At 63.3% G+C, this 114152-nt stretch carries 100 protein-coding genes, 2 tRNA genes and 1 pseudogene (2 of these 103 running past the window's edge); 50 read left to right on the top strand and 53 right to left on the bottom strand.

Features of this window, described 5'->3' with window-relative positions:
• A protein-coding gene (locus tag EN808_RS23265; protein ID WP_135916975.1) for a helix-turn-helix domain-containing protein crosses the window boundary here: on the bottom strand, nt 1-852 show its 5' portion. Its footprint begins 21 nt before the window's first position; 852 of the gene's 873 nt are visible here — the first part of the coding sequence; its start codon is at nt 850-852; its stop codon lies off the left edge, out of view.
• Between the two features lie 104 nt (nt 853-956).
• Between EN808_RS23265 and EN808_RS23260 the strand changes: the two genes are divergently transcribed.
• The 5 genes from EN808_RS23260 to EN808_RS23240 all read left to right on the top strand — a co-directional run bounded on the left by EN808_RS23260 (nt 957) and on the right by EN808_RS23240 (nt 7167).
• Nucleotides 957-2228, top strand: coding sequence for an ABC transporter substrate-binding protein (locus tag EN808_RS23260; RefSeq protein ID WP_127276327.1), 1272 nt, complete (start codon nt 957-959; stop codon nt 2226-2228).
• Between the two features lie 93 nt (nt 2229-2321).
• The gene (locus EN808_RS23255; protein WP_135881036.1) at nt 2322-3182 is read left to right on the top strand and encodes a sugar ABC transporter permease; all 861 of its coding nucleotides are present in this window, start codon (nt 2322-2324) and stop codon (nt 3180-3182) included.
• Nucleotides 3179-4015 (top strand): carbohydrate ABC transporter permease, encoded by an 837-nt coding sequence (locus EN808_RS23250; RefSeq protein ID WP_127276331.1) that lies wholly within the window; start codon nt 3179-3181, stop codon nt 4013-4015. The genes EN808_RS23255 and EN808_RS23250 overlap by 4 nt, the downstream gene beginning before the upstream one ends.
• An 8-nt stretch (nt 4016-4023) precedes the next feature.
• Nucleotides 4024-5103: a sn-glycerol-3-phosphate ABC transporter ATP-binding protein UgpC gene (gene ugpC / locus EN808_RS23245; protein WP_127870825.1), complete on the top strand. Its 1080-nt coding sequence runs from the start codon at nt 4024-4026 to the stop codon at nt 5101-5103.
• A 36-nt stretch (nt 5104-5139) separates the two neighbouring features.
• Nucleotides 5140-7167, top strand: a complete 2028-nt coding sequence (locus EN808_RS23240; RefSeq protein WP_127276335.1) for an aldo/keto reductase — start codon at nt 5140-5142, stop codon at nt 7165-7167.
• 22 nt (nt 7168-7189) lie between these two features.
• Here the strand turns inward: EN808_RS23240 and EN808_RS23235 are convergent, their stop codons facing one another.
• Complete coding sequence (locus EN808_RS23235) at nt 7190-8245, bottom strand: AraC family transcriptional regulator (RefSeq protein ID WP_348630941.1); 1056 nt, start codon at nt 8243-8245, stop codon at nt 7190-7192.
• 66 nt (nt 8246-8311) lie between these two features.
• On the opposite strand from EN808_RS23235, the gene EN808_RS23230 reads away from it, so the two are divergent.
• The 6 genes from EN808_RS23230 (at nt 8312) to EN808_RS23205 (ending at nt 17359) form a co-directional block, all read left to right on the top strand.
• Nucleotides 8312-9778, top strand: coding sequence for an alpha-glucosidase/alpha-galactosidase (locus tag EN808_RS23230; RefSeq protein ID WP_127276824.1), 1467 nt, complete (start codon nt 8312-8314; stop codon nt 9776-9778).
• 152 nt (nt 9779-9930) lie between these two features.
• Nucleotides 9931-12012: an ABC transporter substrate-binding protein gene (locus tag EN808_RS23225; protein ID WP_135916974.1), complete on the top strand. Its 2082-nt coding sequence runs from the start codon at nt 9931-9933 to the stop codon at nt 12010-12012.
• Between the two features lie 134 nt (nt 12013-12146).
• Nucleotides 12147-13154, top strand: coding sequence for an ABC transporter permease (locus EN808_RS23220; protein WP_127276820.1), 1008 nt, complete (start codon nt 12147-12149; stop codon nt 13152-13154).
• Nucleotides 13155-14291 (top strand): ABC transporter permease, encoded by a 1137-nt coding sequence (locus EN808_RS23215; RefSeq protein WP_127276818.1) that lies wholly within the window; start codon nt 13155-13157, stop codon nt 14289-14291.
• A 10-nt stretch (nt 14292-14301) separates the two neighbouring features.
• Nucleotides 14302-15969, top strand: coding sequence for an ABC transporter ATP-binding protein (locus EN808_RS23210; RefSeq protein ID WP_135916973.1), 1668 nt, complete (start codon nt 14302-14304; stop codon nt 15967-15969).
• A gap of 19 nt (nt 15970-15988) precedes the next feature.
• Complete coding sequence (locus tag EN808_RS23205; RefSeq protein ID WP_135916972.1) at nt 15989-17359, top strand: alpha-glucosidase/alpha-galactosidase; 1371 nt, start codon at nt 15989-15991, stop codon at nt 17357-17359.
• A 22-nt stretch (nt 17360-17381) separates the two neighbouring features.
• Here the strand turns inward: EN808_RS23205 and EN808_RS23200 are convergent, their stop codons facing one another.
• The 4 genes from EN808_RS23200 to EN808_RS23185 all read right to left on the bottom strand — a co-directional run bounded on the left by EN808_RS23200 (nt 17382) and on the right by EN808_RS23185 (nt 21422).
• On the bottom strand, nt 17382-18383 hold the full coding sequence (locus EN808_RS23200) for an ABC transporter permease (RefSeq protein WP_135916971.1): 1002 nt from the start codon (nt 18381-18383) through the stop codon (nt 17382-17384).
• 16 nt (nt 18384-18399) lie between these two features.
• Nucleotides 18400-19188 carry an ATP-binding cassette domain-containing protein gene (locus tag EN808_RS23195; RefSeq protein ID WP_210212409.1) on the bottom strand — a complete coding sequence of 263 codons (789 nt, stop codon included), beginning with the start codon at nt 19186-19188 and terminating at the stop codon, nt 18400-18402.
• Nucleotides 19188-20141, bottom strand: a complete 954-nt coding sequence (locus EN808_RS23190; RefSeq protein WP_135916970.1) for a sugar ABC transporter substrate-binding protein — start codon at nt 20139-20141, stop codon at nt 19188-19190. The genes EN808_RS23195 and EN808_RS23190 overlap by 1 nt, the downstream gene beginning before the upstream one ends.
• 111 nt (nt 20142-20252) lie before the next feature.
• Nucleotides 20253-21422: an SGNH/GDSL hydrolase family protein gene (locus EN808_RS23185; RefSeq protein ID WP_135916969.1), complete on the bottom strand. Its 1170-nt coding sequence runs from the start codon at nt 21420-21422 to the stop codon at nt 20253-20255.
• A gap of 169 nt (nt 21423-21591) precedes the next feature.
• Here EN808_RS23185 and EN808_RS23180 point away from each other — a divergent pair, with 169 nt between their 5' ends.
• Nucleotides 21592-22797, top strand: a complete 1206-nt coding sequence (locus EN808_RS23180; RefSeq protein WP_127870832.1) for an ROK family transcriptional regulator — start codon at nt 21592-21594, stop codon at nt 22795-22797.
• A gap of 32 nt (nt 22798-22829) precedes the next feature.
• On the opposite strand, the gene yacG is transcribed toward EN808_RS23180, so the two are convergent.
• From yacG to EN808_RS23135, 9 genes are all read right to left on the bottom strand, one after another.
• Complete coding sequence (gene yacG / locus EN808_RS23175; RefSeq protein WP_127870833.1) at nt 22830-23027, bottom strand: DNA gyrase inhibitor YacG; 198 nt, start codon at nt 23025-23027, stop codon at nt 22830-22832.
• Nucleotides 23024-23650, bottom strand: a complete 627-nt coding sequence (locus EN808_RS23170) for a Maf-like protein (protein ID WP_127870834.1) — start codon at nt 23648-23650, stop codon at nt 23024-23026. Before EN808_RS23170 ends, yacG begins: the two co-directional genes overlap by 4 nt.
• Before the next feature lie 18 nt (nt 23651-23668).
• Nucleotides 23669-23887, bottom strand: coding sequence for a translation initiation factor IF-1 (gene infA / locus EN808_RS23165; protein WP_006329283.1), 219 nt, complete (start codon nt 23885-23887; stop codon nt 23669-23671).
• Nucleotides 23888-24030: 143 nt separating this feature from the next.
• Complete coding sequence (locus EN808_RS23160) at nt 24031-24501, bottom strand: low molecular weight phosphatase family protein (RefSeq protein ID WP_135881026.1); 471 nt, start codon at nt 24499-24501, stop codon at nt 24031-24033.
• Complete coding sequence (locus tag EN808_RS23155) at nt 24489-24974, bottom strand: UPF0262 family protein (RefSeq protein ID WP_135881025.1); 486 nt, start codon at nt 24972-24974, stop codon at nt 24489-24491. The genes EN808_RS23160 and EN808_RS23155 overlap by 13 nt, the downstream gene beginning before the upstream one ends.
• A 6-nt stretch (nt 24975-24980) precedes the next feature.
• On the bottom strand, nt 24981-26273 hold the full coding sequence (hisD, locus tag EN808_RS23150) for a histidinol dehydrogenase (protein WP_135916968.1): 1293 nt from the start codon (nt 26271-26273) through the stop codon (nt 24981-24983).
• A 7-nt stretch (nt 26274-26280) separates the two neighbouring features.
• Nucleotides 26281-26712 (bottom strand): DUF2948 family protein, encoded by a 432-nt coding sequence (locus tag EN808_RS23145; RefSeq protein ID WP_135916967.1) that lies wholly within the window; start codon nt 26710-26712, stop codon nt 26281-26283.
• 201 nt (nt 26713-26913) lie between these two features.
• The gene (murA, locus tag EN808_RS23140; RefSeq protein ID WP_127279570.1) at nt 26914-28206 is read right to left on the bottom strand and encodes a UDP-N-acetylglucosamine 1-carboxyvinyltransferase; all 1293 of its coding nucleotides are present in this window, start codon (nt 28204-28206) and stop codon (nt 26914-26916) included.
• 129 nt (nt 28207-28335) lie between these two features.
• Nucleotides 28336-28536, bottom strand: coding sequence for a hypothetical protein (locus tag EN808_RS23135; RefSeq protein ID WP_127279569.1), 201 nt, complete (start codon nt 28534-28536; stop codon nt 28336-28338).
• A gap of 161 nt (nt 28537-28697) precedes the next feature.
• On the opposite strand from EN808_RS23135, the gene EN808_RS23130 reads away from it, so the two are divergent.
• Nucleotides 28698-28772 (top strand) — tRNA-Thr (locus EN808_RS23130).
• A 128-nt stretch (nt 28773-28900) separates the two neighbouring features.
• Here EN808_RS23130 and EN808_RS23125 read toward each other — a convergent pair.
• Nucleotides 28901-29272, bottom strand: a complete 372-nt coding sequence (locus tag EN808_RS23125; protein WP_127279568.1) for a VOC family protein — start codon at nt 29270-29272, stop codon at nt 28901-28903.
• Nucleotides 29273-29601: 329 nt separating this feature from the next.
• On the opposite strand from EN808_RS23125, the gene EN808_RS23120 reads away from it, so the two are divergent.
• From EN808_RS23120 to EN808_RS23110, 3 genes are all read left to right on the top strand, one after another.
• Complete coding sequence (locus tag EN808_RS23120) at nt 29602-31254, top strand: DUF882 domain-containing protein (protein WP_127870836.1); 1653 nt, start codon at nt 29602-29604, stop codon at nt 31252-31254.
• 94 nt (nt 31255-31348) lie between these two features.
• Nucleotides 31349-32254, top strand: coding sequence for a MurR/RpiR family transcriptional regulator (locus tag EN808_RS23115; RefSeq protein WP_127870837.1), 906 nt, complete (start codon nt 31349-31351; stop codon nt 32252-32254).
• 41 nt (nt 32255-32295) lie between these two features.
• Nucleotides 32296-33612 carry an ArgE/DapE family deacylase gene (locus tag EN808_RS23110; RefSeq protein ID WP_135916966.1) on the top strand — a complete coding sequence of 439 codons (1317 nt, stop codon included), beginning with the start codon at nt 32296-32298 and terminating at the stop codon, nt 33610-33612.
• 22 nt (nt 33613-33634) lie between these two features.
• Here EN808_RS23110 and EN808_RS23105 read toward each other — a convergent pair whose 3' ends face one another.
• The 5 genes from EN808_RS23105 to EN808_RS23085 are packed head-to-tail and all read right to left on the bottom strand — an operon-like array spanning nt 33635 to nt 38255.
• Nucleotides 33635-34669: a branched-chain amino acid ABC transporter permease gene (locus tag EN808_RS23105; protein WP_135916965.1), complete on the bottom strand. Its 1035-nt coding sequence runs from the start codon at nt 34667-34669 to the stop codon at nt 33635-33637.
• Nucleotides 34666-35541 (bottom strand): branched-chain amino acid ABC transporter permease, encoded by an 876-nt coding sequence (locus EN808_RS23100; RefSeq protein ID WP_027045159.1) that lies wholly within the window; start codon nt 35539-35541, stop codon nt 34666-34668. The genes EN808_RS23105 and EN808_RS23100 overlap by 4 nt, the downstream gene beginning before the upstream one ends.
• A 9-nt stretch (nt 35542-35550) precedes the next feature.
• A complete protein-coding gene (locus EN808_RS23095; protein WP_127279818.1) occupies nt 35551-36264 on the bottom strand; it encodes an ABC transporter ATP-binding protein in 714 nt (237 codons plus the stop codon).
• On the bottom strand, nt 36261-36998 hold the full coding sequence (locus EN808_RS23090) for an ABC transporter ATP-binding protein (protein ID WP_135861928.1): 738 nt from the start codon (nt 36996-36998) through the stop codon (nt 36261-36263). The genes EN808_RS23095 and EN808_RS23090 overlap by 4 nt, the downstream gene beginning before the upstream one ends.
• A 3-nt stretch (nt 36999-37001) precedes the next feature.
• A complete protein-coding gene (locus EN808_RS23085) occupies nt 37002-38255 on the bottom strand; it encodes an ABC transporter substrate-binding protein (RefSeq protein ID WP_135881019.1) in 1254 nt (417 codons plus the stop codon).
• A 189-nt stretch (nt 38256-38444) separates the two neighbouring features.
• On the opposite strand from EN808_RS23085, the gene EN808_RS23080 reads away from it, so the two are divergent.
• Together EN808_RS23080 and EN808_RS23075 are read left to right on the top strand one after the other, a co-directional pair.
• Nucleotides 38445-39263 carry an alpha/beta hydrolase gene (locus tag EN808_RS23080; RefSeq protein ID WP_135881018.1) on the top strand — a complete coding sequence of 273 codons (819 nt, stop codon included), beginning with the start codon at nt 38445-38447 and terminating at the stop codon, nt 39261-39263.
• Between the two features lie 181 nt (nt 39264-39444).
• The gene (locus EN808_RS23075; RefSeq protein WP_135916964.1) at nt 39445-40839 is read left to right on the top strand and encodes a multicopper oxidase family protein; all 1395 of its coding nucleotides are present in this window, start codon (nt 39445-39447) and stop codon (nt 40837-40839) included.
• Between the two features lie 32 nt (nt 40840-40871).
• Here EN808_RS23075 and EN808_RS23070 read toward each other — a convergent pair whose 3' ends face one another.
• From EN808_RS23070 to EN808_RS23060, 3 genes are all read right to left on the bottom strand, one after another.
• Nucleotides 40872-41159, bottom strand: a complete 288-nt coding sequence (locus EN808_RS23070) for a PTS sugar transporter subunit IIB (RefSeq protein WP_127278918.1) — start codon at nt 41157-41159, stop codon at nt 40872-40874.
• Between the two features lie 20 nt (nt 41160-41179).
• On the bottom strand, nt 41180-41641 hold the full coding sequence (locus EN808_RS23065) for a PTS sugar transporter subunit IIA (RefSeq protein WP_127278917.1): 462 nt from the start codon (nt 41639-41641) through the stop codon (nt 41180-41182).
• Between the two features lie 71 nt (nt 41642-41712).
• Nucleotides 41713-43119, bottom strand: a complete 1407-nt coding sequence (locus EN808_RS23060; RefSeq protein ID WP_135916963.1) for a PTS transporter subunit IIC — start codon at nt 43117-43119, stop codon at nt 41713-41715.
• Nucleotides 43120-43462: 343 nt separating this feature from the next.
• On the opposite strand from EN808_RS23060, the gene EN808_RS23055 reads away from it, so the two are divergent.
• Nucleotides 43463-44776 carry an NAD(P)H-dependent oxidoreductase gene (locus EN808_RS23055; protein WP_135916962.1) on the top strand — a complete coding sequence of 438 codons (1314 nt, stop codon included), beginning with the start codon at nt 43463-43465 and terminating at the stop codon, nt 44774-44776.
• A gap of 276 nt (nt 44777-45052) precedes the next feature.
• The gene (locus EN808_RS23050) at nt 45053-45262 is read left to right on the top strand and encodes a type II toxin-antitoxin system VapB family antitoxin (RefSeq protein WP_135916961.1); all 210 of its coding nucleotides are present in this window, start codon (nt 45053-45055) and stop codon (nt 45260-45262) included.
• 48 nt (nt 45263-45310) lie between these two features.
• Here EN808_RS23050 and proC read toward each other — a convergent pair whose 3' ends face one another.
• Genes proC through EN808_RS23035 form a run of 3 tightly spaced genes read right to left on the bottom strand, consistent with a single transcriptional unit; the run spans nt 45311 to nt 48482 of the window.
• The gene (gene proC, locus EN808_RS23045; RefSeq protein ID WP_127278913.1) at nt 45311-46126 is read right to left on the bottom strand and encodes a pyrroline-5-carboxylate reductase; all 816 of its coding nucleotides are present in this window, start codon (nt 46124-46126) and stop codon (nt 45311-45313) included.
• 60 nt (nt 46127-46186) lie between these two features.
• The gene (locus EN808_RS23040; RefSeq protein ID WP_135916960.1) at nt 46187-47515 is read right to left on the bottom strand and encodes an O-antigen ligase; all 1329 of its coding nucleotides are present in this window, start codon (nt 47513-47515) and stop codon (nt 46187-46189) included.
• Nucleotides 47484-48482, bottom strand: a complete 999-nt coding sequence (locus tag EN808_RS23035) for a glycosyltransferase (RefSeq protein WP_135916959.1) — start codon at nt 48480-48482, stop codon at nt 47484-47486. The genes EN808_RS23040 and EN808_RS23035 overlap by 32 nt, the downstream gene beginning before the upstream one ends.
• Nucleotides 48483-48652: 170 nt before the next feature.
• Here EN808_RS23035 and EN808_RS23030 point away from each other — a divergent pair, with 170 nt between their 5' ends.
• From EN808_RS23030 to EN808_RS23020, 3 genes are read left to right on the top strand one after another with little or no spacing between them, the layout of a single operon-like run.
• Nucleotides 48653-49825 (top strand): glycosyltransferase family 4 protein, encoded by a 1173-nt coding sequence (locus EN808_RS23030; RefSeq protein ID WP_135916958.1) that lies wholly within the window; start codon nt 48653-48655, stop codon nt 49823-49825.
• Entirely contained in the window at nt 49822-50628 is an 807-nt protein-coding gene (locus EN808_RS23025; protein WP_135916957.1) for a WecB/TagA/CpsF family glycosyltransferase, read from the top strand. The genes EN808_RS23030 and EN808_RS23025 overlap by 4 nt, the downstream gene beginning before the upstream one ends.
• A complete protein-coding gene (locus EN808_RS23020; RefSeq protein ID WP_127870846.1) occupies nt 50625-51551 on the top strand; it encodes a DUF6492 family protein in 927 nt (308 codons plus the stop codon). Before EN808_RS23025 ends, EN808_RS23020 begins: the two co-directional genes overlap by 4 nt.
• A 6-nt stretch (nt 51552-51557) precedes the next feature.
• On the opposite strand, the gene EN808_RS23015 is transcribed toward EN808_RS23020, so the two are convergent.
• Nucleotides 51558-52853 carry a lipopolysaccharide biosynthesis protein gene (locus tag EN808_RS23015; protein ID WP_127275896.1) on the bottom strand — a complete coding sequence of 432 codons (1296 nt, stop codon included), beginning with the start codon at nt 52851-52853 and terminating at the stop codon, nt 51558-51560.
• Nucleotides 52854-53053: 200 nt separating this feature from the next.
• On the opposite strand from EN808_RS23015, the gene EN808_RS23010 reads away from it, so the two are divergent.
• From EN808_RS23010 to EN808_RS22995, 4 genes are all read left to right on the top strand, one after another.
• Nucleotides 53054-55645, top strand: a complete 2592-nt coding sequence (locus tag EN808_RS23010) for a GumC family protein (protein ID WP_127275895.1) — start codon at nt 53054-53056, stop codon at nt 55643-55645.
• Nucleotides 55646-55828: 183 nt separating this feature from the next.
• Complete coding sequence (gene folD, locus EN808_RS23005; protein WP_127275894.1) at nt 55829-56728, top strand: bifunctional methylenetetrahydrofolate dehydrogenase/methenyltetrahydrofolate cyclohydrolase FolD; 900 nt, start codon at nt 55829-55831, stop codon at nt 56726-56728.
• A gap of 28 nt (nt 56729-56756) precedes the next feature.
• The gene (locus tag EN808_RS23000; protein WP_032922464.1) at nt 56757-57755 is read left to right on the top strand and encodes a GlxA family transcriptional regulator; all 999 of its coding nucleotides are present in this window, start codon (nt 56757-56759) and stop codon (nt 57753-57755) included.
• 108 nt (nt 57756-57863) lie between these two features.
• Nucleotides 57864-59528 carry a VWA domain-containing protein gene (locus EN808_RS22995; protein ID WP_127870849.1) on the top strand — a complete coding sequence of 555 codons (1665 nt, stop codon included), beginning with the start codon at nt 57864-57866 and terminating at the stop codon, nt 59526-59528.
• A gap of 66 nt (nt 59529-59594) precedes the next feature.
• Here EN808_RS22995 and edd read toward each other — a convergent pair whose 3' ends face one another.
• The 3 genes from edd to zwf form a co-directional block, all read right to left on the bottom strand.
• A complete protein-coding gene (edd, locus tag EN808_RS22990; RefSeq protein ID WP_135916956.1) occupies nt 59595-61418 on the bottom strand; it encodes a phosphogluconate dehydratase in 1824 nt (607 codons plus the stop codon).
• Nucleotides 61419-61491: 73 nt separating this feature from the next.
• On the bottom strand, nt 61492-62208 hold the full coding sequence (pgl, locus tag EN808_RS22985; protein WP_135916955.1) for a 6-phosphogluconolactonase: 717 nt from the start codon (nt 62206-62208) through the stop codon (nt 61492-61494).
• A complete protein-coding gene (gene zwf / locus EN808_RS22980) occupies nt 62190-63662 on the bottom strand; it encodes a glucose-6-phosphate dehydrogenase (protein ID WP_127275890.1) in 1473 nt (490 codons plus the stop codon). Before zwf ends, pgl begins: the two co-directional genes overlap by 19 nt.
• A 310-nt stretch (nt 63663-63972) precedes the next feature.
• On the opposite strand from zwf, the gene EN808_RS22975 reads away from it, so the two are divergent.
• Complete coding sequence (locus tag EN808_RS22975) at nt 63973-64719, top strand: SDR family oxidoreductase (RefSeq protein WP_127870853.1); 747 nt, start codon at nt 63973-63975, stop codon at nt 64717-64719.
• A gap of 19 nt (nt 64720-64738) precedes the next feature.
• Here EN808_RS22975 and EN808_RS22970 read toward each other — a convergent pair whose 3' ends face one another.
• The 3 genes from EN808_RS22970 to EN808_RS22960 form a co-directional block, all read right to left on the bottom strand.
• On the bottom strand, nt 64739-65620 hold the full coding sequence (locus EN808_RS22970; protein WP_135916954.1) for an SH3 domain-containing protein: 882 nt from the start codon (nt 65618-65620) through the stop codon (nt 64739-64741).
• 385 nt (nt 65621-66005) lie between these two features.
• Nucleotides 66006-67292, bottom strand: a complete 1287-nt coding sequence (locus tag EN808_RS22965; protein WP_135916953.1) for an FAD-binding oxidoreductase — start codon at nt 67290-67292, stop codon at nt 66006-66008.
• 6 nt (nt 67293-67298) lie between these two features.
• A complete protein-coding gene (locus EN808_RS22960) occupies nt 67299-68735 on the bottom strand; it encodes a glutamine synthetase family protein (protein WP_167531254.1) in 1437 nt (478 codons plus the stop codon).
• 148 nt (nt 68736-68883) lie between these two features.
• Here EN808_RS22960 and EN808_RS22955 point away from each other — a divergent pair, with 148 nt between their 5' ends.
• Entirely contained in the window at nt 68884-69600 is a 717-nt protein-coding gene (locus EN808_RS22955; RefSeq protein WP_127870856.1) for an HAD family hydrolase, read from the top strand.
• Nucleotides 69601-69673: 73 nt separating this feature from the next.
• Here EN808_RS22955 and EN808_RS22950 read toward each other — a convergent pair whose 3' ends face one another.
• From EN808_RS22950 to aceA, 3 genes are all read right to left on the bottom strand, one after another.
• Nucleotides 69674-70078 carry a response regulator gene (locus tag EN808_RS22950; RefSeq protein ID WP_245521014.1) on the bottom strand — a complete coding sequence of 135 codons (405 nt, stop codon included), beginning with the start codon at nt 70076-70078 and terminating at the stop codon, nt 69674-69676.
• Nucleotides 70079-70356: 278 nt separating this feature from the next.
• Nucleotides 70357-70599, bottom strand: coding sequence for a hypothetical protein (locus tag EN808_RS22945; RefSeq protein ID WP_023766759.1), 243 nt, complete (start codon nt 70597-70599; stop codon nt 70357-70359).
• A 61-nt stretch (nt 70600-70660) separates the two neighbouring features.
• The gene (gene aceA, locus EN808_RS22940; RefSeq protein ID WP_127870858.1) at nt 70661-71950 is read right to left on the bottom strand and encodes an isocitrate lyase; all 1290 of its coding nucleotides are present in this window, start codon (nt 71948-71950) and stop codon (nt 70661-70663) included.
• Nucleotides 71951-72187: 237 nt separating this feature from the next.
• On the opposite strand from aceA, the gene EN808_RS22935 reads away from it, so the two are divergent.
• The 6 genes from EN808_RS22935 to EN808_RS22910 all read left to right on the top strand — a co-directional run bounded on the left by EN808_RS22935 (nt 72188) and on the right by EN808_RS22910 (nt 79163).
• A complete protein-coding gene (locus EN808_RS22935) occupies nt 72188-73633 on the top strand; it encodes an XRE family transcriptional regulator (protein ID WP_135916952.1) in 1446 nt (481 codons plus the stop codon).
• 135 nt (nt 73634-73768) lie between these two features.
• Nucleotides 73769-74722 carry a DMT family transporter gene (locus EN808_RS22930; RefSeq protein ID WP_135916951.1) on the top strand — a complete coding sequence of 318 codons (954 nt, stop codon included), beginning with the start codon at nt 73769-73771 and terminating at the stop codon, nt 74720-74722.
• Nucleotides 74723-75050: 328 nt separating this feature from the next.
• A complete protein-coding gene (locus EN808_RS22925; protein WP_135861895.1) occupies nt 75051-76148 on the top strand; it encodes a polyamine ABC transporter substrate-binding protein in 1098 nt (365 codons plus the stop codon).
• A gap of 78 nt (nt 76149-76226) precedes the next feature.
• The gene (locus EN808_RS22920; RefSeq protein WP_127277032.1) at nt 76227-77369 is read left to right on the top strand and encodes an ABC transporter ATP-binding protein; all 1143 of its coding nucleotides are present in this window, start codon (nt 76227-76229) and stop codon (nt 77367-77369) included.
• 10 nt (nt 77370-77379) lie between these two features.
• Nucleotides 77380-78348, top strand: coding sequence for an ABC transporter permease subunit (locus tag EN808_RS22915; RefSeq protein WP_135916950.1), 969 nt, complete (start codon nt 77380-77382; stop codon nt 78346-78348).
• Nucleotides 78345-79163 (top strand): ABC transporter permease subunit, encoded by an 819-nt coding sequence (locus EN808_RS22910; protein WP_127277034.1) that lies wholly within the window; start codon nt 78345-78347, stop codon nt 79161-79163. Before EN808_RS22915 ends, EN808_RS22910 begins: the two co-directional genes overlap by 4 nt.
• 150 nt (nt 79164-79313) lie before the next feature.
• Here the strand turns inward: EN808_RS22910 and EN808_RS22905 are convergent, their stop codons facing one another.
• Entirely contained in the window at nt 79314-81167 is a 1854-nt protein-coding gene (locus tag EN808_RS22905) for an AsmA family protein (protein ID WP_127277036.1), read from the bottom strand.
• 204 nt (nt 81168-81371) lie between these two features.
• Here EN808_RS22905 and EN808_RS22900 point away from each other — a divergent pair, with 204 nt between their 5' ends.
• Nucleotides 81372-83330: an acetoacetate--CoA ligase gene (locus EN808_RS22900; RefSeq protein WP_135916949.1), complete on the top strand. Its 1959-nt coding sequence runs from the start codon at nt 81372-81374 to the stop codon at nt 83328-83330.
• A gap of 302 nt (nt 83331-83632) precedes the next feature.
• Here the strand turns inward: EN808_RS22900 and EN808_RS22895 are convergent, their stop codons facing one another.
• The 4 genes from EN808_RS22895 to EN808_RS22880 all read right to left on the bottom strand — a co-directional run bounded on the left by EN808_RS22895 (nt 83633) and on the right by EN808_RS22880 (nt 91390).
• Complete coding sequence (locus tag EN808_RS22895) at nt 83633-85741, bottom strand: catalase (RefSeq protein ID WP_135916948.1); 2109 nt, start codon at nt 85739-85741, stop codon at nt 83633-83635.
• Nucleotides 85742-85821: 80 nt separating this feature from the next.
• A complete protein-coding gene (locus EN808_RS22890) occupies nt 85822-86430 on the bottom strand; it encodes a general stress protein (protein WP_127276924.1) in 609 nt (202 codons plus the stop codon).
• A 24-nt stretch (nt 86431-86454) separates the two neighbouring features.
• Complete coding sequence (locus EN808_RS22885) at nt 86455-87210, bottom strand: DUF4142 domain-containing protein (protein WP_135880993.1); 756 nt, start codon at nt 87208-87210, stop codon at nt 86455-86457.
• A gap of 169 nt (nt 87211-87379) precedes the next feature.
• Nucleotides 87380-91390 carry a PAS domain S-box protein gene (locus EN808_RS22880; protein ID WP_135916947.1) on the bottom strand — a complete coding sequence of 1337 codons (4011 nt, stop codon included), beginning with the start codon at nt 91388-91390 and terminating at the stop codon, nt 87380-87382.
• 246 nt (nt 91391-91636) lie between these two features.
• On the opposite strand from EN808_RS22880, the gene EN808_RS22875 reads away from it, so the two are divergent.
• From EN808_RS22875 to EN808_RS22860, 4 genes are all read left to right on the top strand, one after another.
• Nucleotides 91637-92095 carry a phasin gene (locus tag EN808_RS22875; RefSeq protein WP_135916946.1) on the top strand — a complete coding sequence of 153 codons (459 nt, stop codon included), beginning with the start codon at nt 91637-91639 and terminating at the stop codon, nt 92093-92095.
• Nucleotides 92096-92445: 350 nt separating this feature from the next.
• A tRNA-His gene (locus EN808_RS22870) sits at nt 92446-92522 on the top strand.
• A gap of 201 nt (nt 92523-92723) precedes the next feature.
• The gene (locus EN808_RS22865) at nt 92724-92915 is read left to right on the top strand and encodes a hypothetical protein (RefSeq protein WP_245464296.1); all 192 of its coding nucleotides are present in this window, start codon (nt 92724-92726) and stop codon (nt 92913-92915) included.
• Between the two features lie 43 nt (nt 92916-92958).
• Complete coding sequence (locus EN808_RS22860; protein WP_127870867.1) at nt 92959-93180, top strand: hypothetical protein; 222 nt, start codon at nt 92959-92961, stop codon at nt 93178-93180.
• A gap of 11 nt (nt 93181-93191) precedes the next feature.
• Here EN808_RS22860 and EN808_RS22855 read toward each other — a convergent pair whose 3' ends face one another.
• A complete protein-coding gene (locus EN808_RS22855; protein ID WP_127276932.1) occupies nt 93192-93911 on the bottom strand; it encodes a Crp/Fnr family transcriptional regulator in 720 nt (239 codons plus the stop codon).
• Between the two features lie 206 nt (nt 93912-94117).
• On the opposite strand from EN808_RS22855, the gene EN808_RS22850 reads away from it, so the two are divergent.
• Nucleotides 94118-94354: a hypothetical protein gene (locus EN808_RS22850; protein WP_127276934.1), complete on the top strand. Its 237-nt coding sequence runs from the start codon at nt 94118-94120 to the stop codon at nt 94352-94354.
• Between the two features lie 5 nt (nt 94355-94359).
• On the opposite strand, the gene EN808_RS22845 is transcribed toward EN808_RS22850, so the two are convergent.
• Complete coding sequence (locus EN808_RS22845) at nt 94360-94617, bottom strand: hypothetical protein (RefSeq protein ID WP_127276936.1); 258 nt, start codon at nt 94615-94617, stop codon at nt 94360-94362.
• Between the two features lie 404 nt (nt 94618-95021).
• On the opposite strand from EN808_RS22845, the gene EN808_RS22840 reads away from it, so the two are divergent.
• From EN808_RS22840 to EN808_RS22830, 3 genes are all read left to right on the top strand, one after another.
• A complete protein-coding gene (locus tag EN808_RS22840) occupies nt 95022-96005 on the top strand; it encodes an ABC transporter substrate-binding protein (protein ID WP_135916945.1) in 984 nt (327 codons plus the stop codon).
• Between the two features lie 89 nt (nt 96006-96094).
• Nucleotides 96095-96898, top strand: coding sequence for an ABC transporter permease (locus tag EN808_RS22835; protein ID WP_135916944.1), 804 nt, complete (start codon nt 96095-96097; stop codon nt 96896-96898).
• A gap of 122 nt (nt 96899-97020) precedes the next feature.
• Nucleotides 97021-97779, top strand: a complete 759-nt coding sequence (locus EN808_RS22830) for an ABC transporter ATP-binding protein (RefSeq protein ID WP_245511674.1) — start codon at nt 97021-97023, stop codon at nt 97777-97779.
• Between the two features lie 322 nt (nt 97780-98101).
• On the opposite strand, the gene EN808_RS37650 is transcribed toward EN808_RS22830, so the two are convergent.
• Both EN808_RS37650 and EN808_RS22825 read right to left on the bottom strand, forming a co-directional pair.
• Nucleotides 98102-98203 (bottom strand): hypothetical protein, encoded by a 102-nt coding sequence (locus EN808_RS37650; protein WP_281041816.1) that lies wholly within the window; start codon nt 98201-98203, stop codon nt 98102-98104.
• Nucleotides 98204-98312: 109 nt separating this feature from the next.
• Nucleotides 98313-99704 (bottom strand): annotated as a pseudogene (locus EN808_RS22825) (GMC family oxidoreductase N-terminal domain-containing protein); the annotation flags it as partial.
• A 365-nt stretch (nt 99705-100069) separates the two neighbouring features.
• Here EN808_RS22825 and EN808_RS22820 point away from each other — a divergent pair.
• From EN808_RS22820 to EN808_RS22800, 5 genes are read left to right on the top strand one after another with little or no spacing between them, the layout of a single operon-like run.
• Nucleotides 100070-101344, top strand: a complete 1275-nt coding sequence (locus tag EN808_RS22820) for an NAD(P)/FAD-dependent oxidoreductase (protein WP_135916943.1) — start codon at nt 100070-100072, stop codon at nt 101342-101344.
• A gap of 43 nt (nt 101345-101387) precedes the next feature.
• Nucleotides 101388-101834, top strand: a complete 447-nt coding sequence (locus tag EN808_RS22815; RefSeq protein ID WP_127870873.1) for a RidA family protein — start codon at nt 101388-101390, stop codon at nt 101832-101834.
• The gene (locus EN808_RS22810; RefSeq protein ID WP_127280565.1) at nt 101831-102505 is read left to right on the top strand and encodes a DUF1028 domain-containing protein; all 675 of its coding nucleotides are present in this window, start codon (nt 101831-101833) and stop codon (nt 102503-102505) included. The genes EN808_RS22815 and EN808_RS22810 overlap by 4 nt, the downstream gene beginning before the upstream one ends.
• 19 nt (nt 102506-102524) lie before the next feature.
• Nucleotides 102525-104015 carry an aldehyde dehydrogenase gene (locus EN808_RS22805; RefSeq protein ID WP_135916942.1) on the top strand — a complete coding sequence of 497 codons (1491 nt, stop codon included), beginning with the start codon at nt 102525-102527 and terminating at the stop codon, nt 104013-104015.
• Nucleotides 104016-104063: 48 nt separating this feature from the next.
• Nucleotides 104064-104999, top strand: a complete 936-nt coding sequence (locus EN808_RS22800) for a LysR family transcriptional regulator (RefSeq protein WP_135916941.1) — start codon at nt 104064-104066, stop codon at nt 104997-104999.
• Nucleotides 105000-105014: 15 nt separating this feature from the next.
• On the opposite strand, the gene argE is transcribed toward EN808_RS22800, so the two are convergent.
• Complete coding sequence (argE, locus tag EN808_RS22795) at nt 105015-106172, bottom strand: acetylornithine deacetylase (protein ID WP_135916940.1); 1158 nt, start codon at nt 106170-106172, stop codon at nt 105015-105017.
• 225 nt (nt 106173-106397) lie between these two features.
• Here argE and EN808_RS22790 point away from each other — a divergent pair, with 225 nt between their 5' ends.
• Entirely contained in the window at nt 106398-108467 is a 2070-nt protein-coding gene (locus tag EN808_RS22790) for an NAD(P)-binding protein (protein ID WP_135916939.1), read from the top strand.
• A gap of 55 nt (nt 108468-108522) precedes the next feature.
• On the opposite strand, the gene EN808_RS22785 is transcribed toward EN808_RS22790, so the two are convergent.
• From EN808_RS22785 to EN808_RS22760, 6 genes are all read right to left on the bottom strand, one after another.
• Complete coding sequence (locus EN808_RS22785) at nt 108523-109548, bottom strand: ABC transporter ATP-binding protein (RefSeq protein ID WP_135916938.1); 1026 nt, start codon at nt 109546-109548, stop codon at nt 108523-108525.
• Between the two features lie 8 nt (nt 109549-109556).
• On the bottom strand, nt 109557-110399 hold the full coding sequence (locus tag EN808_RS22780; RefSeq protein ID WP_127275841.1) for a carbohydrate ABC transporter permease: 843 nt from the start codon (nt 110397-110399) through the stop codon (nt 109557-109559).
• Nucleotides 110396-111250, bottom strand: coding sequence for a sugar ABC transporter permease (locus EN808_RS22775; protein WP_127275847.1), 855 nt, complete (start codon nt 111248-111250; stop codon nt 110396-110398). The genes EN808_RS22780 and EN808_RS22775 overlap by 4 nt, the downstream gene beginning before the upstream one ends.
• 90 nt (nt 111251-111340) lie before the next feature.
• The gene (locus tag EN808_RS22770; RefSeq protein WP_135916937.1) at nt 111341-112585 is read right to left on the bottom strand and encodes a sugar ABC transporter substrate-binding protein; all 1245 of its coding nucleotides are present in this window, start codon (nt 112583-112585) and stop codon (nt 111341-111343) included.
• A gap of 75 nt (nt 112586-112660) precedes the next feature.
• On the bottom strand, nt 112661-113446 hold the full coding sequence (locus tag EN808_RS22765; RefSeq protein WP_135916936.1) for an SDR family oxidoreductase: 786 nt from the start codon (nt 113444-113446) through the stop codon (nt 112661-112663).
• On the bottom strand, nt 113443-114152 hold the 3' portion of the coding sequence (locus EN808_RS22760) for a FadR/GntR family transcriptional regulator (RefSeq protein ID WP_135916935.1). 49 nt of this gene lie beyond the right edge of the window; 710 of the gene's 759 nt are visible here — the last part of the coding sequence; its start codon lies off the right edge, out of view; it ends in the stop codon at nt 113443-113445. The genes EN808_RS22765 and EN808_RS22760 overlap by 4 nt, the downstream gene beginning before the upstream one ends.

Genomic DNA, 114152 nt, shown 5'->3' with positions numbered 1-114152 from the left:
TTTGCGGAAGTCGGATGGGGTCATGCCGGCCAGCTTGCGGAAGGATTTGTTGAAGGCGCTGAGCGAGCCGAAGCCGGAGTCCATGGCGACGCGCAGCACGTTGGCGTCCTGGTGCATCAACAGTGCCTGCGCATAGCTCAGCCGCAACAGATTGACATATTCGTTGAGCGTCATGCCGGTCGATTTCTTGAACAGGCTCATGGCGTATTTGGGGTGGATGTCGGCGGCCGCCGCTATGTTCACGCAATCGATGTCGTAGAGGAAATTCTCGGCGATGAAATCGCACATGCGCCCGACATTGCGCGACGATTGCTGGTCGAAGGGGTTGCCCGCTTCCTGTCCGGCGGTGTTTACCGGCACCAGCCGGTAGGGCTCGAACCTTACCCGTTCCAGCCGCAGCAGAAGTTCGTTGACGGCATGCTCGGCCTTGGCCGGATCGCCCGAGCGGGCATAGCGGTTCCAGCGGGCGAAATTGTCGTTGTCGGATTGATCGGTGGCGCTGGTCACCAGCGTCGCACCCGTCATCAGCCGGTGGCGTATGTCCGCGGGCAGGTGCAGCCGAAAGAAATGCACCAGCGGCAGATGCGCGCCGGCATAGACGGCGTCGTCGCTCAAATCGTCCATCTGGTGCGGCAGGCCACCCCAGAACAGGCACATCTCGCCGGCCGAAAGCGATATTTCGTGCTCGTTCATGCGGTAGTGGACGGAGCCGTGGACGATGAAATTCACCTCGACCTGGGCATGCCAATGCGGCTTCAGCATCACCAGGGGGCTGGTGTGGAACATCTGCAGCAGCAACGGCAGGCCTTCCACGCTGCTGGCACCAGGCTGGTAAAACGGCCGTTCGGGCATCTTACTTTCCGCCAATTTCGTATTCCCTTTGTCGGGGACAGGCCCTTGCCGGTGCCTAGTCTAGCCAGGCTCGCAGAGAGAGCAAATGAAATGGGAGGATTTCAATGCGCATCACACTGTCCTGCGCCGTGCTCGCGCTTGCCTTGGGCTCAGCCCCGGCCTTCGCGCAATCCGGCGAAATCACGATCTGGAGCTGGAATGTCGCCGCCTCGTCGCTGAAGGCAACGGTTGCCGGTTTCAACAAGCTGCATCCCGACATCAAGGTCACCGTCCAGGATCTCGGCAACCAGCCGACCTATGACAAGTCGATCGCCGGATGCGCGGCCGGCGGCGTTGGCCTGCCCGACGTCGTCACCATCGAGAACGGCGAGGCCGAGAATTACTGGAGCCAGTTCCCCGACTGTTTCGTCGACCTGCACACGCTGGGCTACACGGCCGAGGACCAGAAGAAATTCCCCGATTTCAAGCGCACCGAACTCGAAGTCGGCGACAAGGCCTATGCCATGCCGTGGGATTCCGGTCCGGTCGCCGCCTTCTATCGTCGCGACTTCTACGAGAAGGCCGGCGTCGATCCGGCATCGATCAAGACCTGGGACGATTTCATCGCCGCCGGCAAGAAGATCCAGGCCGCCAATCCGGGCGTCTCGATGACCAATGCCGATTTCAACGGCGACAGTGAATTCTTCCGCATGATCGCCAACGAACAGGGCTGCGCCTATTTCGCCGAGGACGGCCAGTCGATCACGGTCAACCAGCCCAAATGCGTCGACGCCATGACCAAGCTCAAGGAGATGAAGGACGCCGGCATCGTCTCGTCGGCCGACTGGGGCACCAAGATCACCAACAACACCGCCGGAACCGTCGCCACCCAGGTCTATGGCGGCTGGTACGAGGGCACCATCCGCACCGAATCGGCGGGCGAAAACGGCAAATGGGGCGTCTACCTGATGCCGAGCCTGACCGCGGACGGCCCGCGTGCGGCCAATCTCGGCGGCTCCTCGCTCGCCATCACCTCGGCGTCGAAGAACAAGGAAGCTGCCTACGAGTATTTGAAATACACGCTCGGCACCAATGAAGGCCAGATCACCATGCTGAAGGAGTTCGGCCTCGTCCCCTCGCTGGTCTCGGCGCTGAACGACCCCTATGTCGGCCAGGGCCTGCCCTACTGGGGTGGCCAGGCGGTGTGGAAGGATATTCTCGGCACCTTGCCCAAGGTTGTTCCGAGCCGCGGCACCCAGTTCCAGAGCGATGCGGAGATCATCGTGCGCGCGGTACAGACCAAATATCTCGCCGGCGGCTATCCCGACGCCAAGGCGGCACTCGACGATGCCGCCAGCCAGATCGCCTCGGCGACTGGGCTGCCTGTCAAGTCCTGACCTCCCAGGACGGGGTCCGGGATGGCGAAATGCCGTCCTGGACCTGCCACTTGCCCGCTTGTCTTCAACACCAGGGATGAAGGAGGAGAAAAGATGCGCAACCGCAATGCGACGGCCTATCGCTTTCTCACGCCCTATCTCCTGATCTTCGCCATCTTCTGGGTGTGGCCGATCATCTCCTCGTTCTTGATCTCGTTCCAGGCGACGCGCACCGTGCCCTGGCGCTTCGCGCCCGGCTTCAACTGGGGCCGGCTGATCGGCGACCCCGCCTTCTTCAACGCACTGAAGAATACGCTGCTCATCCTGGTCATCCAGGTTCCGGTGATGATCGCGCTGGCGATGGTAATGGCGGTGCTTCTGAATTCGCCGCTGCTCAAGGCGCGCGGCCTCTACCGCTTCGCCTTCTTCGCCCCGGTGGTGGTCGGCGAGGTCGCCTATTCCGCGGTGTTCCGGCTGATGTTCAGCCTCGATTTCGGCATCGTCAACAAGCTCCTGAACAGTGTCGGCCTACCCAAGGTCGATTGGTTCTCCAACGTCACGCCGGCCATGGCGCTGATCATGATCGCGGTCACCTGGCGCTGGGCCGGCTACAACGCCATCATCCTGCTGGCCGGCATGCAATCCATTCCCGAGGATGTCTATGAGGCGGCGACGCTCGACCGGGTGAGCAAGCTCAAGCAATTCTTCCACATCACCCTGCCGCTGTTGAAGCCGGTCATCGTCTTCTGCGCCGTGCTGTCGATCATCGGCACCATGCAATTGTTCACCGAGCCGTTCCTGATCACCGAGCGCGGCGGGCCGGGCGGCGGCACCGAGACGCTCGGCCTGCTGCTTTACCGCCAGGGCTTCCGCTCGCTCAATTTCGGCTATGCCTCGGCCGTCGCCTACACCATGGCGGGGCTGGCGATCGCCATCACGCTGGTGCAGCTGTGGCTGACGAGGGAACCGAAATGAGCTCGCTCTCATCGGCAAGACTGAAACGAAGCATCGCGCTGCACCTCTTCCTGACGCCGCTGGCGCTGATCTGGCTGTTTCCGCTGTGGATGATGGTGGTGTTCTCGACCATGCCCGACAATGGCATCTTCAGCCCCGGCATCGAACTGTTGCCGCACGGCAATTTCATCGACAATTTCAACAATCTGCAGCATGACACCGACTTCGTCGGCGCCATCGTCATCTCCGTTTGCGTGGCGGTGACCTACACCGTCCTGTCGGTGCTTTTGACCTCGATGGCCGGCTGGGCGCTGGCCCGCTACCAGTTCTTCGGCAAAAGCGTGGTCGTCGCCATCATCCTGGGCACCATCACGCTGCCCTATGCGGTGGTGCTGATCCCGCAATTCATCATGGTGGCGCGCGACTTCAAGCTCGCCAACACGTGGGTGGCGCTGATCGTGCCGCCGCTGTTCAATTCGCTTGGCGTGCTGTTCATGCGCCAGAGTTTTTCCATGATGCCCGATGACCTGTTCGATGCCGCCCGCGTCGAGGGCGTCAAGGAGTGGCGCATCTTCGTCTTCATCGCTTTGCCGTTGGCGCGGCCGATGCTGGCCGCGCTCTGCATCATCCTGTTCCTCGCCTCCTGGAACAATTATCTGTGGCCGCTGCTCATCAACAGCCAGCCGGGTTCGATGACAGCACCCGTGGCGCTCGGCACGCTGATCGGCCTGACCAAAGTCTCGTGGGGTGGCATCATGGCGGGCGCGGTGATGCTGACCGTGCCGATGCTCGTCGTCTTCGTGCTCCTGCAGCGTCATTTCATCGCCGGCATTGCCGCCGGCGCGGTCAAATAGGGAGCAGAATGGCAACCGTCACGCTCACAAACGTCGCCAAGCGCTTCGGCGCCTTCGAGGTCGTCCACGGCGCCAACATCGACATCGCCGATGGCGAGTTCGTCGTCTTCGTCGGCCCGTCAGGCTGCGGCAAGTCCACGCTGCTCAGGATGATCGCCGGGCTCGAGGACATCAGCGGCGGCGAGATCGCCATCGGCGGCAAGGTGGTCAACGATGTCGAGCCGGCCGATCGCGGCATCGCCATGGTCTTCCAGTCCTACGCGCTCTATCCGCATATGAGCGTCGAACAGAACCTCTCCTTCGGGCTGCGCATGACCGGCAACCCCAAGGCCGACACCGAGCGGCGGGTGAAGCGCGCGGCCGAGATCCTGCGCATCAGCGAATTGATGGACCGCCGCCCAAAGAAACTCTCCGGCGGCCAGCGCCAGCGCGTCGCCATCGGCCGCGCCATCGTGCGCGAGCCGCAAGTGTTCCTGTTCGACGAGCCGCTCTCCAATCTCGACGCCGAACTGCGCGTCCAGATGCGGGTCGAGATCTCAAGGCTGCACAAGGAACTCGGCGCCACCATGGTCTATGTCACCCACGACCAGACCGAAGCGATGACGCTCGCCGACCGGATCGTCGTGCTGCGCGGCGGGCATGTCGAGCAGATCGGCCGGCCGCTCGATCTCTATGACAATCCTGACAATATTTTCGTGGCCGGCTTTGTCGGTTCGCCGAAGATGAACTTCATCAAGGCCCACATTGTCGGGCGTGATGCAAAAGGCGTCGTGGTCGAGCTGGCGGGCGAGGAGAAAACCCGCATCACGCAGCCCCTGAAGGTTGCCGCGCCTGAACCTGGGAGCAAGGTCATCGTCGGCGTGCGGCCCGAACATTTTGGCAGCGCCGGTGAAGGCGATGCCGACCTCACCGCCGCCATCGACGTGGTCGAGCACCTCGGCGGCACGAGCTTCCTTTACGCCAGGACGACCCATGGCGAGGACGTGGTGATCCAGCGCGACGCGGCAAGGGTCCCCGAGACATCGGAGGTCACCGTTTCCATCCGCAAATCCTACCTGTTCGATGAAAAGGGGCTGCGGCTGCGCTGACTGGCCGCCCCTTTCCAAGCCCGCAAGGAGAATGACATGACTGTATCAACGCCCATTCGCTGGGGCATCCTCGGGCCGGGGGGCATTGCCAAGGCCTTTGCCGGCGGCGTCGCCGGGTCGCGCACAGGGACACTGGTCGCCATCGGCGCCCGCAACCCCGGCAAGCCGGGCCTGGCCGAGAGCTTCCCCGGCGCCCGCATCCTCGATGGCTATGAAGCGCTGCTTGCCGATCCGGAAATCGACGCCATCTACATCGCGGTACCGCATCCCGGACACGCGCAATGGGCGATCAGGGCTGCGGAAGCGGGAAAGCATGTGCTTTGCGAAAAGCCGCTCGCGCTAACGGCCTTCGAGGCCGACGCCATGATGCATGCGGCGCGAAAGGCCGGCACCTTCCTCGGCGAGGCCTTCATGTACCGGCTCCACCCGCAGACGCTGCAACTGGTGGACCTGGTCAAGTCGGGCGTCATCGGCGAGATCAGGATGATCAAGTCGAGCTTTGGCTTCGCCATGCCTGATTTCATGCCGGAGCATCGGCTCTACGCCAACGATCTTGCCGGCGGCGGCATCCTTGATGTCGGCGGCTATCCCGTTTCGATGGTGCGCCTCATTGCCGGCGCCGCCGCGGGAGAGCCATTCGCCGAACCCGACAAGGTCGCCGGCACCGCCCATCTTGGTCAATCCGGCGTCGACGAATGGGCCTCCGCTGTCCTGCATTTTCCAGGCGGTATCGTCGCGGAAGTTTCCTGCAGCATCTCGCTCAACCAGGACAATGTGCTGCGTATCTTCGGCACAAAGGGGCGTATCGAGGTGCCGGACTTCTGGTTCGCCGGCGGCGACCGCGATGTCGGCCTCGGCCGGATCGACGTGATCGGCGCCGACGGTACGCGCGAGACCATCAGCGTCAACGAGAAGCGCCACGTCTATTCCTTCGAGGTCGATGCCGCCGCCGAGGCGATCCGCGCCGGGCGGCAGGAATTTGCCTGGCCGGGCATGGGGTGGGCCGACAGCCTCGGCACCTTGCGCGTGCTCGACAGATGGCGTGCGGCCGTGGGACTGGAATATGAGATCGAGAAGGCCTCGCTGCGCACCAACACCATCTCAGGCCGGCCCTTGCGTTCGGGCGGCACGGCGATCGGCAAGCGCACCATTCCGGGCGTGGCGAAGCCCGCTTCGGTGGTGGCGCTCGGTTTCGAGGATTTCCGCACCTTCTCCTCCGGGTCGATCCTGCTCGACGCCTTCTTCGAAGCCGGCGGCAATCTGTTCGACACCGGCTATGTCTATGGGGGCGGCTACACCGAGACGCTGCTCGGCCAATGGCTGAGGAACCGTGGCGTGCGTGAGCAATCGGTCGTTATCGCCAAGGGCGCGCATTCGCCGCTCTGCTATCCCGACGTGATCGGCAAGCAGCTTGCCCAGTCGCTCGACCGCCTGCAGACCGACCATGTCGATATCTATTTCATGCATCGCGACAATCCGGACGTGCCGGTCGGTGAGTTCGTCGACGCGATGGATCGCGAGGTGAGGGCCGGCCGCATCCGGGGACCGTTCGGCGGCTCGAACTGGACGATGCAGCGCATGGACGAGGCGATTGCCTATGCCGAGCGCACCGGCAAGCGGAAGCCGGGCGCGCTCTCCAACAATTTCTCGCTGGCCGAGATGCTGGAACCGATCTGGGCCGGCTGCATCACCTCTTCTACCGATGACTGGAAGGCCTGGCTGACATCCAGGCAGATGCCCAACTTCGCCTGGTCGAGCCAGGGACGCGGCTTCTTCACCGATCGCGCCGGGCGCGACAGGCTGGACAGCGAGGAACTGGTGCGGGTCTGGTACTCCGAGCGCAATTTCGGCCGCCGCGACCGCGCGATCGAACTCGCCGCCCGGCTGCGCAAGAGCCCGATCCACATTGCGCTGGCCTATGTGCTCAATCAGCCTTTCCCGTCGGTTCCCTTGATTGGGCCGCGTACGCTGGGCGAACTGGACGACAGCCTGCGGGCGCTGGACATCGCGCTTTCGCCCGCCCAACGCGAGTGGCTGGACGGCGGCAGCCTGCACGCGGCCTGATGGAACGAAGCTCGAAGCGGTGTCAGATCTCGTCGTCCGACAGTCTGGCGCCGCGCCTGGCCGGGGTTTGCAAGCTGGCATACATGCCGGTGGTGCGGAACTGGCTGGGCGTCGTCCCGTAGAGCCGGCGGAAGACCTTCGAAAAGTAATTCGCGTCCTCGAAACCGCACAGGATGGCCACTTCCTTCACGGGCAGGAAGTCCGCTTTCGTCAAAAGCTTCGCCGCCCGTTGCAGCCGCTGCTGCAGCACGAACTCGGCGGGCGGCAGGCCTTCGCTCTCGGCGAAGCAGCGCGAGAAATGAGCCCGGCTGAGCCCGCTGATCTGGACGAGGTCCGCCACCGGCAGGGCTTTGTCGAGATTGGCGTTGATGTGATCGATGACAGGTTGCATGGCGCTCTGTTTTTCGGCAAAGGCGTGCGAGCCGAACACATCGTCATAAAGCGCCATCGCGGCCTCGTAGGCGATGGCCGAAGCAGCACCTGGCGAAGCGGCCCCCTTGATGAGACGCAGGCTGCAATCGGCGAGATGGTCGATCGTCGCCGGCTGCAGCCGAAAGACCGGCCCCGACACGTCGAGGATCGATTTGTGGATGCGCAACGCCTCCTCGCCGTTCATCGAGATCCAGAAATATTCCCACCGCTCGTCCTTGGCCAGCCAGTAGCGGTGGTTGTGCGGCACCAGCACCAGAAGCGTGTCGTTCGTCTGCAGGCGGTAGTCGCGGTTCTCGTAGCGCAGCCGGCCGGTGCCGCTGATCGTGTGCTGGAGCACGGTGAACGGCGTCTGGCCGCGCTTGCGCCCATCCCAGTCATAGGTCACGTCCTCGCGTAACTCATAGCCTGTGCTCGTCGGCATGGCATGCAGGCGCTGGCGGCCGCGCGGCAGCGAGACCGTCCGCATCGATTGTCCGTTGGCGATCAAATCACGCAGCACAAAATTACCCCTGAAAGCATAATCCTTCTCTGGCCGTGACCGCGAATAAGCGCATAATCCCGCCTCGAAGAACGCGAACAACCCGCGATCGAGGAGCGGGCGGGAGGAAAGAAAGCCGGATTCCGGCTTGAATGGCATGCACACCAAGGCGTGTGGCCATTTTCCTCCCTTGCTGCTCCTTGCCTAGCATTCGATTGGATCGAGGTGAAGGTGATGAGTTTCAAAATCGCTATTATCGGCGCCGGCAGCGTCGGTTTCACCAAGAAGCTGTTCACCGACATTCTGTGCGTGCCGGAATTCAAGGACATTGAATTCGCCCTGACCGACGTCAGCGAGCACAATCTGGGGATGATCAAGGCGATCCTCGACAGGATCGTCGAGGCGAACGGATTGCCGACCAGGGTGACCGCGACAACAGACCGCCGCAAGGCAATCGAGGGCGCGCGCTATATCATCAGCTGCGTGCGGGTCGGCGGCCTCGAAGCCTATGCCGACGATATCCGCATTCCCCTGAAATACGGCATCGACCAGTGCGTCGGCGACACGATCTGCGCCGGCGGCATCCTGTACGGCCAGCGCAACATTCCGGTGATCCTGGATTTCTGCCGGGATATTCGCGAGGTTGCCGAGACGAACGCGAAATTCCTCAACTACGCCAACCCGATGGCGATGAACACCTGGGCGGCGATCGAATACGGCAAGGTTGACACGGTTGGGCTCTGCCACGGCGTCCAGCACGGCGCCGAACAGATCGCCGAGGTGCTGGGCGCGAAATCGCCTGGGGAACTCGACTATGTCTGTTCCGGCATCAACCACCAGACCTGGTTCATCGAGCTCAGGCTAAACGGGCGTGAAATCGGCAAGGACGAACTGGTCGCCGCCTTCGAGGCGCACCCGGTCTATTCCCGGCAGGAAAAGCTGCGCATCGATGTGCTGAAGCGCTTCGGCGTCTATTCCACCGAAAGCAACGGACATCTCTCCGAATATCTGCCCTGGTACCGCAAGCGTCCCGACGAGATCACCCGCTGGATCGACATGTCGGACTGGATCCACGGCGAGACCGGCGGCTACCTCCGTTATTCCACGGAAACCCGCAACTGGTTCGAGACCGAATATCCGCAGTTCCTCGAAGCGGCGTCGAAGCCGATCGATCCGCAAAAGCGCTCCAACGAGCATGCCAGCCACATATTGGAGGCGCTGGAGACCAACCGCGTCTATCGTGGCCACTTCAACGTCAAGAACGACGGCGTGATCACCAATCTGCCACGCGACGCCATCATCGAGTCGCCCGGCTTCGTCGACCGCTTCGGCATCAACATGGCCGCCGGCATCACGCTGCCGGAAGCCTGTGCCGCCACTTGCATGGCCTCGATCAACGTCCAGCGCATGTCGGTCCATGCCGCCATATCTGGCGACATCGATCTTCTGAAGCTTGCCGTGCTGCACGATCCGCTGGTCGGCGCCGTGTCGACGCCCGAGGAGGTTTGGCAGATGGTCGACGAAATGGTCGTCGCCCAGGCGCAATGGCTGCCGCAATATGCCCATGCGGTTCCGGCGGCCAAGGAGCGACTGTCGAAATCCGCGGTCAAGACCCGCGAATGGGCGGGTGCCGCGCGGCGAAGCGTGCGCTCGATCGAGGAATTGCGCGCCGAAAAGGCCGCGCTGAAACAGGCCGGCTGAAAACCGGGCGCGCCAGTGGATCCAGGGAGGCAGGTCCACCGCAGTCAGGCGTGCGGGAGCAATTCCAGGAGAAGGGTGAATCTCCGTCCGGAATTGCTTCGAGGCCTAACAGGACGAGCAGCAGCAGACGTCTGAACACGAGGGAGGAGACCATGAGGAACCTACGCAGCATTGGCATTGCCGCTGGACTGGCGCTGAGCGTCTCCGTTCCGGCGCTCAGCGCTTTCGCTTCCGAACCGACCGTGCCGCCGGTCCCGGCGACGTTTCCGGCCGAGGGCAAGATCAAATACGTGGCGCGCGACTCCGTCCTGGAGTTCAAGGCGCTGCCCGAGTATCACGAGCCCGGCTGGGTGACGGAAAAATACGTCAAGGCCGGCAAGCTGCCGCCGGTGAAAGACCGGCTGCCGAAAGAGCCGCTGGTCTTCAAGACCGCCAACATGCCGGACGGTATCGGCGTCTATGGCGATACGATGCGCCACGTCATCGGCGGCCGGCCGGAAGGCTGGAACTACGGCGCCGGCCAGACCCAGGGCTGGGGCGGCATCGACATCGGCCTTTCCGAGTGCCTGACGCGCACCGCACCGCTGTTCCAGGTCGAGGCGAAGGACACCGAGCCGCTGCCCAACCTCGCCAAAAGCTGGGACTGGTCGGCCGATGGTCACAAGCTGACCATGCATCTCGTCGAGGGCGCCAAATGGTCCGACGGCGTGCCATTCAACGCCGACGACGTCATGTTCTACTGGGACGACGAGGTCATGGATCCCAACGTCTCGCCGCTCAATGGCGCCACCCAGGAAACCTTTGGCGTCGGCACGACGCTCAAGAAGATCGACGACTACACCGTCGAGTGGACCTTCAAGGACGCCTTCCCGAAGCAGCACCTCTACGCAATGGCCTATGGCACGTTCTGCCCCGGTCCCGCGCACATCTTGAAGCCGCAGCACCCGAAATATTCGAAGAACACCTACGACCAGTTCAAGAACGCCTTCCCGCCGGAATATATGAACATGCCCGTCATGGGCGCCTGGGTGCCGGTCGAATATCGGGCCGACGACATCATCGTCATGCGGCGCAATCCCTACTATTGGAAGGTGGACGAGAAGGGCAACCAGCTGCCCTATCTCAACGAGCTGCATTACAAACTGTCGACCTGGGCCGACCGCGACGTTCAGGCGGTCGCCGGCGCAGGCGATTTCTCCAATCTCGAGCAGCCGGAAAATTTCGTTGCCTCCCTGAAGCGCGCGGCCGAGCCGAATGCGCCGGCGCGTCTGGCCTTCGGCCCACGGCTGATCGGCTACAATCTGCGCCTGAACTTTTCCGCCAATGGCTGGGGCAACCCCGATGAGCGCGGCCAAGCGATCCGCGAACTGAACCGCAACGAGGATTTCCGCAAGGCCGTCACCATGGCGCTTGACCGCAAGGCGCTGGGCGATTCCCTCGTCAAGGGGCCGTTCACCGCGATCTATCCAGGCGGCCTCTCCTCCGGCACCAGCTTCTACGACCGCAAATCCACCGTCTACTATCCTTTCGACCTCGAGGGCGCCAAGGCCGAACTCGCCAAGGCCGGTCTGAAGGACACAGACGGCGACGGCTTCGTCAACTTTCCAGCCGGCACCGCCGGCGGCAAGAACGTCGAACTCGTGATGCTGGTCAACAACGACTACACGACCGACAAGAGCCTCGCCGAAGGCGTGGTGGCGCAGATGGAGAAGCTTGGCCTCCGGATCGTGCTCAACGGGCTTAACGGCACGCAGCGCGATGCCACCCAATATTCAGGCCGCTTCGACTGGCTGATCCGACGCAATGAGCAGGAGCTGACCTCCGTGGTGCAGAACACCGTGCAGCTCGCTCCAGTCGGCCCCAAGACCAGCTGGGATCATCGCGCGCCGGAAAGCGGCGAGGTCGATCTGATGCCTTTCGAGAAGGACCTCGTCGACATCGTCAACAAATTCGTCTCGTCGGCGGATAACAACCAGCGCGCCAGTCTGATGCGGGACTTCCAGAAGATCTCGACCGAGCACGTCTACAATATCGGCCTGACGGAATATCCCGGCGCCTTGATCGTCAACAAGCGCTTCTCGAACATTCCGCAGGGCACGCCGATCTTCATGTTCAACTGGGCCGAGGATTCGATCATCCGCGAACGGGTCTTCGTCGCGGCCGACAAGCAGGCGAAATATGAATTGTTCCCGGAAGAGCTTCCCGGCAAGCCTGGAGACAAGGGTCCGATGTAAGATTAAAGGCCCGATGTAAGTTTACCTCCCTGACTGAGAGAAACCCGGCCGCGCCGCTGGCGCGGCCGGGACAAACCAACCCTCCGAGCGCCCCTCCAGGGGAGCGTCCGGCGAGATGAGGAAGCGGACCGTCGATGTTGCGATTCCTGCTCACGCGCATAGCGTCGGCAATACCGGTTCTCGCTATTCTGAGCCTCGTCACCTTTGCCATCATCCAGGCGCCGCCTGGCGACTACGCCGATTACATTCGCTCGCAGCTGATCAACCAGGGCGGGGCCTCCTTCGCCGAGGCCGACGCTCAAGCCCAGGCCTATCGCGTCGAACACGGCCTCGATAAGCCGCTGCCCGTCCAGTATCTCAACTGGATCGGCGGCATCGTCACCCGCGGCGATTTCGGCTACAGCCTCTATTACAACAAGCCAGTGGCCGAGGTCGTCGGCGAGCGCCTGCCGCGCACGCTGCTGCTGGCGCTGGTCTGCCATCTGCTCGCCTCGGTGCTGGGCATCACCTTCGGCATATGGGCGGCGACCCGGCAATACACCTGGATCGACTCGACGCTTTCGGCCATCTCTTTCCTCGGTATGACGGTGCCGCGCTTCCTGATGGCGCTGATCATCGTCTATCTCCTCGTCTTCCAGTTCAACGTCTCGGAGATCGGCTCATTCTTCTCGCCGCAATATGGCGGCGCGCCATGGTCGTGGGCCAAGTTCGTCGACCTGGTCAAGCATGTCTGGCCGGTGGTGGCGATCGCCACCTTCGGCGGCCTCGCCTACAATATGCGCGTCATGCGCGGCAATCTGCTCGACACGCTCAACGCGCAATATGTCGAGACAGCCAAGGCCAAGGGCCTGACCGGCAGCGCCGTCGTCATGCGCCACGCCGTGCCCAACGCACTGCACCCGCTGGTCATGTATCAGGGCGTGGTGCTGCCCTATATGCTGACCGGCGAGATCGAGACGGCGATCATCTTCGCGCTGCCGACCGTCGGTCCGGCGATCGTCGGCTCGATGGCGGTCGGCGATGTCTATGTCACCGCCACCTTCATGATGGTGCTGTCGGCGACGCTGATCGTCGGCAACATCATCGCCGACATGCTGCTGGTCCTGCTTGATCCGCGCGTGCGCCAGTTCGGGGAGGGCTAGATGCTGGCGCGCGACCCTTCACCACCACCCTTGCCGGCCGAGCGAGCCACAGTGGCACCCGCGCGCGGCAATGAGAGCTACATGGCGCTTGTCTGGCGCCGGCTGAAGCGCTCCTGGACCGGTATGGCCGGACTTTGGCTGGTCGTGCTGCTCCTGGTCATGGCCGTTTTCGCCGAATTCCTGGCGCCGATGGATCCGAAGGCGACCGATGTCGGCTTCGCCCCGCCGCAGCTGCCTTCCTTCCACGACAAGGACGGCAATTTCGTCGCGCGGCCGAGGGTCTATGCGCTGGCCGATTCGGCCGATCTCGATCCGGTCACCTTTCAGCCCATCGTCGGTCCCGACTACGACCACCCAAGGCTGCTTGGCTTCTTCGTAGAGGGCGCGCCTTACAGGCTCTTCGGGCTGATCCCGGCGAACCGGCATTTCTTTGCCTCGACGGACGGCCAGCCGGTGCATTTCCTCGGCACCGATAAATTCGGCCGCGATGTGCTGTCGCGCGCCATCCACGGCTCGCGCGTTTCGCTGATGATCGCGCTGACGGTCGTCTTCATCATCACCGTCATCGGCACCACAGTCGGCATGGTGTCAGGCTATTTCGGCGGCCGGTTCGATGTCTGGATGCAGCGCTTCGTCGAATTGGTGCTGGCCTTCCCGCAACTGCCGCTCTATCTCGCGCTGACGACGCTGATCCCGGTCACCGCGCCGACCAATGTGTTCCTCGCCTTCGTCATCATCGTCATGTCGGCGCTCGGCTGGGCACAGATGTCGCGCGAGGTGCGCGGCAAGACACTGGCGCTGGCGCGCATCGAATATGTGCGCGCCGCCATGGCGGTCGGGGCCACCGACCAGCGCATCATCCTGCAGCACATCTTCCCCAATGTGATGAGCCATGTGATCGTCGCCGTGACGCTGGCGATCCCGACGGTGGTGCTGCTGGAATCCTTCCTCGGTTTCCTCGGCTTCGCCGTCAAGCCGCCGCTGATCTCCTGGGGCCTGATGCTGCAGGACACCGCGACCTATTCGGTCATCGGCACCTATCCCTGGATCCTGTCACCGGTCGGTTTCGTGCTCGTCACCGTGTTCGCCTTCAACGCGCTGGGCGACGGCCTGCGCGACGCCGTCGATCCGTATTGAGGGGACCGGGATGACCATCGTACTCGCCGAGCCCTTCGCACCAGCCTTCCGCCTCGACCATGATGGGCGCCAGGGAGAGCCCGTCATCGACGCCCGCAACATCGAGGTCGCCTTCAAGGTCGAACACGGCGTGGTCGAAGCGGTCAAGGACATCTCGTTCCAGCTCTATCGCGGCGAGACGATCGCGATCGTCGGCGAATCCGGTTCCGGCAAGTCGGTGACGGCGCGCACCGTCATGGGCCTGCTGTCGCGGCGGGCCACCGTGTCGCCGAAATCGAGCATCTGTTACGACGGACAGGACATCCTGAAATTCCCCGAGAGCGCCCGGCGCAAGCTGCGCGGCAACCGCATCTCGATGATCTTCCAGGAGCCGATGAGCTCGCTCAACCCGATCTATACGGTCGGCAGCCAGATCGTCGAGGCGATCAGGGTGCATCGCAAGGTGAGCCGCAAGCAAGCCTGGGCGCGGGCGCTCGAACTTTTGCGGCATGTGCAGATCCCCGAACCCGAAGCGCGGCTCAAGCAATATCCCCACCAGCTCTCGGGCGGGCAGCGCCAGCGCGTGATGATCGCCATGGCGCTCGCCAACAATCCCGACGTGCTGATCGCCGACGAGCCGACGACCGCGCTCGACGTCACGGTGCAGGCCCAAATCCTCAACCTGATCCGCAATCTGCAGAAAGAGCTGCGGATGGCGGTGATCCTGATCACCCATGATCTCACCGTGGTGCGCAAGTTTTCCGACTATGTCTATGTGATGCAGCATGGCGAAATGTGCGAGCACAACGTCACCGAACGGCTGTTCGCCGATCCGCGGCATCCCTATACCCAGCGGCTGCTTGCCTCGGAGCCAAGGGGACGCCCGCAACCGTTGCCGGAGGGCTCAGGCACCATCCTCGAGGCGGATGGCGTGCGCGTCTGCTTCATGCTGCGCCATGGCACGTTTCTCAAACCGGACTGGCGTGAACTGGTCGCGGTCGACGATCTCGATCTCAAGCTTTGCCGCCACGAGACGCTGGGACTGGTCGGCGAATCCGGGTCCGGCAAGACCACCTTCGGCCAGGCGTTGCTGCGGCTGACCGACGCCAAATGCGGCGAGATCCGTTTCGACGGCCAGCCGATCCATGGCCTGTCGCGGACGCAGATGCGGCCGCTGCGCTCGCGCATGCAGATCGTCTTCCAGGACCCGTTCTCCTCGCTCAACCCGCGCATGACGATCGGCCAGATCATCGAGGAAGGGCTGATCGTCAACAGCATCGGCGCCACGTGGCGCGAGCGGGTCGAGCGGGTGCGCGAGGCGCTGGTCAGCGCCGGCATGCCGGGCGATATCCTGTCGCGGTTTCCGCATGAATTCTCCGGTGGCCAGCGCCAGCGTATCGCGATTGCGCGGGCCATCGCGCTCGAACCCGAATTCATCCTGCTCGACGAGCCGACATCGGCGCTCGACCTGTCCGTCCAGGCGCAGATCATCGATCTCTTGCGCAAGTTGCAGGACGAGCGCGGCTTGAGCTACCTGTTCATCTCGCACGACCTGAAGGTGGTGCGCGCGCTGTGCCACCGCGTCATCGTCATGCAGCACGGCAAGATCGTCGAGCAGGGACCCGTCGACGAGGTCCTCACCAATCCCAAGACCGCCTACACCGAACGGCTCGTCAGGGCCGCTTTCGACGTGGCCTGAACACATGCCGGAGGTTAACGTGGCAAGACATCCCAGGATCACTTTCATCGGCGCCGGTTCGACGGTGTTCATGAAGAACATCGTCGGCGACGTGCTGCAGCGGCCGGCGCTTTCGGGCGCCACGATCGCGCTGATGGACATCAACCCGCAGCGGCTGGAAGAAAGCGCGGTCGTCGTCAACAAGCTGATCGCCACGCTTGGCGTCAAGGCGAAGGCCGAGACCTACACGGACCAGCGTATGGCGCTGGCGGGCGCCGATTTCGTCGTAGTCGCCTTCCAGATCGGCGGCTATGAGCCCTGCACCGTCACCGATTTCGAGGTGCCGAAGACGTACGGCCTGCGCCAGACCATCGCTGATACGCTCGGCGTTGGCGGCATCATGCGCGGCCTCAGGACCGTGCCGCATCTGTGGAAGATCTGCGAGGACATGCTCGCCGTCTGCCCGCGGGCGATCATGCTGCAATATGTCAACCCGATGGCGATCAACACCTGGGCGATATCGGAGAAATATCCCGAGATCCGGCAGGTCGGATTGTGCCACTCGGTGCAAGGCACGGCGATGGAGCTGGCGCACGACCTCGACCTTCCCTACGACGAGATTCGTTACCGCTCGGCTGGTATCAACCACATGGCCTTCTACCTGAAATTCGAGCATCGCCAGCCGGACGGATCCTACCGCGATCTTTATCCCGACCTGGTGCGCGCCTATCGCGAGGGCCGCGCGCCGAAGCCCGGCTGGAACCCGCGCTGCCCCAACAAGGTACGCTACGAGATGCTGACCCGGCTCGGCTATTTCGTCACCGAAAGCTCGGAGCATTTCGCCGAATACACGCCCTATTTCATCAAGGACGGCCGCCCCGATCTGATCGAGAAATACGGCATTCCGCTCGATGAATATCCCAAGCGCTGCGTCGAGCAGATCGAGCGCTGGAAGGACCAGGCACAGGCCTACCGCTCGGCCCAGCGCATCGAGGTCGAGGAGTCCAAGGAGTATGCCTCCTCGATCATGAATTCAGTCTGGACCGGCGAGCCGTCGGTGATCTACGGCAATGTCCGCAACAATGGCTGCATCACCTCGCTGCCCCGCGATTGCGCCGCCGAAGTGCCGTGCCTGGTCGACGCGTCCGGCATTCAGCCGACCTATATAGGCGACCTGCCGCCACAACTGACGGCGCTGATCCGTACCAACATCAATGTCCAGGAACTGACGGTGCGGGCGCTGATGACGGAAAACCGCGAACACATCTACCACGCGGCGATGATGGATCCGCACACGGCGGCCGAACTCGACCTCGACCAGATCTGGTCGCTGGTCGATGATCTCTTGGCCGCCCACGGCGACTGGCTGCCGGCCTGGGCGCGGACAAGCCGCAAGACCCACGCGGCCTGAGCAGGGCAACTCCGGGAAGACCTCACCGGCGGCGCTTGTACAGACGTTCCCTGCGCATGTGATCAACCGCCACTGCGCAGATAAGGATCGCGCCGATGATGATGCTGTTGTATTGGGGCGGCACGCTGGCAACGATGAGGGCGTTATCGATCGCCGATAGCAAGAGGGCCCCGACCGCAACGCCGGTGATTGTGCCCAAGCCTCCGAGCAAGCTTATACCCCCTATGAGCACGGCCGTGACGACCGAGAGTGTGACCGAGGGTCCGCCGGCGGCAACTTGGCCACTTCCAACGCGCGCAGCGTAGATGACACCGGCAAGGCCGGCGGTGGCGCCGGCGGTGACGTAGAGGATCGTATCGAGCCTGTTGACCTTGAGGCCGTTGGCGATCGCGGCCTTGCGATTGCCACCCAGCGCGCGTGTCTCGACACCGAACGGCGTCTGCTCGAGCAGGAACCAGAAAAGCAGTCCCAGCGCGATGGCATAGAGAACGATGTAGGGGACGCCGAGCACGGCTCCCTGACCCAGGGCCTGAAACGTTTCGGGCAGCGGGACAATGTCTTCTCCGCCAGTGAATTGGACACATAGCCCGCCGACGATGAAGAATGTGCCGAGCGTCGCTATGATCGGAGGCACGTGCAGCCGCTCGATGATCACGCTGTTGACGTATCCGACGGCGGCACCAGCCGCCACGCCCGCCAGGACGGCGAGCGGCCAGGGCGCTCCCCACACCAACAACCACGCGCAGATGATGCCGCCAAGCGTAAAGACGGCGCCCACGGAGAAATCGAGCCCGCCTCCGATCATGAGCAGTGAAGCGCCGCAGCCCATGACGAAATAGATCACCGCCGCGCGGGCGATGTCGGTGAGATTTGCCGGGTTGAGGAATGCGGGGTTGCGAAGCGTGGCAACGATCCCAACCGCCACGATGACCGCCAGCAATGTCGTTTCCTGACGCAACATCAATGTCGAAAGGACACCTTGAGAGGCTGTCGAAGATTGGTGTTCTGCCTGTTCGCTGGCCACGGTCTGGTTCCCTCGTTCAGGCAAAAGTTGGATCGGAACTGGCAGTGTCGCCCTGGATCGCACCTGTAATCAGTCCGATGATTTCATCACGGCTGGTATCCTTGGTGCGTCGCGTCGCGACCGAGCGCCCCAGCCGCATGACAGTGATGCTGTCGCTGTTGCGGAACACGAAATCCATGTCGTGGCTGATGCAGATGACGGCTTTCCCCTGCTGCCGGAGTTCGCCGAGGATTTCTCCCACATGGGCCGTCTCCCGGACTCCCAGTGCCGCAGTCGGCTCGTCGAGAAGCATGATCGGAAGATCCATCCGAACCGCACGGGCTATGGCGACGATTTGACGTTCGCCACCAGAAAGGAGCCCGATCTGCGTGCGGACCGAGCCGACCCTTATCTTCAGGTCGTCCAGCACCTTGGCGGCTTCCGTCTCCATGCGGCGACGGTCCAGCCGGAAGCGCCCCCTGCGCGGAATGGCTCCCAAAGCCATGTTCGTGGCGATGTCCAGGCATTCGACAAGGGCGAGGTCCTGATGAACAACCGAGATGCCGAGGTGATGGGCCGCCGACGCGTCCCGTATCTCAACCGACTTTCCGCCCAGTCGCAGTTGCCCCTGATCCGGACGGAAAATCCCGCACATGATCTTGAGCGTGGTCGACTTGCCCGCGCCATTGTCGCCGACAATGGCATGGATTTCGGCCACCCCGGCGGTGATATCGACATTCGACAACGCCTTGACGTTGCCGAACGACTTGCCCACCCCGCGCATCTCCAGCGCGGGTGCCGGAATGTCCGGCTGGGCGATTGCCATCACTGCCATCCCTTGGCGAGATACGCCTTGTAGTCGCTCGCGTCGAACATGCGTACGCCAACATCGATCTGCGGCTGAACCGCCTCGCCGCGAGCGATGGCCGCGACGGAATCGACCATTTTGGAACCCGCCGTGCAGAGATCCTGCAGCATCAACTTGTAGACGGTGCCGTCGGCAAGTCCTTGCTCGCCCCCACCTGCCGTCCCGTTGGCGACGAATACGACCTTGCCGGTCAGGCCTTTTGACTTGATGGCAGCGGTCCCGCCCTGCGTGGCGGTTCCCATATGCGAGGCGATGACGTTGACCTCGGGATGCGCCGTCAAAAGGGCATTGGCCTGGTCAAGCGCCTTGCTGGCATCGTCGTTGGTGTAGACCACAGCGGACACGGTGACGTTCTGGGTCTTCGCGGCCGCCGCGGTGAACCCGTCGACGAAGGCTTTGGCCGCGCCGCTTGGTCCCTGCGCCATCAGCCCGACATGCTGCGGCCCCTCGCGCTTTGCTATCGCTTCGACAAAGATTTCGCCGACCCGTGTGAAGTTCGCACCGATGTTCACGTTCGAACCGGATTCCGTTCCGGAAGCACCATAGAACGTGCCGACCATGATGCCGGCCTTCCCCGCCTGCTGGAGCACGGGAACAAATCCCGCCGTCGCCGGAAAGGTCAGTATCGCTCCCGCCTTGTTGGCGATGCCCTGCTGAATCTGCTGAATCATGACGGTGGCATCGAGATTGCCGGTGGTCGGACCGGATTCGGTCGTGGGAATTTTCAGTTCCTTCGCCCGATTGGCGACGCAGTCGCCGATCAGCCGCCACGCCGGATATTTGGGCAGCGGGTTGACGAAAAGGATCGAGGAAAGGTCCGCCGCTCCAGCAGCCGCTGGTCCGAAGGCGGTGAAGGCACTCAATGTGCATGCCAGCGCTATGCGCGACAACCGCAGACTATTGGTTCGCATGAAATCCTCCCATTGACGCTTGCAGTCACGGCTCGCCAGCGTTCGAGGACGTTATGCAACAAACAATGGCGGGTGTCAATAATAAGTCATAATGACTTACTAATTGTCCGCCTATTCGAACAGGGCCATGTCGATGGCTTGCGCCATGGCCCTGTAGCCTGCGTCGCTCGGGTGGATGTGATCGCCGCAATCATAGGCTGGGAGAAGCCTGGTTGGCCGGCCGGGATCGCGAACGGCGGCATCAAAGTCGACAAAGCCGTAAACGCCCTCGGCCTTTCGGATCCATGCATTGACGGCGCCGCGAACCTTCTCTTTCTCGGGCGTGTAGAAATCGCCGACCGGCGATTCCGATGTTGTTCCTTCGAATGGGGTCAGGGTCCCCAGTATGACGCGAATGCCGGCAGTCTCGGCGCGCACGGCAAGCTGCCGGATCGCCAATATGATTTGTTTTGCCGTTACGGCCTCATCGGCGCCCGCAAGCGCGGTGTTGGGCCAGCCTATGTCGTTGACGCCCTCCAGAATGACGAGATGCGACACCCTGGGCAGGCTGAGCACATCGCGGTCGAACCGCTCCAAAGCCTTCGTGCCGCGGCGATTGCTCAGAAGCCGGTTGCCGCCGATACCAAGATTGAGCACGGCCAGGTCCTGCGTCGCGGTGCCGGCGCTGAGCCGCTCGCTCAGAATGTCCGGCCACCGCCTGTCGCCGTCTATCTGCGAGCCGTAGCCGTCGGTGATGGAGTCGCCGAAGCAGGCAATCGCGCGCGATCCTTCCTTTGCGTCGACATAGATGGCTGAAGCGAAGTAGCGGCTGGTGGTGGTTTGCTGAAGCGGCAGGAGTTCGGAGGCGGCGAAATTCCCCGGTATGGATATGAATGCCGTCTGCTGCGCCTCGTAATGATGGGTTTCCACCGGAAGATGGCCGCTCACATAGAAACTCAAGGCAAGCCGGGACAGCGCGGGCGTTGCCAGTTCCACGGGATCGCTGAACAGTGGAGCGCCCGGCGCAATCGAGGCGGTCGCCTCGCCGCCAAAGGTGAGGGGGCGGCTTGTCAGGGGCTGGATGGCTCCGTCCTCGCCCGCAAGTGCGACGTGCGCCGCGTTGATGACGATCGGTGCGCTGCCGAACTCGTTCGACACCCGTATCATTAACCGCCGGCCTCCGACGCTGATGCGGGCAATCTCGCGAACCGTCTGGTTGTAGAACCCTGGGATCACCATGTCGGCGGCCCAGACATTCATAGGGCTGGCAGTCCATGTTGCGATCCAGTCGCCGCGTATCATCTTCGCTTCCCTCGTCTTTGGTCCATTCCAGCTACTTTCAGGTCGCAGACCAAGTCAATAGGTAATTTCGATTGACTTATTTACCCTCCTCCTGCAAATCCTTGCCAAGGGTCGTATCTGCGTCCGCCAACACCAAGGTCGGCGGGCGCGTCCTTATTGGGGTATCACTGTGACCGGACGTATAGGTGGCGCAAGCTCTGCCCGAACGAGCCCGAACGGTATTTATTCAGGTTACAGGGGCGCGAACCAGGTCGGCCTCCGCGCGTCGAATGAACGTCTTGCCCTGTCGCTGATCAGGATACACGGTCAACTGTCCAAAGCTCAGATCGCCGAGATCACCGGGCTCACCAAGCAGACCGCGTCCGTCATCGTCCGCTCCCTCGAGGCGGAAGGACTGCTGGTGGCGGGAAGGCCCATCAAAGGCAAGGTCGGACAGCCGTCGGTCCCGATGTCGATCAATCCCGAGGGAGCGCTGTTTCTAGGCCTGCGGCTGGGGCTGCGCCATGCGGACATCGCACTGGTCGATTTTGTCGGCGGGGTCCTGGAGCAGCGAAGGCTGTCGTACGGCGCGGGCGAAATGGGTGAAATAGCACGCATCGCATATACAGCGATTGCCGAGATGCGCTCGCGCCTGACCTCAGCCCAGCACGCGAGGCTGGAGGACATCGGCATAGCGGTAGCTTCGGATATTCTTGCGGCGGTTGCCAACGGCAAGGGCACGGACGGTCCGGAGAGCGCGTGGGCCGAGTTTGAGGACCTGGCCCTGCAGATGGGCAAGGAAACACATCTATCGATCTATCTCGACCGGGATGCGGTGGCGGCATGCAGCGCGGAACTGGCCTATGGGCTGGCCGGAGGCGCGCCCGACTTCCTCTATATCTTCATCGGGCATTCGCTTGACGGAGGCATTGTCCAACATGGTCGGCTCGGCTTCTCGCGCCGCGATGCAAGGCCTGGGATCGGACGTATCCTGGTGCCATCTGCGACCGGCGGCGTGGCACCGCTCGGCACATCGGTTTCGGTTGACGATGTCGGCCTGGCGCCAGGGTCTCGCGCCCCTGACCCGCAACTCAGGAAATGGATTGAGGCAACCTCGTCCAGCATATCGCTGGCGGTCCATTCGGCGTCGGCGCTTGCCACATTCAGGGGCATCGTTCTGGACGGCCTCATGCCGCAATGGGTGAGAGCCGAGCTGGTGAGGGAGATCAGGGAAAAGCTCACGGCCATCGGCGCCAGCGATCTTGCGTCTCTCTTCGTCAGGGAGGGCACGTCGGACCGGCAGGCAGCCGGCCTTGGGGCGGCCTGCATTCCCCTCCTCGACAGATTCTTTTTGCAGTCGGACTCCAATGGCCCTGCGGGCTCGCCAGAAGCCTGATCGAAAGTCTGGCCCGCGCTGATGGCCTGGCCTTATTTTGGCTCGTCGGCGTCGGGTTCTTCCTCGTCGTCGCGGGCCGAGATGACATAGGCGCCCTTCAGCCAGCGGTTGAGGTCGATGTCCTTGCAACGCTTCGAGCAGAACGGATAGGTCTCGCGCGCCGACGGCTTGCCGCATTCGGGGCACGGGCGCTTGGGCCGCAGCGGCGTGACTTTGTCGTCCAGGCTCATGGTCGCGCGGACGACCAGTTTTGATGGGTCCTGAAACCTTCGCCCGACAGCAGCGCCGCCGTCTCATAGAGCGGCAGGCCGACGATGTTGGTGTAGGAGCCGACGAGCTTGACGACGAAGGAGCCGGCGAGGCCTTGCACGGCATAGCCGCCGGCCTTGCCGCGCCATTCGCCCGAGGCGACATAGGCGTCGATCTCCTCGCGCGGAAGCCGCTTGAAACGCACCCGCGTCTCGACCAGCCGCTGGCGCAATTTGCCGCCCGGCGTGATCAGGCAGATGCCTGAATAGACCCGGTGAGAACGGCCGGACAAGAGCCCGAGGCAGTTGGCGGCATCGTCCAGCGTTTCGGCCTTGGGCAGGATGCGCCGCCCAACGGCAACCACCGTGTCGGCGGCCAGCACGAAACTCGGCGCATAGTCGGTCTCGGTCTTCAGCGACGCGAACGCCTTCTCGGCCTTTTCCTTCGACAAGCGCTTGGCCAGCGAGCGCGGATGCTCGGCACGCAGCGGCGTTTCGTCGATATCGGCTGGCAGGATACGGTCAGGCTCGATGCCGGCCTGCTGCAAGAGTTCGATGCGGCGCGGCGAACCCGAGGCAAGCACCAGCTTCTGCAAAATGCTCATCGCGCTCGGGTCTTGATCTTACTTGAAACGGTAGGTGATGCGGCCCTTGGTCAGGTCGTAGGGTGTCATTTCGACCAGAACCTTGTCGCCGGTCAGCACGCGGATGCGGTTCTTGCGCATGCGGCCGGCCGTATGGGCGATGATCTCGTGTTCGTTTTCGAGCTTCACCCTGAACATCGCGTTGGGCAACAATTCCGTGACGATACCCGGAAACTCGAGGACTTCTTCCTTCGGCATTCGATACCTTTGCTTGGATGGCAGTTTCGGCGCTAGAGCATGATGCCGAGAAGTGTGAAGCGGTTTTCGGATCATGCTCTACTTCCGACTCTGGCCGGAATTTCGGCGGAACGTATATGATAATCGTTCGCTTGTGAACACGCTTAATCCGTCGCGTTTTTTGCTCCTGGAAGCAAAAAACGTCGGCCTATGCGCAACTTCAGCCGCTCGCGGACGTCGCGATAGCTAGCCATGATGTGTTCGCGCGTGCCGCCGGCGTCGGTGGGGTCCGGCGTCGGCCAGTATTCCACCTCGACGGCAAGCGAGCGGGTGAGTTCGAGCGCGGCATGGTGCGCCTCCGGCGCCAGTGTGACGATCAGGTCGAAATAGTCATCCTCGAGATCCTCCAGCGTCCGTGGATGACGTTCGCCAAGCGTCAGGCCGTCCTCGGCAAGCACGGCATCGACGAACGGGTCTCGCTCGCCGGCGCGCACACCGGCCGAGGCGACGAAAATGGTGGGGGGCAGCATCCGGCGCGCCAGCTGCTCGGCCATCGGCGAGCGCACGGCATTCATGCCGCACAGGAACAGGACCGAGCGGGGCAGGGCGCCGGGGGCCAGGGTCAGCCCCGCCAGTGCAGCACGCAGACCAGCGTGAACAGCCGCCGCGCCGTGTCGAAGTCGATGTCGATCTTGCCGGAGAGCCGATCCATCAGCGTCTGCGAGCCCTCATTGTGCAGGCCACGGCGGCCCATGTCGATCGCCTCGATATGGCTCGGCGTCGAGGAGCGGATGGCGTCGTAATAGCTCTCGCAGATCATGTAGTAGTCCTTGACGATGCGCCTGAGCGGCGTCAGCGACAGGATGTGGGTGACGACGGCGGCGCCGTCCTCGCGCGCCACGGCAAAGACCAGGCGGGACTCGGCCAGCGACAGCTTCAGCCGGTAAGGACCCGTGCCGCTGTCGTTGACGGGTTGAAAACGGTTCTCCTCGATCAGGTCGAAGATCGCCACCGCCCGCTCATGCTCGACATCGGGCGTCGAACGGCCGATCGATTCATCGAGTTCGACATCGATCAGTTTTGCGCGGGTTTGACCGGAGCCCGTCATGCCGGCCTACATGTTCAGCCGGATAGTGACGGAGCGGCCATGCGCGTCGAGCCCTTCCGCCCGCGCGAGTGCGATCGCCGCCGGTGCCAGCATGCGCAACTGTTCCGGGCCGAGCTTCATGACCGAGGTGCGCTTGACGAAGTCGAGCACGGACAGGCCCGATGAGAAGCGCGCCGAGCGCGCCGTCGGCAGCACATGGTTGGAGCCGCCGACATAGTCGCCGATGGCTTCCGGCGTGTGGCGGCCGAGGAAGACGGCACCGGCATTGCGCATCTTCGCGAGGAAGCCTTCGGCATCGTCGATGGCCAGTTCGACATGCTCGGCCGCGATGCGGTCGACCAGCGGCAGCGACGCTTCGATCGTCGGAACCAGGATGACGGCGCCGAAATCGCGCCAGCTCTGCGCCGCCGTATCGCCGCGCGAGAGGCTTTGCAACTGACGCTCGACCGCCCGTTCGACCGCCTCGCCGAACGCCGGATCGTCGGTGATCAGGATCGACTGCGCCGACACATCATGTTCGGCCTGGGCAAGCAGGTCCGCCGCGATCCACTCCGGATCATTGCCGCCGTCGGCCACGACAAGCACTTCCGACGGCCCCGCGATCATGTCGATGCCGACGGTGCCAAACACCCGCCGCTTGGCCGCGGCGACATAGGCATTGCCGGGGCCGACGATCTTGGCCACCGGCTTGATCGTCTGCGTGCCATAGGCAAGTGCGGCGATCGCCTGCGCGCCGCCGACGCGGTAGATTTCGGAGACGCCTGATATATCCGCCGCCACCAGCACCAGCGGGTTGACGACACCGTGCGGTGCCGGCACGACCATGACGATGCGCTCGACGCCTGCTACCTTGGCCGGCACGGCGTTCATCAGCACCGAACTCGGATAGCTTGCCGTGCCGCCCGGCACATAGAGCCCGACCGCCTCGATCGCGGTCCAGCGCGAGCCGAGCTCGACGCCGGCGGCATCCGTGTAGCGTTCGTCCTGCGGCTTTTGCCGCTGGTGATGGGACCGGATGCGGTCACGTGCGAATTTCAGCGCCTCGACCGTGGCCGGATCGGCCTCGGCATAGGCGCCGGCGATGTCTTCCGCCGAGACGGCAATGCCTAGCGCGGCGAGGTCGCCTCCGCCGAATTTCTGCGTGTAGTCGATCAGTGCCGTGTCGCCCTCGGCGCGCACGCGCGCGATGATGTCGCGCACCACGGCGTCGACATCGGCCGATACCTCGCGCTTGGTCATGAGGAAGGCGGCGAAACGCTGCTCGAAATCGGCGTCGGACTGGCGAAGCGTGATGGCCATTGTGTGCTCAAGCCCTGTGGATGGGGCGCGACGTGGCTTCCCACGCACCGCCGATATCGGCAAGGCGGGCCTCGATGCATTCGACGTCGAGCATGATGGTACCGCCACCCGAGAAGATCAGTTCGACGATGCCGGCCGGCTTGCTGATCTCGATGAAGCTGATCGCCAGCAGGGAGAGGATTTCGGCCGGCTTGTCGCGGGCAATGCCGTTGGTCTTGGCGCCCAGCACCCGGTCGAAATGCAGCACCGCCTGCCGCCGCTCATTGTGCTGGCGAAACAGGCCGGATTTGGCCTCCCACACGAAACGGTTCATGGTCAGCACGAACCGTTTGGCCTTGGGCAGGAATTCGAGGTCCGAGACCTTCATCACGGCGTCCTGGAGATGGGCCGAGACGATGCCCAGATCCTGATCGTCGAGCGCAATGAGTTTTAAGGCCATGCGGATTTCACACCCAAAGGTTGGCAATCAGCCTTTCTGTTAGGCGGTCTTTCCGATCGGTGCAACCGCGACAGGAATACCGCCAGAGGCATTTGCCGCAGGTTTTGCGCACCCCTCATCGTCCCTGCCGGGCACTTCTCCCCGTATGGTGACGGGAGAAGGAACGCTTTGCAGATGATTTCGCCAAGCGACCGCGGATCGTCAGGCAGAAATCCGCTCGATCACCGCGCCGCAATTGGAAAGCTTTTCCTCCAGCCGCTCGAAGCCGCGATCGAGATGGTAGACGCGGTTGACCGTGGTCTCGCCTTCGGCGGCCAGACCGGCGATGACCAGCGAGACCGAAGCGCGAAGATCGGTCGCCATGACCGGCGCGCCCTTCAGCTTCGCCACGCCGTCGACGATCGCCGTCTGGCCCGAAAGCGTGATGTGGGCGCCGAGCCGCGCCAGTTCCTGGACGTGCATGAAGCGGTTTTCGAAGATCGTCTCGGTGATGCGCGACTTGCCCTTGGCCATGGTCATCAGGCCCATGAACTGTGCCTGCAGATCGGTCGGGAAGGCCGGGAAGGGCGCCGTCGTCACGTCGACCGGCGAAATCCCGGCGCCATTTCGCTTCACGCGGATGCCGGAATTGGTCTGCGTGATCTCCGCGCCCGTCTGCGAAATCACGTCGAGCGCGGTCTGCAGCAGCTCCGGCCGTGCGCCTTCCAACACGACGTCGCCGCCGGTCATCGCCACGGCCATGGCATAGGTGCCAGTCTCGATGCGGTCGGGGATGACGCGCACGCGCGCCCCCGACAGCGCTTCGACGCCGTCGATGGTGATGGTCGGCGTGCCGGCGCCGGAAATCCTGGCGCCCATGGCGTTGAGGCATTCGGCGAGATTGACGATCTCGGGCTCGCAGGCGGCGTTTTCCAGCACCGTCTCGCCCTTGGCGAGCGATGCCGCCATCATCAGCACATGGGTTGCGCCGACCGAGACCTTGGGGAAGATGTAACGGTTGCCGACGAGGCGGCCATTGCGGGTCTTGGCGATGACATAGCCGGTGTCGACATCGATATCGGCGCCCAGCGCCTGCAGGCCTTCGAGGAACAGGTCGACCGGGCGCGTGCCGATGGCGCAGCCGCCGGGCAGCGACACCTTGGCCTCGCCCATCCGGGCCAGCAGCGGCCCGATCACCCAGAACGAGGCGCGCATCTTGGACACCAGCTCGTAAGGAGCTGTCGTGTCGACGATGTTGCGGGCGGAAAAGTTGATGGTGCGCGAATAGCCCTCATTCTGCTTCTCGCGGCGGCCATTGACCGAATAGTCGACGCCATGATTGCCGAGGATGCGGATCAGTTGCTCGACATCGGCCAGATGCGGCACGTTTTCGAGTGTCAGCGTGTCGTCGGTCAGAAGCGAGGCGATCATCAGCGGCAGGGCGGCGTTTTTCGCGCCCGAGATCGGAATGCTTCCGGCAAGCTTGTTGCCGCCGACGATTCTGATGCGATCCATTGGAGAATGTCCCTCTCGGCCAGAAAAGGCCGGTTCAATCGTTTGAGTGTCGGCCCGTCTAGACCATTGGCCGGTATGGTTCAAGAAATAGGATTTCCGAGCATCCCGTCCAAGAGTGGCCGATTTGAGTTAATCTTTCTGCATTTCCTTTGCCGCGCCGAGCCCGTCGGGCCGCTGGTCGGCCTCACCGGCGCGCCGCTTGTCGGCGTCGCCACTACGGCGCGAGCGCGACTGCGCCTTGCGCTTCTGGAGATTGGCTCGCAACTGCTCGGCGAGCCGGTTCTTGCGGGTCGTTCCGCTGTTTTTCGGTGGATTTGTCTTGTCGTTCATCGTCCTGCCCCGGCTGGCAGCCAGCCAACCCGCCATTCAGGGATAGCCAACATTGTGGCACCGCCATGTCATAGAAAGCTATCCGGCAAAGGCTTTCACAGAAGCGTTGTTCTTGGCCTTGCGCTTGCCGGTTCGATATGGCAGAAGCCCCGCCATCGGCGGCTGCGGTAGCTCAGTGGTAGAGCACTCCCTTGGTAAGGGAGAGGTCGAGAGTTCAATCCTCTCTCGCAGCACCAGTCTATCCCATTGATTGGGAACCCCTACCTTGGTCTTTTTGCCGCCTGGTACGCCGGGTGGTACACATAAGCTTGACATTGTCAGCACGGCGAAGGCGATCAAAACCAGCGTCGCCACCAGCTCTAAATTAGGCTCGATCCTTCTTGAACTCGAATAGCTCGATAACGTTGCCGGAGGGATCTTCGAGCAAGATGGCGCGGCCGGCACCGCCGTCGCTGATCTTGCCGCGGAATCTTGCGTCAGTGCGGCGCAACCGCTCGATGAGGACATCGATCTCGGTCGTAATGATCATAAATCGGTTCCACCCGCCCGGCTTTGGATCGCCGCCCGCCTGACCACCGCTCCCCGCACCTGGGGCGCTGAGATACAGCGTCAAGTCGTCGCGCAACAGCGCGGCGAACTTGCCCGGATTGTGCTTGTCGGTCTTGAAATCGAGATTGTCTCGATAGAACGCGACCGCCTTGTCGACGTTCGAAACGATGTACCGGACGGATGCCATTCAACTTCTCCTCTCTTCCAGCTACAACGGCCAACTTGCATGAAAGGTTTCCTGTCGGTCGGCCTGCCTGTGTTGGCGCGTTCAGCCGGAAGACAACGTGGCTTTCCCCAAAGGCGGGGGGCGGCAACCTCCAGTCGAAAAGCCGCCTGACACGATTCGTTAACCAAGATGCTGTTCTTCGACATGACGTGTTGTGGAATGGCTGGCCTGTCCGCCTGGTCAAGTCTGGCCTGTCCGCCTGGTCAGCAGCGCCGGGAAGGGTGCTGAAAAGAAGGCTCCGCCTCCGGCGAGGACGTCAAATCGCCCGAAACAGGAACGATGTGCAAGGCATGAACGTGATTGAAAGCCAACAGAACGCGCCCGGCGGTTTCCGCTTCTGGACCCGGTTGCAGGCTTTCATGGCCGCTTTCTTTTGCATGTGCATCACCGATGCGTTCGCCGAAACGCGCGCCCTGCGAATTCAGCATCTCCATACGGGCGAGAAGGCCGAGATCGTCTTCAAGCGCGACGGGCGTTACGATCAGGCGGGCCTGAAGAAGATCAACTTCATGCTGCGCGACTGGCGCCGCAACGAGCCGACCAGGATGGATCCGCGTCTGCTCGACCTGGTCTGGCAGGCTTATCGCGCCAGCGGCTCGACCAGCTATATCCATGTGGTCAGCGCCTATCGCTCGCCGGCGACCAACGCCATGCTGCGCGGCCGTTCGAAAGGGGTGGCCCGCGAAAGCCAGCACATGGTTGGCCGCGCCATGGATTTCTTCCTGCCGGATGTGCCGCTGAAGAAGCTGCGCGACATCGGCCTGAAGATGCAGGGCGGCGGCGTCGGCTATTACCCTACTTCCGGTTCGCCCTTCATCCACATGGACGTCGGCAATGTGCGGCATTGGCCGGGCATCAGCCGCCAGGAACTGGCCAGGGTCTTCCCCAACGGCAATACGCTCCATGTGCCGAGCGACGGCAAGCCGCTGCCCGGCTACGATCAAGCGTTTGCCGCCTACAAATCGCGCAAGGCCGCCGGCACGCCCAACATCGAACTGGCAAGCGCCGACGGCGGCCAACGCAGGCCGGCGCGCGGCCTGCTGGCGTCGCTGTTGGGTGGGCGCGGCACGGACGAAGCCGACGATGCCGCGGAAGTGGCGCCTGCGCCACGCAAGCCGGCGAAGCCGGTTGACTCCAAGACGGCCGGTGACCCCAAGACGGTCGTTGAACCGAAGCTGGCCGGACAGGGCATCGCTATCGTGGCGCCGGAGGCAGCCCAGCGGGCGGACATTCAGATGGTTTCCCCCGAAGAAACGCCCGCGAAGACGCCCGAAGCGATCGTCATGGCGATGGCGCCCGGCACGGTGCCGGTACCCGCTTTCGCACCGCGCACCGGGCTCGCTGCAGGCATTCCAACCCCGCAAACCGTGCCGCTCGGCGTAGCCAGCGCATCTCCGGCGCGGGCTGAACCGGCGGCCGGCGCCGAAACTGCCTCGGGCAAGGCTGGCGCCGCTCTCGCGATTGCCGGTCCGGACATGGTGGCGCTCAACATCCCTGTCCCGACATGGCGGCCCGAAGGCCGGACGGGGCCTGCGCGACAGCCGGAGGCGGCCAAACCCGCCGATGCAATCGGCGCCTTGCTCGCCACGCATCACGCCGATGACAATCTCGATCCGCTGGCTGGCCAGCCGATTGCGGTCCCGGCGTCGAAACCCGAAGATCGTGCCAGGACAAGCCCCAAGGCCGACCGTGTCCAGCCACGTCTCGACCCCAAGGGCACCGCCGTCATTGTACCCGCGGCATTGACCGGCCGTCCGCGTGAAAGCGGTCGCGGCAGCGCAGGAGCCGGCTCGATGGCGGCGCCCGTCATTGCCGCCAATTTCATCCGCACGGCGCCGGAGCAGGTTTATCTCGATGGATTCCAGCCACGAGGAAAGACGTCCGATCACCGCCGCTTCACCGGCTCCGCGGTGAAATTCCTGCCCATCGCCAGCTTCAGATAGGTCGACTCTGCAAGCCTGTAAGATATTATCCAAATTTGACAATCAGGCATGAAATTGTAAGATAATCGTCTTTCCCCGGCGAGAGGCGATGACCATGTCGATCCGCGAAGAACTGGCCAACGCCACCTTGGCGTTCACGTCGGCGGAAGAAAAGATCGTTCAGGTCCTGCTTGCCGATTATCCGATGTCGGGGTTGGGAACAGCGACCCGGCTGGCGCGTCGCGCCGGCGTCAGCGACCCGAGCGTGACGCGGCTGATGACCAAGCTCGGCTATGTCGGCTTTGCCGATTTCCAGGCGCGGTTGCTCACGGAAGTGGAATCCCGGCTGCATTCGCCGCTGCTGATGATGGAGGCCAAGCGCCCGGGCGGCTCCAGCGAAGGCACGGCACTGGCCTATTTCCATTCGGTTTCCGACAGTCTGGAGCGTACGCGAACGGCGGTGCCCCTGCAGGCCTATACGCGCGCCGTCAACCTGCTGCTCGAGACCAAGGGCCAGGTCGTGCTGCTGGGCGGCCGTTTCAGCCGCCATATCGCCTCCATGCTTGCGGGTTACCTTCTGCAGTTCCGCTCCGGCGTGCGCGACATCGGTTCGTTGAGCCCCGCCGATTTCGACCTGTTGATCGATCTTGGCAAGCGCGACCTTCTCGTCGTGTTCGACTACCGGCGCTACCAGTCGGACGTGGTGAGTTTTGCACAGCAGGCGAAAGAACGCGGCGTCTCCGTCCTGCTGTTCACCGATGTGTGGCTGTCGCCGATCGCTGACGTGGCCGACCTGACCATGGTGGCGGCGATCGACGCCAACTCGCCCTTCGACACGCTGGCGACCGCCGTCGCGCAGATGGAAACCGTTTTTGCCCATGCGTTGGAAGGCCATGGCGCCGGGGTACGCAAGCGCATCGAGGACATCGAGAAGATCCGCAGCGCCAATGCCGTTACCCTCGATGCCGGCCTGTCGCCCTTCGACACCGAAACCACCAAACCAAGAACCCCGAGGAAATAGCGTCGAAGCGCCCGGCGCGGCGATGCGAGGAAGGAACAATCATGGCCGATATCCAGACCATCATCGATGCCGCGCAGGCTGAAATCGAGGCCGACCGCGACTGGCTGATCGGCCTGGTCCGCGACATGGTCCGCATCCCTTCGGTCAATCCCAAATTCGAAGCCAATCCGGCGATCAATCGCGAGGCGGACGTCCAGGCGCTCTTGGAGCCGATCTTGAAGCACGATGGCTTCAAGACCGAGCAGTGGGACGCCTTGCCCGGCCGGCCAAATCTGGTCGGCGAATGGGCTGGAAGCGAAGACCGCAGCCTGATCCTGTGCGGGCACATCGATGTCGTGCCGGTCGGCGAGATGAAGGACTGGTCGGTCGATCCGTTCGGCGGTGAGATCACTGACGGCCGGCTCTATGGCCGGGGCGCGGTCGACATGAAGGGCGGCGTCGCGGCTTGCGTCGCCGCCGCGCACGCGATCCGCAAGGCAGGCATCACGCTGCAGGGGCGGCTGGCGATCCACTCCGTCGTCGACGAGGAGGCCGGCGGCTTCGGCGCCATGGATGCGGTGAAGAAGGGCAAGCTCGCCAAGGCGGTGCTGGTCGCCGAGCCGACCTGGGGCGATGTCCTGCCGGTCGAGGGCGGGCTTGAGTGGGCGCGGGTGACGATCCGTGGCCGCAACGCGCATTCGGCGCTGCGCTACAACGAAATCTATCCGCAGAGGCACGACAAGGGCCGGCTGAAGCCGGGCGTCAACGCGATCGAGATCGCGGCGCGGTTCATCGCCGCCGTCCGCCAATATGAGTTGGACCGGACACGGGCGAAATCTCATCCGCTGCTGCCGGTCGGCATGAACACGATCAACATCGGTGTCATGCATGGCGGAACGGGCCTTGGCGAACATGGCCTGCCGACGGTGATGACCAATCCGGCCATCATTCCCGATGTCGCGGTGCTCGACCTCGACATGAAATTCCTGCCGGACGAAAACTCGTCGGAATACCGCCGTGACTTCGAAGCGTTCGTCCATCATTTCGCCCAGACCGACGCCTGGCTGCGCGACAACCCGCCTGTCATCCAGTGGGAACTCGGCGGGCTGCATTTCCCGCCCATGAACACCCCGGTCGACCATCCGCTGGTGACGTCGCTGATGAAACGCAAGGCCGCTATCGGCAAGACGCCGAAGGCAAGCGGCTTTGTCGCCGTGTGCGATGCCGCGCATTATGCCGGCGCCGGCGTCGACGGCGTCATCTTCGGCCCGTCGGGCGACGGCTTCCATGGCGCCAACGAATATGTCGAGGTGGAATCGGTTGTCGAGACCGCCAAGGTGATCGCCGCTTCGGTGATCGACTGGTGCGGCGTGCGCTGAGCGGAGCTAACTTTTCGGGCGGTCAGGCCGGGCGCTTGACCCGCCCGGCGACCGCACCCCATGCCGACCTGATCATGCCGGCCAGTCCGCTGGGATAGGCCAGCATGACGCCGATGATCAGCACCGCCGTGATGATCGGGCGCCATGCCCCGAAATCGGCCATCCACTCGGCGAAGATCGTCAGCACGAAGGAGGCGACGACGGCACCATAGATGGTGCTGGTGCCGCCCAGCAGCACCATCGACAGGATGATGGTCGCCAGGCTCATGCCGAACACGTCGATCGAGGCATTGCGTTGGTAGGCGGCGTAGAAGGCGCCGGCAATGCCGGTGAAGAAGGCGCTTGCCGCCAGCGTCAGCATGCGCTGGCGAACGATCGAGACGCCTCGGCTGATGGCATATTCCTCATTGTCGCGCAACGCCACGATGCTGGCGCCGGCGCGCGAGCGCACGAACACGCGCAGAAACAGCGTGCTCGCCACCAGCAGCGCCAGCGCGATGTAGAAATAGGCGAATTTGGCGTCGCGGACCATGTTGTGGTCGAACCAGTAGAGGCCGGGGATACGCACGATCCCTTGCGTGCCACCGGTGATGTCGGACTGGCTGAGGATCACCTGCATGACCAATTGCGCGAAGCCGAAGGTGACCAGGATGATATAGATGCCCTTCAGGCGCAGGATCGGGATGGTCACCACGATCGCGGCAAGCGTGGCGATGATGCCGCTGGCAAGAAGCGCGATCCACGGGTCGAGCCCGGCCAGCTTGGTGAGCAGGCTGTAGGCGTAGACGCCAATGCCGAACAGCGCCAGATGGCCGAAATTGAAGACGCCGCCATAGCCGAGGCTGAGGTCCCAGTTCGACGCCACGATGGCGTAGATGAAGGCCATGATCAGGATGTGGCGGGCATAGGTGTCGCCAAAGACCAGCGGCAGCAGCGCCAGCACGACGAAACCGAGCACGAAGCCGACGGCTTCGTGCTTCCACGGCGTGCGGCCGGGTGCGATCGGGGTTGCCGCCGCTGTACGGATCTGGGTGATCGGTGAGGTCATGTCGGTCATGCGAGGCCTCGTGAACGGCTGGCGAAAATGCCCTCGGGGCGCACCATCAGGGTCAGGATCAGCACGCCGAACAGCAGCGCCGGCGTCCAGTAGAGGCCGAAATAATAGCTGCACGCGGCCTCGAAGAAGCCGATCAGATAGGCGGCGAAGATCGGTCCCGATATGCTCGATATGCCGCCGAACACGACGACGATCAGCGCCTTGAGCAGCGGGTCGCTGCCCATCACCGGCGACATGAAACGATAGCCGCCCATGAAGATGCCGGCGAGCCCCGCCAGCGATGCGGCGATGGCGAAGGCGAGCCCATAGAGCGCGGTGACGTTCAGCCCGACCAGATGGCTGGCATCCTCGTTCTGCGCCACCGCACGCAACGCCAACCCGAGCCGCGTACGGTTGAGGAACATCCACAGTGCCGCCAGGATCAGCGGCGTGATGACGATGATGGCGATCTGGTGGAGCGAAACGCCGACGCCGCCGATGGTGGCGTTGCCGTCGATCAGCGCCGGGATCTGCTTGGAACGCGGCCCCCAGATGGTGAGCGCTCCGTTCTCGATCAGCGATCCGGCGGCAAGGGTGGTGATGACGACGACCAGCACGATGTTGGGCCGGCCGATCAGCGGCCGCACGACGCTCGCCTGCAGGATCCAGCCGACGCCGGCCATGACGACGACAGCGATCGGAAAGGCCACCGCCGCGGGCAGGCCGAGCTCGACCAACTGCCAGGCGATATAGGCGCCCAGCATCATGAACACGCCATGGCTGAAGTTGAACACGCCGATCGTCGTCCAGACCAAAGCCAGACCGACCGCCATCATGGCGTAGAGCGAGCCCTGGAACAGGCCGCCGAACAGGATTTCCGCCAATGCGCTCATTCGACGTTCCTAGTGTCCGAAATACATCGACATGATCTCGCCGTGGTCGAGGCTTTCGCCCGGCTTGATCTCGGTCGCCACCGCGCCATGGTTGACGAGGTAGAGTTGCTGCGTCAGCTCCAGCAGGAATTCGATGTCCTGCTCGACGACGATGAGCGGCACGCCGCCGCGCGAAATGTCCATGACGGAGGCGCAGAGCTCGTCCTTGATCTTGGGCGCCAGCCCAAGCGTCGGCTCGTCGAGGATCAGCAGGCGTGGATGGCTCATCAGCGCCGTGCCGATCGACACCATCTGGCGCTCGCCGCCGGACAGCGTGCGCACGCGCTGGCGCCAGCGTTCCGCCAGTTTCGGGAACAGCCTGATCACCTTCTCGCGGTTCTCCGCCTCATGTGGGCGGGCACGCGGCGAATAGGCGCCCAGCTTCATGCAGTCGGCGATGGAGAGGTCGGGAAACAGCCGGTTGCCTTGCGGCACGTGGATCAGGCCGGTGCCGACGATGGCGCGGGCGCTGAGGCCTGATATGTCTTGCCCGTCGAACAGGATGCGGCCGCTCTTCGGCCGCAGGAGACCGGAGATGGCGCGCAGCAGCGTCGTCTTGCCATGGCCGTTCGGGCCGAACAGGCCGACATTGCCGAAGCGGCCGGCCTCCATCGAAATGTCGTGCAGCACGGTGACGCGGCCATAGCCGGCGGTGACGCCTTCGACGGTGAGGATGGGATTCACGCCACCGCCCTCCGGGTTCCGAGATAGGCTTCGATGACGCGCTGGTCCGCAATCACGCTCTCCGGTTCACCGGCGGCGAGCACGCGACCATTGTTGAGCACCAGAAGGTGCCGCGACAGGCTCATCAGGAAGGTCAGCACGTGCTCGATCAGGAGAATGGTGATGCCGCGCTCGGCGGTGCGGCGGATCAGCCCGATCGACGTCTCGATCTCGGGCTTGGTCAGGCTCGACGCCGGCTCGTCGAGCAGAAGCATGCGGGGCTTCATGGCGATGGCGGTGGCAAGCATTAGGCATTTGCGTTCGAAGACGGAAAGCTCGCCGGCCAGCCGCCCGAAGGACGCAGGCCCCAGCCCAACGAATTCCAATGCCTCGGCCGCCGCGTCTCGGGCGGCGGCCGCCGCTTTCTCCTGCCGGCCGTAGCTGGCGCCGATCAACGCGTTCTCGAATACGGTCAGCCCGTCGAAGCTGGTCTCGCGCTGAAAGGTGCGGGCAAGGCCAAGGCGCGCGATGGCATGTCCAGGCTTGCCGTTGATCGCGGTCCCGTCAAAACGGATGTGGCCCCTGTCCGGCCCGAACGGGATGCCGGTGATGATGTTGAACAGCGTGCTCTTGCCGCTGCCGTTCGGACCGGCGATGCCAAAAATTTCGCCGGCCTCGACCTTGAACGACACGCCGTCGACGGCCTTCAGCGAACCGAAGGCCTTCGACACGTCGTCCAGTTCAAGCAGAGCCATGCCTCACTGCATCCAGGGCTGCGGCTTGAAGGCGCCGGTGGCGTATTTTTCCGGCGAGATCAGCGTGCGTTGGCCGTCCCAGATCTGGAAGAAGGTGATCGGGATATAGTCGTCGCCCTGCGTCGCGAGATGCGTGGCGGGATCAAATTTCAGCCGGCCTTCAGCGACTTGCTTGTCGGTCTCCGACAGCGCCTTCATGATCGCCGCATGGTCGGATGCGCCGCCGACCTTCTTGACCGCGTCGAAATAGACATTGGTCATTTCATAGAGGCCGACACCATAGGTGCCGCTTTCGACGCCGTATTTGGCCTTGAATTTGGCCGCTACCTCGTCGGCGCGCGGGTTCTTCGGCGTCGTCAGGGCACCGCCCAGAAGATTGTAGATGACACCGTTCGACTTCTTGCCCGTGAGTTCGACGAACTCCGGAACGCTCGGCGCATATTGCAGGAAGACCAGGCTCTTGGTCGGCTGCTCGAGGAACTGGTTCAGGAAGGACGCCGAATTGCCCGGCAGATAGTCGGTGTTGATGACGACGTCGGGAACGTTCTCGCGCACCTTGGCCAGGATCGGGCGCCAGTCGGTCACTTCGCCGAACGGCACGATCTCGTCGACCGTGATGGTCCAGCCCTTCTCCTTGAAGGTCTTCTTCATGCCTTCGGAGATGGTCTTCGAATAGGCATTGTCGGAGGAGATGATGGCGACCTTCTTGGTCGGCAAGGTGATCTTGCCGTCGGCCGCGAGCTTCTCGACGAACAGGGTGACGTCGGTATTGTAGGCGTCGAAGGATGGCGTCAGGGACCAGCAGCACATGTATTTGTCGGGGCTCGGCGCGATGATGTCCCTGGTCTGCTGAGAGGTGGCCGCCAGCATGTAGGGCATCTCGGCCTCTGCCATGTTGTCGATCTCGAAATTCGTCAGGCTGGCGTAGCCGGTGAGCATGAATTGCACGCCGGGATCGCCAAGCAGGCGTTCGACCGCGCTGGTGACGTTGCCGGCGGACTGATCCTTGACGTCGCCGACCACCAGTTCGAACGTGTTGCCGGCAACGCCGCCGGCGGCGTTCGCCTCATCGATCGCCATCTGCACGCCGCGTTGGAATTCCTGGCCGTCCGCCGCGGCAGGGCCGGTGATCGGCGCCAGCAGGCCGATCTTGACGACATCGGCGAAGGCCGGTGCGCTCGCCGTGGCAAACGCTGCGATCAGCGCTGTGCTCATCAGCATATGGCGGATTCTGTTGCCTGCGGATTTGGATTTCATCGTGCCGTTCCCTGTTTTCCTCCCGTTCATCGGGAGTTGGATAATTGACAATCTACGCATAATTGTTCTTATTTGAAAAGGATTTTTCAACGGCATGAGACCGGGAAAATGTTATGGCAGGGCTAGGGGAGGTGGCGGCGCTTTGTTGTGCAACTGCCTCGAACAGGGCAATTCCAGACGGAGCCAAAGATGACGATCTCGCAGAACACCCTTGAAACCAGCCACGGCAGGATCGCCGTTCGCGAGACCGACGGCAAAGGCACCGCCGTGCTGCTGATCCACGGCAATTCGTCTTCCGGCGCGGTCTTCCGCAACCAGCTCGAGAGCCCGCTCGGCGAGCGCTACCACCTCATCGCTCCCGATCTGCCTGGGCACGGCGCGTCCGGCGATGCCATCGATCCGGACCGCTCCTACAGCATGGAGGGCTACGCCGACGCGATGACCGAAGTGCTCGGCCTGCTCGGTGTCGGCAAGGCCATCGTCTTCGGCTGGTCGCTCGGCGGCCATATCGGGCTGGAGATGATCGACCGGTATCCTGGCCTGCTCGGCCTGATGATAACGGGCACCCCGCCGGTGTCGCCCGAGGAAGTCGGCAACGGCTTCAAGCCGAGCCCGCATATGCACCTTGCCGGACAGGAGGTCTTCACCGCCGCCGACGTCGAGGCTTATGCGCGCAGCACCTGCGGCGAACCGTTCGAGCCGTTCCTCATCGACACGGTCGCGCGCACCGACGGGCGGGCGCGACGCCTGATGTTCGAGAAATTCGCCGCCGGCACCGGCCGCAACCAGCGCGAGATCGTCGCCGGCAAGACACCGCCGATCGCCGTTCTGAACGGCATCGACGAGCCTTTCGTCAACACCGATTTCGTCGCGGCGGTCAAGTTTTCCAACCTGTGGGAAGGCAAGGCGCATTTGCTCGACAAATCGGGCCATGCGCCGTTCTGGGATTCGCCCGACCGCTTCAACCCTGTCTTCGCTCGTTTCCTGGCGAGCGTCGATCAGGCATAAGTCGTCGGGATCCTGGGGAGGCAATGACTCGGCCCTGGTGTCAGAGGGCACGAAACCGACTTCGGTTTCGAAGTGATGGCGCAAGCAATCGCCAATGTGCAATGTGTCGACGTTTGCGCCGGTGGCTCGCCTGTGATCCAAGGCGCACTGGATGCGGGGCACCCTGCAGTTGGAGCGCTGAATGACCCTAATCACACGCCGCAGGCTTTTGAAAACCGCCGCCATCGCTGGCGCGAGCGGTGTCGGGCTTGCCGCGATCGGCAGGATTGGCGGCTGGGCCGCGGCCACGCCCGAGCCGGTGGTGCTGCGGACGGCAAAAATCCAGGCGAAGCTTATGGATGTCGGCCCGACCAGGGATGTGCTGACCTATGGCAACGCCGAAATGCCGCCGGTGCTGAGGATGAAGAAGGGCGAGCCCTTCGCCGCGCGTCTGAAAAACGCCATCGACGATCCGACGACCATCCACTGGCACGGCATTCGCCTGCCGAACAAGATGGATGGCGTGCCCTTCCTGGTGCAGCCTTACGTCTACACCGGCGATCATTTCGACTACGCCTTTACCCCGCCCGATGCCGGCACCTTCTGGTATCACCCGCATTGCAATACGCTGGAGCAGATGGGGCGCGGCCTGACTGGCGTGATCGTGGTCGAAAACCCGAACGATCCGAAATTCGACGCCGAATTTGTCCTCAATCTGCGCGATTGGCGCCTTGGCGACGACGGCCAGTTCATCGACCAGTTCCGGCCGCGCGATGCGGCGAGAACCGGCACCTACGGCACGGTGCGCACCGCCAACTGGCTCGACCAGCCGCAATATGACGCGCCGGCCGGCGGGTTGGTGCGGCTGCGCGTTGCAATCACCGATGTCACCCGAATCTACGCCTTTCGCGTCGACGGCGCCGAAGCTCACGTCATCGCGCTGGACGGCAACCCGGTGCCGCGGCGTTTTGCACCCGATGCCCTACTGATCGGACCCGGTCAGCGTCTGGAACTCGCTGTCCGCATGCCCGACGACGAGGGCGCGCTCGTGACCTTGCGGGACGTCAGGGGCACCAAGCCGAAAGCCCTGGCAACGCTGCGCGCGGTTGGAACCTCCCTCAAACGTGACAGCCGCGATCTCGCACCGCTGGAGGCCAATCCGGTGGCCGACGTCGATCTCACCGCTGCCCGGCATATTTCGCTGACGCTCAGCGCCACGGCGGAGAACGTCCCGAGCGACGGCATATGCGGCTCGCTCGGCTACAGTTTCTGGGCGATCAACAAAGTGCCGTGGCCGGGCGATACACCCGATCCAACCGCGCCTTTGGCCGAATTGAAGCTCGGCAGGAGTTACATCATCGACATGGAGAACCTGACGCCGCAATCGCATCCGATGCATCTGCACGGCATGAGCTTCAAGGTGCTGTCGTCGTCGACGCGCCCGGTTCAGCCGCTGATTTCCGACACCTACCTCATCCAGCCCAATGAGAAGGTGAGCCTTGGCTTCGTCGCCGACAATCCCGGGGACTGGCTGCTGCATTGCCACATCATCGAGCACCAGAAATCAGGCATGACCAGCTACCTCAGAGTGGTCTGAGGCTATATCGACAAGGCCGCGTTGTCCGCGCCCTATTTGCGCAGTTGCGCCTCGATCTCGTCGAGCACCTTGTCCTTGCCGATGCCGGTGAGGAAGGCGAGGCCCTTGATCACCGGCTTGGTCACCGAAGCCGAGATCGGCGTGGTGGCGACGATGAAGTCGACGCTGTCGGCCAGCCCCGGGACTTCGGTCGCCTTGGCCTGCTGCGCGTTGAAGGTAAGCCCGCGCTTCTTCATCGCCTCGGTGACGGCGACGTTGACCGCCGTCGAGGTGGCGATGCCGGTGCCGCAGGCAAAGAGAATGGTTTTCTGTTTGGACATTTGCTGCTCCTCCTTGGTTATCAGCCGAGCACGGCACGCACGTCGTCGAGGTTGCTGGCCGACCTCAAGCCGTCCAATGCCTGCGGGTTCTGGATGGTCTCCATGACGGATTGCAGCGCTTCAATCTGCTTATCCCTGTCATTGATGGCAAGCAGGAAGACGAAGCCGACCGGCAACTTCTCGTCGGGATCTTCCATGTTGGCGAAGGTCACCGGTTTTCTCAGCGTGCCCATTGCGATGCCGGGCTTCAGCACATGCTCGGGATCGGTGTGCGGCACCGCGACATTGTCGGCGCGTTCCAGCGGCAGCCCTGTCGGGATGGTCATTTCGCGGCGAACGACCGCGTCGGCATAGGAGCTTTTGACATAGCCAAGCGCCTCGAGCCGCCCGGCGAGGATGCGGATGATCTCCTCATTGGTCGAGGCATCGGATCCGAGCACGATCGCCTCAGGATCCAGAAGCTGCATGAGGCCGTCGGACATGTCTTGCTCCGTCGATGAATCGTGCGCCCCGGGGAGGGCGCACGATCGTTTCAGATTGAAGCCGCCAAGGCTCAGGCGGTGTGTTCGGCCGGCTCGTCCTCGGCGCCTGCCGCCCGCTCCCAGCCGAGCGTATTGCGCCGGTAGAGCACGAACAGCGCTGCGATGGCCACCGCGATGATGATGATGCCGATAAGGCCAAGCCCCTGGATCGCCTCGATGATCACGTAGGGCACCCACAGGAAGCCGTCGACCACCGAGGTGATCTGCAGCGCATCCGCCGGCAGCTTGAAACCCGATGCGACGGCCGCACTGGTGAACAGCGGCGCCAGCGCGTTGGCGACATAGAAGCCGATCGCCAAGGTCACCGTGCCGATCACCACCATGCGGAACACATTGCCTTTGACCAGCGGCGCGGTCATGGCGACGATGAACGGGATGACCGCCAGGTCGGCGAACAGGATGACGCGGTTGCCGGGCAGGATCACCGACAGGATGATCGCGATCGGCACCAGGATCAGCGACGACGAGATCGCCGCGGGATGGCCGATCAGGATCGCCGAATCGAGGCCGACCAGAAGCTCGCGGTCGCCGGTGCGCTTGCGCACGAATTCCTGCGCCGCGTCGGAAACCGGAAGCAGGCCTTCCATCAGGATCTTCACCATGCGCGGCAGAAGCAGCATCACCGCGGCCAGCGTCATGCCGGTGCCCAGCACCTTGGCCAGGACCACACTGAGATCGCCCGCATTGTAGAATGCGATGGCGCCGAGCACGAGGCCGATGATGAGGCCGAGCACGACCGGTTCACCGAACACGCCGAAGCGGCGCTCGATGGTTTCGGTGTTGATGTTGATGCGGTTGATGCCGGGAATACGGTCCATGATCCAGTTCAGGATGATGGCGATCGGCAGGATCTGCGCCGAGGCGAGATGCGGCACCGAAATGCCGGGAACGCCGTAGAACTGCTGCACCGCGCGCGCCGACCAGTCGGCGAAAAGCAGCGAAAGCGCCGCGACGAGCGCCGCGATCGCAATGCCGTAGGCCAGATTGTCGGTGGCGGCCACGACAAGCGAGCCGACGAAGGCAAAGTGCCAGAAATTCCAGACGTCGACATTGAGCGTGCGCGTCATGCGCGTCAGCAACAGCACGATGTTGACCAGGATGCCGACCGGGATGACCCAAAGCCCGACCGATGAGCCGAAGGCGATCGCGGCCGCCGAGGGCCAGCCGACATCGATAATGTCGCGATGGATGCCGGTGTTGGTGACGATGGCCTTGGCCACGTCGCCGATCGACGTGAACATCAGGCCAAGCACGAGGTTGATACCGATGAAGGCGACGCCGATGGTGACGGCGGCGCGAAAGGCCTTGCTGACCTTGGCGCCCAAAACCACGGCGATGATGAAAATGACGATCGGCAGCAGGATTGTCGCGCCGAGCGTGTCGATGGCCCCCTTGAGGCCAGCGAGTAGAGTATCCATTCTTCCTCCCCTGGAGCCACGGGCTCTGCCCGAGGATGCTCCGTTGTCTCGTCCACGCCTTTGCCGCGCCTTGGCGCAAAGGCCTCCCCAAATCTAACGAGAGGCGAAATGCTCGTCCGAGCGGTGTTTCGGAGTGAACATTTGCCTTTGTTAGCAAACGAATGTTTTATTGTGGCTGTTCACGACAATGTCAATTGGCAACCCTTTGGGCCAATAATTCGCGGCGAATGCGCCGTTTCCCGGCGATTCCATTGGAAATCGCCGGCCGCGAGCGGTTTTATTGGCACAGCGGACCCGTCCCTGCTAATCCGGCCTCGAATCAAGAAGCTGTGGACATCCCTGCATGACCAATGTCGCCTTGACGGGACTTGCCAGCGATCTCGCCAGACGCGCCGCCGAGGGCCGCCCCGTGCGCATCGGCGTCATCGGCTCCGGCGAAATGGGCACGGACCTGGTCACGCAAGGCATGCTGATGCCGGGCATTGCGGTCTGCGCCGTCTCGACCCGGCGCCCGCACACCGCGCGCGATGCCATCCGCATCGCCTATGGCGACGAGGCGATGGCGGTTGAAGCCGACACCGCATCGAAAGTCACTGCTGCGATCGAGTCGGGAAAAATAGCCATCACCTCGAACGAGACGCTGGTCACCAATCCACTGATCGACGTCGTCATCGACGCGACCGGCAAGCCGGGCGTTGCCGCCGATTTCGACCTGATGGCGATGGAGCATGGCAAGCATCTGGTGATGATGAATGTCGAAGCCGACGTCACCATCGGCTGCTATCTCAAACAGCAGGCCGACCGGCTTGGCGTCGTCTATTCGGTCGGCGCCGGCGATGAGCCGTCGAGTTGCATGGAACTGATCGAATTCGCCTCCGCCCTCGGCCTGACCATCGTCTCGGCCGGCAAGGGCAAGAACAACCCGCTCAACCATGATGCGGTGCCCGACGACTATCGCGAGGAAGCGATCCGTCGCAACATGAACCCGCGCATGCTGGTCGAGTTCATCGACGGCTCCAAGACCATGGTCGAGATGTGCGCCATCGCCAACGCCACCGGGCTGGTGCCCGACGTGCCCGGCATGCATGGTCCCAAGGCCGACCGCGACGACCTCGTCAAGGTGCTGATCCCGCGCGAGGACGGTGGCCTCCTGCTGAAGAAGGGCGTCGTCGACTACACCATCGGCAAGGGTGTGGCGCCCGGCGTCTTCGTCATCGTAGAGGCGACGCATCCGCGCATCATCGAACGCATGGACGACCTGCATATCGGCCACGGCCCTTATTACAGCCTGTTCCGGCCTTACCATTTGACGTCGCTCGAAGTGCCGCTCACCGCCGCCCGCATCGTGCTGTTCGGCAAACCGGACATGGTGCCGCTGCCGCGGCCGGTTGCCGAGGTCTGCGCCGTTGCCAAGCGCGATCTCGCCGTCGGCGAGACCTTCGATGCGATCGGCGAAACTTGCTATCGCTCCTGGACGATGACCGTTCGCGAAGCCCGCGCTCAGCGCGCCGTCCCGGTCGGCCTGCTCGAGGGCGGCAAGGTGCTGAAACCAGTCAGGAAAGGTGATCTGCTGACGGCCGACAATGCCGCGCCCGACCAGACGACCAGGCTGTTTGCGCTGCGCCGTCTGCAGGACGAAATGCTGTACGGAAGCTAGCCTCGCATTGCCGGGAAAGCGGTAACCGCAACTTCGTCATCCTGGGGCGAAGCAAGGAGCGTAGCGACGCGGCGCAGACCCCAGGATCCATGCCGTGAATTAGAGGCGTTGCAGCGGTGGCAGAATTTTGCTCCGCTGCGCCCTTCCATTGAGCTCCCGGCATGGATCCTAGGGTCTCCGCGACGGAGCTTCGCTCCTGCTTCGCCCTAGGATGACGACGTTAGGAACTACCGCTCAGGCTTCTATTCTGTCAAAATCATAGCGTCGAGGACCCAGATGAAACTCTACATCAGAAATCCGCGCGCACGCGAATTGGCGAGACGGCTTGCAGACTTGCGCAATACGTCGATGGCCAAGGCGGTCTTCAAAGCGCTTGAATCCGAACTGCAGCGAAAGCAACTCTCGCTCGCCAAAAGGCTTGCCATCATAGCTCACGATCTTAGAGCCAAGGCAGGAGCGGGTGGCCGAACTATGGATAAGGAATAGATCAGCGACATGTGGGGATATTCCTGACACACCCCGAGCTGTCCCCGCTTATTTCCCCAGTTCGATCGACCTTAGCCGCGCCGCTTCCACCGCGTCGGTGAGCAGCTTGGTCAGCCGGTCCTCGCCCATCAGCACGCCAAGCGCGGCCGCCGTCGTGCCGTTGGGGCTGGTCACCTGCTGGCGCAGCACACCCGGGTCCTCACTGCTTTCCGCGGCGAGCGACGCGGCGCCGTAGACGGTCTGCATGGCAAGCAGCCTGGCGGTCGCCGCCGGCAAGCCGGCCTTCTCGGCGGCCACGGTCAGCGCTTCTATGAAATGGAAGATGTAGGCCGGACCCGATCCGGACACGGCGGTCACCGCATCCATCAGGCTCTCGTCGTCGATGGTGGCCACTTCGCCGCTGGCCGAAAGCAGGTCGGCGACGAAACGCCTGGCGTCGTCGGAAACCAGGGGATTGGAAAACACCACCATCATGCCCTTGCCGATGGCAGCCGGCGTGTTGGGCATGCAGCGCACGATCGGCGCGCGGTTGCCGAGGATTTGCTCGAAGGTGGCCGACGGCGTTCCGGCGGCAATGCTGACGAAAGTGGTGCGGCCGTCGCCGAAGCGCTTGTAGGCGGCGGTGACGTCACGGATCACCTGCGGCTTCACCGCGATGATGACGAGTTCAGGTACGGCATCCGTCGGAATGGCTTCGGCTTCCGCCGCGGTGCCGCAGCCGAGTGCGGCGGCGCGATTGCGCAGGTCCGCGTTGGGCTCGACCACGAAAACCGCTGAGGGTGCGAGCTTGCCGGACTTCAGCCAGCCCGAGAGCATGGCGTAACCCATATTGCCGCAGCCGGCGAGAACAAGCCTGATCGTCATCGAGAGCCCTCCGAGGAAAGGCCATGACATAGACGCTCGCGGATCGGTGGGGAAGCCCTCTCAGGACCGCTGGACGGGCGTGCGCACCGCGATCGGCCGCAGCGACACTTGCCTGAGACCCAGCACGCCGAGCACGAAGAACAGCCAGACCGGATCGCCGCGATGAAAGAAGAAGCTCTCGAGGAAGGCGTTGAGCGCGGTGAACAGCACCACCATCATGAAGAAGTCGCCGAGAAAGATGTTTTCCTTGCGCTGCGGAATGCGCATGTAGTCGCGCAGCGGTGCGATGAGGAAAGTGTAGACCGCCACGCAAAGGGCAGGGATGCCCATCAGCACGGCAATGTCGAGATAGCCGTCATGGCCGTGCACGATGGTCCTGATGTCCCAGGGGCGATCGAAGGGCTGGTCCTGGTTGAACAGCAGCGGCGTGCCCCAGAAGCTCTCATAGCCGTAGCCGGTCCACGGCTTCTTCGCCAGCATCGAGCCGGCGAACTCCCACAATGTGGTGCGGCCGGTGTAGGTCATGTCGGGAAAATAGATCGCCGCCAGATGTTTGATCGGCGGCAGGAAGACGATGCCCAGCGTGCCGACCGCCGTGGCGATTATCGCCAGCGCAAACAGGATCGGCGTGCCGAGCCGCATGCCCATCAGGCTCGGAAACATCACGATCAGGATCGAGAACGGCACCAGCCCGGCGGTGGTCTTGGAGCCGGTGTGCAGCATGAAGATCATCGCCGCGCAGAAGATGCCAGCGCCCCACCAGCGCTGACCGCGCCGATAGAGATAAAGGCCGGCGAAACTGAAGCAGGCCATGATCGGTCCGGCGATGTTCTTGTGGGTGAACACGCCGCGCCACAGGCCGGCATGTTCGGGCTCTTGCGAGTCGGCCGTGTGCATCGCCTCGTGTGGAAAGACGATGAGGCCGAGATAGGATAGGCCCATCACCGCGACGGCGGTGAAGATGATGACTCTGGAGAAGGACTCGGCGTCACGCGGCAGCGCCAGGATCGTCGCCATCGTCAGGATGCCGATCATGGTGAAAGACGCCGCGCGCATGGCCGAGGGCGGATCGGTTGCCAGCAGCACCGACAGGAAGAAGAAACCCAGCATCAGAATCCAGGATGGGCTGAGCAGCGAGCGCACGACGCGCGGGTCGGCGAAGGCCATCAAGGCAAAGACCGAAACCGCGCCGAGTGAGCCGAAGCCGAGCTGATTGACGATGTCGCCGCCTTCGCCGGTGAGTTCGGCGCCGGCCGGCTGGAACGGGCGGAAGGACACCATGATGACGGTGAACAGCAGCGCCGCGATCGCGGTCGCCACGCCGTCGCGTGTGAACGCGGCGCTGAGCGGGGCGCGCTCAGTTTTTCTCAGGCTGGCGGTATTGCTCATTGGCATATCCGAATTCGGCCAGCACGCGGCCGAGCGCCACATGGACGGGGTAGATGGCGATCGCCGGCGATCCGGTGCGCGCCAGCCGCATCATGCCGCGAAGCGGCGAGACGGCAAGGAGCGCCAGGCTCTTGGCGAACACTTTGGCACCTGCGAAGGGCATGCCGGCGCGCTTCTTCCTTTCCACCAGCGTCGAGATGACACCGTTGCGCAGGCTGCGGGCACGGATCCAGTCGGTCTCGACGCGCCGGGCCGGAACGGTCTCCCGCACCTTGGCTTCGGCGCACCAGCCCAGCGCGAAGCCCCTTTGCGCCGACCGGCTGAGAAAGTCGGCATCGCCGCCGCCCATGAAATTGAACCTGAGATCGAGGAAGGGCGGCCCCATCGCGGTCAGCACGCTACGCCCGACCAGAAGATTGCCGGACGAATAGAGTGCGGGCACCTCTCCCGTCTCCCGGTAGGGAGGCGCGAAGACGGGATGCTCGGCCCATGTCGCGTGGGCAGGATCGGTAAAGACGGGAACCTGCGGGCCGCCAATGATATCGGCGCCGAGCGTTTCGGCCGCGCGGCACATCCGCTCCAGCCATTGCGGATCGGCGATCTCGTCATCGTCGATGACCAGCAGATGCCTGAAGTTCGGGAAATGCAGGATCGCCGTCTGCCAGCCGGCATTGTAGGCGCTGCAATTGCCGCGCTCATGCGCGATGATGACCATGCCCGGTATCTCGCCGCGCTCGAACAGCGGCAGCGCGGCCTTGGCCCCTTCGCGCGCCTCGGCCTCGTTCTCCATGACGATGACGGCAAAGCGCCTGCCGGTTTGCTGCTGGCGCAGCGACGCCAGCGTCTCCAGCACCTGTTCGGGCCGCTTGAAAGTCGGCAAGGTGACGATCGCTTCGACGGCCTCCGCGTCGAGCCGGGGAGAGCGTCCCGCGATCGATACCGAACCGTCCGATGGCAAAGGGATCATCCGTATCCAGCCGCGTCTTGAGTCGCGTTCTGGTAGCATCACGATGATAAGGTTTCGTTAATCACCTTGCATGGAGAGGCCCGCCAGGCATGGGCTTTGGGGCGTTGATCGTGCTCGTTTAATCAAGGGTTCACCGCGCTTTGCTACCGGCTACACCACAGGATAGTGAGATGCATCTGCTGTTCGCCACATCGATCGTGCCCGACGGTGCTCTCGCCTCGGGCTACGAGATCGCCAACGCCGCGATCATCGCCGCCTTGCGGCGCGCCGGCGCGCGCGTGACGGTCATCGGCTTCACCTGGCCCGGGAAAGCCGCGATAGATCCCGAAAACACGGTGGTGCTTGGTGCGATCGACGTGCGCACCGAAAGTGCTTCGCCGCTGCAAAAACTCGCCTGGGTCGGCAAGGCGATATTTTCGGGCCTCACCTTCGCGTCGGTCAAGTTGCGTGCGGTGTCCGACCACGACGTTCAGGCCGCGATCGAACGCGCCGGTCCATTCGATGGTTATGTGCTGAATTCCGTGCAGTTCGCCGGTGCTTTCGAAAAGCTCTTCGAAGGCCGGCCTTCGATCTTCGTCGCCCACAATGTCGAGCATCTCTCGGCCCGCGAGAATGCCGCTGCCGCCGGCGGCATTTTCCAGCGTCTGCTGTTCCGGCGCGAGGCAAGGCTGCTCAAGCTCGTCGAAGAGCGTCTCTGCCGCCGCGCGCGCTTCGTCTTCACGCTGGCCGAGGAGGATCGCGTGGCGCTCGGTGTCGCCTCGGATGAGCGTTCGGCGGTGCTGCCGCTGGTAACCGGCGACACGGCGCCGGTCCGGAAAGGCCTGCGCCCGATCGAGTGCGACGCGGCCCTGATCGGCACCTGGACCTGGCAGCCAAACCGCATCGGCCTCGACTGGTTCCTGGGCAAGGTGGTGCCGCACCTGCGGCCTGGTTTCCGCATCCGCATCGCGGGCCACATGCCTTCCGGCGTCACCTCGACGCATCCGGGCGTCCAATTCGTCGGCCGCGTTCCGGATGCCCGGGCTTTCGTCCTTGGCGCGGCCGTCATCCCGCTGATCAGCACCGCGGGCAGCGGCGTACAGTTGAAGACCATCGAGACCTTCGAGCTTGGCCTGCCCTCGGTCGCCACCAGCCGTTCGCTGCGCGGCATCGACTATCGCCCCACCAATTGCGTGGTCACCGACGATCCGGCCGGCTTCGCCCAGGCCCTGGAGGCTGCCGCGGCCGATATCGACGATGTCGATGGCAGCACCTTCCATCGCCGGCAGGTCAAGGCGCTCGACGCCGCGATTCGTGTCGGTCTCGAAAAAATCGGTGCCGTCCGGCGGGAGGTGTATGCATGAACATGCACGCCACCCGCGCCGCGTTCGGGCTCGACAGTCTGAAAATGATCCTCGGCATCCCGGTGCTCGCCATCCGCTGGAACGATGCGACCGCCCTGCTCAATCGCCTGCTTGCGGAGAAGCGCTTCACCAAGGTCAGCTTCCTCAACGCTCACAATGCCAACATCGCCTATACCGACCCGGTCTTCGCCGAGGCGCTCGACGATTTCCTCATCCTGCCGGATGGCATCGGCGTTGATCTCGCCGCGAAGCTTCTCTACGGCGCGGCATTTCCCGACAATCTCAACGGCACCGATTTCGTGCCCGCATTCCTGCAGGCTTCCAAGCGGCCGCTGACCGTGGGGCTGCTCGGTGCGACGCGTGTCAACGCCGAGGCGGCGTCGCTGAAGCTGGCGGCGCTTGCCGTGCAGCACAGCTTCGTGGTCGTTCACGATGGCTATTTCTCCGCCGCGCAGGAGCCGGAGATCATCGGCCGGATCGCAAAATTGCGACCTGACATGCTGCTCGTCGCGATGGGCGTGCCGCGCCAGGAGCTGTGGATTGAACGCCACATCGACGAACGTCATTGCACGCTGCCCGTCGCGGTCGGCGCGCTGCTCGATTTCCTGAGCGGCTCGGTGCCGCGCGCCCCGCTATGGATGCGCCGCCTGAGGCTGGAATGGCTGTTCCGGCTGGCGGTCGAGCCCGGCCGGCTCTGGCGCCGCTATGTGGTCGGCAACCCCCTGTTCCTGTGGCGGGTCGTCAAGCAGAAATGGTCGCGCGGCGCCGAGGCCGCCGCAGATGCTCCCGGAGAGTTTCGTTGAACAAGCGCTTCGTCCCAGACCCGCTGGCCGGCCCGGGCCTGTTGCCGAAGACGCCAACGGCGGCAGTGGTGACGGCAAGCTACGCCCCGGATTTCGAGCGCTGCCGCCTGCTGTGCGAAACGCTTGACCGCCATGTCTCAGGCGCCGCGCACCACTACATTCTGGTCGAACATCGCGACCTCGCGCTTTTCCGTCAGTTGGCGACCAGCCGCCGCTCGATCGTCGATGAGCGGGATCTCCTGCCGCGCTGGCTGCGAGCCTTCGACGATCCGTTCAGCCTGTTTCGCCGGCGCGTCTGGCTCAGCATGAAGACCCAGCCGCTGCGCGGTTGGCACGTGCAGCAACTGCGCCGTATCGCCATATCGGCGCACGCCGGGGAAGACGTGCTGATCTTCTGCGATTCCGACGTCGCTTTCCTGAAGGCGTTCGATTGCGGTGTCTTCTGGCGCGATGGCAGCGCGCGCCTGTTCCGCCGCGATGGCGTGCTCGCCGATGACGGCCATGACGAGCATCGCGTGTGGTCGCGCAATGCCGGCGCCGCACTCGGCATCGACCGGTCCCAGGCGTCGGTCCATGATTATATCTCGACGTTGATCGCCTGGCGCCGTGACACGGTGCTGGCCATGTGCGGCCGGATCGAAAAGGTCCATGGTCGCGACTGGGTCGAGGTCATCGGCTCGGCGCGCAAATTCTCCGAATGTATGATCTACGGCCGCTATGTCGATGATCTGCTGGACGGCGCCGGCCATTTCCACGGTTCGGAGGAATTCTGCCGTGTCCACTGGACGGGCGAGGCGTTGTCGGACGATGAGTTCCGCCGCTTCGTCGCCAGCATGGCGCCGGAGCAGGTGGCGATCGGCATGCAGTCCTTTATCGGCACGGATATCGGCCGCATCCGCCGCCTGATCGGGCTTGATCGCTGACTTGTCCTAGATTGCCTTCGCCGGTCGGCGCAGCGCCGAATAGGTCAGCAGCATCGACGCGAGATAGAGCAGCAGGAAGACGATGTTGAGCGACAGCACCAGATCAGATGTCTCGGTAATGGTGGTCAGCACATAGGTCAGCAGCAGCGCCTTGAGGGCGGCGAGCAGGCCCAGATTGAGCGCCCGCACCAGCGTCTGGCCGCGCGCGAACAGAAGCTCGGCCTGGTATTCGACCAGATTGCGCAGTCCCGGCACGCAGATCGCCAGCGCCACCAGGGGCGCGGCCTCGGAGACATTCCTGCCGAGCGCGTTGGGGAAGAAATGCAGCACGATGCCGAGCGCCGCCAGCGCCAGCGTCGAGACCGCGAACACACCGCCCTCGATGCCGCTCTTGACCGCCAGCCGTGAGAGGAGTTCGGGCGCGCGCATCATGCGCTGCACGAGCATCATCGAGAAGGTGCGGATGGGAATGGCCGTCAGGTCGACCAGGCGCATGATGATGGCATAGATGCCGGCCAGATGTGGTCCGCCGATCGCCAGCACCAGCAGCTTGTCGAACTCCATCTGCAGGTAGAACAGCACCTCCGCGCCGGCCACATAGATGGAATCGGCGAGCCGCCGCAGATAGAGCTCGACGCGCAGCCGCAGCCTCTGGCGCGGATAAAACCACCCAAACGCGAGCAGCAGCGAGGCGGCGTTGGCGCCGATGTAGAACCACGACCACACCCAGATGCCGTGCTGTGCCGAGACCATGAATAACACCGCACCAAGCGCCCGCAGTGCCGTGGCCAGGATCGCCAGTATGGCGGCGCGGCCGAATTTGCCCAGCCCGTTGTTGACGATCAGCGCCACTTCCACCGGTCGCCACAGCAGCGCCTCGGCGAAGACGATCGCCGTGAACACCGACAGCGGCACGGTGCCGGCGAAGAAGGTCAGGTAGACGCCGAACGAGGCGGCGGCCAAAAGCGGCAGCGAGGCGGCGCCGAGCACCAGGAAGCCGGCGGTGAAGGTGCCGATCAGATTGGGCCGGATGGTAGCGGTGCGATAGAGCGCCGAAATGAACCCGAAGGCGAGGATTCGCGACAGCATGACGCCGGCCGCCGACGCAGTGGCGAACATGCCGAATTCGGCGATCGAGAGCGTATTGGCGAGTGCGATGAAATAAGCGAGTGAAAACACCAGTCGCCCGCCGGCACCGCTGATCGCCGAGAAATAGTCGCGCACCAGCCCGCGTCGTTCGGCCATGAAGGTGCCGATCCGCGCGAAGGTCCGCCTTTGCGGTATGTCGCTCGCCTCAGTCATAGGTCAAGGAAATGCATAGGCCGGAAAGTTTAACGCGCCGTTCTGAAGCTTTAGGTTGTGTTAGAAGTTCTTGCAATCAGGACGTGAATTCCTGCCACCGTCTTCCGGAAATTAACCTTTTGTTTCCTATGCCTGTTTAGCGTGGCTTAACGAATGGCCGACCGCCGCTCCCAAGCGGCCAAGAGTAAAGCTCCACGATAATGGTCGACAGGGAAAACCGTGAGGACTGGAAGCGCGAGCGCTCCTTGCTGGCGCTTGGCGACGCCGTGCGTGGCGAGGACGACGCTTCGCTGGTGTCGATAGGAGATCGCGCGAATCCTTCATGGCGCGAGGATGCCGCCACGCGCCATCGCCTGGCCCGTTCCCGGCGCGAGACCAAGGCGAGCCCGTCGCCGCTTGCCGTCGGTGACGCCGCGCCGTTCCCTCTTGACGGGGAGCAGCCGTTTGAAGCCGACGACGCCTGGCGCTCCCGGGCGGAGACCGGCGCCGGCGATCTTCCTCCCGACATGCCGCGCGCAAGGCCGGCGCCGGAAGAACCTTCAGGGACGGGTCGCGCTCGTGATGCAATCGGATCCCGCGCCACGGACGGAGCCGATACCTCCTCCGATGGCGGTGCGGACGGTCAGCAATGGAAGCCATTGATCGATCCGATGCTGGTTGTTCGCGGCGTCGCCAGGTCGAAGCTGCTGATCGTCGCGACCACGATACTGGGCGCCGGGCTCGGCATTGCCATCGCCTTGTCGATGCCGAAGAAATACGAAGCCACGACCGAACTGATCATCGAGCCGGGCGACCTGAAGCTCTCCGATCGCGATCTCACGCAACCGGTGGGCCAGCCCGACGCCGCGTTGGCCGTCGTCGAAACCCGGATCAAGATGCTCACCTCGGGCACCGTTCTCGATCAGGTCGTCAAGAATCTCAATCTAGTCAACGATCCGGAGTTCAACGGCCAGGGTTCCGGCGGCCTTGGCGTCATGTCGCTTATCCGCTCGATTGTGTCACGCCACGATGGGCCGGGCGGTGTCGATGAGGTTCGCCGCCAGGCGCTGGCCGTTGGCAATCTGGCCAAGAGCCTGTCGGTCGAACGCACCGGCAAGACTTTTGTCATCTCCGTCAGCGCTGTAACCCAGAACGGCGAGAAGTCGGCGCTCATCGCCAATACGACGAGGACCGTCTTTCAGCAGGAGGCCGCCAAATACCAGTCCGACATGGCCGGACGCGCGACGAACGAATTGACGTCCAAGCTAGATGATCTGCGCAAGGGGGTCGAGGCGGCCGAGCGCAAGGTCGAGGATTTCAGGGCCACGCATGGTCTCGTCGACGCGCAAGGCCATCTGATCAGCGACGATCAGATGCTGAAGCTCAACGAGCAGCTCTCCGTCGCCCGCGCCCGCACGCTGGAACTCAATGCCCGGGCGGCGTCGGCGCGTTCGCTGGACGTCAATTCCGTTCTGACCGGCACGTTGCCGGAAGAAATCAACTCCAACACCATGAGCGATCTGCGCTCGCAATATGCGACGCTGAAGCAGGAGGCCGATCGTGCCGCGGTTCGGCTGGGGCCGCGCCATCCCGAACTCCAGGCTCTCGATGCCCAGATTGCCGGCGCGCGCGAGCGCATTGCCAATGAACTGCGCCGCATCGCCTCTTCGCTACAGGTCGACCTGAAGCGCGCGGTCCAGCTCGAACAGGACCTCGCGTCTCGGCTGGCTCAGGCCAAGGTCCAAAGCGGCGACGTCAACAGCGACCTGGTTGCCCTGCGCGAACTGGAGCGTGAGGCCACCGCCAAGCGTTCCGTCTACGAGCAATATCTTCTGCGCGCCAAGGAGACCGGTGAACAGACGGGCATCAACACGACCAACATCAACGTGATCACCTCCGCTCAAGCCCCACTTGAGCCAAATGGACCCTCGCGGGCCTTGGCGGCACTGGCCGGGCTGCTGCTTGGCTTTGGCGCGGGTGTTGGTCTCGGCGCCTTGCGCGGGACCTATGACAGCCTGCGCGAGACGGCAAGCTCGCGCTCACGCCGCGAGCGCAAGCTGGACGAACGCAAGTTGGATGAACAGAGGGCGCCTCTAGAGGCGCAGGCATTCCGGACGGAGCCTCCACCCGCTCCGCCAATGCCGACAGCGCCTGTAGCGCCGCCTCCCGCGCCACCGCCGCCGGCCACGAGGACCGAGGCCGCTTCCGCCGAAGGCTCCGGGAGGATCGGCGCACTCATGTCGAGACTGCGCAAGGCCATGTCCCGCAAACCCTCGGCCGAAGCCGACGGCGACATCTCCAGCGAGTTCGCCTTACCCGCCTTTGCCGACAACGGACGGCCGGCCAACGCTCCGATATTCCCTGGCTATCCGGAGCCCGGTTTCGGCCCTCGTGCGACGGCCGGCCGGGATTATTCGCAGTCACCTTTCCAGCCAGGCGCCGAGGCAGGATATGGGCGGCAAATGGCGTCGCCCTCGCGCTCGCCGCTGATGCCGCAACAGGCAATGTATCCGGCTCCGCCCTTGCCGTCCTCTCCCTATGCGCAGCCGATGGGCTATCCCCCGGCGCAGCCCCGGTCACAGGCGGGTCATCCCTATACGCAAGCGCTGGCGGAACCCTATGCGGCGCCGATGCCGTACCCGCCGCCGCCCGTCCCGACGCAGCCACCGGCCGATCCAGCCGCTCCCCATGCCAGGTCGGTCGAGGAGGGGGGCGAACAGTCATCGGTCGAAGAGATTCGCGCCAGCCTGCGTGAATTCCGCGAAGCGGTCCGCGAACTCACGGAAAACCGCACCCGTCGCCGCTACTTCTGAGCCACCAGATAGGGTGTGGAGGCCGAACAAAACCGTGCCGGTTTCACGTAAACGGCATGGAACGGCGCTTTGACGGGATTGCGAACTTGAATTTTCATGACAATGCCGCGCTGCAGATTGCCTGCGCCGCTGCATTGTGTTTTCCGAAGGCAGCGTTGAGCGGAACGATATTGAGGGTGGTCCATGGCCGAAATGATTGACGGAAAGAGCGTTGCCGAAGACGTGGTGCGATCGGTCAAGGCGCTGACCGCCGAGTTGGTCGCCAAGGGCAAGGCCAAGCCGGGTCTCGCCGTGGTCATCGTCGGCGAGGATCCGGCCAGCCAGGTCTATGTCGCTTCCAAATCCCGCACCGCCAAGGAATGCGGTTTTCATTCGCTCCAGCACACGCTGCCGGCCGAGACGTCCGAGGCGGCACTGCTCGAGCTCATCGCCGAACTCAACGCCGACCCGGCCATCAACGGCATCCTGGTCCAGCTGCCGCTGCCCGCCCATGTCGATGCCGGCAAGATCATCCAGGCCATCGCGCCGCAGAAGGATGTCGACGGCTTCCATTTCATCAATGTCGGCAAGCTCGGCACTGGTGAACTCGACACGGCCTTCGTGCCCTGCACGCCCGCCGGCTCGATGCTCCTGATCGAGCGCGTGCGCGGCAAGGACCTGTCCGGCCTCACCGCCGTCGTCGTCGGCCGCTCCAACATCGTCGGCAAGCCGATGGCCAATCTGCTGCTTGCCGCCAACTGCACCGTCACCATCGCTCACAGCCGCACCAAGGACCTGCCGGCGCTTGCCCGCACGGCCGACATCCTTGTCGCTGCGGTCGGCCGGCCGGAAATGATCAAGGGTGATTGGGTCAAGCCTGGCGCCACCGTCATCGATGTCGGCATCAACCGCATTCCCGCGCCCGAGAAGGGCGAGGGCAAGTCGCGTCTCGTCGGAGATGTCGCCTATGCCGAGGCGGCCAAGGCGGCGGGCGCGATCACCCCGGTGCCCGGCGGTGTCGGTCCGATGACCATTGCCATGCTGATGGCCAATACGTTAGCTTCGGCCTACCTTGCGGCCGGATTGAAGCGGCCTTCCTTCTGAGCCCGGGTTGACCCTGAAAGCCGCAGCTTTGCCGAATCCCACTATTTCCCCGGAACGGCCGGTCACGAATGATCCCGTTCAAGGTGGCCGGCAGTTCGCCTTCCTGCTGGTCGACAAGTTTTCCATGTTCTCGCTGGCGGCCGCGATCGACACGTTCCGGTCGGCGAACCGCCTGCTTGGACGCGATTTCTACGGCTGGACGACGGTCTCCGCCGATGGCGACCCGGTGATGGCCTCCAACGGCCTGCCGCTCAAGATCGACTACGCCGTCGCCGACCTGCCGCCGGTCGACATTCTTTTCGTTTCGGTCGGCCTGACGACGGAATTTCCGGGCAAGAGCAAGGTTCTGGCGGCCTTGCGCAGCTGGGGCCGGCGCGGCAACGCGCTTGGCGCCTTGTCGGTCGGGTCCTACCTGCTGGCCGAGGCCGGCCAGCTCGAAGGCTATCGCTGCACCATCCATTGGGAAAACCGCGCCGGCTTTGTCGAGCGCTTTCCCGATATCAACTGCACGGGCAATGTCTTTGAGATCGACCGCAAGCGCTACACCTGCGCCGGCGGCACCACCTCTATCGATCTGATGCTGGAGATCGTGCGTGGCGATTTCGGCTCCAACCTCGCCAATGGCGTCGCCAACCAGTTCCAGCACGAGCGCATCCGCTCAGCCGGAGACCGCCAGCGCGTCGGCCCGGAGCGTGACCTGACGGGCAAGTCGGAGAAGCTCAGGCGCATCGTCGAACTGATGGCCGACCATCTCGACGAGCCGCTGTCGGCGGTACAGCTTGCCAAGTCGGCGGGCCTTTCGGTGCGCCAGGTGGAGCGGCTGTTCCTGCGCCATCTCAACGTCACGCCCGGGCGCTACTATATGCGGCTGCGGCTGGAGCGGGCGCGTGAATTGCTGCGTCAGACCAACATGCCGATCCTCGACGTGGCGATCGCGACCGGCTTCACCTCGCATTCCTATTTTGCCCAGAGCTATCGGCTGCAATTTGGCCGCCCGCCCTCGGAAGAGCGCCGCACGACATACTGAGTGATTTGCCTGGTCGGGCATGCCGGCGCCATGCCTGCGGGCTTGTGTCCCGACGCCCCGTCAAATAGCTTTCACGTGCCGACGAGGGGGCTAACTCAGGAGATTTCGATGGCGGGACTTGCACGGAGCGTCGCTGCGGCGATCCTCCTTTTGTCGATGACGACATTCGGCTTTGCCGCCAACAAGGTCATCATCATCCTCGACGCGTCGGGATCGATGTGGGCGCAGATCGATGGCAAGCCCAAGCTGGAAATCGCCCGTGAATCACTGAGGACCGTGCTTCAATCGGTTCCCGCAGACGACGAGATCGGCTTTATGGCCTATGGCCATCGCGAGAAGGGCAGCTGCGACGACATCCAGCTCATCGTGCCGCCTCAGGCTGGCTCGGCAAGCGCCATCTCGGCAGCCGCCGACAGTATGAAATTCCTCGGCAAGACGCCGCTGACGGCAGCCGTCAAGCAGGCGGCCGAAGCGCTGAAATACACCGAGGACAAGGCGACGGTCGTCCTCATCACCGATGGGCTCGAAACCTGCGGCGGCGACCCCTGTGCGCTTGGCAAGGAACTCGAAGCCTCCGGCGTCGATTTCACCGCCGACGTCGTCGGCTTCGGCCTGACCGCCGACGAAGGCAAGCAGATTGCCTGCCTCGCCGACAGCACCGGCGGCAAATACATCCAGGCTTCCGACGAGAAGGCGCTGCAGGAAGCGCTGGTCGAGACCGTCGCAGCGCCGGCACCGGCGCCCGAGCCGGCACCGGCCCCCGCTCCGGCACCAGCGCCGGAGCCGGCCAAGCCCGAGTTCAATTTCATGCCGACCGTGGTGCTGGCCGAGGGCGGCGATCCCGTCACTGACGGCAATGCCTGGGAAGTTTACAAGGCCAAATCGGACGGCACGCGCGGCGACAACATCACCACCGAATACGGCAAGTACAAAGCCAATCTGGAACCCGGCGACTACGTCATCGTCGCGCGCGACGGCGAGGCCAAGGTGGAGCAGAAGATCAAGATCGAGGCAGGCCAGGTCTACAAGCCGCAGTTCACCTTGAATGCCGGCACGCTCATCCTGCATCCGCGTCCCAGCCAAGGTGCCGATGTGGCCAGCGGGGCGGCTGTCGTGATCGCCTATCCGGGGGCCGACAACCCCCCGACCTATTATGGAGACACGAAAGCCGTGTTGCCGGCCGGCGACCAGAAAGTGACCGTCACGATCGGACAGGGCGCGGTCACCGAAACGATCCCGCTCGCTGCCGGCCGGGTGATAGACAAGGACATCATCGTTGGCGTCGGCCATGTCGTTGCCAACGCCTATTATGCGGCCGGCGGCGACAAGGCCGATGGTTCAGGCGTCGGCTTCAAGGTGCTCAAGGCCAAGAAGAAGATCGATGGCACCCGCGACGAGGTCACGTATGCCTATGGCCCCGACAGCAAGTTCGATTTGCCGCCCGACGACTATGTGTTGATCGCGACGGTTGACCTCGCAGTCATGGAACAGCCTTTCAGCGTCAAGGTCGGCGAGTTCCAGGACCTCAAGGTCGCCATGAATGCCGGCGTGCTGGCAATCACGGCGCCCGGCACCTCCAAGATCGAGATTTTCGAGACCAGGAAGGACATCAATGGCAATCGCAAGTCGATCGGCTACGCCTATGACGAGAAGTATCAGGCCGCGATAGCGGCGGGCGATTACGCGGTGGTCTCGGAGAAGCCGGACAACAGCAAGAAGGAAGGCACCGTGACCGTGAAGGCTGGAGAGCGGGTTGAACTGACGGTGCAATAAGGATTGCGATTTCGACCCGAAAAAAGGGCGGCCATGAGCCGCCCTTTTCATGCCGCACATAACGCGTCAGGCGGTGCCGAAGGCGCTGGCGCCGTGGTCGGCGCGGCCCACCAATTGGCGGAAACCAGCGAACAGCTCGCGGCCGAAACCGAATTCATTGCCGATCAGGTCGGCCTCGGCCGTGCGGCGCAGCGCGAATTCGGTCCCTGGCACCAGCACCTCCAGCGTGCCGGCATCGGCGTCGAGGCGGATGATGTCGCCGTCATGGATCCGCGCGATCGGCCCGTCCTCGACCGCTTCCGGCGTCACATGGATCGCCGCCGGCACCTTGCCGGAAGCGCCCGACATGCGCCCGTCGGTGACCAGCGCGACACGCTGGCCGCGATCCTGCAGGATGCCGAGCACGGTGGTCAGCTTGTGCAGTTCCGGCATGCCGTTGGCCTTCGGCCCCTGGAAGCGGATGACGGCGATGAAATCACCGGTGAGCGTGCCGGCCTTGAAGGCGTCGTTCAGTCCCTGCTGGCTGTCGAACACCTTGGCCGGCGCCTCGATGAGACGTCGCTCCGGCTTGACGGCCGAAGTCTTGATGACCGCGTGGCCGAGATTGCCCGACAGCACTTTCAAGCCGCCGGTCGGCTGGAACGCCTTGTTGAACGGCGCCAGCACCTTTTCGTCGCCGCTGGCACGCGGTGACGCCTCGCGCACCACGCTGCCGTCGGCGCCGAGCTTTGCCTCGACCGCATATGGCCGCAGGCCTTCGCCCCACACCGTCTGCACATCCTCGTGCAGAACGCCTTCGTCGAGCAGCTCGCGGATCAGGAAGCCGAGCCCGCCCGCGGCATGGAAATGGTTCACGTCGGCCAGCCCGTTCGGATAGACCCGTGCCAGCAGCGGCACTGCCTCCGAAAGATCGGAAATATCCTGCCAGGTCAGCGCGATGCCGGCGGCCGCCGCCATGGCGATCAGGTGGATGGTGTGGTTGGTGGACCCGCCGGTGGCGTGCAGGCCGACGACGCCGTTGACGAACGAGCGTTCGTCGATCATCCGCCCGACAGGCGTATAGGCATTGCCAAGCGCGGTGATCGCCAGCGCCCGCTTCGTCGCCTCGCGGGTCAAGGCATCGCGCAACGGCGTGCCTGGATTGACGAAGGACGCACCCGGCGTGTGCAGGCCCATGATCTCCATCAGCATCTGGTTGGAATTGGCCGTGCCGTAGAAGGTGCAGGTGCCCGGCCCATGGTACGATTTGGACTCGGCTTCCAGCAGTTCGGCCCGTCCTGCCTTGCCCTCGGCATAGAGCTGGCGGACCTTGGCCTTCTCATCGTTGGGCAGGCCTGTCGTCATCGGGCCGGCCGGAATGAAAACCGCCGGCAGATGGCCGAAGGTGAGCGCGGCGATCACCAGTCCCGGCACGATCTTGTCGCACACGCCGAGATAGACGGCGGCGTCGAACATGTTGTGCGACAGGCCGATCGCGGCCGCCATGGCGATCACGTCGCGCGAGAACAGCGACAGCTCCATGCCCGGCTGGCCTTGTGTCACGCCATCGCACATCGCCGGCACGCCGCCGGCGACCTGGGCGATGCCACCGGCCTCGCGCGCGGCCTCCTTGATCAGGGCGGGGAAGCTCTCGAAGGGCTGATGCGCCGACAGCATGTCGTTGTAGGAGGTGATGATGCCGAGATTGGGCACCTTGTCGGTGCCCAGCGCCAGCTTTTCCGAGGGGCTGCACACCGCAAAGCCGTGGGCGAGGTTGCCGCAGGACAGCACCGACCGGTTGGCGGTCTGGTTCGACGCTTCGGCGATTCGGCTGAGGTAGCGTTCGCGGCTCGGTTTGGAGCGCTGGCGAATCCGCTCGGTGATGGCTTCGATGTCGCGTCTTGCGGTCATGGCATCAGGTCCTTTCAGGCGAGGTCCCGGAAACATCCTCCCGCCGTTGCCGGGACCACTTGTAAACTTGAAGTCAGGGCGCCCAGAAAACCTCCACGGGCCTGGGCGATGCGTCGAGCACGGCGCGGATCGGCTTGCGCGGTCCGGGCGCGACAGCGTTGTCGAAGGCGATGCGCTTCTCCTCGCCCTCTATGTGCAAGGCGAGGAAACCCGCATCGATGATGCGGGCGAGCGTCAGGGTCAGCCGCGGCTCACCAGCGCTTTTGGCATGGACCGGCAGGATCATCCTGTCGGACGCCGGGTCGAGCAGCTTCGGCAGATCGTCGGCGTCGGGAAAGAACGAGGCGGTGTGGCCGTCCGGTCCCATGCCGAGCACCACGACATCGAGCGGCCAGGGCAGGGATCGCAATGCCGCATCATCGGAAGCCGCGGCATCCTCGATGCCTGATGCCTCGTGGTAGAGCGGAACGAAACGGGCCGCCCTGGCCGCGTTCTGCAGCAGGTTTGCGGCAACCAGTCCGGCATTGGATCGCGGCGAGGAGGCCGGCACGAAGCGTTCGTCGACCAGCGTCACGATCACCTTGTCCCAGGCGATCGGCGCCGTGGAGAGCGCGGCAAAGAACTTTGCCGGCGTCGTGCCGCCGGAGACAGCGAGCACCGCCGTGCCGCGCCCGGCGATCGCCTTGGTGAGGCGATCGGCCACCTTCGCAGCCAGCGCCGAGGCCAGTTGCGGACGGTCGGGAAAGGCATTCCAGTTGTAGCTGGCGCTGTTCAATTGCTCTCGTGCCATGTCCGCCCGTCACGTTCGATCAGCGCTATCGAGGCCGACGGCCCCCATGTGCCTGCCGTATAGCCCTGTGCTTCCTGCTTGGCGCCTTCCCAGGCATTCTGGATCGGGTCGATCCACTTCCAGGCGGCTTCCACCTCGTCGCGACGCATGAACAGCGTCTGGTTGCCGCGGATGACATCCATGATCAGTCGTTCATAGGCGTCGGGCGCGCGGCCGTCGAAAGACTGCGCGAAGCTCATGTCGAGCGAGATCTGGCGCAGCCGCATGCCGCCCGGGCCAGGATCCTTGATCATGATGAACTGCTTGACGCCTTCGTCCGGCTGCAGCCGGATGACCAACTGGTTGGCGAAGATCGGTCCTGCGCCGCTGTCGCCGAAGATCGAATGCGGGATCGGCTTGAACTCGATGACGATTTCCGAAACCCGGGTCGCCAGCCGCTTTCCGGTCCTGAGATAGAAGGGAACGCCGGCCCAGCGCCAGGTCCCGATCTCGGCCTTGATGGCGACGAAGGTCTCGGTGTTGCTGTCCTTGCCGAGTTCCTCGACATAACCTTTCACCGGTCCGCCGGCCGACGCACCGGCACGATACTGACCACGCACGGTGTGCTTGGGCGCCTCGTTGCCGTTGATGCGCTTCAGCGCCCGCAACACCTTCAGCTTCTCGTCGCGCACGGCGTCGGCGTCCATCGACGACGGCGCCTCCATGGCGACGAGGCAAAGCAGCTGCAGCATGTGGTTCTGCACCATGTCGCGCAGCGCACCGGCCTTGTCATAATAGGTGACGCGATCTTCCAGGCCGACGGTCTCGGCGACGGTGATCTGCACGTGGTCGATATGGGCGGAATTCCACAGCGGCTCGTAGAGCGCATTGGCAAAGCGCAGCGCCATCAGGTTCTGCACCGTCTCCTTGCCGAGATAGTGGTCGATGCGGAAGATCTGGCTTTCGTGGAAGTCGTCGCCGACCAGGTCGTTGAGCGCCCGCGCCGAGGCGAGGTCGCGGCCGATCGGCTTCTCCAGCACGATGCGCGAATTCGGCGTGATCAGATTGTGCTCTTTGAGCTTGTGCGAGATATCGCCGAACAGCGCCGGCGCCACGGCCAGGTAGAAGGCGCGGATGTGATCGCTTTCGCCGATCGCCTTTTTCAGCTTGTCGAAGCCGGCGCCGCTCGTCGCATCGGCCGGGACGTAGGAAAGCCGTGCCAGGAAGGTCTTCAACTCCTTGGCATCGATATCGCCCGGCTTGACGTGGTCCGAAATGGCCTGCTTGGCGAAGGCCCGGAACTCCTCGTCGCTCATCTTCGAGCGCGACGTGCCGATGATGCGCGTCGGCTCCGAGAATTGATGGTCGCGCTGGCGGTAGTAGAGCGACGGCAGCAGCTTGCGCTCCGACAGGTCGCCGGTACCACCGAAGATGATGAAGTCGAAAGGGTCGACGGGGATGATCTGGCTGGTCATGGTCTGTCCGCTTTGACGCCGGTCGCGAGTACGCGGCTGATATATTCTAATCGATTTAAATTTTCCAGTGCCATGGTGTCACATCGAGGACCAATCGCTGGATATTGATTGGATCCACCTGTGCGCTTGACACTGGCGCCGCCGGGAGGCTTGTCGTGAACGAAGACTCCGGAAGCTTTCGCAGTTGCAGCATAGAACGTGAATGTGACGAAAGCTAAGGGAGAAATCGGGCTGTATCCCGTCGCGGCACCGGCCGGGCTGTCAGCTCTTTCGTGCAGGCCGCGCGATGAACCCAAGGAGCGGTAGACGCATGCGTCTGGAAAACAAGGTCGCCATTATCACCGGTGCGGCATCCGGCTTCGGCGAAGGCATGGCCAAGCGCTTTGCGCAAGAGGGCGCCAGGGTCGTCGTTGCCGATCTCAACGCCAAGGGGGCGGAACGTGTCGCCGGCGAGATCGGCGCGGCGGCGATCTGGACGCAGACCGATGTTTCGTTGCGCTCCGAGTTCGACGAGATGGTCTATGCGGCCAAAAGCGCCTTCGGCCGCATCGACATCATGGTCAACAATGCCGGGTTCACCCATCGCAACGGCGATATGCTCAAGGTCGACGAGGAAACCTTCGACCTGATCACCTCAGTCAACATGAAGGCGATCTATCACGCCGCCCTTGCCGTCATACCGATCATGGAGCGGCAGGGCGGCGGCGTCATCCTGACCACGGCGTCCACCGCGGGGCTGCGGCCTCGACCTGGCCTCACCTGGTACAATGCCTCGAAGGGCTGGGCGATCACCGCCACCAAATCGATGGCAGTGGAACTCGCGCCCAAGAACATTCGCGTCAACTGCCTCTGCCCGGTCGCCGGCGAGACCGGCATGCTGGAGAAATTCATGGGCGCCGATACGCCCGAAATCCGCGAGACATTCCGCGCCTCGATCCCGCTCGGCCGGCTGTCGACCCCGCTCGATATCGCCAATGCGGCTCTATGGCTGGCCTCGGACGAGGCCGCCTTCATCACCGGCGTGGCGCTGGAAGTCGATGGCGGGCGCTGCATCTGAATGCGGCGATCGTCGGATATTACGCGTCGGGCTTGACGTAGCTCTTGTACACCCAGCCGTGCTTGCCGTTGTAGACGATCTCGCACCACTGCTTGCAGCCCATCAGTTGCACTGAAGTCCGGGCAGGCACCGTGCCCATGGAGGCTGCGCCCTTCTTCGGAGCACTGCGCATGGTGACAGTCCTGAGAATACGGCCGCTGCCCGCCGCAGCCACCTTGCGCGGCTTCGCCTTGGCTGCGTCATCTTCGCCTTGTGCATTTGCAGGTTTTTGTTCCGGTACTTGCGGCTGCGTCTCCGGAATGCCGGCGGTCTGCGCGCCATCGGGATTGCTGCTTGTCGCAGGCGGGCTCGGCGCTGCGACCTTGGCAAGCTCGTCGGTGGCATCGGTATCGGTAGACGATTGGGCGAATGCCGCTGTTTTGTCAGGCAACGGCTCGGGCTGCTTGGCTATCTGGCTGGGGGCAGCCGCTTGATCGGGATCAGCTGCCGCGGCGGCAGCCTTTGGCTGTGCCCCGGTCCAGCGGGGATCATTGGCCGCAAGCGCTTGTATGTTGCCCGCCGCCGCTGCCATGATCGGTGACACCTGGCTGGACTTGCGCTCCGCCTGCGGTGTCACGGCAGCTGCGGTGACCGTAGTCCCCGAAGGAGAAACTTTCGTCGTCTTCACTGGAATGGCCGGAATGCTCTGCTCGGGGCTGGCGGCCGCTTGCCTCTCGCTGGTCGGCAATGCCAGCCAGAGTGCAACCGCGGCAACGCCAAGCAGTGCGGCGGTGCCGACCGCGGCAATGACCAGGTGCGAGTTCGAACGGACACCCTGCCAGAATGACGGGCGCATGTCATAGCCGAACTGCATGGCAAAGCGCCGACGTTCCGGAGCACCGAAACTGAAGGGCTCTCTCACTCTTGCCACCTCCATAAGCGGGCCGGTGTTCTTTCGATCAAATCTCGCAAATCATGCGTTCGATCAGCATCGGTCCCAAAACGCGGGCAGGCCCGCAACAATCCCCGAACAATCGCCCAGATGCGGACCTTTCGTCCGCGATTGTGGCATCAGTACGCCATTACCGAGGATTCTGCGCCTTCGCCGGCAATTCCGCAATGTGTCGCCCGGGCAACAAATGTTACATGGATATTACAATATTACATGAGATCGTGATCGCATCAGATGACGGCGATCCGATCCCTGCCTGAAGCACGCAGCCTCGAACCGGACTTATAACAACGCACTTTAGATCTGTTTTGATGCTCGTCGTTCGTCCTGGGCGAGGGCACTTTTGCGCGACGCATTAAATCCTGTCGCGCAGCGCGAACCAGTTGAGCGCCAGGAAAAGCAGCGGCGCTCGGAACCGGCGGCCGCCAGGAAAGGGCGGAATTTTCAGGTCCTCGATCAGCTTCAGCCGGTCGCGGTTACCTGTGACGGTTTCGGCATAGAGTTTGCCGAAGAAGTTGGACAGCATCACGCCGTGACCCGAATAGCCGCCGGCCGAGATCACATTCGGCATCACTTCGCGCACGAACGGCTTTCTCGGCACCGTGATGCCGACATAACCGCCCCAGCCATGGGTGATCTCGACATCGCTCAGCGCCGGATAGAGCTCTGCGATCTGACGGCGAATATGGATGTGGATATCCTTTGGATCGTTGACGCCATAGACCTCGCGTCCGCCGAACAGCAGCCGGCCATCCCGGGATTTGCGGAAATAGCGCACGACGAAACGGGAATCGTCGACCGATTCGCCCCCTGGCAGCACTTTCGACTCCGACCCCAGCGGCACGGTCGCGCCGATGAAGGATCCTATCGGCATGATGTGCGCGGCACTCACCGGCTCGAGCGTTCCGCCATAGGCATTGACCGCGATCAGGCATTTCTCCGCCGAGATCGTCCCTCTCGGTGTGGAAACTCTGACCTTGCCGCCGGCGGAGATGATGCCGGTTGATGGCGTCCCTTCGAACAGGTGCGCGCCGGCTTGTGCCGCTACCCGCGCCGTGCCGATCACCAGTTTCATCGGGTGGATATGGCCGGTGCCGGTGTCGCGCGTGCCGCCGAAATAGGCGCTCGAACCCAGCCGCTCCGCGGTCTCTTTCGCATCCATGAATGCGATGTGCGGGTAGGAGAAACGGCCGGCCATGAGTTCGGCATGCGCCTTGTAGTCGTCGACATAGCGCGGCTTGTGCGCAACCGAAAGCTGACCCGGTATGTAGTCGATATCGATGTGGTTGATGGCGGCGAATTCGAGCAGGTGGGCTTTGGCCTCTTCGGCAAGATCGAACAGCGCCTTGGCGCGGGAAAGGCCATATTCGGCCTCGAGATCCTCCGCCCAGGCGCGTTGGCCGGTGCCGAGCTGGCCGCCATTGCGCCCGGAAGCGCCGTCGCCGAAGCGATGCGCCTCGATCAGCACCACGTCCGCTCCGGCCTTGGCCAAATGAACCGCTGCCGACAGGCCGGTAAAGCCGCCACCGATGATGACGACATCGCAGGTCCGGTCGCCATCGAGCACCGGATATTCAGGCCGTGGGCCGGCAGTGTCCTCATACCAGGAGCGGCCGGGAGAAATTGGGGACTGATAGTTCATGACTGGTCAGACGTTGAGCAGCAGGTATTCCCGCTCCCACGGACTGATCACTTCCATGAACGTTTCGAATTCCGCACGTTTGATCGCTGCATAGGTGGCGGCGAAGGACTTGCCCAGCAACGCGCAGAGTTCCTCGTCGCCTTCGAACAGGTCGACGGCTTCGAGCAGGCTGCGCGGCAGGTCGATTTCGTCGGCGTTGGCGGTCGTCAGCACCGGCGGCTCGGCCTTGATCTTCCTAGTGATGCCGATCAGCCCGCAGGCGAGCGAGGCTGCAAGTGCCAGGTAGGGATTGGCGTCGGAGGACGGAATACGGTTCTCGACGCGCCGCGCCGCGGGGTCCGAACGCGGCACGCGGAACGCCGTGGTGCGGTTGTCGTAGCCCCATTTGTTGTTGACGGGAGCCGATGCCGCCTGCGTCAGCCGCCGGTAGGAATTGACGTAGGGCGCGAACATCACCAACGCGTTCGGCACGTGCTTCTGCATGCCGCCGATGAAATGGAAAAAATCCTCGGTTTCGGAACCATCCTCGGCCGAAAAGATATTCCTGCCCGTCTTCTTGTCGATGATCGACTGGTGGATATGCATGGCCGAGCCCGGTTGGCCCTGGATCGGCTTGGCCATGAAGGTCGCGTAGATCTCGTGCTTGAGAGCCGCCTCACGGATGGTGCGCTTGAACATGAACACCTGGTCGGCAAGTTCGACCGGGTCGCCATGGCGCAGATTGATCTCGAGCTGGCCGGCGCCCTCTTCGTGGATGAGCGTGTCGATCTCCAGCCCCTGGCTTTCAGAGAAATGGTAGATGTCGTCGATCAGTTCGTCGAACTCGTTGACGCCGGCGATCGAATAGCCGGCGCCGCCGCCGATCGCGCGCCCGGAGCGGCCGACGGGCGGGGTCAACGGATAGTCCGGGTCTGGATTCTTGCGCACGAGGTAGAACTCGATCTCGGGCGCGACGACCGGCTTCAACCCAAGTCTGTCGTAGGCGGCAATGACGCGCTTCAGCACATTGCGCGGCGTGAACTCGACCGAGCGACCATCCTGGTGGACGAGGTCGCAGATGACGGCCGCCGTCGGGTCTTCTTCCCATGGCACCACTGTCAGCGTCGACAGGTCCGGCATCAGCTTGAGGTCGCCGTCGTCTTCCGGATAGTGGAAGCCGTTGCCGTCCTCTGGATAGCCGCCGGAAATCGTCGTCATGAAGACGGCCGAGGGCAGCGCCAGTGAGGTGTTGGAGGTGAATTTCTTCGACGGCATCATCTTGCCGCGCGCCACGCCGGCCTGATCAGGCGTGATGCATTCGATATCCTCGATGCCGCGCCATTCCAGCCAATCGCTGACTTCCTTCCAGTTCTTCACACCACGCAGGTTTTTCACAAAGGCAGGCGTGCGCGCCCGTCCTCCGCGGCTCGACGGACGGACTTCCTTTTTTGCAGGCGGCATCATTCACCAGATTGGGTTGCGGATTTCGGAGTATAGCCGTGCCGCGTGATGGAAGGGAAGGGGAGCCGCCGCCGGCAATTGCCGGTGCAGGTTGAAAACCGCCTGCCGGTCGGCTTAGGTTTGGCGCCTTTCCGCAATCGAGAAGCCGGCGATGCGAACCAGCAGCGAACTGACCACGATCGGCTTTGATGCCGACGACACGCTTTGGCAGAACGAACAATTCTTCCGCACGACAGAAAAGCGCTTTGCCGCCATGCTGGCCGATCATGGCGAGGAAAAGCAGATATCGGCGCGGCTGTTGGAGGCCGAGAGGCGCAACCTTGCGATCTATGGTTTCGGGATCAAGGGATTTACGCTCTCGATGATCGAAACGGCGATCGAGGTCACCGACGGGCGCGTACCGGCTTCGGTCATAGCGGAGATTCTGGACGCCGGGCGCGAGATGCTGCGCCATCCGATCGAGCCGTTGCCGCATGCACGCGAGACGGTCGAGAAACTCGCCGGCACCTTCCGCCTCGTCCTGATCACCAAGGGCGATCTGTTTGATCAGGAGCGCAAGCTGGTCGGCTCCGGTCTGGGCGACCTGTTCGACGCCGTCGAGATCGTCAGCGACAAGACCGCCGCGACTTATGCGCGCCTTTTCAACCGCCATGGCGATGGTCCGGCAAGGAGCATGATGGTCGGCAATTCGCTGAAGTCGGACGTGGTGCCCGCCATCGAGGCCGGCGGCTGGGGTGTCCATGTGCCACACGAACTGACCTGGGTGCTCGAACACGTCGAGGCGCCAGTTGCCGAGCCGCGTTTCCGCCAGATATCGGATCTCGGCCAATTGCCGGAACTGATAGAAAGCATCGCGAAGCCGGGCTGATCGCGACTTCGATTATTTGCTTTTTGCATAATTCCGGAGGGAAAAACCGCTGCACGACTTTCCCGCAATTGCCTCAGCGGCTGATCAGACGATCGATCACCGGTTGCAGCCGTTCGGGCGTGATCGGCTTGGCCACCACCGCATCGATGATATTCGCCAGGCCAAGGCTCTCCGGCGTGCCGTTCTTGGTTGAAAGCAGGATCACGGGAGGAAGTGATTTGCCCGAGGCCCGGCGCAATTTTTCGATGCCGGGCATCAGGTTGTCGCAATCCTTGTTGTCGGGGCCGCCGTCGAGCACAATCGCGCCCGGCACTAGCGTTCGCAAGGTTTTCGCCGCGATATCAGGCGATTCCGAGATTGGTCTGAGTCCGGATCGCTCGACGATCTTCGATACCACGACACGGTTGATCGGCGACTTCCCGACGACAAGCACCCGGGAGAGATCGTGGATCGTCTCGGTACTTGAATCCCGGGTCACCAGATTCACATGTTTTGCGGTCTCGCCGTCTCGTTTCACGGGGCACCCAAGTCGGCCAAGAAGTTCGCCCCTATTTCAATGCAGAGTTGAATCTGGGCGACAATTGGCGTGAGATCGGACCCTATGTCAAGTTGAAATAAAAGAACCGGATGGCACTCTCCACAACAGTGGATTCAAGCAACAGTACTGTACTGCTCTGTCCATGGCTTGGTTACGTAAAAATAAAATTCACCTGCGCATACATTGCGCAGGTGAAGGGTCGCCTGGACCATTTCCGATCAGCTGTGGCTCTGCTGCGTGACGATCACCGGGATCAGCAGATCGCCCCAATTGCCGTCGCCGCCATGGTGCCTTGCAGAGCGCACGAGCTCCACCGAGACGCCCGCCTCGACGGCCTTCATCACCGACTGGTTCAGCCTGTGCAGATCGTTAGCCAGCATGCGGATCGTCGCCTGCTGGTCGACGCTCATCGTGGTCGATTGCTCTTCCGCCCGTTCCTTGACACGGCTTATCGATGCCATTGGTCTTCTCCTATGTCCTTGCCCTCTCGGGCGTTCCTCTGTTGGTCGTCTTTTTGCGAACTCACTCCGCTGCCGGCTTGAACTGCGCGTGCTCGGTCGATTCATGCATGGCGGTGGTCGATGACCGGCCCCCGGTGATCGCCATCGAGACGGCGTCGAAATAGCCGGTGCCGACCTCCCGCTGGTGCTTGGTCGCGGTATAGCCATTGGCTTCCGCGGCGAATTCCGCTTCCTGCAACTCGGAATAGGCCGCCATCTGCCGCGCCTTGTAGCCGCGGGCGAGTTCGAACATGCCGTAGTTGAGCTGGTGGAAGCCGGCCAGCGTGATGAACTGGAACTTGTAGCCCATGGCGCCCAGTTCCCGCTGGAACTTGGCGATCGTGGCGTCGTCGAGATTCTTCTTCCAGTTGAACGACGGCGAGCAATTATAGGCGAGCAGCTTGCCCGGATGGTGCCTGCGCACACCCTCGGCGAATTTCTTGGCCTGCGCCAGGTCGGGCTTCGAGGTCTCGCACCAGATCAGGTCGGCGTGGGGCGCGTAGGCAATGGCCCGTGCGATGCAAGGCTCGATGCCGTTCCTGACCTGGTAGAAGCCTTCCACCGTGCGGCCGGCATCATAGTCGACGAAGGGCTGGTCGCGCTCATCGATATCGGAGGTGAGCAGCTTTGCCGCCTCCGCGTCGGTGCGTGCCACGACCAGTGTGGGTGTGCCCATCACGTCGGCCGCGAGCCGCGCCGCGTTGAGGTTGCGGATGTGCGCTGCGGTCGGGATCAGCACCTTGCCACCGAGATGGCCGCACTTTTTCTCCGATGCCAGTTGGTCCTCATAGTGGACGCCGGCGGCGCCCGCCTCGATGAATGCCTTCATGATCTCGAAGGCATTGAGCGGACCGCCGAAGCCGGCTTCGGCGTCGGCAACGATCGGTGCGAACCAGGTCTCGACAGAAAGCCCCTTGCCCTCGGAGGTCTCGATCTGGTCGGCGCGCTGCAGCGTGCGGTTGATGCGCTTGACCAGTTCGGGCGCCGCATTGGCCGGATAGAGCGACTGGTCGGGATACATTGCCGAGGCGGTGTTCGCGTCGGCGGCAACCTGCCAGCCCGACAGATAGATCGCCTTCAGTCCGGCGCGCACCTGCTGCATCGCCTGGTTGCCGGACATGGCGCCCAATGCGTTGACGAAGTCGTCCTCGTGGATGAGTTTCCACAGCCGGTTGGCCCCCATTTCGGCAAGGCTCTGCCTGATCTGCACCGAACCGCGCAGCCGCTTCACGTCCTCCGGCGAATAAGGGCGTTCAATGCCGTCGAAGCGACCTTCAGGCGCCGAGGGAACGAGGTTGTAAAAATCAGTCATTGGCCACTCCGGAGGGTTCTGTATGATGTCTGCGCGCCAATTTGTTGGGGGCGCTTCTATGTGACTGAATTTACATTTCGGCGCGAGATGAGCCAGAAAAATTATTAAAACCGGTCGGATATAAGAGAAAATCTGTGTTGTGTTTGACAGGAAGGCACTGTAAATTTGTCAATCTTGTAAAGGAAAGCGGCTTTGGGATTGCGGCGGATCTCGTGTAAATCTTGTCAAGGATAGTCGATGGCTGATCAGAAGATTTTCGCCGGGCCGCGTATTCGCCGCATCCGCAGCGCCAAAGGCCTGACCCAGACGGCGATGGCCGAGGGGCTCGGCATCTCGCCGTCCTACCTCAATCTGATCGAGCGCAACCAGCGGCCGCTGACGGTGCAACTGATCCTGAAGCTGGCCTCCGTCTACAAGGTCGATCCGCATGAGCTGCAGGGCGAGGCGAGGGGCTCGGTCGCTGCCCTGAAGGAGGTGTTCTCCGATCCGTTGCTTGTCGGCGAACTGCCGGGAGACCAGGAACTGATCGAGCTTGCCGAGGCGGCGCCCAATGCCTCCGCCGCGGTGATAAAACTGTTCCGCGCCTATCGCGAGCAGGCCGAGCGGCTGTCCGACCTCAACGAGCTTCTGGCGCGCGAAGGGCGGGCGACCGCGCTCTCCGGCGCCCGCCTGCCGATCGACGAGGTGCACGAGATTTTCGAGCGGCGACCGAACCATTTTTCCTCACTCGAGGAAGAGGCCGAGGCGTTCACCTCGGTGCTTGATCCCGGTGACGACCTGTCTGGCGCCTTGAAGGCATGGCTGAAGCGCGAATACGGCATCGTGGTCAAGGTTCTGCCGGTCGCCACCATGCCGAACTGGCGCCGTCGCTACGACCGCCATTCGCAGCGCCTGTTCCTTTCCGAGCGCCTGTCGCCTTTCGACCAGTTGCGTGAAGTCGCGATGGAGGCCTGCCTGATCCGCATGACGGTCGCGGTCGCCGGCGAGATTCAGGCGCTGAGACTGGCCACGGACGAGGCGCGCCGCCTTGCCCGCTTCGAACTCGGCCGCTATGCCGCCCATGCGCTGATGATGCCCTATCAGCCCTTTCACGCGGCGGCTATTCGCTCGCGTTACGACATCGACGTCCTGCGCTCGCGCTTTGGCGTTTCCTTCGAGCAGGCGGCAAACCGGCTGACCATGCTGCAGCGGCCAGGGGCTTCTGGCGTGCCCTTCTTCATGCTGGAGGTCGACAATGCCGGAAACCGCTTTCGCAAGGCCAGCAGCCAGGGCTTTCCGCAAAGCCGGTTTGGCGGCGGCTGTCCCAAGCTGCCCGTGCATGTCGCCTTCACCCAGCCCGGCCAGATCTTCGTCGAGGCGGTGGAAATGCCCGACGGCGCCGAGTTCCTATGCATGGCCCGCACCCTGGAGGGGCCGCAAGGAGCGTTCTCCGAACGCCCGCGCCGCACGGCACTGCTGCTCGGCTGCGACATCGGCTTTCGCGACGACATGGTCTATGGTGCGGCCCTGCCCGGCACGGCAGTCGGTGCAAAGGTAGGGGCGGGCATCGCGTCGACGCCAGTCGGCCCGGCCTGCCGGCTTTGCGAGCGTGTCGGCTGCCTGGCGCGCGCAGAGCCGCCGGTGACCAGACCGCTCGGCCTCGACGAGATGGTGACCGGCCTGAGCGCGTTCGATTTCCAGTAACGCTGCAGCAAAGGTGCCACAATCGTCGCCGGTCTCTGGATCACCCGCGGCCCAAGTCTTTGCGTTACGCGAACAGAGCAGTTTTTTGTCGCCCCTTGCGCATCGTCCCGTCCACAAAAGCTCGACAGTCGCGCCATGACAGACACAGCATCATCGCCCGGCCTTGCTACCTCGACAGTCTCGCCGCGCGAGGAACGCGTCGGCATGCTGCTGGTCTTCCTGTCGGCGCTGATGTGGAGTTTCGGCGGCACCATCGCCCGCTTCATCAGCGTTGGCGACAGCTGGACGGTTATCTTCTGGCGCTCCGTCTGGGCTGCCGCCTTCCTGCTCTGCTTCATGGCCTGGCGTGACGGCTGGCGCGGCATGGTGAAGTCGTTCCGGGACATGGGCCTGCCGGGCATTGCGGTGGGATTCTGCTTCGCCATTGCGTCGACCTCGTTCGTCGTGGCGCTTGCCTATACCACAGTCGCCAATATCCTCCTGATGCAGGCTGGCGTGCCGCTCCTGGCGGCCCTGTTTGCCTGGGCGCTGTTTCGCGAAAGAGTAACCGTCGCAACCTGGATGGCGATTGCCGCCGTCATCGCCGGCGTCGCCATCATGGTGTCTGAATCTCTTGACGGCTCCGTCTCGCCCATAGGCGATGGACTGGCGCTGCTGATCGCGTTCATGTTCTCGACCGCCACCGTCATCACCCGGCGCTTCTCCAGCGTGCGCATGACGCCGGCGACCTGTCTCGGCACGATCCTGGCCGCGGGCTTCGCTGCCTCGCAGGCCTCGACCTTCACGGCATCGGCCGGCGACATGGGCTTTCTCTTCGTCTTTGGTGTGGTCAATCTCGGCCTTGGCCTTGCTTTCTTCGCCACCGGCGCGCGCCTGATCCCGGCGGCGATCGCGGCACTGCTCGGCACGTTCGAGCCGATCCTGGGGCCGATATGGGTCTGGCTCATCCATTCCGAGGTGCCGTCCGAGCGCACCATCATAGGCGGCGCGGTGGTGGTCACGGCGCTGCTTGTCCATATCGGGCTCGAATTCAAACGCCAGGCGCGGCCGCAGCGGGCTGGGGTCACCGGAGTGCCTTCGCCTAATTGATGCCGGCGCCGAAGCTTTGCCCATTGACAATGTCGCTGCCGCCCGGGCAGGCTGGGACTACGGCAACAACAAGACAGGCGTATCTTGCCAAGTCTCCCCGGCGGCTCGATCGAGACCGGACCACATTCTTGTATCTCTGCCCGCGCGGCGGCGAAAGCTTCTGACGGCACCGCAATTCCTTCCCGCCCCGAACAACCCGGTGGCCGCGGGCGGCGTGCCGGTTGGCGCTTGTCGGCCCCCGGAAAGCTCAATAGTCTGAAGCAAATGCCCGGCCGCGCGAGCATGTCGCGACGCGCCGGCAATGGAACACTCACCAAAGGAGAATAGCATGATCCGCAAAGCGCTCTGGCTTTCGGCAACCTCGGTATTTCTGGCGCTTTCGATGCCAGCCGGTCACGCCGCGGACCGCGTCGTCAACGTCTTCAACTGGTCGGACTATATCGACAGTTCGATCATCGATGATTTCACCAAGAAGACCGGCATCAAGGTCGTTTACGACACCTTCGATTCCAACGAAATCCTCGAAACCAAGCTGCTCGCCGGCGGCAGCGGCTACGACGTCGTCGTGCCGAGCGGCAGTTTCCTCGCCCGCCAAATCCAGGCCGGCGTGTTCCAGAAGCTCGACAAGTCTAAGCTGCCGAACCTCTCCAACATGTGGGATACGGTCACGGAGCGCACCGCCAAATACGACCCCGGCAACGAATACTCGGTCAATTACATGTGGGGCACGGTCGGCATCGGTTACAACACTAAGAAAGTGCAGGCAGCGCTCGGCACCGACAAGATCGACAGCTGGGATACCTTCTTCAATCCGGACAGCCTGGCCAAGTTGAAGGATTGCGGTGTCTATGTGCTGGATTCTCCGTCCGACATCATACCAGCGGCGCTGAAGTATCTCGGTCTGGACCCCAACAGCACCTCGCCTGACGATATCGCCAAGGCCGAGGAAGCTCTTCTCAAGATCCGTCCCTACATCAGGAAGTTCCACTCGTCCGAATACATCAACGCGCTTGCCAATGGCGACATCTGCCTGGCGGTCGGCTGGTCGGGTGATGTGTTCCAGGCTCGCAACCGCGCGGTCGAGGCCAAGCAAGGCGTGGAAATCGGCTATTCCGTGCCGAAGGAAGGCGCCCAGATGTGGTTCGATCAGATGGCGATCCCCGCCGATGCGCCGCATGTCGCCGAGGCGCTCGAATTCATCAACTACATGATGACGCCGGAAGTGATCGCCAAATCGTCGAACTATGTCCTTTATGCCAACGGCAACAAGGCATCGCAGCAATTCGTCGACAAGGCGCTGCTCGACGATCCTTCGGTTTATCCGGACGCCGCGACCTTGCAGAAGCTCTATACCATCCAGCCTTACGATCCCAAGACCCAACGCATCGTCACGCGCAGCTGGACCAAGATCGTCACCGGCCAGTAGGCAATCCGACGCGACCCCGGCAGCCAACTGCCGGGGTCGTTTTCTGTTTTTGGGGAATATAAAAACACGGAGTGGGATATGAAATCGCTTGGCAGCATCCGCAGGGACTTCGCGCCATGGAACGACCCGAACGCCAAGCCATATATCCAGTTTGACAACGTCACCAAAAAGTTCGGTGACTTCACCGCCGTCAACAATCTGTCGCTGACCATTTTCGAGCGCGAGTTCTTCGCCCTGCTTGGCGCCTCGGGTTGCGGAAAGTCGACGCTGCTCAGGATGCTTGCCGGCTTCGAGGAACCGACGGCCGGCCGCATCCTGCTCGATGGCCAGGATCTGCGCGGCATTCCGCCTTATCGCCGGCCGGTCAACATGATGTTCCAGTCCTATGCCCTGTTCCCGCATATGACGGTGGAGAAGAATATCGCCTTCGGCCTCAAGCAGGAAGGCATGGCCAAGCCCGATATCGAAAAGCGCGTCGCCGACATGCTGAAGCTGGTCAAGCTCGAGCGGTTCGCCAAGCGCAAGCCCCATCAGCTCTCCGGCGGCCAGCGCCAGCGCGTCGCGCTTGCTCGCTCGGTCGCCAAGCGACCTAAGGTGCTGCTGCTCGACGAGCCGCTCGGCGCGCTCGACAAGAAACTGCGCGAGGAAACCCAGTTCGAACTGATGGATCTGCAGCAGGAGCTTGGTCTCACCTTCGTCGTCGTCACCCATGACCAGGAAGAGGCGATGACGATGGCCGACCGCATCGCCATCATGGACAAGGGCGAGGTGATGCAGGTGGCGACGCCGCCGGAAGTCTACGAAGCCCCGACGTCGCGCTTCGTCGCCCATTTCGTCGGCAACGTGAACATGTTCGAGGGCAAGGTTGCCGAACAGTCGGCCAACACGACGCGCATCACAGGTCCAAGCGGGGCCCAGATCGTCGTCGAGAATGGTGGCGCGAATGCAAAGGCCGATGCCAATATCGTCTTCGCCATCAGGCCGGAGAAGATCAGGGTCTCGTCGAAGAAGCCGGCCGATGCCGTCAACGCGCTGGAGGGCGAGGTTTACGACATCGCCTATCTCGGCGACATGACGGTCTATCACGTCAGGCTGGACGACGGGCAGATCGTGCGGGCAAGCGCGCTGAACGCGGCCCGTGTGACCGAGGACCCGCTGACCTGGAACGACCGTGCCTGGGTGTCCTTCCGGCCCGACGCCGGCGTCGTGCTGGCGCGGTAGGGGGGCGGTCATGTCCAATGTCGCCGTCGCCGATGCCGCCGCGCCATCGACTGCCGCCGAGCCGTTCCTGACACGGCTGGGTGCCGGCTTCGTCAGCCGGCTCGTCATCATCGTTCCCTATCTCTGGCTGTTGTTCTTCTTTCTCGTCCCCTTCATCATCGTCTTCAAGATCTCGCTGTCGCAGACGGCTATCGCCATGCCGCCCTATACGCCGGTGCTCGATTTCAGCGACGGCGTTTCCGGCTTCTTCGCCGGCTTTCGCGACCTCAACTTCGACAACTATGTCTGGCTGACGCAGGACGCACTCTACTTCAGGGCCTACCTCACCAGCGTCGTCATCGCTGCCGTCTCGACGGTGCTGACCTTGCTGGTTGGCTATCCCATCGCCTATGGCATGGCGCGCGCTCCGGCCACGATCCGCCCGACATTGCTGATGCTGGTCATCCTGCCGTTCTGGACCTCGTTCCTGATCCGCGTCTATGCCTGGATCGGGATCCTGAAGCCCGAGGGCCTGCTCAACCAGCTGCTCCTGGCGCTGCGCATCATCGACCAGCCGCTGGTGATCCTCAACACCTATACGGCAATCTTCATCGGCATCGTTTATTCCTACCTGCCGTTCATGGTGCTACCGCTTTATTCGTCGCTGGAAAAAATGGACTATTCCTTGATCGAGGCAGCCAAGGACCTCGGCTGCCCGCCGACAGCTGCCTTCTGGAAGATCACCTTCCCGCTGTCGCTGCCGGGCGTGATTGCCGGCTGCCTGCTGGTGTTCATCCCGGCCGTAGGCGAGTTCGTCATCCCCGACCTGCTCGGCGGCTCACAGACGCTGATGATCGGCAAGACGCTGTGGAACGAGTTCTTCGCCAATCGTGACTGGCCGGTGTCGTCGGCCGTTGCCGTCATCCTGCTATTGCTGCTGATCGTACCGATCGTGTTGTTCCAGCATGCCCAGGCCCGCGCGCAGGAGCAGGACAAATGAACACCACCTGGAGCCGCTTCAACATCACCTCGATCACGCTCGGTTTTGCCTTTCTCTATTTGCCGATCGTGCTGCTCGTCGTCTTCTCCTTCAACGAGTCCAAGCTCGTCACCGTCTGGGGCGGCTTCTCGACCAAATGGTACGTGTCGCTGTTCCACAATCAGGGCCTTATGGACGCCGCATGGGTGACCATCCGCGTCGGTCTGATTTCAGCGACCGTGGCCACGGTTCTCGGCACCATGGGCGCCTTGGCGCTGACCCGCTACACACGCTTCCGGGGCAGGGTCCTGTTCTCGGGCATGATCTTCGCACCATTGGTCATGCCTGATGTCATTACCGGCCTGTCGCTGCTCCTGCTGTTTGTCGCCATCGGCATGGATCGCGGCATGACGACCGTGATCCTCGCGCATATCACCTTCACAATGTGCTTTGTCGCGGTCGTCGTCCAGTCGCGGCTTGTCAGCTTCGATCGTTCGCTGGAGGAAGCCGCCATGGATCTTGGCGCGCCGCCGGTGAAGACCTTCTTCCAGATCACGCTGCCGGTCATCCTGCCGGCGATCGTGTCCGGCTGGATGCTGGCCTTCACGCTGTCACTGGACGACCTGGTCATCGCCAGCTTTGCTTCGGGCCCTGGCGCCACCACGCTGCCGATGAAGATCTACAGCCAGGTTCGTCTCGGCGTGACGCCGGAGATCAATGCCGCCTGCACCATCCTGATCGCGATCGTCACGGTTGGCGTGATCATCGCTTCGGTCGCCAACAAGCGACGCGAGGTGCAGCGGCAGCTTGACGAGCGGGCCGCGCAACGCGGGTAGAGCAATTCCAGGAAAAGTGCGTAGCGGTTTTCCCGGGAGAAGCGCGTAGCGCTTCCCCTTGGGAATTGCATAGAAACAAGAAGTTAGAGCGGATCGGCGATTCTATCAAACGCTGAACCTCTCTAGGAGCGGCGCTTCAGGAGCAATGCCTTATTCGCCCGAAACGCCACGGCTGATGGGTGAAATGAACGGCGTGCTCCACGTTCCGCCGACGAAAAACGACGACTGGTTGGGGCCTTGCTGGCCAGTTTTTTGCGTTGCAGGCTGATCCGGCTGGATAACACCGCCCGACAGTGCCAGTCCGCGTCCTGCGTAGGATGCGATGCCGGAAAGCCAGATCTTGTATTTCGCCGAATTGGCCTCTGCCTTGTCGAGTCTCGCCACACCTCTCGAAATGGTTGCCTTCACTTCGGCGCCATCGATGGGCAGCGTCCCGTCCGAGACATCGTCGAGCGCGAAGAAGCCGCCTTGTTCGGTATGCTTGAGAAACGCCGGCAGGTTGAACTTGCTGAGCGCGCCAGGGCCGAAGGTCGCCGAGACCGAGCCGTCGGCGTTTTCGAAGATCGAATCCCAGGTCCTTCCCGGTCCCTTGAGGATGACCGAAACGGTGCCCGTGCCAACCGGCACCAGCCGGGTCATCCCGGCCGCGGTACCGAACGCGCCGCCATCGACGTCGGAGGCCAGTAGCCGGATCTCAACCTGGGTGCCTTCGGGTTTGCGGTCGAAGCGAAGGCTGGTCTGGACGTTGCCGCCAAAAGCCGAGGCGTCGGAGATATCGAAGACGGAAAGACCGTCCTTGACCTGGGCGGTGGCCGCGACATCGGCAAGCTGGATGCTTCCCGCCGTGGCATGGGCCGCCGACAACCTGAGATCGAGGTTGACCCGGTCGGCGAAACTCGTGTCGACCTGGCCCGGCTCGGCGCTGGTCGCCGGTCCCAGTGGCGTGAAGGCGGACAGGAACGACCTGAGGTCGAGCGTGTCGAAGGCAAGCGTGCCCGAAATCACCGGCTGCGTCTCGCCGAGCGACACGTCCAGCGCGCCCATGCCCGGGTTATTGTCCAGCGCCAGCGCCGTGTTCTCGAATTTGATGCGGCCGGCCGACGCCGTGACCTTGCTCGAAATGCTGACCGAGCCGATTGCCGCGCTCGGCGCGATGCCGGCCTGCGACCATTCCAGCACGCGGCGCAGCGATGGGGCCGCGAATTTCACCTGGCCGTCGAAATAGGCGTTTTCGGACATGCTGGCGGTGCCGTCGAAGGAGAAGGTGGCGGGCGCTGCCTTGAAGGACAGGGTGAGCGGCGCCGTGCCCCCGGCAAACAGCACCAGCGGTCTCGGCGAGGCGGCATCCACCGTCACGCTTTCGCCGCGCCAGATCCCGGTCGCGGACAGTGTCGCATTGCTGTTCATCGCCGCCCAGGTGGCCTGGCCGCTAAGACTGCTCAGGATCTCCACATCCTTGCCGTTGACGGACGCCACCATGCGGCCATCCCTGAACTCGACGGTGCCGAAAGTGTCGGCTGGCAGCTTGTCGAGATCGGGCTTGGCGGGGTCGGCATTGACCACGCCGCGAGCCGCGTCGATGGAGCGCGCGATGCGCCCGCCCGTCGGCGCCGTGGGCAGGAACAGGCCATCCGCCGTGCGCTGCACCCGGATTGTCGGCCGCACCAGCCGTGCCGTGGAAAACGCCACATCGCCCTGCAATGCCGCCATGGCCGAGAGGTCAACCTCGACCCTTTCGGCTTCGACGACCGGCGGGGCATCGCCGTCGGTCCACTTCGACAGTGTCACATCGGTCAGGATCGCGCGGAATTTCGGCCAGACCTCGATGCGCGGCGACCCTTCGATGGCAACTCGAAAGCCGCTCCAGGCGCTTAACTCCCACGCGATGCGGTCACGCACGATCCGCGTCGAGGCGATCAGCGGCAGGGCCGCGACCACCAGCGCGATGACGATGGCGGCAACGCCGATCGCCCACACTCCGCGGCGGATCAAGGATGATGGCATATAGCCCCGTATGCTTCCATTCCGATAAAAACCGATCGTCCGACGGGTGCAACCCTGTCGTCACTACGACTTAGGGCTGACGCATTTCAAGTCTTTATGGCCCAGCGATGGCATTTGCGCACACCTGGGCGCATCGGCCCAACAAAATCTTGCTCTGCTGCGCTGCGATATGCATAAGCGATGGCGACCGTGGGAGGATCGATCATGGCTGGCGAAGTACCGCTCTGGACCCCGACGCAAGACCAGATTGATGCCTCCCCCTTGACCGCCTTCATGAAGGCCGCGGCAACGACTACCGGCAGTCCGTTCTCGTCCTATGCCGATCTTCATCGCTGGTCGGTCGAGAACCGGGAGGCGTTCTGGGATCTCGTCTGGGATTTCTGCGGACTTGAAGGCGACAAGGGCGAGCGACTGCTACTCGATGGCGGCAAGATGCCCGGCGCTTCGTTCTTCCCGGACGCGTCGCTGAATTTCGCCGAAAACCTTCTGAAGAAGACCGGTGCCGGCGAAGCAATCGTCTTTCGCGGCGAGGACAAGGTCGAGAGGCGGCTGTCGTGGAACGAATTGCATGGCCTGGTTTCGCGCCTGCAGCAGCTTTTCCTGTCGCTTAAGGTGAAGAAGGGTGACCGTATCGCGGCAATGATGCCCAACATGCCCGAAGCCGTCGCCGCCATGCTGGCTGCGGCCTCGATCGGGGCGGTGTGGTCATCCTGTTCTCCTGATTTCGGCGAGCAGGGCGTGCTCGACCGGTTCGGCCAGATCGAGCCTGTCGTCTTCATCGCGCCGGACGGCTATTGGTACAATGGCAAGGCGATCGAGGTCGCCGACAAGGTCAAGGCGGTCGCGGCCAGGCTCGGCAGCGTCCGCAAGGTTCTGCTCGTCGACTATCTCGGCACATCCGCGGATGTTGCCGATACCATCGACAAGGCCGTGGCGATGGAAGAGGCGCTGTCGCCCTTCGCCGTCAAACCAGTCACCTTCGAGCGGCTGCCATTTTCGCATCCGCTCTACATCCTGTTTTCGTCCGGCACCACCGGCATTCCCAAATGCATCGTCCATTCGGCCGGCGGCACGCTGATCCAGCATGTCAAGGAACACCGGCTGCATGCCGGCCTCGGTGATGGCGACCGCTTCTTCTACTTCACCACCTGCGGCTGGATGATGTGGAACTGGCTGGTATCGGGTCTTGCCTCCGGCGCCACGCTGCTGCTCTACGACGGTTCACCCTTCTATCCCGACGGTAATGTGCTGTTCGACCTCGCCGATGCCGAGAAGATGACCTTCTTCGGCACTTCGGCCAAGTTCATCGATTCGGTGCGCAAGGCCGGTCTCAAGCCGATCCGCAGCCATGATCTGTCGACGGTGCGCGCCATCTCCTCCACCGGATCGCCGCTTTCGCCCGAGGATTTCCGCTTCGTCTATGACGGCATCAAGAAGGATGTGCACCTGGCCTCGGTGTCCGGTGGCACCGATATCGTCTCGTGCTTCGTGCTCGGCGTGCCGATCGAGCCGGTCTGGACAGGAGAGATCCAGGGGCCGGGCCTCGGCCTCGCCGTCGACGTCTGGGATGATGACGGCAAGCCGGTCAGGCAGGCGAAGGGCGAACTGGTTTGCACCAAGGCTTTCCCGTCCATGCCGATCGGCTTCTGGAACGATCCCGACGGCAAGAAATACCAAGCCGCCTATTTCGAGCGTTTCGACAATGTCTGGTGCCATGGCGATTTCGCCGAATGGACCGGTCATGGCGGCATGGTCATCCACGGCCGCTCGGACGCGACGCTCAATCCAGGTGGCGTGCGCATCGGCACGGCGGAAATCTACAACCAGGTCGAGCAGATGCCCGAAATCCTCGAGGCGCTGTGCATCGGCCAGGATTTCGACAATGACGTGCGCGTCGTGCTGTTCGTGCGGCTGGCCGCTGGTGTCCAACTCGACGAGGATCTGGAAAAACGCATCCGCGCCAAGATCCGCACCGGCGCCAGCCCGCGCCATGTTCCGGCCCGGATCGTCGTCGTGTCGGACATCCCCCGCACCAAGTCGGGCAAGATCACCGAGCTTGCGGTGCGCGATGTCGTGCACGGCCGCGCCATCAAGAACAAGGAAGCGCTCGCCAACCCGGAAGCGCTGGAGCTATTCAGGAACCTGCCGCAACTTGCGCAGTGACCGCAACCGGCATGGTTAACGAAATATGTCGCGCGAATTTACCTAGATTTCACGAGTGGTACACATTCGTAAATTTTTTGGCGACCCGGTAAGGACTTGTTAAGGGCCGGCGTCGATAGTCGCATGTAACTTGAGGGAGAAATCCCGTTCCTCAGCCCCCGAGGAGCTGAATTCAGCTCAAGCCCCCGTTGTGACAGCAATCCCATCTCTTAAGGCGTCCTTTGGGCGCCTTTTCTTTTACCGGAGCAGTCTCTTCCCAAGGCTTCGTCGGTGCACTCGGCTCGCAGAAGGGCGCAGGCTGATCACAGTTTTACAGCCATTTCCCGCCCCCAGAGACGGAGTTTGCGGCATGATTCCACAAAGCTGGCAACAGCTTTGGGCTCGGTCAGGTCAATCATGCCCTCATCGGCCTTCGGGTCGACGCCCGCTTTCTGCAGCAGCGGCACAGAAGCGGCCGTGAAGGCGATGAACTTGCAGTGGGCGAATGCGTCGGCCACGAAGTCGCGCGCCGCTGCCTCGCCGGTCAGCCGTTGCGCCCCCTCGTCCGACAGGACGAGGGCGACGGCGTCGAACAGGACGGAGGGACCGCCGTCGATCATATGCCGGGCCTCGATCCAGCTTCCATCGCCGGCCTCGACGCCGCCGACCTTGGGAGCGACAACTTCCATGGTGGCTCCCTCCTTCTCGACCGCCGATTGCAGCCGCTTCAGAAGCGCGGCATCCGCGCCCGCGCTGACAAGCACGCCGACCTTGCGGCCCGCGAAACTTTCCGGTCCGTTCTGGATGATGCTGAGCGCCGGCGACGGTGCGAGATCGTTCCTCGGCACGATTGCGGCGTCCGCCGGTCTGGGCAATTCCTTGATGCCCAGCCTGTCGGCAACGGTTACGGCAAGTCCTTCGTCGATATTCATGAGATGGGCGACCATTCGCTCGCGTATGACCGGTGTCTCGACCTTGCTCAGCTCGAAGGTCAGAGCCATCGCTATGTGCCGCTGCTCGGGCGGGGTCTGGCTGTTGAAGAACTGCCGCGCCTGGCTGTAATGGTCCGCGAAACTCTCGGCGCGCAGGCGTAGTTTTTGTCCGGCTTCGGCGTCGGCGAAGGAACGAAAGCCGCGCTGAGGCGATTCCCTCGGGCCTTCATCGAATGAATTTGGCTGGTAGTTCGTCCTGCCCACAGGATTGCGCATGGCCATATGCCCATCCTGCTGGAAGTGGTTGAACGGGCACTTCGGCGCGTTGATGGGGATGTGCGTGAAGTTCGGGCCGCCCAGGCGCTTCAACTGCGTGTCGAGATACGAGAAGTTCCGGCCCTGCAGCAAAGGATCGTTGGAAAAGTCGACCCCGGGCGGGACGTTCTGCGTCATGAACGCCACCTGCTCGGTTTCGGCGAAGAAATTGTCGGGCATGCGGTCGAGCACCAGGCGGCCGACCGGGATCGGCTCGAGCACCTCTTCCGGAATTAACTTGGTCGCATCCAGGACATCGAAATCGAAGCTGTCGGCGAAATCCTGGTCGAAGAGCTGAACCCTGAGTTCCCATTCCGGGAAATTGCCGGATTGGATGGCCTGCCAGAGGTCGCGGCGATGGAAGTCCGGGTCGGCGCCGTTGATTTTCACCGCCTCGTTCCAGGCCACCGACTGCAGGCCGAATTTCGGCTTCCAGTGAAATTTGACGAATGTGGACTCGTCCTTGGCGTTCAAAAACCGGAACGTGTGCACCCCAAACCCTTCCATGAAGCGGAAGGAACGCGGGATCGCGCGGTCCGACATGACCCACATGATCATATGCATGGACTCTGGCGTCAGCGAGATGAAATCCCAGAAATTGTCGTGTGCGGACTGGGCCTGTGGAAACGCCCGGTCGGGCTCTTCCTTGACGGCATGCACCATGTCCGGAAACTTGATCGCGTCCTGGATGAAGAAAACCGGTATGTTGTTGCCGACAATGTCCCAGTTTCCTTCCTTCGTATAGAGCTTCACCGCGAAGCCGCGGACGTCGCGCGCCAGATCGAATGAGCCCTTCGAGCCGGCAACCGTCGAGAACCGGACGAAGGCTGGCGTCTTCTCTCCGGCGCGCTGGAAAATGTCGGCCCGGGTGTATTTGGCGAGCGAGTCATAGGTCTCGAAATAGCCATGCGCTCCGTAGCCGCGCGCATGCACGACCCGCTCGGGTATGCGTTCATGGTCGAAGTGGAAAATCTTTTCGCGAAAGTGGAAATCCTCGAGGACCGTCGGTCCTCGCGGTCCGATCTTCAGCGAGTTCTGATCGTCCGAGACCGGTCCGCCCTGGGCCGTGGTCAATACCGCGCCGTCGCTTTCGGCGCGCTGGTGCAATTCACCGCCATCACCTCTCGTCAAGGTCTGATCGTGAATAGCGGCGGTGTTGCCGTTGCGGCGTGGTGCCTTGGCCATTTAGCGTGTTCCTTCGAGCTTCGATGCGGGCTTGAGCGCGGCAGACTTTCGCCCGCCGCCTTTGGCGGCGGGCGAGGGGATCAAGGGCGATTGGCGTAGCGCCCGCGATCGCTTTCGATCTCATCGGGTGTGAAGGCCTTGGCGTTGCTGTCGAAACCCGTCCAGCCGTCGGCCTCGTATGCGCTGCGGCGGTCTTCCAGATTGACCGAATTGGCTTGTCCGAGAATCCGCTCGGCTTGGCCAGCCAACTGATCATCGACCTTGGCTGTCACCAGCGTGCCGCCACGGCGCACACCTTCCGCATAAACATGGGCGTCCCTTTCTGGGACTCCGGACTCCGTCAGTGCCCCGACGATTCCGCCGGCAGCTCCGCCGACGACAGCGCCTCCAACGGCGCCGACAGCAGTGGCGGCCAGCCAGCCGGCGGCCACCACCGGGCCGACGCCGGGAATGGCCATGATGCCGAGCCCGGCCAGCAAGCCACCCGCACCGCCGATGACGGCACCCACACCCGCGCCGCTGGCGGCATCCTCGGCGGCATTGGAGCGGTCGTCATCCCCGTCGTACCATTCGGTCGAATTGTTGGCGACGATGCTGATATCGGCGTGCGGCACGCCGCTTGCCTCCAGCTCGCCGACAGCATCGGAAGCGTCATCATAATTGTCGAAAAGTCCGGTCACGGTTTTCATGGTCAAGATCTCCAGATTTGCTGTTCAGTTGGTGCCGGCAACGACGTTGCCCTGGTAGTCGAGCGCGACGGCCGTCTTCTTGCCGTCCTTGGTCGCCTGTCCGCGCCAGATGCCCTGTTCGTCCTTGTTCAACGCGGACACATCCGAGAAGCCGGCATCCTGGATGCGGCTCTTGGCCTGATCTTCGGTGAAGCTGTTGGCGCCCGGCACCGGGGCGGACGGATTTGCCGTGTCGGTCGTGGTGACGGCAGGGGTCGTCGAACCCGTCGCGGAAGACTTATCATCCATCGTGGAAGCGATCTTCTCGATCATGTCCTGATGCATCTTGAGCGTCGGCAAGGTCTGCTGCGCAAACGTCTTCAACTGCGCGTTGTCGCCGTCCTTGGCGTAGCCGTCGAACAGCTTCACCGCATCGGCATGGGCATCGCGCTGCATCTGCACGTAAGATTTGTCGACCGGATCCTTGGCGCTTTGCAGAGCGTCAATATCGCTCTTGTGCTTGGCGTCCGTTGCCGTCGGCACCTGCAGCTTCTGCTCGCCGGCGATCGTCTCGAGTTTGGCATTGGCCGCGCCATGATCAGCGATCATCTTTTGGGCGAAGTCCTTGACGCTTTGATCCTGCGCCTTGCCTTCGGCGATCTTGCTCGATTCCACCTCGAACATCCCGCCGGACGCCGCCTTGTCGATGAAGTCCTGCGCCTTGTCCGCAGCCAGGGCAGGCATGGCAAAGGTGATTGCCGTGGCCGCGCCGAGCGCGGCCAGTAACAGCCGATTTTTCATGAATAGATCCTTGTTAGGCACACATCGTGCTGTGTGCCTAACAAGCGCCTGCAGGCTTTGTTCCGGCGGCCGAACGATTTTCCCGACGGTCCCGGATTCGGCGGGCAGCCAATATCACCGCGCGGAAACTGCAAAGCTTGCGGCAGAACCGCTGCCGCGGAGGCTCACCTTACTCGGCGAGCACCCGGGTCGACGGGAAGGCGACTTCGACCAGCGTGCCTTCGCCGGGCGTCGAATTGATGGTGAACCGGGCGCGGTTGGCTTCCACCATCGCCTTGGTCAGCGGCAGGCCAAGGCCGGTGCCGTCGCCGCGCCCGCGCTTCAGGGCGTTGATCTGCTTGAACGGCTTCAGCGCCTGCTCGATCTCGGCCTGGCTCATGCCGATGCCGGTGTCGCGCACCCGCATGACGACGTCACCCGAGGTCTCATAGGCGGTCGAGACGATCACCTGGCCGCCGGCCTGGGTGTAGCGGACGGCGTTGGACAGGATGTTGAGCGCGATCTGGCGCACGCTGCGCAAATCCGCCACCACTTCCGGCAGCCGCGAGGCGAAGCTGGAGCGGATGATGACGCGTTCGCGGTTGGCCTGTGGCTGCATCATCGCCACGGTTTCGGCCAGCGTATCGTTGAGCGACACCGCCTCATAAGCCATTTCCTGCTGGCCGGCCTCGATCTTCGAGATGTCCAGGAGATCGTTGACCAGGTCGAGCACGTGGTTGCCCGAGCGGTTGATGTCGCGCAGGTAATCGCGGTAGCGGTCATTGGCGACCGGCCCGAACTTCTCGTCGACCATCAGCTCGGAAAAGCCGATAATGGCATTGAGCGGCGTGCGGATCTCGTGGCTGATGCGGGCGAGGAAATCGGTTTTCTGCGAGGAAGCGCGTTCGGCCACCGCACGCGCCTGGGTGAGATCCTCCTCGGCCCGCTTCCACTGTGTGATGTCGCGTACCACGGCGCAGAAGCCGCTGTCGTTGGGCAGCCGGCCGATGGTCATGAACAGGGGGATGAAGCGCCCCTGTGCTTCGCGGCCGATCACCTCGCGGCCGTCATTCAACACGCTCGCCACGCCAGGCTCCGACAGGCCGGTGAGATAGTCGCGCGCCGCGCGTTGGCTCTCGATGGCAAACAGCGAGGCGAAAGGCTTGCCGGTCACCTCGTCGCTGTCGAAACCGAACAGAGCCTCGGCCGGGCGGCTGATCGAACGGATGGTGCCGTCGCTGCCGATCAGCACGACCCCGTCGGTGGCGGTGTCGATGATGGTACGCATCTCGGCGATGCGTGCCTTGAGCTCGGAAATGTCGGGCTGCGTTGGCCCCTCGCCAATCGCGTGCGCCGCCGCGGGGGCATCATCCTCGCCGGAACGGCGAACGACCAGCATCAGCGCCTTGCCGTCGCGCCAGGGCACGGAGCGCAGGATGGCGTCGATAGGAAATTCCTGTCCGTCGCGCGTCTTCAGCCGCAGAGCCCGGTCGCTGCCGTCGAAAGCGCCGTCATCGGCATAAGGATCGGCAAACAAAGCGCCGAGGCCACCCGCTTCCTCCAGGTCCTCCAGCGTCTCGTACCCGGTCAGGTCGAGGAATTCCTCGTTGGCATAGTGCAACTGGTCGCCCGAATGGATGATCAGCGGCACCGGCAGCTTGCCGAGCAGCGATGTGTCCGGCGTTTTGTTTTCGCTGCCGACGGAAAAAGCCGACGGCATGAACCCTTCGGTTTTGAGTGGTGGCACTTGCAGGCGTGGCCGCTCGGCAAATGTCCCGGCCGCATCATCCGGGCCGCCGCTTCGGCCGGGGGCAGCAATCGGTTCCTCGCCGGATGCAGTCGCGTCCTCGTCGGTCCAATCCTCATTGTCTTCGGCGTCGCGTAAATCGTCCGCCGTCATGTCGTCGTCATCAGCCGGCGGTGACTTGGCGGATCCTGCCTGCGCTGGCGCCTCGCGATCCTCGGCCATCGCTTTCGTCGCGATTATCTCTTGTGCCTCGGGCGCTGTGGCCTCGTCGCTGCCGTCGGCGACATCAGCAGGCTTGTCCTCTTTATCGGCGTAGTCGAGCAGGGAGCCCGAGGCCGCCGGCGGCGAGGATTCGGAGCTCGGCGCCTGTTGTTCGACCTGGTCCGCTTGCGCACCGTCGAGCCGCGCAAGATCCCTTTGATCCTCGGCATCGCTCAGGGAGGGTTCGCCCGCGTCCGGTGCGTCTTGCGCATCAGGCGTTGGCATACCAGGCGCCTGGCCGGTCGCCGATTCCTGGCTCGAGTCTGCTGGTTTGGTATCTGGGGTGGCGATGTCCGCCGGCGGCGTCGCATCGGTCGCGGGCTTGGTCGCGTGGTGCGGCTCCGACAAAGGGCCTGTCCCGGCATCTGGGTCCGCCTGCCTTGCCGGCTCGGCCGGTTCAGCCTCCGGCGAACTTTCTTTCTTCAGCCGCTCGCCGATCTCGCGGAACGCGCTGCGTTCCAGCGTCGACAGTCCCTTGTCATTGGCCGGTTGCCGGTGTTCGGCCAGCCGGATGACCTTGTCGGCAAAGCGCCGCTCCGGTTTCGGTACGATGGTCAGCGCCGGCACTTCGCCCTTGAACGGATCCGATACCTTCGGCCCCTCGGCCTCGGGTTGTTCAGGCGCCGTCTTCACGGCCTCGGGTTTCGGTCCCGCCGGCATTGCGCCATTGGGCACCAGTGCCATGCCGATCGCTTCCGGATCGACGACCGCATCCCCGGTTCGCGCGACGCCGAAGCCGCGAAAACCTTCGAAGGCGCGGCTGCGGCCATAGACGGGCAATGCCGCCAGGTCGACGGGTATCTTCAGGTCGGTGCCGACGACCGGCCACAGCACCGAGCGGCCGGACCAAGTGTCGCGCCGCTCCAGCAGGCCGGCGATCTCGCCGGACGCATCAAGACCGAAGGCCGCCGCGACATCCCTGAAGCGTCGACCGATCACGTCGGCTGCCGGATGGCCGACGATATCGGCGAATTCCGGCGACAGCGCGCTGAACTTGCCCTCGGCGTCGGTACGCCAGACAAAACGCAACGGTGCCGCCGAGCGGTCTATCCTGCGGGTGGCCACGGTTGCGGCCGGGGCCGTAGGCGAGATGGCCTGCTTCACGCTGTCCGCTGAAGTTTCGGGGCCAACCGCTTCGGTCCCGCCTTTCGGTTCCGGCGCGGTTGACGCGTCGTCTTCCCCAGCATGGAAATACCAATGATCGTGCTGTGCCGGCGTGCCCGCCGCCGGCTGATCATTGTCGGCGGCGACCGGTGTCGGGCCTGTCGGTTCCTCGATCTCCCGCGTTGCCTGTTCCGGCCTATCGTCAGCCACGGGCCCGGAAGGGGCGGGCGCCTGTTCGGTCTCGGCAGCGGCAGCGGGCTGTTTGGTCGCCTCCGTCCGCGAAACATCGGCCGTCGGCTGATTGTCCTGCCGAGACCCGGATTCGACCGTGGCGGTTTCCGCCGCCTCCGTTGTGCGGTCAATCTCCTTGGCAGGGCGTTCCGTTGCCGCGGACGAGCCGTCCGCCGAAGCGCCAGATGCGCTGTCCTCGAGTTGATCCTCGTCGATCACCACCAGCAGATGCCGCTCCGGCGTCAGCCGGGCGAGGCCCGCCGGGTAGGAGGTTCTGCCGCCCGGAACGAGGCGCTTGACGATGCGCTCGCCGTCGGCCGCGACGTCGGCCACCAGGGCCGCCAGTGTCGCGGGCTGGATGCCGAGTGCCGAAAATCCCTGCGAGGCGGCCTCGACATTGCCCTTGGCATCGATAAAGGCAATGAAATGGCCGTCCTCGGTAAGGCCGCTGATCGCCCGGTTGGCGATCTCGGCGGCACTGCGCGAGCCGGTCTGCGCCGCCGGCACGGCCAGCATGATGGCATGCTCGCCATCGGGCAGCGTCAGGGCACTGGCAAGAAAGCCGACGGCGCGGCTGGTCATGCCGGTCGCCAGGCGCACCGTGATCGAGCGATCGCCGCCGATCTGCGGGAAACCGCTGGTCGCCATGATCTGACGGCGCGCGACCAGCGGCAGCCGCGCCGAGGCGCCGATGATCGCCTCGATATCGGGATAGCCGAACATGGCGGCGCCCGGCCCATTGGCCCAGATGACCTGCTCGAGGTCCACCGACAGGATCGCGATCGCGTCGCCGGCGGCAAACCGCTGGCGGACCGCGTCGAGCACGGCGACGTCGAGGAAGGAATATTCGGACGGCATGCGCTTGGCGGACCCTTACGGAGCGGCGATTTGCAGTTAACGCTTTGTTAATAAAAGCCGCAGCCACGAAGGTCCACAAGCCAGAACGTGCAAAGGCTGAATTCTGGCTGTTTGGTTAACGGCCAAAAACATTTTTTGTGCACTGCAACAAGGATATTGCAATGCACAAAATTTGCCTTTATATTGCCATCATACATGAACGAGACGGCTTTCTGTCAAAGCCGCTGCCGCTGAAAAGGATGGAAAATGTCCAGGACCAAGACTGCCGAGACGATCGAACACGTTGAATTCCCGAGCTTCGACGCTTCCAAGGCCACCGACCAGATGCGCGCTTTCGCCGAAAAGGGCGTTGAGCAGTCGAAAGAGGCCTACGCCAAGCTCAAGACCGGTGCCGAGGAGACCCAGAAGGCTCTGGAGTCGACCTACGAGACCGCCAAGACTGTTTCCAGCGACCTGTCGCTCAAGACCATTGCCGCGCTGCGCGCCAATGCCGAGGCCGGCTTCTCGCATCTCGAAGCCCTGATCGGCGCCAAGTCGCTGTCGGAAGTCGTCGAGTTGCAGACCGCCTTCCTGCGCAAGCGCGTCGAACTGACCGTCGAGCAGGCCAAGGACTTCCAGGCTGTCGCCTCCAAGGCGGCCGAGGATGTCTCGAAGCCGATCAAGACCGCTTTCGAGAAGGCGATCAAGGAAATCAAGGCCGCCTAATAATTGCGCATCGTCCGCGGATGCAACAAAAGGTCGCATTTTGTCGGACAAATAGATGTGAGATAGTGACGGTCGAGCGAATACCCGGCGGGTGGAACCTCCTCCCTCCACCTCCGGGGTGACCAGCCAGCACCTCCTCCCGCTGGCTCGTAACAGGAAAAGGCCGGCACCTCCTCCCGCCGGCCTTTTTCTTTGCCCGGCGAAAGGTGCACCGCTGTGGGGAAGTGGCCTTTGCTTTGCAAAAGCCTTGAATTAGAATCCATAAGCCCGTAAGGACGCATCGCCGAACGACAGAGCGGATCGCGGAGAATGAACCTTCCACCTCGATCCTGCTACCAACGTTAAGACGTGCCGTTGTAGCTCAGATGGTTAGAGCGCCGGATTGTGGATCCGGAGGTCGCTGGTTCGATCCCAGCCAACGGTACCATCGGCTTTGCCAAGCTATTGGATCTTCTGTTTAGGGCTCCCGAGCCTAATCCTGTGCGAGCCGCGTTTTATGCCGCCGGCGCGACAGATTGGCTCGGCACGATTTGGCAAAACTCGTACAGCGCAAAGACATCAAATTTAAATGACGGAACCTCGTTCTGGTGCGAGAATCCCGCGTTGGCTGATGCTTGCGAGGAAAGCCGTGCACGATACCCAGCACAAAAGCAAAGTCGGAACCCGGATCGAGGTCGTCGAAGGCTGCGGTGAATGGTTCGTCCGTGTGATCGGCGGCGGTGAGGAAACGACCTGCCAATTCGACCTCGAATCCTTTGCCCTGGCCTATGCCGAGGGCCAAAGGCTTCGCTTGAAGCTGGGTGGTATCAAGCGCCTTTGAACACCTGCCATGCCGATTAGGCAGGCGAGTCGGACGGAAGGCCATGTCGATAAATCCCGAACCGACAAACGTCGCGGCGTCGGTGGACGCCATTCTCGACGAGTTGCAGGACCGTCCCTTTTCGTCGATGCAAGCCGCCATAGCCATGCTGCGGGAGCGGACCGGCACAGAGCGATCGGATGCGGATCTGAAAGGCTTGATCACCAAGAAGGCTGCTGTGCGGGGCATTCAGTTTTTTGACGAGAACAGCAGCACCGCAAATTGAGCCAAGCCTGTTTATCTCGGTTCGTTGTTGATGCTCAGATAGGTGGGATCGAACTCGGCAAGCCTGGCAAGTTGGTCCCAGTCCAGAATGGTGACCACATGGTTCGTCCAGGTGATCACCTTGATCTTTTTCAAGCCCCCGATCACCCGGTTCATGTGCACGACCGACAACCCAAGCACGTCGGCCATTTCGGCCTGTGACAGCGGTAGATGGAAGCTCATGCCGTTGGTGCGTTTCACCGCCTGCAGGCGCACGAACAATTCGCACATGAGATGGGCCAGGTGCGAGGTCTTGGAACGGCGGCCCATCGCCACGATCCATTCGCGATGAATGGCGCCATCGACCAGCGTGTCCAGCCACAACAACCGGGTCAGGTGAGGGGCCTGTTCGGTAATGGCTTTCAGCTTGTTGTGATCCGCGAACATCACCCGGCAAGGCGACAGCGCGACGATGCCGTGATCCATGGTCTTGAGCAAAAAGGCGTGGAGATCGACAAAGTCGCCGGGCACCTGCAAGGACGTGAACTGCCGGCCGCCGTCCTCGAGCACCTTATAGCGTGCCGCCAAGCCATCCAGCAGCATGGTGCTATAGGTTGGCCGCGACCCCGCCTTGACCAGATCCTGCCCCTTTTCGAACTCCCGTCCGAAACAAACCGTTTCGGCCAACAAGGCCTTCTCTTCGTCCGACACTGTGTCGTGCTGGCCGAGTTGCAGATAGAGAGACTCTAACATGATGGCCTCGAAGGGATCGGGGTTGAAACGCCGATCGCCAACTGTCTCGGACGCAAGGATAGCGCTCGGACCCTAGGCCTTCGGAAGATGGCGGACACTATCATTTGACAGCCTGCGCCCATTCTGGCGCAAACGCCGGAGCCGACAGGGAACCTCCAGCGTCGCCAAGTATTTAGCACGCTAGAGATGTCCAAGGCTGCCCGAAAATGAAACGGTATCATTTCGATCTTTATAACGGCGATGGCCTCGTGCCGGACGACGATGGCCAGCCGTTCGAATCGCGAGAACAAGCGAGAGCAGAAGCCATTCGCATTTTGCAGGATGTCGCCCGTGACGAAATGCCGGATCGCGACCTGGTCAAGATCACCGTCAAGGTGCGCAATGAGACCGGTGCCCAGGTGCTCGAGGCGTCGCTTGTCCTGACCGCCTTGTGGAGCGCGTGACCCGGTCAGCGTAGGAGTCGCTCTGGAATTTGCACCACATTTTCCGATCCAGGCAGCTCGAAGGCCATGGCCAACCGACGCAAGGAGGCCATTTCCACGATCAGCTCTTCAATTGAACGGTCCGGCAAACCCGTCTTCACTTTCTGCCTTACCCTTGCTGTGAGTTCATGAACCCGGACAGGCGCGAAAAGAGCGCTGTCGTCCAGCAACCTGCTGATTTCGATCACCACATCGGCGTCAATGTCTTTCGGCAATTCCCGCATGGGCGTCACCTTTGGTCTCGAACCGGCCCGAAGCGATCAGGCATTGCGCACCAGAAGGCATGCCGGACGCGCGGATCGATCACCGGATTCATAAAACCACCCGCCCAGCGTGTCACGAAAAAACATTTGTACGAAAATAACCAAACGGCTGGCTCCCGCAATCCATGCATGAAGACCGGCACTAGGTCGCCGATTTGGCTATCGACCGCGCTTCGGTTTCGACGAAGCAATGGGCAGAAAAAGACTTCTTTTTGCGATCCGGTCCGGATGCTCTCTTGCGGACCTTAAAACACGCAAGGCTCGCTGGGAGGCGACGCCCAAACAAGAGCGGCTGCCGAAACACAGCCGGCATACGCCGCTTGCATGAGGCCGATGCCGGCAACAGCCATAGGGGAACGACGACAATGAAGACATTCCGAAATTGCCTGATGGGCGCGGTCGGCGCAGGCCTGCTGGGCCTGGGGCTTGCGGCGCCAGCCAACGCAGGCGCCATTCGTCTTGGCATGACGACCTGGGTGGGCTACGGGCCGCTGTTTCTTGCCCGCGACCTTGGTTACTTCAAGGAGGCCGGCGTCGATGTCGACCTGAAGATCATAGAAGAATCAGCACTTTACATGGCGGCGGTCGCCGGCGGCGATCTCGATGGCGCCGCCTCCACCGTCGACGAGCTGATGAAGTACCGCTCCGACGATCTCTGTTTCAAATACGTCCTGGCGCTGGACGACAGCCATGGCGGTGATGGCGTCGTGACGCAGCCCGACGTCAAGGCGCTCAAGGATCTGAAGGGCCAGCAAGTGGCCTTGAACGAGGGCTCCGTTTCCGAATTCTGGTTCAACGTGCTCCTGAAAAAGGAAGGCATGACCGAGGACGACGTCACCATCACCAACATGACCGCCGATGACGCGGCGACCGCCTTCATCGCCGGCCAGGTTCCCGCCGCGGTGACCTGGGAGCCTCACCTCACCGAAGTCCGCAAGGGCGGCAAGGGCAAGGTGCTGATCGATTCCACGACCAGCCCCGGCCTGATCGTCGATGTGATCGCCCTCAAATGCGATCTGATCGAAAAGCATCCCGAAGACGTGAAGGCCCTCGTCAAGGGCTATTACAAGGCGGTCGAATACATCAAGACCAATCCGGAAAAGGCCTATGAGATCATGGCCAAGGGCATTGGCGGCTATCTCGAAAAGCCCGAGGATTTCGCCGCCGGCGCCAAGGGCGTGCGCTATTACGACCGCGATCGCAACCTGGAATTCTTCGGCACGCCGCAGAAGAGCGAGGCGTCCGACCTGGTGAACTTCGCGCAGGACATCTGGGGCAAGGCCGGCAAGCTCAAGATGACGATCGACGCGAAGACAATCCTCGACACCGATTTCATCAGGGAACAGTGAGCCTTCGGGAAGCCGGGTCGGTCCGTGTGGGCCGAACCCGGTTTTTTCGCCAGAGCTTCGTGTTTCAGAAGATCAACGGAGACCATCCCATGGCACAGAGGCGGACGGCGTGGACGCGCCTGACGACCCCATTCGCCAACATTCCCGCCAGCACGGCAACAACACTCGCGCTGGCGATGTGGGTAGTGGTGATCGGCGGCTGGGCTTTGCTGTCCTATGGCCGCGTCGTGCCGAACATGTTCCTGCCGACGCCCGGAACCGTGCTGCAGACGACCTATCGCATGTCTTTGGACGGCAGCCTTTTCTACCACACGTTGACCAGCGCCAAGGTGGTGATCCTGGGCTTCATCGTCTCCTCGCTGATCTCGGTGCCGCTCGGGCTGTGGATGGGGACCTACCGGGTGGTGCAGGCGCCGCTGGAGCCCTTGGTCAACTTCATCCGCTACCTGCCTGTGACCTCCTTCGTGCCTCTGTTCATCCTTTGGATCGGCATCGGAATCGAACAGCGCATAGCGGTCATCTTCTTCGGCACCTTCTTCCAGCAACTCGTGATGATTTCCGACTGTGCGCGCAGCGTATCCAGGGATCTGGTCAACGCCTCATACACTTTGGGCACCAAGCGCAGCGAAGCCGTGTGGCACGTCATTTTCCCGGCCGCGCTTCCAGCGATCCTCGACACGCTTCGCGTCACCATGGGCTGGGCCTGGACCTATCTGGTGGTGGCCGAACTCGTCGCCGCGTCGAGCGGCCTTGGCTACATCAGCCTGAAGGCGATGCGAGGTTTTCAGGTCGATGTGATCTTCATGGCGATCGCCGCCATCGGCCTTCTCGGCCTCATAACCGACACGGCGTTCCGTCTTGTCCGGGCGAGGGTCGCGCCATGGGCACCCTGATTTTGAACGCAAGCTCGCAAACCGCAGTCGGATCAAGGATGGCAATGACCGAAACCATCAAGGCGAAAAATCTGGCCGGCACGGCCTCGACGACCGGCGATCCGCGCCCGACCGGCACGACGATGGCCATCGAAGACGTGACATTGCGTTACGGCGACGCCAACGGCGTGCTGGCGCTGGACGATGTGTCGCTGGGGGTGGCAAGGAACGAATTCTGCGTCATCGTCGGCCCTTCGGGATGCGGCAAATCCAGCCTGCTCTACCTTGCGGCCGGCCTCAATGACGCGACTTCGGGCAGCATCAAGGTCGATGGCAGGGAAGTGATCGAGCCTGGCCCCGACAGAGGCATGGTGTTCCAGAGCTACACCTTGTTTCCCTGGCTCACGGTGCGCGCCAACATCGAATATGGGCCCAGGCGCAAGGGTCTGCCGGCGGGGCAGCGCAAGCAGATCGTCGACCAGTATCTCGACGAGGTCGGCCTCGCGCCCTTTGCCGACCACTACCCCGCTCAGCTTTCCGGCGGCATGAAGCAACGCGTGGCGATTGCGCGTGCCCTTGCCAACGACCCGGCAGTTCTGTTGATGGACGAGCCCTTCGGCGCCCTGGACAGCCAGACCCGCGGCACCATGCAGAAACTGCTTTTGCGTGTCTGGGAGCGGCAGCAAAAAACGGTCCTGTTCGTTACCCACGATATAGACGAGGCGCTCGTCCTGGGCGATCGCGTCCTGGTGATGACGGCCCGGCCCGGCAAGATCAAGGCCGAGATCAAGGTCGAGATCCCCAGGCCGCGCTCGATGGACGTGATCCTCGAACCCGAGTTCATCGCGCTCAAGCGCCGCATCCTCGGCCTCTTGCACGACGAGATCGACGAGGATCATTGAACCAGTCTCTCGACATGGGGCCTCTGAAAAGGCTGCAGGCTTTCAGCGCGGATGCTGGGAATTGGCCGAAGCCTCTCTGCTTCGTCATCCACGGGCGGAGCGGGAGCGAAGCGGACGCGGAGACCCGAGGATCCATTCCGTGACCTTGGCCGAGCGACGCAGCGGAGCAGAATTCTGCACGGTAGCAACGCCTTAGCGTAACGGAATGGATTCTATGGTCTGCGCGCGTCGCTTCGCTCCTTGCTCCGCCATAGAATGACGACGTTTGGAGGGCTTAAGACAATTCTGGACGTTTGCGACGGTTCACCAGAACAGCGATGGCCTACTTGCCACCGCGATGTCCCGAGCCGAGGATCATCTCGGAAACCTTCTGTCCGATCATCATGCTTGGCGCGTTCGTGTTGCCGCCGATCAGCTTCGGCATGACTGACGCATCCGCGACCCGGAGCCCATCCACGCCGCGCACTTTCGACCGCCATCGCGTCCGTCCCCATCTTGCAGGTCCCGACAGGGTGGTAGACGGTCAGCGCTTCCGCGCGCAGATAGGCGAGGATCTCGTCATCGCTGCGGACGTCCTTGCCCGGAAGCATTTCCTTGCCACGCACCTCATCGAACTCGGATGCGGCGAGGATCTTGCGCGCGATCTTGATGCCTTCGACAAGCACTATGGCGTCCTCTTCATCCGCGAAGAAACGGTGGTCGATCAGAACGTCGCGCCGAGAACTGTCGCGTGACAACCTGATCTCGCCCGCGCTTTTGGGTCTGAGCACGCAGGTATGAATGGCATAGCCATGGCCATATTCGATGAGCCTGCCGCGGTGGCTGCGATAGCCCGGCACGAAGTGGAACTGAATGTCGGGCAGGCCGTTCGCATGCCTGGTTTTCGCGAAGCCGCCAGCCTCGACATAATTGGTGGTGAGCATGCCCTTGCGGCGCGCGAAATACTGGAAGGGTGCTGCCGCGATGCGGGGCAGGTTGGCGAGCGACAGGCCGAGCGTCCTGGTGCTCCTGGAGCGCACGGTGATCATGCCGTCTATGTGGTCCTGCAGGTTCTTGCCGACGCCGGGCAGGTCGAGAACCGGCGTGATGCCGATCCGCCGCAACTCGTCCGCGGGGCCGATGCCGGACGCCATCAGGATCTTGGGCGAGTTGATGGCCCCGGCACAGAGCACGATCTCGCGGCTGGCCGAGAGCATTTTCTCCTGGCCGTCATGGCGCACGCGCAGTCCAGTCGCGCGCCCTTCGGCGATGACAAGGTCGATCACCTCGCATGCACTGAGCAGGGTCAAGTTCTTGCGATTGAGCACCGGACGCATGAAAGCGGTGAAGCTGCTGAAGCGCTGGCCCCGGTTCTGCGTGACGTTGTAGACCCCGACGCCGAACTGGCTCTTGGCATTGAAATCTGCGTTGGCAGGCAGGCCGGCATGTTCGCCGGCCTTGACGAACATGCGGGAAAGCACGTTTGGATCGCGCGGATTGTCGACCATAAGCTCGCCGTCCGTGCCGTGATAGCGCGGGTCCTGGGCGACCAGGTTGCGCTCCAGTTTCCTGAACACGGGCAGCACGTCGCTGTAGGCCCAGCCGGCGCAGCCGAGCCCGGCCCATTCGTCATAGTCCTCAGCGGCGCCGCGAATATAGACCATCGAGTTGATCGAACTCGATCCGCCCAGCGCCTTGCCCCGGTTGACTGGAATGCTGCGGTTGTTGAGATGGGGCTGTGGCACGCCGACGAAACAATAGTCGTAGTTCGGGTTGCCATAGAGCGACAGAATGCCTGCCGGCACGCTGACCCGCAGGCTGTTGTCGCTGCCGCCTGCCTCTATCAGGCACACTCTGACCGAGGGATCGGCACTCAGCCGATTGGCCACCACGCAGCCGGCCGAACCCGCGCCGACGACAATGTAATCATAGCTTTCAGTCTTCATGGCGGCCCCTCGAGAATGCCGGCTCGAGGCATTGCGGAACGGGGGAGCGCCTCCTGTTCCGTGCCGACCCGTGCCCGGCTTCGCCCGCCACCTCATGCGGCGCCGCGGACCCGATCGCTGAAACTGTAGATGCGTCTGTCGGCGCGAGAAATTCGGAAATGGTTACGCGTGACTTCGGAGATTCGTTATGGGCGCCCACCGCCACGTGCTGCTACTTGTGAGCGCCAATAGGGAGACCGGATGGCGCAAGCGGCTTGTCCGGAACACGGCGAAATGGATCACGCCGGGCTGCGTCTGCCAGCCGCCGGAAATCGGCTTTCGTCCCGTGCGGCAGGAGCTGTCGGATGGTCAGGAGAGGACTGGGCATGTCGGTTGAGACGATAGACACGCTTGTCGTTGGCGGTGGCCAGGCGGGGGTGGCCATGAGCGAGCACCTGAGCAAGTGCGGGGTGCCTCATCTCGTTCTCGAACGCGGCCGCATTGCCGAGCGCTGGCGCTCGCAGCGGTGGGATTCCCTGGTTGCCAATGGCCCGGCCTGGCACGACCGCTTCCCGGGCATGGAGTTTCCGATTACGGGTCCCGATGGCTTTCCCTCCAAGGAGGAGGTTGCCGACTATTTTGTCGCTTACGCAAAGCAGATCGATGCGCCGATCCGTAGCGGCGTCGAGGTCAGGCTTGTGCAAAGAAATGTCGGCCGGCCCGGATTCCGCGTCGAGACGTCCGATGGCCTGATCGAGGCAAACAGCATCGTCGCCGCGACCGGACCCTTCCAGGTCCCCGTCATCCCGCCTCTCGTCCCCAAGGAGGCAGGCATCCTGCAAATCCATTCCAGCGCCTACCGCAACCCCGATCAGCTGCCAAAAGGCTCGGTGCTGGTGGTCGGCGCGGGATCCTCGGGCGTGCAGATCGCCGACGAACTCCAGCGCGCTGGCAAGCGCGTCTACCTCTCGGTCGGCCCGCACGATCGCCCGCCGCGGGCCTATCGCGGGCGCGATTTCTGCTGGTGGCTGGGTGTTCTCGGCAAATGGGACCTCGAAACCCCTGGACCCGGCACGGAACATGTGACGATCGCGGTGAGCGGCGCGCGCGGCGGCGAAACGATCGATTTCCGCCGACTGGCGAAGCAAGGGCTCACCTTGGTCGGCATGACAAGGACCTATCAGGACGGGCTGATGAGCTTCGCGCCTGATCTTGCGAAGAACATTGCCCGCGGTGATGCCAATCTGATGTCGCTGCTGGACGAGGCCGACGCCTATGTGGCGCGCAACGGTCTCGACCTTCCCGAAGAGCCCGCTGCCCGCCGGATCGAACCGGATCCCGAATGCATGACCAATCCGATCCGCGAACTGCACCTGGCCGAGGCCGGGATAGCAGCGATCATCTGGGCGACGGGTTTTGCCGCCGATTACAGTTGGCTGAAGGTCGATGCCTTTGATGAGAAGGGAAGGCCAAGGCACCACCGCGGCGTCTCGACCGAGCCAGGGATCTATTTCCTGGGCCTGCCCTGGCAATCGAGAAGGGGTTCCAGTTTTATCTGGGGCGTCTGGCACGACGCCAAGCACGTGGCCGACCGTATTTCGACGCAGCGCAAATATCTGGCCTATCACGCCGCCGCGAAACGCGAGTCCGTGGACGCCTGACCAAAGCCGACGACGCCGCGAGCCCGACCTGATGGAGACCAATATGGCGCATACGCGAATTCGCACCTTCAATACCAAGGATACCTATCCCGAGCAGAAGCTCGACAATGATCTTTGCCAGGCGGTCGTCACGCGAGGTGGCCGCACGATCTATCTGCGCGGCCAATGCCCGCAGGATCTCGACACCGCCAAAAACATCGGCAGCCACGATCCGGTCGAGCAGACCCACAAGGTCATGCAGAACATCAAGCAGCTCATCGAGGAATGCGGCGGCACGATGGAGCATCTGGTCAAGGTGGTGATCTATCTGACAGACGTGCGCCATCGCGAAGCCGTCTACCGGACGATGGGCGAATACATCAAAGGCGTGCATCCGGTTTCGACCGGCCTTGTCGTATCGGCCTTGGCGCGGCCGGAATGGCTGGTCGAGATCGACGGCACCGCCGTAATCCCGGATGATGCACAGCCATCATCCCGGACTAGGCCATGACCTTCTCGATAGTAGCGCGCTGCCGGCGCACGGGCATGTTCGGGGTGGCGGTATCCTCGTCGTCTCCCGCCGTCGCGGCACGCTGCGCCTATGCGCGGGCCGGCGTCGGCGCGGTTGCCAGCCAGAACGTCACGGACCCGACGCTCGGGCCACGGGCGCTGGAGCTGATGGCGCGGGGTGCCTCCGCCGCTGAAGCCGTCGCGATTCTGAAGCGCACGGCCGCTTTTAGCGAATACCGGCAGGTGCTGGCGGTCGACGCGGCCGGCGGCAGCGCAATCCATTCGGGACCGAAAGCACTCGGCATCTGGGCCGAGGCGCGCGGCGAGGACGTCGCCTGCGGCGGCAACCTGCTTGCCAGCGACAGGGTTCCGCAAGCCATGGTCGACGCCTTTCTCGCCTCCGAAGGCGATCTCGGCGACCGGCTGATCGCCACCATGCGGGCCGCGCTCGATGCAGGCGGGGAGGCGGGACCTATCCGCTCCGCCGGCATGAAGCTGGTGCGCGATGTTTCATGGCCGGTCGCGGACCTGCGTTGCGACTGGACCGAGTCGTGTCCGATCGAGCAGCTGGCGGCGCTGTGGGAGATCTACAAGCCCCAGCTCGACGCCTATGTCACGCGCGCTCTCAATCCGTCCGGTGCGCCGAGCTATGGCGTTCCGGGTGACGAATAGTCCGACATCTGGAGCCGGCATGAGCGAACTCAGTCATAAGGATTGGATCGGCAAGGCGTCGGCGATCCGCTTTCGCGACAGGGCGTTCATCGACGGCAAGGCGGTGCCCGCCCGCTCCGGCCGGACCTTCGCCAGCATCAATCCGGCCACGGGCGCAACGCTCGCCGAGGTTGCTTCCTGCGGCGAAGAGGACATCGACCTCGCAGTCGCTGTGGCGCGGCGCAGTTTTGAGGCTGGCGTCTGGTCGCGAGCGAGCCCTCAGCATCGCAAGCAGGTGCTGCTGCGGCTGGCGGAATTGCTGCGCGAGAACCTGCAGGAGCTGGCGCTGCTGGAATCGCTGGACATGGGCAAGCTGGTCAAGGACGCGGCGACAATCGACGTGCCGGGGTCGGCGGCGATCTTCCAGTGGTACGCCGAAGCGATAGACAAGGTCTATGACGAGGTGGCGCCGACGGGCCCGGGCGACCTCGCCTTGGTGCGGCGTGAGCCGCTTGGGGTCGTGGGCGCCGTCGTGCCGTGGAACTTTCCGCTCGACATGGCGACCTGGAAATGCGCGCCCGCGCTGGCGGCGGGCAATTCGGTGGTGCTGAAACCCGCCGAGCAATCGCCATTCTCGGCGCTCAGGCTGGCCGAGCTTGCCATGGAAGCGGGCCTGCCCGCCGGCGTTCTTAATGTGGTGCCTGGCCTCGGCGAGACGGCTGGCCAGGCGCTTGGCCGCCACATGGATGTGGATTGCCTTGCCTTCACGGGGTCGACCGCTGTCGGCAAGATGTTCCTGCAATATTCCGGCCAGTCGAACATGAAGCAGGTCTGGCCGGAGACCGGTGGCAAGAGCCCCAATCTGGTGTTCGCGGATTGCGGCGATCTGGATGCGGCCGCCGACATGGCCGCCTTCGGCATCTTCTTCAACCAGGGACAGGTCTGCTCGGCCAATTCCCGGCTTCTGGTGGAACGCGGCATCAAGGATGCGCTGGTCGAGAAACTGGCAGAGCGCGCAACCGCGACCCAGCCCGGCGATCCGCTCGACCCAGCATCCAGGATGGGTGCGATGGTGGACGCGCGCCACGCCGCGACCGTCATGCGTTTCATCGATGGCGGCAGGAAGTCGGCACGGCTGGTGGCCGGTGGCGACCGGGTCGCCGTCGACGGGCGCGGCAGTTTTGTGCAGCCCACGATCTTCGACAACGTCTCGCCCGACGACCCGCTTGCCCGCGACGAGATCTTCGGTCCGGTTCTGTCGGTGATCGCCTTCGACACCGAAGACGAGGCGCTTCGCATCGCCAACGATAGTGTCTACGGCCTGGCTGCATCGCTGTGGACCGACAGCCTGTCGCGGGCGCATCGCCTCGCGGAAAGGCTGCGCGTGGGCACGGTTTCCGTGAATACCGTCGATGCGCTGAGCCCGATGACTCCCTTCGGCGGTTTCAAGCAGTCCGGTTTCGGGCGCGACCTGTCGCTGCACGCGCTGGACAAATACACCGCGCTGAAGACCACCTGGATCAAGTACTGAGGAGTGGGCGCGACTTGATCACCAGCCGCAAACCGGCAACATAGAACCATGCCGCTCCGCTTCACGCTCAGACAGCTCGAATATTTCGTCGCCGTTGGCGAAGCGGGTTCGATCGCCAAGGCGGCCGAGCAGGTGAACGTCTCGCCGCCGTCGATCTCGGCGTCGATCGCCCAGCTCGAAGCCGAGTTCGGTGTCCAGCTTTTCGTGCGCAAGCACTCGCATGCCCTGGCGCTCACCGCGGGCGGACGCCTGTTTCTCAAGGAAGCCGCGCGCCTGCTCAACGACGCGGATGCGCTGCACGACATTGCCGGCGACATCGCCGAAAAGGTGCGCGGACCGCTGGCGATCGGCTGCCTGCTCACTTTCGCGCAGATCGTGCTGCCGGCGCTGCGCAAGAAATTCGAGGATGCCTATCCCGATGTGCGCGTCCGGCAATTCGAACGCAACCAGGGCCAATTGTTCGAGATGCTGCAGCGTGGCGAGATAGACGCCGCGCTGACTTACGATCTGGAGCTGTCGCAGGACATGACCTTCGAGCCGCTGATGCAGTTGCCGGCCTATGTGATGCTTCCGGCCGCGCATCGCCTGGCGGCGAAGGCAGGCATCACCCCCGAGGAACTGGTCGATGAGCCGATGGTGCTGCTCGATCTGCCCTACAGCCGCGAATATTTCCTGTCGGCTTTCCAGCCCAGGGGCCTGGGGCCCAGGATCGTCGAGCGCACCGGCGACATCGCCGTGATGCGCTCGATGGTCGCCAATGGCTTCGGCTACGGCATCGCCAATATGCGGCCGCTCAACACCATGTCGCCGGACGGAAAATTGCTGGTCTTCGTGCCTTTGCTGGGTGACCTCAGGCCGCTGACCATAGGAATTGCCTTGCCCAACGCCGAGCATCGCACGCTGACGGTGCAGGCCTTCATCGACCACTGCCGCCGCTTCGTGGTAGAACAGGGCGTCTTCGGTACCGAACGCATCGTGAAGTGAGGGCGGCCAAGTGGCTCACGGCCAGCCGTCCGTGAGCCGTTCCAGCAATCTGTCCAGCATCCCGTCGCAACGCCGCAGCTGTTCGACGCTGACAAATTCGTCCGGCTTGTGTCCCTGCGCCATCGAGCCCGGCCCGCAGACGACGGCAGGCGTACTGAGATCGCGGCTGAACAAGCCGCCTTCCGTGCCGAACGCGACTTTCATCGTGTCGTTGGCACCGGTCAGCGATTTGACGAAAGCTACCGCCTCCGATGCGGCCGGCGTGTCGAGACCCGGATAGGTGTTGGTGATCTCGATTTCGATTGCGGCCTCGGCCGCGATCGAGGCTGCGTCCTCAGCGATGCGCGCCGCAGCAATGCGCAGCCTGTCGAGAATGCCGGCGGCATTGTCGGCGGCAACGTTGCGGATCTCGAAATCGACCTGGCACAGGTTGGGCACGATGTTGAGCGCGACGCCGGCATTGATCTTACCGACATGCACCGTCGTGTAGGGAATGTCGTAGTCGCCGTCGCGGGAGCCGTCGCGGGCCAACCGCTCCTGCTCGTCGCGCAAAGCGCGCACGAAATCGCAGCCGAGATGGATGGCATTGAGCGCCAGCGGGGCGAGCGCCGAATGGCCTTCGCGTCCCCTGCAGACGGCGCGAGCGGCAAGCTTGCCCTTGTGCCCGGTCGCCACCTGCATGTTGGTCGGCTCGCCGACGATGCACAGCAGCGGGCGTCGCGGCGCCGCGCTTAGCATTTCGATCAGGTCGCGCACGCCCAGGCAGCCGACTTCCTCGTCATAGGAGAGCGCCAGATGCAGCGGCGTCCGAAGCGCCATCCTGGAAGCCTTGATCGAGGCCGCGAGAGCGCAGGCCACGAAGCCCTTCATGTCCGTGGCGCCCCGCCCGTAAAGCCTGCCGTCGCGCTCGGTCATTTCGAACGGCGGCAGCGTCCAGTTCTGGCCGTCGACGGGGACGACGTCGGTGTGACCGGACAGCATGACACCGGGCCGGTCGGCCGGGCCGATGGTGGCAAAGAGGTTGGCCTTGTGCTCGTCGGCGCTGCGGACGATCTGGCAGGCAACGCCGTTCGCTTCGAGCAAGTCGGTTACATAGCCGATCAGGTCGAGGTTCGAGTCGCGGCTCACAGTCGGGAATGCGATCAGCCTTTCGAGTATCCTGATACTGTCCATGTTCCAGTCTCGCTGTCGGGTCCTGGCTGTCTAGCACCATGCCGCCAATGCCCTGAAGTCGCATTTCGCTCAGCCCCGGTTCAACACAGACTAATCCGCGCCGGCGCACGCGATTAGGCGCGTCCTAATCGGCGCAGAAGAAATCCGTAGTTTTCCCGCGCCGGCTCCAATCTATGAGTAGTCTCGGCGGGACCGGCGGTGCCGGGCCTGCACGGAGGAAGCACCATGCGCGACCCACGCTACGACATCTTGTTCGAGCCGATGAAGATAGGTCCGGTAACGGCCAAGAACCGCTTCTATCAGGTTCCGCATTGCAATGGCGGCGGCTATCGCGATCCGTCGGCCGCGGCCGAGATGCGCCGCGTCAAGTCGGAGGGCGGATGGGGCGTCATCTTCACCGAGCAGACGGAGATGCACCACACTTCCGAGATCACGCCCTTCATCGAATTGCGGCTATGGGACGACGCCGACATTCCGGCCTTGGCCAAGATGGCGAGAGCCATGCACGAACACGGCGCGTTGGCTGGCATCCAGCTCGCCTATTCCGGCATCAACGGTCCCAATCTCTACACCAAGGAGGTTCCGCGCGGGCCGTCGGCCCTGCCGATCCGCACCTTCACCAACGATCCGGTGCAGGCGCGCGCCATGGACAGAGAGGATATCCGCGACCTGCGTCGCTGGCACCGCAATGCCTTCAAACGGGCGAAGCAGGCGGGTTTCGACCTGGTATGCCTCTATGGCGCACACGGCTTCGGCATCATCCAGCATTTCCTGTCGACGGCCACCAACCAGCGCGGCGACGAATATGGCGGCTCGCTGGAAAACCGTTCGCGGCTGATGCGCGAGCTGATCGAGGAAGGGCGCGACGCGATCGGCGACACCTGCGGCCTGACGCTCAGGCTGTCGCTGGACGAGATGGTCGGCGAGCTCGGCTTCGCCAATTCGGAAGTCCGCGACATGATCGAGATGCATGCCGAACTGCCCGATCTGTGGGATCTCGCGCACGGCGCCTGGGAGGACTGCTCCGGCCCGTCGCGCTTCAAGGAAGAGGCGGCACAGGAAAGCCTGGTGTCGGGCATCAAGAAACTGACCTCGAAGCCGGTCGTCGGCGTCGGCCGCTTCACCTCGCCCGACGTGATGGTGAGGATGATCAAATCGGGTACGCTCGACTTCATCGGCTGCGCCCGCCCGTCGATCGCCGATCCCTTCCTGCCGAGGAAGGTCGAGGAAGGCCGCATCGAGGACATTCGCGAATGCATCGGCTGCAACATCTGCATCACCGGAGACATGACCATGTCGATCTCGCGCTGCACGCAGAACCCGACCTTCATGGAGGAATGGCGCAAAGGCTGGCACCCGGAGCGCATGCAGGCCAAGGGCGACAGCGAGAGCGTGCTGATCGTCGGCGCTGGGCCTGCCGGATTGGAGGCCGCGCGCGCGCTCGGCCTGCGCGGCTACAAGGTGGCCATCGCGGAAGCCGGTGCCGAGCTTGGCGGGCGCGTGGCGCGCGAGAGCAAACTTCCAGGCCTGTCGGCCTGGGGCAGGGTGCGCGACTATCGGCAGTATCAGCTCAGCCAGATGCCTGATGTCGACATCTATTTCGAAAGCCGGCTGTCGGCGGACGACATCCTGTCCTTCGGCTTCCAGAACGTCGCCATCGCCACCGGATCGACCTGGCGCCGCGATGGCGTCGCCCGCGCCCATGTCGTGCCGATGCCGATCGACGCCGCGATGCCGGTCTACACGCCGGACGATCTGATGGACGGCAAGGTCCCTTCCGGCGACGTCGTGCTGTTCGACGACGATCACTATTACATGGGCGGCGTTCTGGCCGAGCTGATGGCGCGCCGGGGGGCGAAGGTGACCTTGGTGACGCCATCGGCCTATGTCTCGGACTGGACCCGCAATACGCTGGAGCAGGGTGCCATCCACCGCCGCCTGGCGGACCTGGGAGTCGATATCATCCTCAACAGGAGCATCGTGAGTGTCGCTTCAGGCGGTGTCGTGACGGCTTGCGTCTACACCGGCGCCAAACAGGATCTGACAGCCGATGCAGCCGTCCTGGTCACGTCGCGCAATCAGGACGACGCCGTTTGGCGCGATCTCAAGGCCCGGGAAAACGAGTGGGCCGACAGTGGCATCCGTTCGGTCAAGGTCATCGGCGACGCCGAAGCGCCGGGGCCCATCGCATGGGCAACCTATGCCGGCCACCGCTTCGCCCGCGAGCTGGACGAAGCCGACATCGGCGACGCATTGCCGTTTCGGCGGGAAGTCACGGCGCTGGCGGCGGAATAGATCGTCGAAGGCACGGATCGCGGAGCGTCGCGCTGCTTGATCGCCGCGGCAGATATCAGACCGCCCGTCCTTCCTTGTCGAAGAAATGCAGATGTCCGGGTTCGGCCAGTAGGCCGACCTCGGCGCCGGTTTCGGGCGCCGGTCCTTGATTGTGGATGACGAGGCAGGTCTGGCCCCCATCCATCTCGACATGGAGGAGCGTGACGGCGCCGGTATATTCCGCCAGCCTTACCTTGCCGCGTAACGTGCTGTTCGAGGGCTGGCCCAGCGACAGGTGCTCGGGTCGAATGCCGACCGACGTGGCCGTCGCGGGGACCGACGCGCCAAGCGCGATCGGCTGTCCGTCGGCAAGTGGCAGGATGTTCATCTTGGGGCTGCCGATGAACTGAGCGACGAAGATGGTCCGCGGGCTGTCGTAGAGGTCGCGGGGCGAGCCGACCTGTTCGATCCTGCCGTCGCGCAACACCACGATCTTGTCGGCAAGCGTCATGGCCTCGATCTGGTCGTGGGTCACATAGATCATCGTCGTCGACAGGCGTTGGTGCAACGCCGCGATCTCGGAGCGCATGTGGACACGCAGTTCGGCATCGAGGTTCGAGAGCGGCTCGTCGAAAAGGAAGACGTCCGGATTGCCGACGATGGCCCGGCCGATGGCCACGCGCTGACGCTGTCCGCCCGACAACTGACGAGGAAAGCGGTCGAGCAACGGTTCGAGCTTCAGCGTCGCGGCGGCTTCCGAAACACGGCGGGCGCGTTCGCTGGCCGGCACCTTGCGGACCTTGAGGCCGAAACCCATGTTGTCGCGGACCGTCAGGTGCGGATAAAGCGCGTAGGACTGGAACACCATGGCCACGCCGCGCCTGGCCGCCGGCACCTCGTTGACCAGGCGGCCGCCTATGTGGAGTTCGCCGTCGCTGATGTGCTCAAGGCCGGAGATCAGCCGCAGCAGCGTCGACTTTCCGCATCCCGAGGGACCGACGAAGACCACGAACTCGCCATCCTCGATCTCGAGATCGACGCCGCGGATGACCTGGACAGTACCGAAATTCTTGCGGATGTCCTTGAGCAGAACCTTTGTCATGACGTCCCTTATCCCTTGACGCCGGAGAGGGCGAAGCTCTCGATGATCTGGCGCTGGGCGATCAGATAGATGATGAGGATGGGAACCACCGCCAGGCTCGTCGCCGCCAGTTGCAGGTTCCACAGCGGCAGGCCGTAGCTGTCGTTGAAATTGGACAGCGCCAGCGGCAGCGTGAACTTCTCCAGCGAACTGAGGAAGATCAGCGGTTCGAGGAACAGGTTCCACGAATGCAGGAAAGTGATGATCGCGACCGCGGCAAGCGCCGGCCGCGACATGGGCAGCGCGATCTTCAACCAGACGCCGAAGCGCGACAGCCCGTCCATCTTGCCGGCGTCCTCGAGTTCCTTGGGCAGCGCCAGGAAGAACTGGCGCATCAGGAACGTCGCCACCACACCCTGCGGGCCGAAGACCGGCAGCAGGATGAGCGGCCAGTGCGTGTCGATCAGGCCCATGGCGCGGATCAGGAAGAAGTTCGGGATGATGGTGACCTCTTCCGGCACCATCAGCGCCATCACCAGGAACAGCATCAAAAGGCCCGCACCCGCAAAACGGATGCGCGCCAGCGCATAGCCCGCCAGCGAGGCGATGAACAGGGTCAACGCCGTCACCGTCGCGGCAATGTAGAGCGAGTTGAAATACTGCCGCGCGAAGGGCTGATAGGTGAACACTTCCACAAAATTCTCGAAGCGCCAGACGCGCGGGATCAAGGTCGGCGTGCCGAAGATTTCGGTGGTGCTCTTGAAGCCACCGGAAATCATCCACAGGAACGGGAACACGAAGGGCACCGCCAGCAGCAGCAGGGCCACGGTCCAGCAGATACGATAGAGGATTTCGGTCCGGCGCGCGGTCACTCCATATCCCTCCGCCGCAGCATCACCTGCACCAGGGTCAGCGCCATGACGATGACAAACATGATCAGCGCCAGTGCGGCCGCGTAGCCGACGTTGAAGAATTTGAAGCCCTGCTGGTAGATGTAGAACGCCAGTACCAGCGTGCCGTTTTCCGGGCCGCCGCCGGTCATCTGGTAGATGTGGTCGAACACCTTGAACGACCCGATCGTCGTCAGAACCATGATGACGAGCGTCGTTGGCGCAAGCAGCGGCCAGGTGATCATGCGGAAGACCTGCCAGCGCGAAGCGCCTTCCAGCGTCGCCGCTTCCTCGTAGTCGCGCGGTATCGACTGCAGCGCCGCGATGTAGAGGATCATGTTGAGCCCGACCATCTTGATGACGCGGGTGACGATGACCGCCGCCATCGCCCAGTTGGGCTCGCGCAGCCAGTTCGGACCGTTTATGCCGATCCAGGCCAGCATCTGGTTCACGGCGCCGCCTTCACCTTGCAGCATGAATTTCCAGACGATCGCCCAGGCAATCGCCGACGTGACCACCGGCGCGAAGAATACCGTGCGAAAGAAGACGACGCCGAAGAACGGCCGCGACAGCGCCAGCGCAAGCGAGAGCGCCAATGCCATGTTCAGGGGCACGAGCCCCAGCGCGAAGATCACGGAATTGCGCACGACATGCCAGAAGTCGGGGTTCTCCAGCAGGACGTTGTGGAAATTGCGGAGCCCGACGAACGTCGCCTGTTGGCTGAGCAGGTTCCACTCGGTCGTCGAATAGTAGAAAATGGCGACCAGCGGGCCGAGGAAGAAGATCAGGAAGCCGATCAGCGTCGGGCTGACGAACAGCCACGCTTCCAGCATTTCCCTGGTCTTCAAGGTCAGCCACGGCGCGCCCGCAGCGCGCGCCGCATTGTCCCGGAATGCCTTGCCGGCCACGAAGCGGAGCCCCTGTCAGAGCAGCGGCTGGATGGCTGCGCAGACGCCCTTCAGCGCCTCTTCGACATTGGCGTCGGCCCGCCACAATGCGTCGACGCGCGGCGCCATCGCCGCGAAGATCTGCGGCACATGCTCATGCGAGGGATGGACGCGGCCGTTGACGATCGCGGCGGCCACGCTCTTCATCTGTTCCGGCGGGATCAGCTTGTTGGAATTGACGAAGGCGTCGCTCTCCAGGACGCTCTTGCGGGCCGGCGGGAAGAACTGCGCCATGACAGCCACATTGTCCTTGCTGGTCATCTCGGCGACCAACTGGGCGGCGAGCTCCGTGTTCTTGCCCGATGCAAAGACGGTCAGCGCGGCCTGGCCGATGACCGGAGCCTCGCCGGCCGGTCCCGAAGGCAGCGGAGCAATGCCCCATTTGAAACCCGCCTCGGGCATCTTCGAGGCCCGTGAGATCTGGTTCACGGTCATCGCCGAATTGCCGGAGAAATAGTCGCCCTGTTCCCCCGGCGGCACGATCGACTTGTCCTTGAACACCATGTCGTGGAGCTGCTTGACGGCGGCCACCGCTTCCGGCTTGTCCAGGCCGCACTGGCCGTTGGCCCACAGATCGCCGCCATAGGCGCGCACGGGTGGCAGCAAGGCGTGCGTCATGCGCGATGCATAGCCTTCGCCGTCCTTGAACTCGAAGCCCCATTTGCCGGGATTGGCGTCGGTGACCTTCTTGGCGACCTCCTGGAATTTCTGCATGTTCCACTCGCCTTTCGCGGCAAGCTGGTTGGGATCTTCGAGACCCGCTTTGTCGAACATGTCCTTGTTGTAGTAGATCAGGAAAGGCGAGGTCGAGAACGGCATGCCGTAGACCTTGCCGTCGTTTTGCCAGAGCGCCATCGCCGGCTCGGAGAAATCCTCGAAATTGAATCCCTCGGTCGCCTTCAGCGTCGGGCCGATGTCCATGAGCAGGCCGGCGTTCTCGAAGGCCGGTGCGGCATCTTCCATCATCCAGGCGATATCGGGGGCGTTACCGCCGGCGACCTGGAAGGTGAGCTTCTGCGTATAGTCGGCGACCGGAACGGTCTCGAACTTCACCGTGACGCCCGGGTGCTTGGCGATGAAACCCGCGGCGATGCCGTTCAGCATCTTGAGATGGGCCTCGTTGCCGGTCCACACCGTCATCCGGAGTTCCTGGGCCATCGACTGTGCCGATAGGGCGCACAGCGCCACGGCCGATAGTGCGAGCTTGATTGCGGTCTTCATGATTTCCTCCCGAAACGCTGATGGTCACTCAACAACTGTGGGCGCGATATCAATGGCCCGGCCGGCGGCGTGTGGTCATGCTGTCGCTCCTGGCAAGGCACCGGGCGCGTCACCGATCGTCCAACCGCCGTCGACGGGGATGTCGGCACCGGTGATGTAGCGGGCGGCGTCGCTGCACAGGAAAACGAAAGCGCCGACGACGTCGTCGGGCTGGCCGTGGCGTCCGGCGGGAATCTTCGCCGCAACCGCCTGGCGGAAAGCGGCGTCCCGGTACCGCTCGGCGGTGGCCTCCGTCTCGATCGCGCCGGGCGATACCACATTCATGGTGACGCCGTGCGGCGCGACGTCACGCGCCATGGCGCGCACCGCCGTCAGCTGCGCGGCCTTCAGCGATGCATAGACGATCGTTTCGGCGCGCGGGCGCCTCGCCATCACGCTGCCGGTCGCCACCACGCGCCCCCATCCGCGCTTTGCCATGGCTGGAACCAGCCGCGTGGCCAAGGTGAGCAGGGCCGTGAAGTTGGCCGCGACATGTGCTTGGATATGCGCTTCGTCGACTTCGTCCCAGGCACGGCGCCGCTCGATCGCGCCGTTCGAGACCAGGATGTCGATGGCGCCGTCGCCGACTTCGTCCGCGAAGGCCGACATTGCCCTGCTGTCGGTGAAATCGGCCTCGTGCACAACGGTGCCGGGACCGATGGCCGCAGCCGTGTCGCGCGCTCCGGCGGCGTCGCCGAAATGGTGCAGCGCGACCGTGGCCCCCTGCTGGGCAAGGGCGATCGCAACCGCGCGCCCGATGCCGGAGCTGGCGCCGGTGACCAGCGCTCGACGACCGGCAAGGGAAAAACGGTCCTGGCTCAAGGCGACGGCTCCCCGAGCTTGTCGGCGACCTCGAACGAAGCGATGTCGGCCGCGTCGAAGTGTTCGTGGACGCGCTGGTCCGCGAGGTCGGTGTCGCCCGCCGCGATCGCGTCATGGATTGCCTGGTGCCGTTCAACGGTGGCGCGCCAATCCGCCTCGGTGCGATTGGAGCGTCGTGAGAACAGCTCCGAAACCTCCCGTTGGACCGAACGCATCCCTTCCATCTGGATGCGGATCATGGAATTTCCAGTGGCTGTCGCGAGGCCGAGGTGGAACATGATGTCGGCCTGTGTGAAATCACCCGGTTTGCCAATGCCGGCCCGCATGTCGAGCAAAGCCTGGCGCATTAGGTCCAGCCCCCGAGGGTCGCGGCGCTCGGCGGCCAGCCGGGCGATGCCGACCTCGATGACCCGGCGCATCTCGTTGGCTTCCTGAAGCCGCGTCAGGCTTGAACGGACGGCATAGGCATAGATGCGGTCCATCGGCTCGCCGCTGAGTGCCTTGGCGCGCGCGACCTTGCCTTGCTGCGTCGACACCAGGCCCGCGCTGGTCAGCTGGCGCAGCGCCTCGCGTGCAATCGGCTTGGAGACGCCGAACTCCCGGGCGATCTCGCCTTCCGGCGGTAACGCCTCGCCAGGGGCGATGCGTCCGTCGAACAGCGCCGCTGCGATTGCATCGGAGACCCCATCCGCAAGGCGTGATGGGC

This window comes from Mesorhizobium sp. M8A.F.Ca.ET.165.01.1.1 (assembly GCF_004792065.1).
Classification (GTDB): Bacteria; Pseudomonadota; Alphaproteobacteria; order Rhizobiales; family Rhizobiaceae; genus Mesorhizobium.
This window is presented reverse-complemented; position numbering and strand designations above follow the sequence as displayed.

What these genes read in the sequence shown, in the direction of transcription:
- EN808_RS22895 (WP_135916948.1), bottom strand. Translation starts at nt 85,741, where the DNA reads ATGGCCAAGGCACCACGCCGCAACGGCAACACCGCCGCTATTCACGAT.
- EN808_RS22995 (WP_127870849.1), top strand. Translation starts at nt 57,864, where the DNA reads ATGGCGGGACTTGCACGGAGCGTCGCTGCGGCGATCCTCCTTTTGTCG.
- infA (WP_006329283.1), bottom strand. Translation starts at nt 23,887, where the DNA reads ATGCCGAAGGAAGAAGTCCTCGAGTTTCCGGGTATCGTCACGGAATTG.
- EN808_RS23185 (WP_135916969.1), bottom strand. Translation starts at nt 21,422, where the DNA reads ATGATACGCGGCGACTGGATCGCAACATGGACTGCCAGCCCTATGAAT.
- EN808_RS22905 (WP_127277036.1), bottom strand. Translation starts at nt 81,167, where the DNA reads ATGCCATCATCCTTGATCCGCCGCGGAGTGTGGGCGATCGGCGTTGCC.
- EN808_RS22955 (WP_127870856.1), top strand. Translation starts at nt 68,884, where the DNA reads ATGCGAACCAGCAGCGAACTGACCACGATCGGCTTTGATGCCGACGAC.
- proC (WP_127278913.1), bottom strand. Translation starts at nt 46,126, where the DNA reads ATGACGATCAGGCTTGTTCTCGCCGGCTGCGGCAATATGGGTTACGCC.
- EN808_RS22775 (WP_127275847.1), bottom strand. Translation starts at nt 111,250, where the DNA reads ATGCTGGAAGCGTGGCTGTTCGTCAGCCCGACGCTGATCGGCTTCCTG.
- EN808_RS22945 (WP_023766759.1), bottom strand. Translation starts at nt 70,599, where the DNA reads ATGGCATCGATAAGCCGTGTCAAGGAACGGGCGGAAGAGCAATCGACC.
- EN808_RS22875 (WP_135916946.1), top strand. Translation starts at nt 91,637, where the DNA reads ATGTCCAGGACCAAGACTGCCGAGACGATCGAACACGTTGAATTCCCG.
- EN808_RS23220 (WP_127276820.1), top strand. Translation starts at nt 12,147, where the DNA reads ATGTTGCGATTCCTGCTCACGCGCATAGCGTCGGCAATACCGGTTCTC.
- EN808_RS22850 (WP_127276934.1), top strand. Translation starts at nt 94,118, where the DNA reads ATGAAACGGTATCATTTCGATCTTTATAACGGCGATGGCCTCGTGCCG.
- EN808_RS23255 (WP_135881036.1), top strand. Translation starts at nt 2,322, where the DNA reads ATGCGCAACCGCAATGCGACGGCCTATCGCTTTCTCACGCCCTATCTC.
- EN808_RS23040 (WP_135916960.1), bottom strand. Translation starts at nt 47,515, where the DNA reads ATGAGCAATACCGCCAGCCTGAGAAAAACTGAGCGCGCCCCGCTCAGC.
- EN808_RS23110 (WP_135916966.1), top strand. Translation starts at nt 32,296, where the DNA reads ATGGCCGATATCCAGACCATCATCGATGCCGCGCAGGCTGAAATCGAG.
- argE (WP_135916940.1), bottom strand. Translation starts at nt 106,172, where the DNA reads ATGGACAGTATCAGGATACTCGAAAGGCTGATCGCATTCCCGACTGTG.
- EN808_RS23195 (WP_210212409.1), bottom strand. Translation starts at nt 19,188, where the DNA reads ATGGCAATCGCCCAGCCGGACATTCCGGCACCCGCGCTGGAGATGCGC.
- EN808_RS22835 (WP_135916944.1), top strand. Translation starts at nt 96,095, where the DNA reads ATGGCACAGAGGCGGACGGCGTGGACGCGCCTGACGACCCCATTCGCC.
- hisD (WP_135916968.1), bottom strand. Translation starts at nt 26,273, where the DNA reads ATGGCCATCACGCTTCGCCAGTCCGACGCCGATTTCGAGCAGCGTTTC.
- EN808_RS23260 (WP_127276327.1), top strand. Translation starts at nt 957, where the DNA reads ATGCGCATCACACTGTCCTGCGCCGTGCTCGCGCTTGCCTTGGGCTCA.
- EN808_RS22930 (WP_135916951.1), top strand. Translation starts at nt 73,769, where the DNA reads ATGACAGACACAGCATCATCGCCCGGCCTTGCTACCTCGACAGTCTCG.
- EN808_RS23155 (WP_135881025.1), bottom strand. Translation starts at nt 24,974, where the DNA reads ATGACGGGCTCCGGTCAAACCCGCGCAAAACTGATCGATGTCGAACTC.
- EN808_RS22770 (WP_135916937.1), bottom strand. Translation starts at nt 112,585, where the DNA reads ATGAAGACCGCAATCAAGCTCGCACTATCGGCCGTGGCGCTGTGCGCC.
- EN808_RS23120 (WP_127870836.1), top strand. Translation starts at nt 29,602, where the DNA reads ATGAACGTGATTGAAAGCCAACAGAACGCGCCCGGCGGTTTCCGCTTC.
- EN808_RS23170 (WP_127870834.1), bottom strand. Translation starts at nt 23,650, where the DNA reads ATGAGCATTTTGCAGAAGCTGGTGCTTGCCTCGGGTTCGCCGCGCCGC.
- pgl (WP_135916955.1), bottom strand. Translation starts at nt 62,208, where the DNA reads ATGGCACGAGAGCAATTGAACAGCGCCAGCTACAACTGGAATGCCTTT.
- EN808_RS23010 (WP_127275895.1), top strand. Translation starts at nt 53,054, where the DNA reads ATGGTCGACAGGGAAAACCGTGAGGACTGGAAGCGCGAGCGCTCCTTG.
- EN808_RS23065 (WP_127278917.1), bottom strand. Translation starts at nt 41,641, where the DNA reads ATGTCCGACGGCCTCATGCAGCTTCTGGATCCTGAGGCGATCGTGCTC.
- EN808_RS22885 (WP_135880993.1), bottom strand. Translation starts at nt 87,210, where the DNA reads ATGAAAAATCGGCTGTTACTGGCCGCGCTCGGCGCGGCCACGGCAATC.
- EN808_RS22845 (WP_127276936.1), bottom strand. Translation starts at nt 94,617, where the DNA reads ATGCGGGAATTGCCGAAAGACATTGACGCCGATGTGGTGATCGAAATC.
- murA (WP_127279570.1), bottom strand. Translation starts at nt 28,206, where the DNA reads ATGGATCGCATCAGAATCGTCGGCGGCAACAAGCTTGCCGGAAGCATT.
- EN808_RS22820 (WP_135916943.1), top strand. Translation starts at nt 100,070, where the DNA reads ATGTCGGTTGAGACGATAGACACGCTTGTCGTTGGCGGTGGCCAGGCG.
- EN808_RS22925 (WP_135861895.1), top strand. Translation starts at nt 75,051, where the DNA reads ATGATCCGCAAAGCGCTCTGGCTTTCGGCAACCTCGGTATTTCTGGCG.
- EN808_RS23210 (WP_135916973.1), top strand. Translation starts at nt 14,302, where the DNA reads ATGACCATCGTACTCGCCGAGCCCTTCGCACCAGCCTTCCGCCTCGAC.
- EN808_RS22890 (WP_127276924.1), bottom strand. Translation starts at nt 86,430, where the DNA reads ATGAAAACCGTGACCGGACTTTTCGACAATTATGATGACGCTTCCGAT.
- ugpC (WP_127870825.1), top strand. Translation starts at nt 4,024, where the DNA reads ATGGCAACCGTCACGCTCACAAACGTCGCCAAGCGCTTCGGCGCCTTC.
- EN808_RS22915 (WP_135916950.1), top strand. Translation starts at nt 77,380, where the DNA reads ATGTCCAATGTCGCCGTCGCCGATGCCGCCGCGCCATCGACTGCCGCC.
- EN808_RS23055 (WP_135916962.1), top strand. Translation starts at nt 43,463, where the DNA reads ATGACCAATGTCGCCTTGACGGGACTTGCCAGCGATCTCGCCAGACGC.
- EN808_RS22805 (WP_135916942.1), top strand. Translation starts at nt 102,525, where the DNA reads ATGAGCGAACTCAGTCATAAGGATTGGATCGGCAAGGCGTCGGCGATC.
- EN808_RS22800 (WP_135916941.1), top strand. Translation starts at nt 104,064, where the DNA reads ATGCCGCTCCGCTTCACGCTCAGACAGCTCGAATATTTCGTCGCCGTT.
- EN808_RS23125 (WP_127279568.1), bottom strand. Translation starts at nt 29,272, where the DNA reads ATGGCATCCGTCCGGTACATCGTTTCGAACGTCGACAAGGCGGTCGCG.
- EN808_RS23135 (WP_127279569.1), bottom strand. Translation starts at nt 28,536, where the DNA reads ATGAACGACAAGACAAATCCACCGAAAAACAGCGGAACGACCCGCAAG.
- EN808_RS22960 (WP_167531254.1), bottom strand. Translation starts at nt 68,735, where the DNA reads ATGATGCCGCCTGCAAAAAAGGAAGTCCGTCCGTCGAGCCGCGGAGGA.
- folD (WP_127275894.1), top strand. Translation starts at nt 55,829, where the DNA reads ATGGCCGAAATGATTGACGGAAAGAGCGTTGCCGAAGACGTGGTGCGA.
- EN808_RS23060 (WP_135916963.1), bottom strand. Translation starts at nt 43,119, where the DNA reads ATGGATACTCTACTCGCTGGCCTCAAGGGGGCCATCGACACGCTCGGC.
- yacG (WP_127870833.1), bottom strand. Translation starts at nt 23,027, where the DNA reads ATGAGCCTGGACGACAAAGTCACGCCGCTGCGGCCCAAGCGCCCGTGC.
- EN808_RS23080 (WP_135881018.1), top strand. Translation starts at nt 38,445, where the DNA reads ATGACGATCTCGCAGAACACCCTTGAAACCAGCCACGGCAGGATCGCC.
- EN808_RS22840 (WP_135916945.1), top strand. Translation starts at nt 95,022, where the DNA reads ATGAAGACATTCCGAAATTGCCTGATGGGCGCGGTCGGCGCAGGCCTG.
- EN808_RS22975 (WP_127870853.1), top strand. Translation starts at nt 63,973, where the DNA reads ATGCGTCTGGAAAACAAGGTCGCCATTATCACCGGTGCGGCATCCGGC.
- EN808_RS23240 (WP_127276335.1), top strand. Translation starts at nt 5,140, where the DNA reads ATGACTGTATCAACGCCCATTCGCTGGGGCATCCTCGGGCCGGGGGGC.
- EN808_RS23025 (WP_135916957.1), top strand. Translation starts at nt 49,822, where the DNA reads ATGAACATGCACGCCACCCGCGCCGCGTTCGGGCTCGACAGTCTGAAA.
- EN808_RS22790 (WP_135916939.1), top strand. Translation starts at nt 106,398, where the DNA reads ATGCGCGACCCACGCTACGACATCTTGTTCGAGCCGATGAAGATAGGT.
- EN808_RS23115 (WP_127870837.1), top strand. Translation starts at nt 31,349, where the DNA reads ATGTCGATCCGCGAAGAACTGGCCAACGCCACCTTGGCGTTCACGTCG.
- EN808_RS23100 (WP_027045159.1), bottom strand. Translation starts at nt 35,541, where the DNA reads ATGAGCGCATTGGCGGAAATCCTGTTCGGCGGCCTGTTCCAGGGCTCG.
- EN808_RS23090 (WP_135861928.1), bottom strand. Translation starts at nt 36,998, where the DNA reads ATGGCTCTGCTTGAACTGGACGACGTGTCGAAGGCCTTCGGTTCGCTG.
- EN808_RS23215 (WP_127276818.1), top strand. Translation starts at nt 13,155, where the DNA reads ATGCTGGCGCGCGACCCTTCACCACCACCCTTGCCGGCCGAGCGAGCC.
- EN808_RS23250 (WP_127276331.1), top strand. Translation starts at nt 3,179, where the DNA reads ATGAGCTCGCTCTCATCGGCAAGACTGAAACGAAGCATCGCGCTGCAC.
- EN808_RS23070 (WP_127278918.1), bottom strand. Translation starts at nt 41,159, where the DNA reads ATGTCCAAACAGAAAACCATTCTCTTTGCCTGCGGCACCGGCATCGCC.
- EN808_RS22910 (WP_127277034.1), top strand. Translation starts at nt 78,345, where the DNA reads ATGAACACCACCTGGAGCCGCTTCAACATCACCTCGATCACGCTCGGT.
- EN808_RS23145 (WP_135916967.1), bottom strand. Translation starts at nt 26,712, where the DNA reads ATGGCCTTAAAACTCATTGCGCTCGACGATCAGGATCTGGGCATCGTC.
- EN808_RS22830 (WP_245511674.1), top strand. Translation starts at nt 97,021, where the DNA reads ATGGCCATCGAAGACGTGACATTGCGTTACGGCGACGCCAACGGCGTG.
- aceA (WP_127870858.1), bottom strand. Translation starts at nt 71,950, where the DNA reads ATGACTGATTTTTACAACCTCGTTCCCTCGGCGCCTGAAGGTCGCTTC.
- EN808_RS22900 (WP_135916949.1), top strand. Translation starts at nt 81,372, where the DNA reads ATGGCTGGCGAAGTACCGCTCTGGACCCCGACGCAAGACCAGATTGAT.
- EN808_RS22860 (WP_127870867.1), top strand. Translation starts at nt 92,959, where the DNA reads ATGTCGATAAATCCCGAACCGACAAACGTCGCGGCGTCGGTGGACGCC.
- EN808_RS23105 (WP_135916965.1), bottom strand. Translation starts at nt 34,669, where the DNA reads ATGACCGACATGACCTCACCGATCACCCAGATCCGTACAGCGGCGGCA.
- EN808_RS23225 (WP_135916974.1), top strand. Translation starts at nt 9,931, where the DNA reads ATGAGGAACCTACGCAGCATTGGCATTGCCGCTGGACTGGCGCTGAGC.
- EN808_RS37650 (WP_281041816.1), bottom strand. Translation starts at nt 98,203, where the DNA reads ATGCCGAAGCTGATCGGCGGCAACACGAACGCGCCAAGCATGATGATC.
- EN808_RS23015 (WP_127275896.1), bottom strand. Translation starts at nt 52,853, where the DNA reads ATGACTGAGGCGAGCGACATACCGCAAAGGCGGACCTTCGCGCGGATC.
- EN808_RS22785 (WP_135916938.1), bottom strand. Translation starts at nt 109,548, where the DNA reads ATGACAAAGGTTCTGCTCAAGGACATCCGCAAGAATTTCGGTACTGTC.
- EN808_RS22880 (WP_135916947.1), bottom strand. Translation starts at nt 91,390, where the DNA reads ATGCCGTCCGAATATTCCTTCCTCGACGTCGCCGTGCTCGACGCGGTC.
- EN808_RS22815 (WP_127870873.1), top strand. Translation starts at nt 101,388, where the DNA reads ATGGCGCATACGCGAATTCGCACCTTCAATACCAAGGATACCTATCCC.
- EN808_RS22920 (WP_127277032.1), top strand. Translation starts at nt 76,227, where the DNA reads ATGAAATCGCTTGGCAGCATCCGCAGGGACTTCGCGCCATGGAACGAC.
- EN808_RS23190 (WP_135916970.1), bottom strand. Translation starts at nt 20,141, where the DNA reads ATGCGAACCAATAGTCTGCGGTTGTCGCGCATAGCGCTGGCATGCACA.
- EN808_RS23030 (WP_135916958.1), top strand. Translation starts at nt 48,653, where the DNA reads ATGCATCTGCTGTTCGCCACATCGATCGTGCCCGACGGTGCTCTCGCC.
- EN808_RS22855 (WP_127276932.1), bottom strand. Translation starts at nt 93,911, where the DNA reads ATGTTAGAGTCTCTCTATCTGCAACTCGGCCAGCACGACACAGTGTCG.
- EN808_RS23035 (WP_135916959.1), bottom strand. Translation starts at nt 48,482, where the DNA reads ATGATCCCTTTGCCATCGGACGGTTCGGTATCGATCGCGGGACGCTCT.
- zwf (WP_127275890.1), bottom strand. Translation starts at nt 63,662, where the DNA reads ATGACCAGCCAGATCATCCCCGTCGACCCTTTCGACTTCATCATCTTC.
- EN808_RS23085 (WP_135881019.1), bottom strand. Translation starts at nt 38,255, where the DNA reads ATGAAATCCAAATCCGCAGGCAACAGAATCCGCCATATGCTGATGAGC.
- EN808_RS23050 (WP_135916961.1), top strand. Translation starts at nt 45,053, where the DNA reads ATGAAACTCTACATCAGAAATCCGCGCGCACGCGAATTGGCGAGACGG.
- edd (WP_135916956.1), bottom strand. Translation starts at nt 61,418, where the DNA reads ATGACCGCAAGACGCGACATCGAAGCCATCACCGAGCGGATTCGCCAG.
- EN808_RS23230 (WP_127276824.1), top strand. Translation starts at nt 8,312, where the DNA reads ATGAGTTTCAAAATCGCTATTATCGGCGCCGGCAGCGTCGGTTTCACC.
- EN808_RS22965 (WP_135916953.1), bottom strand. Translation starts at nt 67,292, where the DNA reads ATGAACTATCAGTCCCCAATTTCTCCCGGCCGCTCCTGGTATGAGGAC.
- EN808_RS22935 (WP_135916952.1), top strand. Translation starts at nt 72,188, where the DNA reads ATGGCTGATCAGAAGATTTTCGCCGGGCCGCGTATTCGCCGCATCCGC.
- EN808_RS23075 (WP_135916964.1), top strand. Translation starts at nt 39,445, where the DNA reads ATGACCCTAATCACACGCCGCAGGCTTTTGAAAACCGCCGCCATCGCT.
- EN808_RS22810 (WP_127280565.1), top strand. Translation starts at nt 101,831, where the DNA reads ATGACCTTCTCGATAGTAGCGCGCTGCCGGCGCACGGGCATGTTCGGG.